Below are 113,645 nucleotides of genomic sequence, written 5' to 3'. Positions count from 1 at the left end.
GTAGTGGCGGGCGGTGAGCACGGCGTCGAGCACCTCGTCGAGCGCGGAGAGCCGGTTCTTGCCGCTCTCGGCCTGGATGACGTCGAGGACCTCGTCGCGGTGCGCCTCGACGAGGTCGGCGAACCGCGCGAGGACGGCGGCTCGCTCCCGCACGGGCGTCGCGGCCCACCCGACCTGGGCGTCCCGAGCGGCGGCGAAGGCGCGCTCGACGTCGTCGGCGGTCCCGGAGGGGACCTCGGCGAGGACCTCGCCGGTGAAGGCCTCGTGCACGGCCACCGTGGGTCGGGTCGCGGGATCGCGGTGCCAGTCCTCGATGTCGATGCCGCCGGTCAGCTCGACCAGACGGGAACGGGATGGCCTCGGCATCGTCGACCTCCGGGGTGAGGGGCCGGGTGGGCCCGATTCGTGCCGGTCACGGGGCGTGGGGTCGTCACCCTACCGCCTGGTAGGCCCGCCGCGACCGGTGAGAGCGCGGGGACGGCGCGACGAGGGGCCGACGGGAGTCCGTCGGCCCCTCGTGCCCGCTCGCGGTGCGGCGTCGTGGTCCGTCGCTCAGGCGACGGAGGCCGCGTGGATCTTCGAGGCCGCATCGGCGAGCGTGGCGTCGAACTCCTCCTGGCTCTGCTGGGCCGACAGCCCCTCGGACAGGGCACGGCTGAAGCTCGCGATGACGCCGGGGTTGCGGGCCAGCCTCTCGTTGGCCTCGTCGCGCGCGAAGCCACCGGAGAGGGCGACGACACGGAGCACCTTGGGGTGCGCCACGAGGTCGCCGTAGAAGCCGTCCTGCTCGGGGATCGTGAGCTTGAGCATCACCTGCTCGCCCTCGGGGAGGGCGTCGAGCCCGGCGAGGAGTTCCCGCTTGAGGGTCTCCTCGATCGCGGCGCGGTCGCTCGCGTGGATGTCGACCTCGGGTTCGAGGATCGGCATGAGGCCCGCGTCGAGCACCTGGCGCCCGACCTCGAACTGCTGGGCGACCACCTTGGCGATGCCCGCGGCGTCGTTCTCCTGGATGACGGACCGCTCCTTGGTGCCGAACATGTGCTTCTCGACGCCCCGTCGGAGCAGGTCGGCCAGGTCGGGCATCGGCTTCATGAGCTGGACCCCCTGGTCGAGGTCGGCCAGGCCCTTGTCGATCTTGAGGAACGGCACGACGCCCTTCTTCTGCCAGAGGTAGTCGCCCGTCGGCATGCCCTCGATCTCACGGTCCATCGTCTGCTCGAAGAGGATGGCGCCGATGATGTGGTCGCTGGTGAAGCTCGGGCTCGTGATGATGCGGGTGCGCATCTCGTGCACGAGGTCGAACATCTCCTCCTCCCCCGAGTACTGGCTCTCGTCGATCCCGTAGAGCCCCAGGGCCTTGGGGGTGCTGCCGCCGCTCTGGTCCAGCGCCGCGATGAACCCCTTGCCTGCGCGGATCTGCCGGGTCATCTCCTCGTTCACCACACTGCTCCTCTCGGTCGGGGCACGAGGTGGATCCACCCCGTGCCGCCACCCTATGAAGAACGCGGCACCGACGGCAGTCCCCGCGGCCGGGGATCCTCGGCACGGACACGCCCGAGGGGGCCGGAACGCGCCTCGCGCGTTCCGGCCCCCTCGGGCGTGTTGCTCGTTCCGGTCTCAGCGACCCTGGTCGCGGAGGTCCATCGTCTCCTGCAGGGCCCGCTGGAAGTCGCGCTGTTCGTCGGACATGTCGATCTCCTCGTCATCAGGCGTTCGGTGTCCACCGTGGGACGCCGGGAGGGTTCACCGGCGGAGTCGCCCGAGGCTGCGGGGTCTCCGCGCCGAGGACTCGGGTGGGGGCGGGGCTGTTCGCGCCGTCGTCGGCAACGGTGTCACGTCGTCCCGGCGACGCGACAGCGCGGTTCATATCGTGAGACATGCGTCCGGGATGTGGCGGAGGGCCGTCGATCCTCCCCGCCCGGTCCCCGCCCCCGCGACCCGGGGCACGGGTAGCCTGGAGCCACCAGCGTTCGACGAGGAGAAGACGACATGTCCAAGGACGAGGGGCTCAGCCTCGGGTACCGCATCGGGTGGAACATCCGCAGGGCGGCGATGACCGTCTTCGGACCCGCCCAACTCGGCGACGAGGACCCCATGGAGCGTCTTTACAACGAACGGCGTCAGAAGGTCGCCGAGGCTCGCGCCGCCACGCCGGCGGCGGCCAAGAACGCGAAGACCAAGAAGTAGCGGGACGGAGCCCGCAGGACCGCGACACCGGACCGCAACGACAGGACGACGACGCAGGAGCACCGCGACGCGGGATCCCGACGACGCAGGACGGGGGGCGCCGGACGGGGGGCGCCGGGCGACGGCGGGGCCCCAGGGACCGCCCGTCACGCCCGGCCACCCGCGAACCGCTCGCCACGGGAAGAGGACCATTCACCGGCGGCCGGGACACGCTCGTCGGGGCCATGGGCTCGGTGCGCCGTCCACATGCCCTACTGTGCGCCCATGAGTTCCGGCACCCCGCTCGTCGTCCTCGAGCACGTCGACAAGCACTTCGGCGACCTCCACGTCCTCAACGACATCAACCTCACCGTCCACACCGGTGAGGTCCTCGTCGTGATCGGCCCGTCGGGGTCGGGCAAGTCCACCCTGTGCCGCACGATCAACCGCCTCGAGTCGATCGACTCCGGCACGATCACGATCGACGGTCAGCCCCTGCCCGCGGAGGGCAAGCAGCTCGCCCGACTGCGGGCGGACGTCGGCATGGTGTTCCAGAGCTTCAACCTCTTCGCGCACAAGACGATCCTCGAGAACGTCACGCTCGGGCCCGTCCAGGTCCGGGGGCGGAAGAAGGAGGAGGCGCGGACCCGGGCGATGGAGTTGCTCACGCGGGTCGGGGTCGAGCACCAGGCCGACAAGTACCCCGCTCAGCTCTCCGGCGGTCAGCAGCAGCGCGTCGCGATCGCCCGCTCCCTCGCGATGGACCCCAAGGTCATGCTCTTCGACGAACCGACCTCGGCGCTCGACCCCGAGATGATCAACGAGGTCCTCGACGTCATGACCGACCTGGCTCGGTCGGGGATGACGATGATCGTCGTCACCCACGAGATGGGGTTCGCTCGCAAGGCCGCCGACCGGGTCGTGTTCATGTCCGACGGGCAGATCGTCGAGCAGGCCGAACCCGAGCAGTTCTTCACGAGCCCCAGTTCCGCCCGCGCCAAGGACTTTCTCGGCAAGATCCTCAGCCACTGACCACCGCACGACCGACGTCACAGGAGATGAAGATGAAGCGCACGACCACGACAGTCCTGGCCCTCGTGAGCGCCGCGGCACTCGCCCTCTCCGGCTGCGGCGCCGGCACCACCGGCGCCGGCGGGGGCGGGGGTGGGGACGACAGCCTCAGGGTCGGCATCAAGTTCGACCAGCCGGGCATGGGCCTCAAGAAGGGCGAGGAGTACTCGGGTCTCGACGTCGACGTGGCGAAGTACGTCGCCAAGGAGCTCGGCAAGACCCCGACGTTCAGCGAGGCCCCCTCCCCCCAGCGGGAGACCCTGCTCAAGGCGGGGCAGCTCGACATGATCGTCGCGACGTACTCGATCACCGACAAGCGCAAGCAGGAGGTCGGTTTCGCGGGCCCCTACTTCGTCGCCGGACAGGACCTCCTCGTCCGTTCCGACGAGAAGGCCATCACCGGTCCCGAGACGCTCTCCGGCAAGAAGCTGTGTTCGGTGAAGGGGTCCACGCCCGCGCAGCGGGTCAAGGAGGAGCACCCCGACGTCCAGCTGCAGGAGTACGACACCTACTCCAAGTGCGTCGAGGAACTCGTCAACGGCACCGTCGACGCGCTCACCACCGACGACACGATCCTCGCCGGCTACGCGAGCCAGCAGCAGTACGCGGGCAAGCTCAAGCTCGTCGGCAAGCCGTTCTCCGAGGAGAAGTACGGCATCGGCCTCAAGAAGGACGACGCGGAGATGTGCCAGAAGGTCACCGACGCCCTCAAGAAGATGGTCGACTCCGGTGAGTGGCAGAAGATCGTCGATGCCAACCTCGGCCCCGCCGGCTTCAAGCCCGGCCCGGGCAACCCTCCCACCCCCGCCGCCTGCGGCTGACGTGACGTCCTCGGGCGGGCGGCCCACACGGGTCGCCCGCCCGGTTCGTTCCCGCCAGGCCTCGTCCGGCCCGGTCGGTGGTGCGCGGGCTCACCCGACCGGCTCACCCCACCCCTGCATGTCGAAAGGCATCCCTCATGGGTGAAGTCCTCACCAACTACCCCGTCGTGTCGGCGTTCGTCATGACGATCCGGCTCGCGGTGTTCTCGACGCTCGGCGCCCTGCTCATCGGCACCGTGCTCGCGATCTTCCGGCTCTCCCCCGTCGGCCTCCTCCGTGGCCTCGGCGCGCTGTACGTCAACACCGTGCGCAACACCCCCCTCACCCTCATCGTCGTGTTCACGATGCTCGGCGCCCACTCCAACCTTGGGATCCGGGTGGCCGACTCGATCGTCGAGACGACGTTCCGCTGGGGTGTCATCGCCCTCGCGACCTACCACGCGGCCTTCGTCTGCGAGGCGCTCCGCAGTGGCGTCAACACGATCCCCGTGGGGCAGGCCGAGGCGGCACGTTCCCTGGGGCTGAGCTTCTCGCAGAACCTGCGCCACGTCGTGCTCCCCCAGGCCTTCCGCGGCGCGATCGTGCCGCTCGGCAACACGATCATCGCGCTCGTCAAGAACACGACGGTCGTGGCCGTGATCGGCGTCGCCGAGATCGCCTACCTCACCGCGACGGTGATGGAGAACGACCCGGGTTTGATCCTGCCGCTCTTCCTCGTCGTCGCTCTCGGGTTCGTCATCCTCACCGTGCCCCTCGGCCTCGCGACCACCCACTTCGGGCGACGACTGGCGGTGCAGCGATGAGCACGTCCTCGCAGCTGTTCGACGTCCCCGGTCCCCGCGGTCGCGCCACCCAGCGCCTCGCCGCGATCATCCTCGGCGCCCTCGCCCTCGGGCTCCTCGCCGCGATCCTCTGGAAGCTCGGCGATCGCGGCAACCTCACCGCCGCCAAGTGGAGGCCACTCGTCAGCGGTGAGGTGTGGTCCTCCTACATCGTGCCCGGCATCATCAACACCCTGTACGCCGCGGCGATCTCGATCGCCCTCGCCGCCGTCCTCGGCCTCGCCCTCGCGTTCGGGCGGATGTCGAGCGTCGCGGCGGTGCGCTGGGTGAGCGGCACGTTCGTCGAGTTCTTCCGCGCCGTGCCCGTGCTCGTGATGATGCTGCTCTCGTTCTGGGGGTACCTCGCCTCCGGCCTCGTCCCCTCGGCCTACCTCTCCCTCGCCGGCGTCGTCACGGGCCTCACCCTCTACAACTCGTGCGTGCTCGCCGAGCTGCTCCGCTCGGGCGTGCACTCCCTGCCCAAGGGGCAGGCGGAGGCCGGGCTCTCGATCGGCCTCACCCCCGGGCAGACCCTCCGCTCGGTCCAGCTTCCGCAGGCGCTGCGGGCCATGCTCCCGGCGCTGGTCGGGCAGCTCGTCGTCATCCTCAAGGACACGGCACTGGGTTACCAGATCCTCTACCCCGAGCTGCTGCGCCAGGCGGAGCGCATCGGCAGTGCGTACGGCAACCCGGTGCCGGCGCTCATCGTCATCGCGGCGATCTTCATCGCGATCAACGCGAGCCTCACGACGTTGGCGCAGTGGCTGGAGCGTCGACTGTCCAGCCGTGGCCGCGTCGCGGGCGGCGCCCGTGCCGCGGAGCCCACCAAGGCGATGGCGCCCGTCACCTGATCCGGGACGGCGATCCCTGCGGGACCCGCTCACGACGGCGGCCGGACGACCCTGGGGTCGTCCGGCCGCCGCCGTCGTCGTGCGGAACGAGGTCAGGACTCGATGTTCGCCATGACGTGCTTGATGCGGGTGTAGTCCTCGAAGCCGTACATCGAGAGGTCCTTGCCGTAGCCGGAGTGCTTGAAGCCGCCGTGCGGCATCTCGGCGACGAGCGGGATGTGGGTGTTGATCCACACGCACCCGAAGTCGAGCTTGCGGCTCATCCGCATCGCCCGACCGAAGTCGCGGCTCCACACGCTGCTCGCGAGACCGTACTGGACCCCGTTGGCGTGGCTGAGCGCCTGCGCCTCGTCGGCGAAGGACTGGACGGTGATGACCGGCCCGAAGATCTCGTTCTGCACGACCTCGTCGTCCTGGCGCAGACCGGAGACGACGGCCGGGCGCAGGTAGTAGCCACCGGCGAACTCCCCGGTCATCCGGTCACCGCCGACGAGGGTCGCGTGGCCGGGCAGCCGGTCGAGGAACCCGGTGACGTGGGCGAGCTGGTTGGCGTTGTTGACGGGTCCGAAGAGGGCGTCGTCGTCGTCGGGCAGCCCGACGACGGAGTTCTCGGCGAACTCGGCCAGCGCGGCGACGAACTCGTCGTGGACACCCTGTTGGACGAGCACCCGGGTGGCGGCCGTGCAGTCCTGACCGGCGTTGAAGTAGCCGGCCGTGCCGATGCCCTCGATCGCCGCCTCGATGTCGGCGTCGTCGAACACGATGACCGGGGCCTTGCCCCCCAGCTCGAGGTGGACGCGCTTGACGTCCTTGGCGGCGCTCTCGGCGACCTGCATGCCCGCGCGCACCGAGCCGGTGATCGACACCATCTGCGGGGTGGGGTGCTCGACGAGCGCCCGGCCGGTGTCGCGGTCACCGGTGACGACGTTGAAGACGCCCGCGGGGAGGAACTCGGCGGCGATCTCGGCCATCCGCAGGGTCGTCTCCGGGGTGGTGTCGCTCGGCTTGAGCACGACGGCGTTACCGGCGGCGAGCGCCGGCGCGAACTTCCAGACGGCCATCATCATCGGGTAGTTCCAGGGCGTGACCTGACCGATGACCCCGACGGGCTCGCGCCGGATCCACGAGGTGTGTCCGGCCATGTACTCGGCGCTGCCGCGACCCTCGAGGATGCGGGCGGCACCGGCGAAGAACCGGATCTGGTCGGCCATCACCGGGATCTCCTCGCTCGCGGTGAGCGCGTACGGCTTGCCGGTGTTCTCCGCCTCGAGCTTGATGAGTTCGTCGCCGTGCTCCTCGATGGCGTCGGCGATCTTGAGGAGCGCGGACTGACGCTCCGACGGCGTCGTCTCGGCCCATCCCTCGAAGGCCTGGGAGGCGGCGGCGTAGGCACGGTCGACGTCGGCCGCGGTCGAGCGCGGGCCGGTGGCGACGACCTCGCCGGTGACGGGGCTGCGGACCTCGAGTCGCTCGTCGGTCTCGGCGTCGACGAACTCTCCGCCGACGAAGTTCTTGAGTGCGCGGGGACTTGCGGACATGTGCGTCAACTCCTCCGGACCGTGGGGGGCCCTTGGGGTGCGGTGCGGTGGTCGGGCGGCCGGCGCCGACGGCGGTCCGGTCCGCAGATCGTCTTCGCACTCTAGCCACACCCCGCGCTTTCCGTGCCCGAAGCCGCCATGAGATCGCGAAGACGTGGAAGACAGAGGACCGCACAACGGAATACGTTGTCAAGACCTTGATTCCCCATGGAATCCGTGAGACGTTGCGGTCATGACCGACGACTCGGCTGCGGAGATCCCCTCCGCCTCGGACCTCGATCACACGAGCCGGCGCATCATCGAGCACCTCCAGCGAGACGGACGTGCCTCCTACGCCGCGATCGCCCGCGACGTCGGCCTGTCCGAGGCCGCCGTCCGCGCCCGCGTCCAGCGGCTCCTCGACTCCGAGATCATGCAGATCGTCGCCGTCACCGACCCCCTCCAGGTGGGGTTCGCCCGACAGGCGATGGTCGCGATCCGCGTCCAGGGCGACACCACGACCGTGGCCGACGCTCTCACCGCCATGCGGGAGGTCGCCTACGTCGTGACCACCGCCGGCAGCGTCGACATCCTCGCGGAGGTCATCTGCGAGGACGACGACCAGCTCCTCGACGTCCTCAGTCGCCGCATCCGCGCGATCCCGGGCGTCTCGTCCACCGAGACCTTCGTCTATCTCAAGCTCAACAAGCAGCACTACGACTGGGGAACGCGATGACCACCACCGTCCAGAACACCACCGTGCCGACCACCACCGCCCAGGGCAGCGCCACGCAGGTCGGTCACACCCGCGCGGGGACCTCCTACTCCGACGCGGCCCGGGAGCACCTGTGGATGCACTTCACCCGGCACTCCAGCTACGACGGCGCCGACGTGCCGACGATCGTGCGCGGCGAGGGCGCGTACGTCTACGACGCGTTCGGCCGCCGCTACCTCGACGGGCTCGCCGGGCTGTTCACCGTGCAGGTCGGTCACGGCCGCACCGAGCTCGCCGAGGCCGCACGGCGTCAGATGGAGCAGCTCGCCTACTTCCCCCTCTGGTCCTACGCCCACCCGCAGGCGATCGAGCTCGCCGAGCGGCTCGCGGGCCAGACCCCCGGTGACCTGAACCGCGTGTTCTTCACGACCGGTGGCGGCGAGGCCGTGGAGTCGGCCTGGAAGCTCGCCAAGCAGTACTACAAGCTCACCGGACGCCCCACCAAGCACAAGGTGATCAGCCGCAGCATCGCCTACCACGGCACCCCGCAGGGCGCGCTGTCGATCACCGGGATCCCGTTCGCCAAGACCCCGTTCGAGCCCCTCGTGCCGGGCGCGTTCAAGGTCCCGAACACCAACCAGTACCGCGCCCCGGAGGAGTTTCGCGACGATCCCGAGGCCTTCGGCCGGTGGGCCGCCGACCGCATCGCCGAGGCCATCGAGTTCGAGGGCCCGGAGACCGTCGCGGCCGTGTTCCTCGAACCCGTGCAGAACTCCGGCGGCTGCTTCCCGCCGCCACCCGGGTACTTCCAGCGGGTCCGCGAGATCTGCGACTCCTACGACGTGCTGCTCGTCTCCGACGAGGTCATCTGCGCGTTCGGGCGCATCGGCGAGATGTTCGCGTGCACCGACTTCGGCTACACCCCGGACATCGTCACCTGCGCCAAGGGCATGACCAGCGGATACGCCCCGCTCGGCGCGATGATCGCGAGCGATGCCCTCTTCGAGCCCTTCCGCTCCGGGACGACGACCTTCCCCCACGGCTACACCTTCGGCGGCCACCCCGTCTCCACCGCGGTCGCGATGGCCAACCTCGACATCATGGAGCGGGAGGGCCTCACCGCCCACGTCCACGAGAACGCCCCACGCTTCCGTGCGGCGCTCGAGCGTCTGCGCGACCTGCCGATCGTCGGCGACGTCCGCGGCGCCGGGTACTTCTACGGCATCGAACTCGTCAAGGACAAGGCCACCCGCGAGACCTTCGACGAGGCGGAGTCCGAGCGCCTGCTGCGCGGATTCCTCTCCACCGCGCTGATGGACGCCGGCCTCTACTGCCGGGCCGACGACCGCGGCGACCCCGTCATCCAGCTCGCGCCGCCGCTCATCATCGGCGAGCGCGAGTTCGCCGAGATCGAATCCGCACTGCGAGACGTCCTCACGCGGGCCGGCGACCTACTCTGACGCTCCGGGCGCAGGCCCCACCACCGCCACGCCGCCGGCCCTCACCCTCGGGCCCTCATGGTCGGCCCCCACCAGGGGGCCGACCATCGCCGGCCCCTTCCTTCTCTTCCCTCCCCGTTCTCCCTGTTCTCTTCCCCCTTCCAGGAGGCACCCCATGACCACCCTCGATCGCGACGTCGTCGTCGTCGGCGCCGGAGCCTGCGGGCTCACCGCGGCCACACGGCTGCGTGAGGCCGGCCGCAGCGTCGTCGTCCTCGAAGCACGTGACCGCGTCGGCGGACGCACGTGGACCGACCACATCGACGGCGCGATGCTCGAGATCGGCGGCCAGTGGGTCTCCCCCGACCAGACCGCCCTCCTCGCGATGCTCGAGGAGCTCGGGCTCGAGACCTTCTCGCGGTATCGCGAGGGCGCCTCGGTCTACATCTCCCCCGACGGCACCGCCACGCAGTTCGACGGGGACGACTTCCCGTGCCGGCCCGAGACCGTCGCCGCCATGAACGCCCTCATCGCCGAACTCGACGAGCTCGTCGAGCAGATCGGCCCCGAGGAGCCCTGGGCGCACCCGCGGGCCCGCGAGCTCGACACCGTCTCCTTCGAGCACTGGCTCGCGCAGCGCTGCGACGACGAGGAGGCCCGCCGCAACGTCGGGTTCTTCATCGCCGGCGGCATGCTCACCAAGCCGATGCACTCCTTCTCGGCGCTGCAGGCGATCCTCATGGCCGCCTCGGCCGGGTCGTTCTCCAACCTGGTCGACGAGGGCTTCATCCTCGACAAGCGGGTCGTCGGTGGGATGCAGCAGGTGAGCGAACGCCTCGCCGAACGCCTGGGCGACGACGTCCTCCTCTCCCATCCCGTGCGCACGGTGCGGTGGCGTGAGACCGCCGAGGACCAGGGCAGCGGTGCGCGGGTCGAGGTCGTCGCCGACTCCGCGGACGGCCCGGTCACCGTGCGCGCCCACGACGTGATCCTCGCCGTGCCGCCGAACCTCTACACACGGGTCTCCTTCGAGCCGCCGCTGCCGCGGCGCCAGCACCAGATGCACCAGCACCAGTCGTTCGGCCTCGTCGTCAAGGTCCACGCCGTCTACCCCACCCCGTTCTGGCGCGAGAAGGGCCTGTCGGGAACGGGTTTCGGCTGCAGCCAGCTCGTCCAGGAGGTCTATGACAACACCAACCACGACGACCCGAAGGGCACACTCGTCGCCTTCGTGCCCGACGAGCGGGCCGACGAGGTGTTCGCGATGACCGCGGAGGAGCGCAGGGAGAAGATCCTCGCCGCGATCGCCGCCTACCTCGGCCCGGAGGCCCTCACCCCCGAGGTCTACTACGAGTCCGACTGGGCGGCCGAGGAGTGGACCCGCGGCGCCTACGCGACGAGTTTCGACCTCGGTGGCCTGCACCGGTACGGCGCCGACATGCGCGCCCCCGTCGGCCCGATCCGGTTCGCCTCCTCCGACCTCGCGGCCGAGGGCTATCAGCACGTCGACGGCGCGATCCGCATGGGGCAGCGCACGGCCGACGCGATCCTCGAGGGCGCACGGCCGTGAGGTACCTCGTCGCGTACACCGCCAACGACCGGGGGCGGGACGCCCTGCGACTCGGGGTCGCGCTCGCGCGGTCCTTCAACGCCGAGCTCGACATCGTCGTCGTGCTCCGTCGCGACGACGCCTTCGCGCCGCCGTACCCGCCCGTCGGGCACACCGAGGAGATCCTCGCGGCGCAGGCGCAGAGGTGGCTCGACGAGGCGCTCACGCTCGTCCCGAGTGACGTCGTGGCCCGCACCCACATCCGGTTCGCGGCCTCGGCGGCGCAGGGCATCGAGGCCGCCGCGGAGGAGTTCGACGCCGGTCTCATCGTCCTCGGCGGCAGCAGCGCCGGTCTGCTCCGGCGCCACTCGATCGGGGCCAACGCCAACACGCTCCTGCACAGCAGCAGCCGACCGATCGCCCTCGCCCCCCGCGGCTACGAGCCGGAGACCATCGAGCACATCGACGTCGCCGTCGGCACCCGGCCCGGCGCACCGCACGTCCTCGCCGAGGCCGTGCAGGCCTCGGTGCGCAGCGGGTTGCCCCTGCGCCTCGTCACCCTCGTCGACACCGGCGGCCACGACACGGCCGAAGCCGGTGAGGTCGCGGCGTCGACGGAGGCGCAGGTCCGCGACCTCCTCGACCGTACGGTCGCGGAGACAGGGACACCGAGCGCCGTCGACGTCCACGTCGCCGGCGGGCCCGACGTGCCCACCGCCGTCGCCGAGACCGACTGGCACGACAACGCCGTCCTCATCCTGGGGTCGAGCCGCCTCGCCGAGCGGCACCGCCTCTTCCTCGGCTCCACCGCGGGGCGGATGCTGCGCGCACTGAGCGTGCCCGTCGTCATCGTCCCCCGCCGGGACGACAGCTCCGAAGGACACCGGGCGTGAGCGCCATGCGCCCCGGGCGGGGCGAAGCCGCCGCCGCGGGTACCTCGGGCACGTCGGGAGTGTCGGACACGTCGAGCACGTCGAGCACGGACAAGGGGCTGTCGAGCGGCAGCGTGGGTCTCGTCGCCGCGGTCTTCATCGGCATCTCGTGCATCGCGCCCGCCTACACCCTCAGCGGCGCGCTCGGTCCCACGGCCTCGGCGGTCGGGGAGCACATGCCGGCGATCCTCCTCGTCGGGTTCATCCCGATGCTCCTCGTCGCCGTCGGGTATCGCGAACTCAACGCCGCGATGCCCGACAGCGGCACGACGTTCACGTGGGCCACCCGCGCGTTCGGACCGTGGATCGGGTGGATGGGCGGGTGGGGCCTGCTGGCCGCGACCGTCCTCGTGCTCTCCAACCTCGCGGGGATCGCCGTCGACTTCTTCTACCTCGCGGTGGCGCAGCTCCTGCGTCGCCCCGACCTCGCCGACCTCGCCGCGAACGTGCCGGTCAACATCGCCACGTGTCTCGTCTTCATGGTGGCGGCCTGCTACATCTCCTACCGCGGCATCGAGGCGACGAAGTCCTTCCAGTACGTCCTCGTCGCCTTCCAGGTCGTCGTCCTCGTCTGGTTCTCCGCGAGCGCCTGGCTCCACGTGCAGAACGGCACCGCGTTCGACGGACACCTGCCCTCTCTCGAGTGGTTCAACCCGTTCGGGGTCGGGTCGATGTCGGCGTTCGCCGCGGGCGTCTCCCTCTCGGTGTTCATCTACTGGGGCTGGGACGTCGTGCTCACGATGAGCGAGGAGTCCACGAGTTCCTCGGTCACCCCCGGCCGCGCCGCGACCGCGACCATCGGCATCATCGTCGCGCTCTACCTCCTCGTCGCGACGGCGACGCTCGCCTACGCGGGCACGGGCACCGGCGAGTTCGGCCTCGGCAACGAGGGCATCCAGGAGAACATCCTCGCCGCGCTTGCCGGCCCGATCATGGGGCCCGCCGCCATCGCGATGAGCCTCGCCGTGCTCGCGAGCTCCACGGCCTCGCTGCAGTCGACGTTCGTCTCCCCCGCGCGCACCATGCTGGCGATGGGCTTCTACGGCGCCCTCCCCCGCCGATTCGCCTCGATCAGCCCGCGATTCCAGTCCCCCGGGTACGCGACGTTCGTCTCGGCGGCGGTCTCGTTCGGGTTCTACGCGGTGATGCGGGTCATCAGCGAGGCCGTGTTGTGGGACACGATCACCGCACTCGGCATGATGGTGTGCTTCTACTACGGCATCACCGCGCTCGCCTGCGTCTGGTACTTCCGCCGCGAGGCGTTCTCCTCGGCGAACACCGCGTTCACGAGGTTCGTGTGTCCGCTGCTCGGCGGCGTCCTGCTGCTCATGTTCTTCGTGACGACCTCGATCGACAGCATGGACCCCGAGTACGGCTCCGGCTCCTCGCTGTTCGGGCTCGGGCTCGTGTTCGTGCTCGGCGTCGTCATCCTCCTTCTCGGAGTCGCCTCGATGCTCGTCATGCGCACGCTCAACCCGGCGTTCTTCCGCGACGGCCTGCCGCTGCGCCCGGGCTCGCTCGATGCGGGGGCGACACCCCCTGTCGCCCAGGGCGATACCGCAGGATGACCCGGACTCCGACCCAGGACTGATGTGCGGACGCGGCCCCTGCCGCCACACTCGAGGTGGCGCGGGGGTCGCGTCGATTCGAGACGAGGAGTCGAGGACTCGTGGACACCGTGCGCCGGTATGTCTTCCCCCTGCTGTGGATCCTGGTGCTGGGGGTGATCGCGGCCTCGCTCGCCAAGTTGGCGTTCTTCTCCGACGGGCCTTCGGCACAGGCCGGTGACGACGCCGCCCCCGCGGCGGACCTCGTCGAGGAGTCATTCGTCACCGTCGAGAAGGGCGACGTCGCCTCCACCCTGTCGCTGTCCGGCACGGTGCGTCCCGACGCCGGTCGGGCGGTCCCGGCGAGGACGACCGGAGAGGTCGTCGCCGTCTGGGTCAAGAACGGTGAGCACGTGGGACGCGGTTCCCGGATCCTGCAGGTGAAGGTGCCCCGCGAGGTCGAACCCCCCGCCCCGCCCACCGCCGCGCCGGGCGCCACGGCGCCACCGGCCGCGCCCGTGCCCCAGGCGCCCCAGTTCACCTATCACAACCTCTCGGCACCCGGCTCGGGCACGGTGCGAGACCTCAAGGCGGTGGTCGGTCAGACCCTCACCGCCGGCGACGTCGTCGCCTCCCTCTCGCCGGGCACGTACTCCGTCGTCGCCGACCTCACCCCGGAGCAGCAGCTGCAGCTCCTCGACCGCAGGGTCGAGGCCACCGCGACGGTCCCGGGACGGCGGGCGCCCCTCGCGTGCGCCTCGACCCGCATCGACGAGGACGACCCGGAGCCGGAGCAGGGCACCCAGCCGGGCCCGCCCCAGATCGACCCCAACACCGGCATGCCGATGGAGAGCGCCCAGTCGCAGGCGAGCCTGCGGTGCGCGGTTCCCGAGGACGCCAAGGTCGTCCCCGGGCTCGCGGTGAAGGTCGGGGTCGACCTCGGGAAGGCGAGCAAGACCCTCGTCGTGCCGACGACCGCGGTCGAGGGCAGCGGCGACGACGGCGCGGTCTACCTCCGCGGCGACGGCGGTCAACCCGAACGGCACCCCGTCAAGCTCGGGTTGCGTGGCGAGAACGTCGTCCAGGTCGTCTCCGGCCTCAAGGAGGGCCAGGAGATCCTCCGCTTCGTCCCCGGCGTCGACAATCCCGACGCGGGACAGGGCGGACAGGGCGGCCCCGTCGGACCCGGCTGGTGAGAGACACCATGACCCTCCCCCTCGGCGACCCGTCTCCCGCGGAGTCACCCGAGTCGCCGTTGCTCGAGATGCGCGGCGTCACCCGGTCGGTGCCCCTGCCCAACCGCGAGACGCTGCACATCCTCCGCGGCATCGACCTCGAGGTGTACCCCGGCGACCACGTCGCGATCGTCGGGCGGTCGGGCTCGGGCAAGACGACCCTCATGAACCTCCTCGGGCTCATCGACCGGCAGACCGATGGCGAGCTCCTCCTCGACGGTCACGACGTCGCCCGGATGCGCGACGCCCGCCGCGCCCGGTTGCGCGGTCGCTCGGTGGGGTTCGTCTTCCAGCAGTTCAACCTGCTTCCGGGACGCACCGCGCTCGAGAACGTCATGATGCCGATGCTCTACGGCGACGCCCGTCAGTTCTGGAACCGCCGCCGCGCGGCCATGGAGATGCTCGAGCGCGTCGGCCTCGCCGACCGGGCCGAGCAGAAGCCGTCCCGCCTCTCCGGCGGGGAGCAGCAGCGGGTCGCCGTCGCGCGCGCACTCGTACGCCGCCCCCGGCTCATCCTCGCCGACGAACCCACCGGCGCCCTCGACGTCACCACTGGAGAGGCCGTCATGGCGTTGCTCGACGAGATCGCCCGCGACTCCGACGCGGCGCTGGTCACCATCACCCACGACCTGCAGGTCGCGGCCCTCTCCCAGCGCACCTTCCTTCTCGACGGCGGCGTCCTCCACGACGTCGACGTCGAGGACGCGGGCGCGGCCCTGGCGAGCACCGGAGGGATCAGGGCGGGTCGGGCCGAGGTCGCCGACGCCCCCACCCCTGCGACGGTCCCCGACCGTGCCCCGGTCGCGGCTCCCGAGGGCGGTGCGCGCGCATGACCGGGTTCATCGCCGCGATCGTCGAGGCCTACGGCGAGTTGCGGGTCAACAAGGCCCGCGTGCTCCTCTCGCTGTTCGGGGTGGCCGTCTCCGTGTTCGCGATGACGGGGGTGCTCGGGGCCGGCGGCATGCTGAGCAGCGCCCTGCAGCAGGCGATCGAGCGAGACATGGGCCGCCCCACCGTGCTCGCACTCCAGCCGACGGGTTCGGTGGAGACGACCGGTGCCGCGGCCAGGCGGGACGACGCGGTGCTCGAGACCCTCGACCGTCTGGGGATGACGCAGCGCTCCCGCACGGCACAGTTCTCGTTGCGGGTGCAGACTCCCGACGGCGTGTGGCCCGTGCAGGTCAACGCCGTCGATCCCGACTACGCGCACATGTACCGCATCCGCACCGCGAGCGGCCGATGGATCGCCCCCAGCGACCAGGAGCGCCTGGCACCGGCTCTCGTCGTCGACGACGAGACCTACGAGCGCCTCGGACGCCCGCCGCTGGGCTCGGCGACCGTGACCTCCTACGGCTCCGCCCCCACGGACCCGGCCGCCCAGGGCCCGACCGCGAGCCGCAGCGTCGAGCTCGTCATCGTCGGCGTCCTCCCGCCCCGCCCCGGGGAGTCGCGCGACGGGGCCCTCACGGCGTTCATGCCGAGCGGCGCCCTCGCCCAGATCCCCGGAGGAGACGAGGCCGTCCGGCAGCGCAGTTACCTCACGTGGGTCCCGCCGGAGGTCCAGGACGGTGCCATGCGTCAGCTGCGCCGGCAGCTCGAGGCCGTACCGGGGGGCCCATCGAGGTCTACTCCATGGGGATGTCCCCCGAGGACCTCGGCTTCGACCGCGTCACGTGGGCGATCGCCGGTGTCGCCGGGGTGGTGCTCCTCCTCGGCGCGCTCGGGCTGGTCAACATCTCCCTCGTCACCGTGCGGCACCGCCTGCGGGAGATCGGTATCCGCCGTTCCTACGGCGCCACCGGGCCGCGCATCTTCGTCGGTGTCCTCATGGAGTCCGTCGTCGCGACCACCGTCGCCGGGCTCATCGGGGTCACCGCCGCCGTCGCCGTCGTCCGGGCGCCGTTCGTCCAGAGATGGTTCGCCGACATCGGCCTCGTCGACCTGCCACCGTTCCCGGTCTCCGCGGTGCTCATCGGTCTGCTCGCCGCGATCGCCGTGGGTGCCCTCGCCGGCATCCTCCCCGCCGCCATCGCCACCCGGATCAAGGTCATCGACGCGATCCGAGCCTGAGGCGATCCGAGCCCCGACCCACGGGCCCCCGCGTCCGGGAGCCCGCCCACCGGGTCCTTCTCGCGCGCCTGCGTCCGTCGAGGGCGCCACGAACGCGACGAACCCCCGCAGCGCGGGTGGCTGCGGGGGTTCGTCGCGTTCGTGGCGCGGGTGCTCACTCCTTGCGGAGCACCGGGCGCAGGGTGTCGAGAACGCTTGCGTCCTCGATCGTGCTCGGCACCTGGGCCTCCTGGCCGTCGGCGATCTGGCGCATGGTCTTGCGGAGGATCTTGCCCGAACGCGTCTTCGGCAGGGCGACGACGACGTCGACGAGCTTGAGGGCGGCGACCGCGCCGACCTCGTCACGGACCCGCTTGACGAGCTCGGTGCGCAGCTTCTCGGTGTCCTCCTCGGTCTCGATGCCGGCGCCGGACTTGAGCACGACGAACGCGCGCGGGATCTGGCCCTTCATCTGGTCGGCCACGCCGATGACGGCGCACTCGGCGACGGCCGGGTGACCGGCGATCGCCGCCTCGATCGACCCGGTGGAGAGGCGGTGACCGGCGACGTTGAGCACGTCGTCGGTGCGGCCCATCACGTAGACGTATCCGTCCTCGTCGATGTAGCCGCCGTCGCCGGTGAGGTAGTACCCCTCGTAGGCCGACAGGTAGGACGAGACGTAGCGGTCGTCGTCGTTCCACAGCGTCGGCAGCGTGCCGGGCGGCATCGGGAGCTTGATCGCGATCGAGCCCTCGGTACCGGCGGGCACCTGGTTGCCCTGGTCGTCGAGAACCTGGACGTCGTAACCCGGCGTGGGGACCGTGGGCGAGCCCGGCTTGACCGGGAGTTCCTCGATGCCGACGGGGTTGGTCGCGATGGGCCACCCCGTCTCGGTCTGCCACCAGTTGTCGATGACGGGGACGCCGAGGATCTGGCTCGCCCACTTGTACGTCTCGGGGTCGAGACGCTCACCCGCGAGGAACAGCCTCCGCAGGCTGGAGACGTCGTACTTCTTCAGCTCCTCGGCGTTCGGGTCCTCCTTCTTGATGGCCCGGATCGCCGTCGGCGCCGTGAACAGCGACGCGACGCGGTACTTCTCAACGACCCGCCAGAACGCGCCGGCGTCGGGGGTGCCGACGGGCTTGCCCTCGTACACGATCGTCGTCGCACCCGCGAGCAGGGGGGCGTACACGATGTAGGAGTGGCCGACGACCCACCCCACGTCGCTGGCCGCCCAGAACACCTCGCCCGGGGAGATGCCGTAGAGGTTCGGCATCGACCAGGTGAGCGCGACCGCGTGACCGCCGTTGTCACGCAGGATGCCCTTCGGCTTGCCGGTGGTCCCGGAGGTGTAGAGCACGTACAACGGGTCGGTGGCCGCGACCTCGACGCACTCGGCGGGTTCGACGGCGTCGGAGCCCATGACCTCGGCCCAGTCGACGTCGCGGTCGGTCATCTCGGCGGTGACCTGCTCGCGCTGGAGGATCACGCAGCGGTCGGGCTTGTGGCTCGACCGGTCGATCGCCTGGTCGAGGAACGGCTTGTACGGGATGACGCGGGTGGGCTCGATGCCGCACGAGGCGGCGACGACGACCTTGGGCGCGGCGTCCTCGATGCGGGCGGCGAGCTCGGCCGGGGCGAACCCACCGAAGACGACCGAGTGGATCGCGCCGAGCCGTGCCGTCGCGAGCATCGCGATGACGGCCTCGGGGACCATCGGCATGTAGATGACGACCCGGTCGCCCTTCTCGACGCCCAGCGCGCGGAGCACCCCGGCGAACTTGGCGACCTGTTCGAGGAGCTCGCTGTAGGTGTAGGTGCGCGAGGTGCCCGTCACCGGGCTCTCGTAGTGCAACGCGGCCTGGTCGGCACGTCCGTTGACGACGTGGCGGTCGAGGGCGTTGTAACAGGTGTTGAGGGTCCCGTCGGAGAACCACCGGTAGAACGGCGGACGGGAGTCGTCCAGCCCGGTCTTCGGGGGGCGGATCCAATCCACGCCCTGGGCGGCTTCGGCCCAGAACGCCGCCGGGTCCGCACTGCTTCTGTCGTGGAGTACTCGGTAGGCGCCGTTGCTCATGGGGGTCATCCTCCACCGGCCGCGCAGGTCGCGGGGCGGCTACGCGTCGCTCGATACGGCGACCCGACATGCGTTGTCGCCGAACGGTCGCGGCGACCTCTCGGCGCGGACGGCGAACGGCCGGCACGGGCCCCTGTTCCCATGCCGGCCGTCGGGCCCATCACGTCGCCGTGTGGACTCGACCGGGATGCACCGCCGTCAGCTCGTCATCCCGGACGTCTTGTGCCCTCAGCCGCAGTCGAGCCCCAGCGCCTCGACGACGTCGGCAGGAGCGACCTCGCACCCGACCTCGGCCGTTCCCAGGTCGACGACGCTCCAGCGTCCCTTCGCCTGGCGGAGGAGCACCGTGGCGGGGTCGAGCTCGGCGCCCTTGACGGGCCGCAGCGTGACGCTGGCCCACACGCCGCTCGTGCGCAGGCCCACGACGGAGTACTGCGAGGCGGGGACGCCGGCGGTGAACTCGCTCGCGTGGACGGCCTTGGTGACGGCCGCGAGCGTCGAGGCCTCCTCGGCCTGACGGCGCGCGTGAGCGCCCTGGACGGCGCGGTAGTGGGCAGCCGTGGACGTGGTGGCGGTACTCGTGTGAGCGGCGCGCGTGACGGAACCGACCGCGTCGGCCTGGCCGGCGGCTGCCGCGGACCCGGCCAGAAGCAGCGTGGTGAGTCCCATCGCGAGGATGGTGCGTGCGCGCATGATGTGTGTCTCCCGTCAGTTCCCACGGAGACGACCCCCGGCCCCGCGAACACCCTTATCCTCTCGTGCCTTCGACCCGGCGAAAAGGAAATATCGTGCGCTCGGGATCACAAGTCGGTGACGTTCACGTCACCGCCCGGACACGGCTCTGACCAGGGCATTCACGGACCTGGACACGCGCCTCGGCGCGTCGTCGCGGTCCGTGTCGGGGGCATGTCGAATCAGACGTCCTGAACTGCCGCCCACGTCCCCGAACGCCGCCCGATCGACGAGGTGGATACGTCCCGCCGCCCGGCGTGGACGCGGCGCGGGCATCATGGCCGATCATGGACATCGAGTCGATCGAGGCGTTGCGCGGGGCCCTGGACGAGGGTGTCCCGCTGGGACGCCTCCGCCTCCAGGGCCTGGACCTCACCGACGACGCCGCGCTGCTCACCGGGCGGGACGTCGAGGGCCTCGTCGTCCTCGGGGGACGTCTGCCGATGCCGCTCGCGCGATACCTCACCCGGCACGGCGCCGTCGTCCTGCCGCCCGCGCCGCATGCGCCGGTCGATCCCTACCGCGGGCACGTCTACACCCCCGACGAGCTGTACGCGGGGCTCACCGAGCACGGTTACGGGGCCACGCCCGACGCACGCGCCTACGCGTGGAGCCGCTCGGCGAGCCTGCGGCACGACGCGTACGTCGCCGTCCTGCGCGCCACCCACGACGTCGCGATGGAGGACGCGCTCGACGGGGTCCTGCGCGGCCATCCGGTCGTCGGGGTCATGGGGGGGCACGCGTTGCGGCGCGACGACTCGGCCTACGCCGAGGCCGCCGGCCTCGCCCACCGACTCGCCCGCCACGGGCTCGTCGTCGCCACCGGCGGCGGCCCCGGGGCGATGGAGGCGGCGAACCTCGGTGCTCTCGCCCCGGACGAACCCGCGCTCACCGACGCCCTGCGGCGCCTCGGGGCCGTGCCCTCGTTCGTCCCGGACATCGGGGCGTGGGCGGCCCTCGGGCTCGAGGTCCGTGCCGATCTGCTCGCCCGACGCCCGGCCGACGCGCCCCAGACGTGCTCGGTGGGGATCCCGACGTGGTTCTACGGGCACGAGCCGCCGAACGTCTTCTGCGACCACGTCGCCAAGTTCTTCTCCAACGCGGTGCGCGAGGACGGACTGCTGTCGCGGTCCACCGCCGGCATCGTCGTCCTGCGCGGCGCCGCCGGCACGGTGCAGGAGGTCTTCCAGGCGGTGACGCCGCGGTACTACGCCGACGACGACAGCGAGCTCTCCCCACTCGTCCTCGTCGGTGTCGAGCACTGGACCGTCACGATGCCCGTGTGGCCGGCCCTCCGGGCCCTGGCGGCCGACCGGCGCATGGCGAGCGCGCTCCACCTCGTCGACAGCCTCGCCGAGGCCGCGCAGATCGTCAGCGCTCACCACCTCGGCCGCTGATCGCGCCCGCACACGAGCGGGGACCTGCGCGCGTCCGACCCCCTCGGGGTCACGCCGTCGAGGCGGCCAGCTGCCCGCAGGCGCCGTCGATGTCGCTGCCGCGCGTGTCGCGGACGGTCGTCGGCACCCCGTGGGCCCGCAGCCGCTCGACGAACTGCTGCATCACCCCGGGCCGGGACGCGGTCCAGATGCTGCCCGGAGTCGGGTTGAGCGGGATCGGGTTGACGTGCACCCACCCGCGGCCGCGCGCGGCGAGCTTCTCACCGAGCAGGTCGGCGCGCCAGGCCTGGTCGTTCATGTCCCGGATGAGCGCGTACTCGATCGAGACCCGCCGGCCCGTCGCCTCGAAGTAGCGCCGTGCTGCGTCGAGGGCCTCCTCGACGGAGTACCGCGTGTTGATGGGGACGAGTTCGTCGCGCAACTCGTCGTCCGGGGCGTGGAGGCTGAGGGCCAGGGTGACGGGGATGCCCTCCGCGGCGAGCCGGTCGATGCCCGGGACGAGGCCGACCGTGGACATCGTGATGCCGCGTGCCGACATCCCGAGGCCTTCGGGCGCCGGGGCGACCATCCGCCGGATCGCGGCGATCGCCCGCTTGTAGTTGACGAGCGCCTCCCCCATGCCCATGAAGACGACGTTGCTCACGCGCACCGGACCATCGTGGAGGCCCACCGCCCCGGCGGAGGTCTCGTCGGCATCCGGCGCATCGAACGCGCCGGCCTCCTCGCCGAGGGCGTCGGCGGTGTCGGAGTACTCCGCAGCACCGGCCTCGACCTGTCCGGTGGCGAGCATCCGGGACGCCTCGACCACCTGCCCGACGATCTCGGCCGTCGACAGGTTGCGGGTGAACCCCTCCTGCCCCGTCGCGCAGAACGGGCAGTTCATGCCGCATCCGGCCTGACTGGAGATGCACACGGTCGCCCGCCGGGGGTAGCGCATGAGGACGGATTCGACGAGCGCGCCGTCGTGGAGGCGCCACACCGACTTCACCGTCGCACCGGCGTCGGCCCGCAGGTGCCGTACGGGGTCCAGCAGCGGGGGGAGCAGCTGGGCGACGAGCTCCTCCCGCCCGGCGGCGGGGAGGTCGGTCATGTCGGCAGGATCGCTCGTGTGTCCGACGAAGTAGTGCCGGGAGATCTGCTTGGCCCGGAAGCCGGGGAGCCCCAGCGCCGTGACGGCCTCGAGGCGACCGGGCATGTCGAGGTCCGCGAGATGCGTGGGCGGCATGGGGTTGCCGGGCGGGGAGAACGTCACCTGACCGCGCGCGGGGCGGCGGCGCTCCAGCCGTACCTGGACCGGGGGCTTCGACGGGTCGGTCACGGGACTCCTGACGGGGTGGGGGCGGGGCGGATGTGGACGGGGAAGCTCACACCAGCAGCGACATGACGAGCCACGCGACGGGGGCCGTGACGAGGAGGGAGTCGATGCGGTCCATGATGCCTCCGTGCCCCGGCAGGATGTCGCCGAGGTCCTTGACGCCGAGGTCGCGTTTGAGCATGGACTCGGTGAGGTCGCCGAGCGTCGCCGCCGCGACCGTGAGAAGCCCGAGGAGGGCGCCGACCCACACGGATCCCCCGAGCATGAGCGGCACCGTGAGCATGCCCGCGGCGAGGCAGCTCACGGTCGAGCCGGCGAGCCCCTCCCACGACTTCTTCGGGCTCACCGACGGCGCCATCGGATGCTTGCCCGCGACGACGCCGACGGCGTACCCGCCGATGTCGCTGGAGATCGTCACGATGACGAAGGCCGTGATGCGCAGGTTCCCGTCGGGCTCGGCGAGCATCAACGTCGTGAACGCCGACAGGAACGGCACGTAGGCCGCGATGAACACCCCGGCGGTGACGTCGCGGGTCGCCCGGTCGATGCCGAGGACGCTGCGCCAGGCGACGATGGCGAGCAGCGTGGCCCCGAACGCGACCATGAGCCCCGGCCCGCGGCCGACGTAGGCGCCGACGTGCATCGCCACGGTGCCGAGCAGCAGCGGCACCACGGGCACGGAGAACCGCCCGGAGGTGAAGGCCCGGGACAGTTCGACCACGCCGATGCACAACGCGGGGATGACGAGGACGAGCCAGCCCCACCGGACGACGAAGAGGCTGGCGAGGATGAGCCCACCGAGCCCGACCCCGACACCGATGGCGACGGGGAGATTGCGGCCCGCCTTGCCGGGTGGCTTCTTCGTGGGCGCGACGGGGACCGTCATCGCTGTCCTCTCGTCCTCGTTCGCGGCTCGGGTGCGCGTCATGCTCGGGGGACGTCGCGCAGACGTCGGTCAGACGGCGGAGAGCTCCGCCTCCTTGCCCTTGAGCAGCTCGTCGACCTGCTCGACGTGCTTCTTGGTGAGGGCCTCGAGCTCCTTCTCCGACCGCGTGCCCTCGTCCTCGCCGATATCGCCGTCCTTGACGAAGCGGTCGATCTGGTCCTTGGCGTGGCGTCGCACGTTGCGGATCGCGACCTTGGCGTCCTCGCCCTTGCGCTGCGCCATCTTGACGTACTCCTTGCGGCGCTCGGCCGTGAGCTCGGGCAGGATGCAGCGGATCGAGTGGCCGTCGTTGCTCGGGTTGACGCCGAGGTCGGAGTCGCGGATGGCCTTCTCGATGTTCGCCATCGCGCCCTTGTCGAAGGGCGTGATGAGCATGGTGCGGGCCTCCGGCGTCTGGAACGACGCGAGCTGCTGCAACGGCGTGGGGGCGCCGTAGTAGTCGACGAGGAGCTTGTTGAACATGCCCGCGTTCGCCCGGCCGGTGCGGATGGAGGCGAAGTCCTCCTTCGCCACCTCGATGGCCTTCTCCATCTTGTCCTCGGCCTCGAACATCGTCTCGTCCAACATGGTGGGTGCCTTTCACGTTCGCTCGCCATGCGCCGCACATCGGCGCGTGGGTCCCATGCTGTCAGACGTCCGCACCTCTCGCCGGGCATGGGCCGACGGGAAGTGGAGGTGTGGAGCCGCCCCACCTGCGGCGGTGGGCGCGGGGCGGGTCAGTCCGCGTAGACCTCGGTGCCGAGGGACTCCCCGCGCAGGACGCGGGAGATCGTCGACTCCCCCTGCATCGCGAAGACGATCATGGGGAGGCGGTTCTCCATGCAGAGGCTGAACGCCGCGGCGTCGACGACCTTGAGGTTGTGGGCGAGGGCCTCGTCGTAGGAGATGCGGTCGAACCGGCGGGCGTCGGGGTTGGTGCGGGGGTCGCTGTCGTAGACCCCGTCGACGCCGTTCTTGCTCATGAGCACGGCGTCACAGCCGATCTCGAGGGCACGCTGCGCCGAGACCGTGTCGGTGGAGAAGTAGGGCATGCCCGCGCCGGCGCCGAAGATGACGACCCGGCCCTTCTCGAGGTGGCGGATGGCCCGGCGGGGGATGTAGGACTCGGCGACCTGGCCCATCGTGATCGCGGTCTGCACGCGCGTGTCGATGCCCTCCTTCTCGAGGAAGTCCTGCAGCGCGAGACAGTTCATCACCGTGCCGAGCATGCCCATGTAGTCGGCGCGGGACCGTTCCATGCCGCGCTCCTGCATCTGGGCACCGCGGAAGAAGTTGCCACCGCCGACGACGACACCGACCTGCACGCCCTCACGCACGGCCTCGGCGATCTGGCGGGCGATGCCGCGCACGACGTCGGGGTCGACCCCCATGGAGCCTCCGCCGAAGGCTTCGCCGGAGAGCTTGAGCAGCACACGCTTGTAGGCACGCGGGGTGTCGTCGGTCACGGGTTTCTCCCTGTCAGTCGAGTTCGCGCTCATCCTCGCATCGCGGGCACCCAAGCCCAAAAGGGTCGAGGTGACCACGGCCGGTCGCCGGCCCCGGTCCCGCGGGACGACGGAGCCCGCCGCCCCGGTGATCGGGGCGGCGGGCTCGGTCGTGTCGCGGCGTGCGAGGTCAGTTGCCCACGCGGAGACGCGCGAAGCCCTTGGCCGTCGTGCTCGCCTCGTCGAGGACCTTCTGGACCGTCTTCTTCTGGTCCTTCGCGAACTTCTGCTCGAGGAGCACGTTCTCGGCGAAGAAGCCGTTGACGCGACCCTCGACGATGCGCGGGAGCGCCTGCTCGGGCTTGCCCTCCTCGCGGGCGGTCTCCTCCGCGATGCGACGCTCGTTGGCGACCATCTCCTCGGAGACCTCCTCGCGCGAGAGCACCGACGGGCTGAACGCGGCGATGTGCATCGCGACGTCGTGCGCGGCGTCGTCGTCACCGTCGTACCCGAAGATGACGCCGATCTGCGCGGGCAGGTCGGGGCTCGTCTTGTGGAGGTAGGAGACGACCTTGGGGGCCTCGACGCGCGCGACGCGACGGACCTCGATCTTCTCCCCGATGGCGGAGTTCGCCTCGTCGAGGAGCGTCTTGACGTCCTTGCCGTCGACCTCGGTGGCGAGCAGCGTGTCGGCGTCGGCGGCACCGGCGGCGACGGCCGCATCGAGCACCTTGGCCGCGAGCTCGCCGAACTTCTCGCCCTTGGCGACGAAGTCGGTCTCGCAGTTGACCTCGACGAGCGTGCCCACGCCACCGTCGACGTGCGCGGTGACCAGGCCGTTGGAGGCGCTGCGGCCCTCACGCTTGGTCACGCCCTTGAGGCCCTTGACGCGAAGGATCTCGGTGGCCTTGGTCTTGTCGCCCTCGGCCTCGTCGAGCGCCTTCTTGACGTCCATCATGCCGGCGCCGGTGGCCTCACGGAGCGCCTTGATGTCAGCGGCGGTGTAGTTCGCCATGCGATATCCCTATCTGTGTCGAAAACCGTTGGAGGGTGTCGATCCGGCCGAGGCTCAGGCCTGCTCGGTGCCCGCGGCCTCGGCGGCGGGGGCGTCGCCCGTCTCGGCGGCGAGCTGCTCGGTGGTCTCGGCGGCGGGCTGCTCGGTGGGAGCGGCCTCGACGACGGGCTCCTCGGCGTTCGCGGCCTCGGCCGTCGGCTCGGCCGCGTCGCCCGTCTCGGCGGGGGCCTGCTCGCCGGCGAGGAGCTCGCGCTCCCACTCGGCCATGGGCTCGGCCGCGGCGGTCTCCTCGGAGGAACCGCCCTGGCTGCGGGTCATGAGACCGTCGGCCACGGCGTCGGCGACGACGCGCGTGAGCAGCGAGACGGAGCGGATCGCGTCGTCGTTGCCGGGGATCTTGTAGTCGACCTCGTCGGGGTCGCAGTTGGTGTCGAGGATCGCGATGACGGGCAGCTTGAGCTTGCGCGCCTCGGTGACCGCGAGGTGCTCCTTCTTGGTGTCGACGATCCACACCGCCGAGGGCACCTTGGACATGTCGCGGATACCGCCGAGGGTCTTCTCGAGCTTCTCCTTCTCGCGACGCAGGACGAGGAGCTCCTTCTTCGTGCGGCCGCTGCCGGCCACGTCGTCGAAGTCGATCTCCTCGAGCTCCTTGAGGCGCGTGAGGCGCCCGGAGACCGTCTGGAAGTTGGTGAGCATGCCACCGAGCCAGCGGTGGTTGACGTACGGCATCCCCACGCGGGTGGCCTGCTCGGCGATGGCCTCCTGGGCCTGCTTCTTGGTGCCGACGAAGAGCACCGAGCCGCCGTGCGCGACCGTCTGCTTGACGAACTCGTAGGCGTCGTTGACGTACGTGAGCGTCTGCTGTAGGTCGATGATGTAGATCCCGTTGCGCTCGGTCATGATGAAGCGCTTCATCTTGGGGTTCCACCGACGGGTCTGGTGCCCGAAGTGGACGCCGCTCTCGAGGAGCTGGCGCATGGTGACGACGGCCATGCCGAGGTCTCCTTCTCGTTCGTTCCGGTTCATCGCCCCGCCGCGGGAGTGCGGGTGGAGCGCCTGGTGCCCCGGTCGTCACCACCGCCCCGGGACGGAGCGGACCTCGGCGACGTACCCCGGCTGGCGCATCGACCCAGGGAGGGTGCGAGGCGGGCCGGCATGGGACACGCGAATTCCACCGCCGCCCTGCCCTGCCGTCTCGAGACACTGCTCGAAACCCGAGACGCGACACGCGACGCGACTCGGAGTCCTGACGAGGCACATGACACAGCGGTGGTACCCCCCATCCTAGTGGCCGCGGTCGGGAGGATGCGAATCCGCTCCCTCGCCGCGACGTGGGAGGCCGGCCACGCCGACACCGAGCCCCTCGCGCGGTCGTGAGGATGTCGGTGGACGTCCCCACGACCGCCAGGTCCGCGAGCGCCGCCGGGCCGGGGGCCTGCGGTTAGTCTCCCGGGCATGGACAACCCTCTCGTGGAGACGATGGAGCCGTACGCGTCGACGATCTTCTCGGAGATGAGCGAGCTCGCCTCACGCACCGGCGCGGTCAACCTCGGCCAGGGGTTCCCGGACATCCAGGGCCCCGACTTCCTCGTCGACCTCGCGTGCGAGGCGATTCGCGCGGGCCACAACCAGTACGCGCCACGGTCGGGGGTCCCGGAGCTTCGCCGCGCGATCGCCGAGCACCAACGACGCTTCTACGGTCTCGACGTCGATCCCGACACCGAGGTCCTCGTCACCGCGGGCGCGACCGAGGCGATCGCCGCGACGATCCTCGCGATGGTGCGGCCCGGCGACGAGGTCGTCACCTTCGAGCCCTACTTCGACTGCTACCCGGCGATGGTCGCGCGGGCCGGTGGGATCCTGCGCACGGTCCCGCTGCACTTCCCCGACCACGCTCTCGACGAGGCCGCCCTCGCCGCGGCCTTTTCGGACCGGACGCGCCTGGTCCTGCTCAACACCCCCCACAACCCCACGGGCAAGGTGTTCACGCGGGAGGAGATGGCCGTCGTCGCCGAGCTCGCGGTCCGGCACGACGCGTGGATCGTCACCGACGAGGTCTATGAGCACCTCGTCCTCGACGACGTCCCTCACATCCCCATGGCCACCCTGCCGGAGGTCGCCGACCGCACCCTTACGATGTCGTCGGCCGGCAAGACGTTCTCGATGACGGGGTGGAAGGTCGGCTGGGTCACCGGGCCGGCGGCCGGGGTCGAGGCCGTGACCTCGATGAAACAATGGCTCACGTTCACCACGTCGGGGCCGTTCCAGTACGCGGTCGCCGAGGGCCTCGGGATGGACGACGCCGGATACGCCGAACTCACGACCGAGCTGCGGGCCCGGCGCGCCCAGTTGCTGACCGGACTCGCGCAGCTCGGCGTCCCCACCAACCGGCCCGCCTCCACCTACTTCGCCCTCGCGGACTTCTCCGGTTTCGGCATGAGGCAGGCCCTCACCGAGATGCCCGGCTTCGCCGAGGAGCACGGGTTCGTCGGGGTGCCCGCCGCCGCGTTCGTCACCGGCCCCGAGGTCGAGGCCGCCGGCCCGCTCGTGCGTCTCGCGTTCTGCAAACGCGAAGAGGTCGTCACGGCGGGCCTCGAGCGCCTCGCCGCCGCCCGGCGACCGACGGCTCGCTGAGCCGCCGCATCACGGAGGCGCCGAGCCACGGAGGCGCCGCATCACGGAGGCGCCGAGTCACGGAGGCGCCGCATCACGGAGGCGCCGAGCCACCGAGGCGCCGAGCCACGGGTCCGGCCGTCCCCAGGCTGCCCTGACCGGCCTCCCCGTCCACAGCCCGACCCGGCCCGCCCCTCCCGTGGCCCGAGGGCGGCGACGCTGCCGCCATGAGAGTCGCCCCGCTGCTCCTCACCATGGCCGTCTCCGGCTCGCTCGCGTTGACGGCGTCCGCACCCGTCCCCCCACCGCGCGCTGCCGTCCCCACGACGCGTGCCTCGGTCTCCACGACCGCCGCGGTGCCCCCGGCGCCGGTGTCCACGAGTCGCGTTCTCGCCAGGCCCGACGGCGGCCCACCCCGGCCCCACCGGGCTCCGCCGGCACCCCCGTCACCGCCGGAGAAGGACATCGTGGCGGTGACCACGGGACAGGGTCCGAGAGGGAGGAAAACCCCCGCGAACGAGACCTCCGGTCGGTGGCTCCCGCCGGTCGACCCGCTCCGGGTGGAGCGAGGCTTTCAGGCCCCGGCGCAGCACTGGCTCCCCGGGCACCGCGGGGTGGACCTCGCGGCCGCCGACGGCGCTCCGGTGCGCGCCCCGGCCGACGGGCGGGTGGCCTTCGTCGGCGTGGTCGCGGGCAAGCCCGTCCTCTCCCTCGATCATCGGGACCCGGACGGGGACGGACTCCTCCGTACGACCTACGAACCGGTCCTCGCCTCGGTGGACCGTGGCGCCACCGTGCGCCGGGGTGAGGTCGTCGGCACCGTCGTCGTCACCGGGATCTCACACTGCGCGCAGGGGTGTCTGCACTGGGGCGCCAGACGTGACGGGAACTACCTCGACCCGCTCGGCCTGCTCGGCGGACGCGTCCGCCTGCTCACTCCGTGGAGCCGTCCGTGAGCGACGGCGCAACGGCACGCCGTCGAGGACCGGGACCCCGGTCCCCGCCGCGCCGAGCGGTGCTGCCGAGGCGACGGTCAGCGCGGTCCGACCGTCGGATACGGATTGGCGCGGCAGCCCTCGAGATGCAGGGTCTGCTGAAGCATGACCGGGGCCTTCGCACCCGGGGACGGACACGGCCGGTGGCCGTGTCCGATGGAGTGACCGACCTCGTGGTTGACGAGGTAGACGCGGTAGTTCGCGAGGTCGTCGCCGTAGGTGGGCGAGCCGTGGATCCACCGCCAGGAGTTGACCATCACCTTGCCGTCGTGGTGGCAGGAGAGCCGGCCGTTGGTGCGCAGTGGCGCGCACGCGGCGTCGACGAGGCGGGGGCTGGCGAACAGGATCCGGATGTCGGCCTTCGCTCCCTTGTCCCGTTGCTCGGGCGAGACGTTGACGAAGCGGATCCCGTCCTTGGCCTGCCACCCCCGGCGATCGGTGAGGTCGGCACGGACGGCGGCCGGGAAGCCGGCGGCGACGTCCTCGAGCCCCTTCTCGACCTCGACGGTGTACCGGACGACGCGGCCCGGGGCCTCGGACGCCGGGGTGTCCGCGCCGGGCACCGAGACCACGCGGGTCGTGCCTGACGCGGCCTCGGGGACGTCGACGGTGTCGGGGTCGGCGGGCGACTCGGGGATGTCCCCCTCCGCCTCACCCGCGGGCCCGGCCGAGGTGGTCGCCCCCGCGGAGGGCGTCGTCGCCTCGACGGTCGCCGGCGCGGGCGACATGGGGACCGAGAGGGTCGTCGGCGCGGGGGCGCCGGGGGCGTCCGCCCCACCGGGCCCAGGGGTCGCGCCACAGGCGGCGAGAAGGAGGGCGACGGCGACGGCCATCGTCGTCGACCGTCCGCGTCGTCCGGCACCGGTGGTGCTCATGTCCTGCCTCGTCCCCTCGTCGTCCCTCTCGTCTTCATCGGCAGGAGCCCTGCCGATCCGATCCTCCCCGGCCGTCGTGCGCGACCCGCTGTCAGGCCCGCGGGTGGGCCTGGGTGTAGGACCGCAACAGCCGATCCGTCGACACATGAGTGTAGATCTGCGTCGTCGACAGGCTCGCATGCCCCAGGAGCTCCTGCACGGTGCGCAGGTCGGCGCCCCCCTCCACCAGGTGGGTCGCGGCGGAGTGGCGGAGGCCGTGGGGGGAGAGGTCGGGGACCCCGGCCGCAGAGGTCGCCGCGTGGACGACCTCGCGCACCCGCCGAGCGTCGAGGCGACCGCCGCGTGCGCCGACGAACAGCGCCGGGCCGCTGCGGCTCGTCGCCAACGCCGGGCGTCCGAGCCCCATCCAGTCGCGGACCGCGTCCCGGGCGGGGACACCGAACGGCACGACCCGCTCCTTGTCGCCCTTCCCGAGGACCCGCGCCGTGCGTTCGTCGAGATCGAGGTCGTCCACGTCGAGGCCCACGAGTTCGCCCACCCGGCACCCCGTCGCGTAGAGCAACTCGAGCACGGCGCGGTCCCGCAGGACGGTGGCCACGGCAGTGGGACTCCCGCCTCCGGACTCGCGGTGCCGGTCGATGCGCGGCGTCTCGGCCCTCGGCCGTTCTGCGAGGTCGGTCGGGTGTGTGGCGTGGTCGGCGGCCCCGGTGCCCACCCGCGTCTCGCCTCGGGTGCCCACGCTCGTCCGGCCACCCGCGCTCACCTCGCCGGCGGCGGCGTCGAGGAGGGTCTCGACCTGGTCCGCACGAAGGACGCCGGGCAGGTGGCGACCGCGTTTCGGGGTGACGAGGCGGGCCGCGACATCGGTGTCGAGATACCCCTGGCGGGCGGCCCAGCGGGTGAACGCCCGCGCCGAGGCGGAATGGCGCGCGATCGTCGCCCTCGACTCGCCACGGGCGGCGCCCTCGGCGAGCCAGGCCCGCAGGACGGGCAGCGTCAACGACCGGAGGCCGTCATCGGCCCCGGCCGCGGTTCGTGCGAAGGCGAGCAACGCGGCGACGTCGTGTCGGTACCCACGCACGGTGTGGGGAGAACGGCCCCGCTCGGCATGCAGGTGGCGGACGAACCGCTCGGTCACCGCATCGTCCGGCGCGTCGCCGTCGCCCCGCGTGTCACCCGTCGCGGTGGCACCCGCCGACGCTCGGGCGGACTCGGGAGGAGCTGCGGGCGCCCCCGGGTCCCCGGACGCCGCTGAACCGCCGTCGGCCGCCTCGGGGATCGGCGGCACGGAGGTCGCGGGGGTCTCGTCGTCGATGGACACGCCTTCACGGTCGCAGAGCCACCGGCCCGCGCCAAGCACCCCGCGTCCCCGATCCGACTCGGCGTGCGGCTGGGTGGCCACGTCACACCGTCACGACACCAGGCGCCAACCGTGTTCGGTGCGGCAGGCATGACCGAGGAGTTCCAGCCGACCGAGGGCGGCACGGACCGTCGCCTCGGTCTCCCCCGCGCCCACGGCGAGCTCGTCGACCTCGGCACCCCTGCGTCGCGGGAGGGCGTCGAAGACCCGGCGATCCGGCCCTTCCAAGCCGTCCCCCACCCGAGCCGGAACGTGGATGTCCGGGGCGAGGTCCTGGCCCATGACGCCGATGAGCTCGACGACCTCGGGGGCGTCGGTGACGAGCTGCGCCATGCCGGACCGGATCATCTCGTGGCACCCCACCGAGGCCATCGACGTGATGGGTCCGGGCACGGCGAGGACCACCCGGTGGTGGGCGGCGGCGGTACCGGCCGTGTTCCGCGAACCCGACCGACGACCGGCCTCCACGACGACCGTGCCGAGGGTCATCGTGGCGATGAGGCGGTTGCGCAGCAGGAACCGGGATCGCAGCGATGTCGATCCTGGTGGCATCTCGCTGATGAGGGCACCGGTCTGCGCCACGTGCCCGAGCAGTCGATGGTGCGCCGCGGGGTACGGTCGGTCGACCCCGCCGGCGAGGACCGCGACCGTCGTCCCGCGGACGGCGAGGACCCCACGGTGTGCCGCTGCGTCGATGCCGAAGGCGCCACCGCTCACGACCGTGACGTCGCGTTCGGCGAGCCCGGCGGCCAGGTCCGCGGCCACCGTCTCGCCGTAGGCGGTGGCGGCCCGGGCGCCGACGACCGCGACCGAGCGCCGCGTCACCGCCCCGAGCGACGCCGGTCCGCGCACCCACAGGACGTGCGGTGGGCATGCGAGATCGTCCAGGCCGCTGGGCCATTCGGCCTCGCCCGGGGTGACGAGACGGGCGTCGCAGGCGGCGGTGTCGTCGAGGATCGCCGTGAGTTCGAGCCGGGCGAGGCGCGGCTTGAACCGGTCGAGGGCGCTCTCACCACGAGTGAGCAAGGTCTCCAGGGCGGTCACGGCGCCCAGCTCACGGACGAGCCCGGCCGCGACGGGGTCGCCCGGTTCGGCGAGCCCGCTCCACACGACGCGGGCGAGCACCTCGGGGTCCAGCCCGTCGAGCCCGGCCTCGACGGCCGAGAGCACGGGGTGGGCGAGACGGGGCAGGGCAGGCGCCGTCGCCGTCCCGGACGGAACCGCGGCGGACGAGCTGCTCGACGTCGTCGACCGGGACGACGGGGTCGGAGGTGGGGGCGCGCTCGGGGATGGAGACGGGCTCGCGACGGACGGGGTGGTCCGGGTCGTCGAGCCGCCCGACGTGGGCGACGGGCCGGGTGCGGGCGCCGTGGCCCGGGCGGGCGAGGTGTTCGCGGTCGGGGTCGTGGCACGAGGACCGGCTGGGGTCGCCGGATCGGGCGGGGTGAGAGGTGAGGCGGGCACGAGGGGGTCCTTCCGTGGTCGATGGTGCGGCGTGGAGGGGCTCAGGCCGCCAGGCCCGCCTGGGTGCGGAGGCCGAGGGCGATGCCGACGTCGTCACGGCCGGGCTCCTCGGCGCCGTGGAGGTCGGCGAGGGTCCACGCGATCCGGAGGACGCGGTCGTACCCGCGGAGGGTGAGCATGCCCCGGTCGAGGGCGCGGTCGAGATCGCCGGTGACGTGCGTCGGCAGTCGCAGCCCGGGGCCGCGCAGGACGGGGCCGGGCACGTGTGCGTTGAGATGTCTGCCCACGGCGGCCAGGCGCGTCCGCTGCGCATCTCGCGCCCTCGCGACGCGTTCGGCGACGACCGCGGTCGGTTCTCCCCCGCCCTCGGCGAGCCCGGGGCGGGTGACGGCGGCGACGCGGATCTGAAGATCGACGCGATCGAGGAGGGGGCCGACGAGCTTGCCGAGGTAGTCGCGCCGTGCCCGTGGCGAGCACGAGCAGTCCAACCCCTTACCGTGGGCCTTGCCGCACGGGCAGGGGTTCGCGGCGAGCACGAGTTGGAACCTCGCGGGGAACCGCGCCGCCGAGCGCTGCCGCGCCACGGTGACCTCGCCGGATTCGAGGGGCTGACGGAGCGACTGCAGCACCGCGGCGGAGAACTCGGGGCTCTCGTCGAGGAACAGCACCCCCGCGTGGGCCTGGGAGATGAGCCCGGGCCGCACGACCCCGCTCCCGCCCCCGATGACTGCGGCCGGGGAGGCGTGATGGTGCGGGGCGACGAACGGCGGTCGCCGGATGAGCTGCCCCCCGGCGAGCAGGCCGAGGACCGAGTGGACCGCCGACACCTCGAGCGCGTCGTCGTCGCCCAGCTCCGGCAGGAGGCCCGGCAGGCACTCGGCGAGCATCGTCTTACCCGCCCCGGGCGGTCCGATAAGGATGAGGTGGTGGCCGCCGGCGGCGGCCACCTCGAGCGCGAGGCGGGCCTCGGGTTGACCCACGACCTCCCCCAGATCCCGGTGACGCGGTGGCAGGGTGACGACCTCCGTCGGTGGCGACTCGTCCTCGATCTCGGCGCCCTTCTCGACGGCCTCGTGGCGACCGACGATCTGGGCCAGCGACGAGGCCCCGATGACCTCGATGCCCGAGACGAGCGCGGCCTCGCGCATGTTGCCCACCGGCACGACGACCTTCTCGTAACCCGCCCGCCGCGCGGCGAGGACGAGCGGCAGGACCCCGGCCACCGATCGCACGGACCCGTCCAGACCCAGCTCTCCGAGGTGCACGATCTCGTCGACGACCCGCCCCGACACCTTCTCGGCCGCCACGAGGACTGCGATCGCGATGCCCAGGTCGAAATGAGAACCCATCTTGGGCAACGAGGCCGGGGACAGGTTGACGGTGATGCGCCGGTTGGGGATCTCCAGTCCGCTGTTGCCGCCCGCGGCCTTGATCCGGTCCCCCGACTGCCGGCAGGCGGCGTCGGGCAGACCCCCGATGACGAAGGCCGGAAGCCCCTGGACGATGTCGGCCTCGATGTTGACGGTGGCACCTCCGAGACCGACGAGCGTCACGCTCCTCGTCCGCCCGAGCCCCATCAGGCCACCCCGACGAGATGTTCCACGGTGGCCGGACCGCGGGGCGGACGCATAACGGCGACGACGTCGATGCGCACGTCCCGGGTGTCCGTCGAGGGGTGGGCCTCCACCCAGCAGCCGGCGAGACGCCGCAACCGCGCGGCCTTGACGGGTGTCACCGCCACGGCCGGCCCCCCGAACTCCAGGCGCCTGCGGGTCTTCACCTCGCAGACGATCAGGCACTGGCCCTGCCGAGCGACCAGATCGATCTCGCCGACCCGGCACCGCCAGTTGCGGTCGAGGATCTCGAGACCCGCCTCGGTCAGATACCGCGCAGCCAGACGCTCCCCGTACTCACCGAGGGCCCGTCGTCGATCAGCCATGACCTCACCTCCGCCGCCAGCCTCGCGGCAGGCGGCCGCGTGGGCGGCCGCACCGAGGGCGGGTGTGGACGGCGGCGGTGACGCCGTGGGGCTGTGGAGGAGACGCTCAGCGACGGTCGGAGCGCAGACGCGGCCGCGTCAGAACTTGCCGTCCTCCGGCACCTCGAGGTCGCTCTTGGCCAGTTCCTCGATGTTGACGTCCTTGAAGGTGACGACGCGGACGTTCTTGACGAACCGCGCCGGGCGGTAGACGTCCCACACCCAGGCGTCGGACATGCTCACGTCGAAGTAGACCTCGCCGGAATCCGACCGGACCTTCACGTCGACCGCGTTGCACAGGTAGAAGCGACGCTCGGTCTCGACGACATGGGTGAACAGCCCGACGACGTCCCGGTACTCGCGATAGAGCTGCAGCTCCATCTCGGTCTCGTACTTCTCGAGGTCCTCGGAACTCATGACACCTTCCCCTTCACCGGTCCATCATCGCCCACGTCGGCCCGCACCTCGAACTCCGCCCCGTCGGCCTCCTCGCTCCGTCCCGGGTCGCGTGGCGCCACCGGCGCCTCCCCCATGAGCCTCCATGAGCGACGGTGGAGTTCGCAGGGGCCGTGTTCGAGGAGCGCGGCCCGGTGCTCGGGCGCCGCGTACCCCTTGTTGACCGCCCAACCATAGTGCGGGTGGACGCCTGCGAGCTCGACCATCCGGGCATCGCGCTCGACCTTGGCGAGGACGCTCGCCGCGGCGACGCTCGAACACGCCATGTCGGCCTTGATACGGGTGCGGACGGGCGGGACCGGCACGTCCGGCCACGGGGGTGGCGGCCCGAGGTCGAACAGCGCCTCCTCGGCGGCGCGGCCGGTGAGCCAGTCGTGCTTGCCGTCGAGGATCACCACGTCGGGGACGAGGCCGCACGCCCCCAGCGCCCGCAGGCCGGCGAGACGGAGCGCGGCGAGGATCCCGAACGTGTCGATCTCCTCGGGGCTCGCGTGCCCGACGCCGTGGCCGTGCGCCCACCTCCGGACGCGCGGCGCGAGGCGCTCGCGGATGGACGGCGTGAGGAGCTTGGAGTCCCTCACCCCGCTGGGTGCGCTGCGCGTCGTCGCGGTGACGACGACGACCCCCACGGAGACCGGCCCGGCCAATGCCCCTCGGCCCACCTCGTCCATGCCTGCGACGAGCACGTGGCCCTCGCGGGCGAGAGTCCGTTCGACCCGTAGCGACGGCGTCCTCGCAGGACCGGGGCGCCGTCCCCCTCCACGGCCACCGCCGGCCACGCGGGCGGTGGGAACCACCGGGGGCACGGGAACTCCCGACGGACGGGACCCCTGTGCTGACGCGGGCGGTCCGGTGACCGCGGCCCTCCCGGCGATCCCCGGACCGACGGCCTCGGGGTCCTCGGCGGTCAGGACGTCCCGGAGGTCACCGGACCTGGCCTCAGGGCCGATCGACGTGCTCACGGCGTGTCGGTCTCCGTCGGCGCGGGCGGACCCGACGGCACGGGCGGACTCGTGGGAGCGGGCGTCGAGGCCGGGGTGGGGATGCTCGCGAACGTCTCCTGGGGCACCCCGAGCCAGGTGAGTCGCTCCAGCGGCCAGACCACGGCGAAGGCGCGCCCGACGATGTGATCGATCGGCACGGACCCGACCATCCCGAGATCCCCGTCGCCCTCCTGGTAGCGGGAGTCGCGGGAGTCCGACCGGTGATCGCCCATCACCCACACCCGTCCCGCGGGCACGGTCACGTCGAACTCGACGTCACTGGGGGTGTCACCGGAGTGCAGGTAGGGCTCGTCGATGGGGGTGCCGTTGATCGAGACACGGCCGTCGACGGTGCAGCACCGGACGTGGTCGCCGGGAAGACCGACGACCCGCTTGATGAGGTGGTTGCCCTCGTCCTCGGGGAGCAGCCCCACCCAGGTGAGGGCCTCGTTGATGCGTTCGCCGATCCCCTCCTGGCGGGGGGCCTCGACGGTGGGGTCCAACCATCCGCCGGGGTCGACGAAGACGACGACGTCGCCACGCTGCAGCTGGAACGGGGAGGGGGTGAGCTTGCTGACGAGGACCCGGTCGTCACGCACGAGCGTGTTCATCATCGACGCCGAGGGGATCCAGAAGGTCTGGACCAGCCACGTCTTGGCGACGAGGGAGAGCACCACCGCGAGGGAGACGATGATGACGATCTCCTTGACGAACGCCAACACCCCGTGCAGGAACGCGCCGCCCGGGGCCTCACCCGTCGGCGGCCCTGGCTGCCCGGGGCGCCCCCCGGTCTCGTGCGGTCGGCTCATACGTCCTGTCGTCCTCGTCATCGTCGCTCTCGTAGGTCGGCACTCGGACGGCGCACCGTCGGTGCGTCGCGGCCCACGGCGGACGAGGCTCAGCGACCGTCGTCCGTGAACGGACGACGACGGGACCCCGACCCACCGGGAACCGTACCCCGTTCGCGCGACACGCCGCGTCCCGGACCCCCTGCGGAGCCCCGGGCAGGCCGCGCCCGAACACGACGGCGCCCCGGCCGACGAGGTCGGTCCGGGGCGCCGTGGCGACGTGCGTGCCGCGCGAACCGGCAGGTCAGCGCTTCTCGCGGATCTTCGCGGCCTTGCCGCGCAGGTTGCGCAGGTAGTACAGCTTGGCGCGACGGACGTCACCGCGGGTGACGACCTCGATCTTCTCGACGACCGGCGTGTGCAGCGGGAACGTGCGCTCCACGCCGACACCGAAGCTCACCTTGCGGACGGTGTAGGTCTCGCCGACGCCACCGCCGTGGCGGCGGATGACGACGCCCTGGAAGACCTGCACACGGGTGCGGTTTCCTTCGATGACCCGCACGTGGACCTTGACGGTGTCCCCCGCGCGGAACTCGGGGATGTCGGTGCGCAGGTTGGCCTGGTCGACCATGTCGAGCTTGTGCATGACGCGTTCGCTTTCTCGGCGGTGCCACGGGTCACCCCGGATGGGTGTCGAGACGATGCGTCGATCGGCCGCATGCGCCCGGAGGACCGCCCGCGAGGGGCGGTCGATGTGTGGGCTGCACGTCCCCCCGTGGTAGGGGCCGTGAGGAGATGACGCGGTGATCCATCTTGCCAGAGGAGCCGCCCTCCCCGGAAATCGGAGGCAGTCGTCGGGCCCCCTTCGCCGTCCCGCATCTCGGACCGGAGGTGGTTCTCGGGCCGGAGGCTGTGGGCCCAGGCCCGAGCCCTCCCCTCCGGATCGAGGGGAAGGGGTGGGCCGTCGTGTCAGGACCTGTCGCGCGGCAGCCGGGCGGCCATCTCGACCGTGCCGGGGTAGGCGGGTTCGCCACGCAGGACCCGGAATCCGGCCTTGCGGTAGAGACGCTGGTTGCGCGTGCTCGCGGCGCCGGTGACGAGCCATGCGCGACGCGCCGCCGGGTCCGCGGCCGCCAGCGCGTGCTGCAGGAGGGCACGACCCAGCCCGCGGCCGGTGAGATCGGGCGCGACCATGAGCCGCCCGATCTCCCACGTGGCGGGGGCGTCGTCGTTCCCGATCGCGGCCAGTCGTCCGCGCACGGAGGCGACGAGTCGCCCGGCCGCATCACGCACCACCCAGGTCCGCCACGCCGACCCCGGGGCGAGCGAGGCACGCACGTCCTCGAGGGTCTCGGTCAACGGCGGAATGGTGTAGTCGTGCGCGATCTCGCCCTCGAGCAGCCAACAGCACCGCTGCAGGACGTAGAGCTCGGCGGCGTCCGCCGGGACCGCAGGGCGCAGCGGCAACGCGTCCTCGCCGTGGAGGACCGCCGACGGCGGGAGGAGGTCGGGACGACGATCCGCCGTGCGGGCGAGGCGCTGCTCGTGCCGCCAGCGGGCGATCGCGCCGTGGTCTCCGCCGAGGAGGACGGCGGGCACGTCCCTCCCCCGCCAGGACGCGGGCTTGGTGTAGACGGGGTACTCGAGGAGGCCGTCCTCGTGGGACTCCTCGACGAGCGATTCGGCGTTGCCGACGACTCCGGGGACGAGACGCGCGATCGCCTCGACCATCGCGAGCACGGCGACCTCGCCGCCGTTGAGGACGTAGTCGCCGAGGGAGAGGATCTCGACCCGTCCGTCGAACACCTCGCGGGCATGCTCGTAGACGCGCTCGTCGATGCCCTCGTAGCGCCCGCAGGCGAAGACGAGATGCTCCTCTCGCGCCAGGCGGTGCGCGCTGGCCTGAGTGAACGGCGCACCCCCCGGTCCGGGCACGAGGAGCCGCGCGCGCGGGCGCGTTCCCGCCGCGGGACCCACCCCCGCGCTCCCGGGGTCGTCGGTGTTCTCCGGGGCGACCGACCCCAGCACCGCGTCGAGCGCCTCCGCCCACGGTTCGGCCTTCATCACCATCCCCGCACCTCCGCCGTAGGGGGTGTCGTCGACCGTGCGATGGCGGTCGTGGGTGAAGGTGCGCAGATCGTGGACCCGCAGGTCGAGCAGACCGTCGCGCCGGGCCTTGCCGATGAGCGACAGGTCCAGCGGCGCGAGGTACTCGGGGAAGATCGTGACGACGTCGAGGCGCATGGGGTCGGGCTCCTCAGGCGTCGAGGTCGAGCAACCCGGGAGGGGCGTCGATGACCACGTGCGGGTCGGCGGGGTCGAGGTCGACGGTCGACACGATCTCCGCGACGAACGGGACGAGTGCCTGGCGGCCGTCGAGCAGCCGCACCGTGAGGAGATCCTGGGCGGGACGCACGTCGAGGGCGACGATCTCGCCGAGCACCGCGCCCTCGGGGTCGCGCGCCTGGACGCCCACGAGGTCGTCCTCGTACCAGGCGTCCTCGTCGTCCTCGTCGTCCGTGGCGTCCTCGTCGAGCAGGAGGCGGGTGCCGCGTAGCGCCTCGGCGGCCGTGCGGTCACCGGCCTCCTCGAAACGCAGCAGCCAGACGCCCTGGTGGACACGCGTGCCCGCGATCGTGAGCGGCCCACGGTCGGGATCGGTCTCGAACCGGGCCTCCGGGACGAACCTCTCCCCGGGTGCATCGGTGTGGAGCTGGACGGTGACCTCACCGCGCAGTCCGTGGGGTTTGCCGATGCGGGCGACGACGGCGCTCATCGTTCTCCTTGTCCGAGGGCGGCGGGGTGAGGGGAGCCGGGGTGGGGTGGGCACGAGGGTCCGGGCATGCAGCGGATCCCCGCCCCACTCTGCCCGAGGGCGAGGGGGAACGGGGATCCGGTCGTGCGTACGCGAGAGGTCAGCGGTCGAGGTCGACGATGTCGATCCGCACCTGACGTCCGCCGGAGAGGGCGCCCACGATCGTGCGCAGGGCGCTCGCGGTGCGACCCGACCGGCCGATGACGCGGCCGAGGTCGTCGGGGTGGACCCGGACCTCGAGGAGCTCGCCGCGGCGCAGCTCACGGTGCCGGATCTCGACGGCGTCCTCGTGGTCGACGATGCCCCGAACGAGGTGCTCGAGTGCTTCTTCGAGCATGATCAGGCTTCGGTGGACTGCTCGGTCTTCGCCTCGGCGGCCTCGGTGGCCTCAGGGGCGGGAGCGTCCTCGACGGCGACCTCGGCGGGGGTCTCCTCCGCGGCCGCGGTGGCCTCCTGAGCCTTGCTCGCCTTGGGCTCGCGCTTCTTCGGCGGGTTCTTCTCGTAGTCCTCGTCGGCCTTGCCGGCAGCGGCCATCGCGGCCTCGTAGAGGTCCTTCTTGCTGGGCTTCTCGGGCTGGGCCTTGAGGGTGCCCTCGGCACCGGCCTCCCCCTTGAACTTCTGCCAGTCGCCCGTGACCTTGAGCAGCGCGGCGACCTGCTCGGTCGGCTGCGCGCCGACACCGAGCCAGTACTGCGCCCGCTCGGAGTCGATCTGGATGACCGAGGGCTCACGGGTCGGGTGGTAGAGCCCGATCTCCTCGATGGCACGGCCGTCGCGCTTGGTGCGCGAGTCCATGACGACGACGCGGTAGAAGGGGCTGCGGATCTTGCCCATCCGCTTGAGACGAATCTTGACGGCCACGGTGGTGGTCTCCTCATGGATCATGAGCACGGCGAGACCGGCCGGAGGAAGGCGAGGCCGGGGAACCGATGCTCGGGGTGTAGGCGCCCGAGATCCCGGCGAACTGGGGCCGGGCGGGTACAGCCGACCATTGTGCCAGACCCACCCCGGTGCGGCGGAATCGCCGCCCGGCAGGGAGCCCCCGCCCCGGCGGCGATCGCGGACCGGCCATGGCCCCGATAAGCGCCCGGCCTTCGCGGGTGAGCGACGGCGGCCCACACGATCGCACGAATCGCTCATCGCGTACCCCTCGCCGCCGAACCTGAAGGAGCCCCCTGCCGTGCGCCTCGCGAACGGCCCGCCGCCGCGAGAACGGAATCACCGATGCGTCAGAGCACCGTCACGCCGACGGGCCGGGAGGTCACGTTCGGCGCCGACGAGGTGATCGTCAGCAAGACCGACCCCAAGGGCGTCATCACCTACGCCAACGACGTCTTCTGCCGCGTGAGCGGGTTCCGCGAGGACGAACTCGTCGGTCGGCCGCACAACGTCATCCGGCACCCCGACTTCCCGCGCGGGGTCTTCAAGCTGCTGTGGGACACCCTGGAGGCGAAACAGGAGATCTTCGCCTACGTCAAGAACATGACGAAGTCGGGCGACACGTACTGGGTGCTCGCGCACGTCACCCCCAGCCTCGACGCCGCCGGCCGCATCGTCGGCCACCACTCCTGGCGTCGGTGTCCCGAGCCCGCCGCGGTGCGGGAGGTCGACGCGGTGTACGACCTCATGCGCGCCGAGGAGGCACGGCACCGGCGCACCGTGGAGGCGGCGGAGGCCTCCCTCGCCCTCGTGGGGCGGGTGCTCGCGGAACGGGGCGTGTCCTACGACGAGTTCGTGTGGGACCTCATCGCACGCACGACGAGCCTCACGCGATGAGGCGTCCCACCCGCGGAGGGGACACCCCGCATCCCGTGCCTCCGACGGGGCCGACGGCGGCGGACGGGCACACGACGCCGGCGGTCTGCGCGGTGATCGAGGATGTCCTGGAGCGCGTGCTCGCCGGCGACCTCGACGCCCGCACCGTGCTCCTCGATGCGCCCGAGGAACAGGTCCGCCTCGCCCACCGCGTCAACGACGTCATCGACCTGTTCCAGGCGTTCGCACTCGAGACGGAGCTGTCGTTGCGAGCTGCGGGCGAGGGCCGGTATCACCGCCGGTTCCTCCCCCGCGGCATGCCGGGCCGGCTCAAGGACGGCGCGCTGCGCATCAACGAGGCACGGCAGTCGATGCTCGAGCGGGACCAGGCCCTCGAGGCCCGTGACCTGGAACGGCAGGGGTTGGCCGACGGGGTCTCGACGGTGTCCGAGCACCTCGCCGAGGCGGCGCGGAACCTGCACACCTCCGCCACCGGGCTCTCGGCCTCGACCAGGACCGCCGTGTCGGAGGCCGACTCCGCTCTCGCGACCGTGTCACACCTGGAACGGGTGAGCGCGGACATCGACCAGGCCGTGCGACTCATCGCGCAGGTCGCCTCGCAGACCAAGCTCCTCGCGCTCAATGCGACCATCGAGGCGGCTCGGGCGGGTGAGGCCGGCAAGGGGTTCGCGGTCGTCGCCGCGGAGGTCAAGACCCTCGCCGAGGAGACGAGTTCGTCCTCCGGTCGGATCGCCGAACAGGTCGAGGCGACGCAGGCGGCGGCCCGTCAGGCGGCGAACGCGCTCGGCGCGATCACCGCGGCGATCGAGGGCATCGACGCCCGCGTGGCCGAGATGTCGACCTCCATCGAGGGCCGGGGAGGGCTCGAACTGCTCTCGGGATCCCTGCAGTCCCAGGTCGAACGCCTGCTGGCCGCCGGCGGGAGCGCGACCCGCGGCGGGTGAGGCCGACGGCTCGGTCCCGACCACGAGGAGCAGCGAGCTTCCCCACCACATCTCTCTTATTGAGAATGATTCTGACATAGGGTGACGCCGTCCTTCCCCTCACCCCCGTGGAGAGTCGATGTCCCCCATGCGAACCCGCGTCCTGCGCAGCGCGGCCCTCGTCACCCTCGTCGTCGGCCTCGGCGCCGCCCCGGCGGCGGCGCACCCGCCGACACCGGTCACCCCCGAATCCTGGACCGCGGGCGAACGCCTGCTCGTCTCCGACAGCGCCACCGGAGACATCGTCGTCCTCGACGACGGCCGCCTCGTCACGCGCGTCTCCACCCCCAGGGCCCCGATCAGCCTCGCGCGCAGCGCGGACGGCACCACTGCCGTGGCCATGCGTGGGCGTGACACCGATCGCGCGACGGCCACGTTCCTCCGCACCTCCTTCGACGAGAAGACCGGGCGCGCGGGCTTGCCGTTCGTCGCCCGCACCTGGGTGGGCCAGGCCCCCGGCGGCGTCCACCACGGACGGCTCCCCGAGTTCGACGGGCACCTCCACTTCGTCGACGAACGCACCGCGCAACTCCACGGCGTGCGCCTCGACAAGCTCGTCGGTCTCGCCCGGGCGCAGTCCCGCACGATCGACCTCGGCCGGCCCGACCACTACTCCTTCGTCACCACCCGCAACGGCACGAAGGCACCGGTGTTGCACGTGGGATACCTCCGCAAGGGAGAGATCCGCTCGCTCGACGCCCGCACCGGACGCACCCTGTCCGTCGCCACCGGCTGCCCCGGACTCCACGGCGCAAGCCCCGACGAGTCGGGTCGACGGGTCGTCTTCGCCTGCCGGGACGGACTGCTGACGATCCCCGCCGACCCGGGCGCAGGGGCGGGGAGGGCAGCCCAGCGCACCGCCTACCCCTCCACGGAGAGGATCGGCTCGCTCGTGCCGGGCGCCGGAGGCATCCGGTGGGGCTCCACCGAGGGGCCCGGCGCCGCCCTCCATCGCGTGGACACCTCGGGGAAGGCCGTGACGGTCTCGCTCCTCCCGCTCGCGCACGGGGGCCAGGCGCGGCACGCGCTGCGCACGGCGACGACACCCGTCGGCTCGCGGCTGCTCGTCCTCACCTACGAGGGCCACCTTCAGATCCGGGACGGTCGCACCGGCGCCCTGCGCTCGGAGGTGCGCGTCGCCCCGCGGACGCCCGTGACCGCGGAGGAGACGACCGCGGTCGCCGCGAATCCCGACATCGTCGCGACGACCGAGAAGGCCTTCCTCTCGGTGCCCAGCCGGGGGGAGATCGTCGAGGTCGACCTGGCGAGCGGAACCGTCGGGGATCGGATGCCGGTGGGCGGCACGCCCACCCGGATGGTGCTGCTCCATGCCCCCACCGCCGGCTCCCACGGCCACGGTGATCACGACAACGGCGATCACAAGAACGGCGATCACGACAACGGTGGCCAGGCCCACAAGCCCGGCGGCGGGCACCCGCACGGCACCGCGACGACCCCGGCCACTGCCGGCCGGTCGACCGGACCGGCGACCCCGGCGACCCCGGGCGCGATCACGGGCCATGACGGCCACCGTCACTGAGGCCCCGAGCCCGGTCACGGCCACGGCCGGTCCCGAGCGACGTCACGGCCACCGGCACTGACGAGCACGGCCGCCATCGACGAGCACGGCGCCGCCGACGGGTACCGACACACGACGACCGGGGGGTGAGGCTCTGCGCCGACGAGCACCGACCCCTCACCCGGCTGCGGGATGCTGGTCGTGCTCGACCCGGGTGGTCAGTGGACGGTGGTCGATCGGCTGTGGTCAGTCGGCCGTGGCCAATCGAACCGATCGGTCGGCCGGTCGGGCATGGGCGCATTGCCACGCGTGCAGGGCCACACGGGTCACCCCCGCAGCGTCGGCGACGTCGTCGGGGGCGACGACGAGGTGGATACGGCGCCGGGTCTCCGCGTCGAGGTGCGCCTCGTCGGCCAGCAGGACGGCCCCGCCGAGGGCGTCGTCCACCCGCGTCCCCCACGGGGTGCCGTCGACACGCAGCACCGGCACCGCGAGTTCACCGGCGAGGGCTCGCGCGCGGCGCACGAGTTCGGGGTCGAGGACGGCCACGCCGTCCCCGTGCCCGCCGACATCGCGCTCTCCGCCCACGGACCTGCCGTGGACGGTGACCGCGGCGCCGGGCGTGAGGAGGACGAGCGGCCGGAGCCCACGGTGCGGGGCGTAGGGAATCGCCGGCCACTCCTCCCGGTCGACGCCGTAGACGAGGTGGTCGCGCCAGTCCTCCCGCCCGCTGCCGTCGGCGAGCCACAGGTAGCGGGGATAGAAACCCCGTCGCCGAAAACCCAAGGACCGCAACAGCCCCGCCGAGCGCACGTTGCCGGGTTGTACCGCGGCCTCGACGCGGTTGAGCCCGAGCCCGCGGGGCATGGAGGCGAAGGCGACGTCGACGACGAGTGCCAGTCCCTCGGCGAACAGCCCCTGCCCCGCATAGGGGTCGTAGGCGTCGTAACCGAGGACCCCGGAGAAGGCCCGCCCGCGCTGGATGCCGGTGAGGTTGACCTTGCCGACGATGTCGTGCCCGCGTCGTCGCACCGGCGGCAACGCGCGAATGAGGAAGGTGCGGTGTTCGTCGCTCTGACGGCTCAGGTGGTAGGCGAGATCATCCGCGTTGACGGGGTTCCACGGGCGGATGCGCTCGCGGGACTCCTCGACGGCGCGGCGATAGATCGGGATGTCGCTGTCGAGCACCGTGTCGATGCGGACCCGCTCCCCCACGGCCGACAGCGGGCGCAGTTCAGCGGACAACGGCGCCGCGCAGGACGATGCGGTGGGGGTCGGCGATGGTGCGGACGTCCTCGCGGGGGTCGTCCCGGTAGACGACGAAGTCGGCCTGGGCACCCTCGGTCAGGCCCTCGCGGCCGAGCCACTCCCGGGCTCCCCAGGTCGCCGCGGAGATCGCCTCCAGGGAGGTCATCCCGGCCTTGGTGAGTTCGGCGATCTCCTGGGCGACGAGGCCGTGGGGCAGGCTGCCGCCCGCGTCGGTGCCGACGTAGATCGGCACGCCGGCCTCGTGCGCGGCGCCGATCGTGTCGTAGCGGCGCTCGTGGAGGTCCCGCATGTGCGCGGCGTAGCCGGGGTACTTCTTCTCGGCGGCGGCGGCGATGTCGCCGAACGTCGCGATGTTGACGAGCGTGGGGACGATCGCGATGCCCTGCCGGGCGAAGGTCTCGACGGTCTCGGGGACGAGGCCGGTGGCGTGCTCGATGCAGTCGACGCCGGCCGCGGCGAAGTCGACGAGGGACTCCTCGGCGAAGCAGTGGGCGGTGACACGCGCCCCCTCCTCGTGCGCGGCCTCGACCGCGAGCTCGAGCGCGGAGCGGGGCCAACAGGGCGCGAGATCGCCGACCTCGCGGTCGATCCAGTCACCGACGAGCTTGACCCAGCCGTCGCTGAGCGCGGCCTGTTGCCGCACGTAGGTGACGACGTGCTCGGGCTCGGTCTCGATGGCGAAGTTGGGGATGTACCGCCGCGTGCGCGCGATGTGGCGACCCGCGCGGATGAGCTGCGGGAGATCCTCGCGTTCCTGGACGAACCGGGTGTCCAGCGGCGACCCGGCATCGCGGATGAGCAGGGTGCCGGCGTCGCGGTCGGTGAGGGCCTGCTCGACGGCACGCTCGGGTTCCACGGCGCCGCGGGAGTCCAGACCCACGTGGCAGTGCGCGTCGACGAGTCCGGGGAGCACCCATCCGTCGACCGTCTCGACGTCGGAGGCCGCGGCCTGCGCCGGGCGCTCGAACGTGAGGCGGCCGTCGACGACCCACAACTCGTCGACGACGTCGTCGGGTCCTCGGAGGATCCGGCCCCTCACCTGCAGTACGGACGCACTCATGGGACGACCCTACCGATCTCCTCCCCGCCAGAGCGGACTCTTCGCCCCGATCACGCGAGTGGGTCTCTCCCGGCGTGATCACCGCAGAACGACTCCACCGCCAGGACCGGGGCGACGTGTGGCGGTGCGCCGACACCGCCGCGGCGGTCTCCGCCGCTCGACGTGTGGATCGAGGGAGTGCACGGGGGATGTCCGACGAGCGCGTGGTGGCAGCCCGGGGCGAGGGGTCGACGGCGTCTCGATGAGACCTCAAACGAGGAAGGACAACCCGGCGGCGAAGGCGAACCCGAGCACGGTGACGAGACCCGCGGACTCCCCCGCCTTCTCACGGGCTTCGGGGATGAGCGAGTCGACGAGCATGACGAGGAGCGCGCCCGCCGCGAATCCCTGGATCCCGCCCTGGACCGGCGCCTTGACGACGTCCGCGACGAGATACCCGGCGATCGTCGCGAGACCGCACACCGCCGTCACACCCGCCCACAGGACGAGGACGAAGCCGCGTGATCGCCCCGCCTCCCGCATGTCGGTCGCCGAACCGATGGACTCGGGCAGGTTGGAGACGAAGATCGCGACGAGCAGCGCGACGCCGACGTCCCCACCGGCCGCAAGACCGATGCCGAGCACCGCCTGTTCGGGGATGCCGTCGAGGAACGCCCCGACGGCGAGAGAGGTCCCGCCCTGCGCCCGGCGTCGACCCTGGACGGAGGGTTGTCCGACCGTCGAGGCGTCGTCGGCGTCGAGGGGCCCGGTCGGTCCTTCGAGACACCGATCCGGGTCCACCGGGTCGTCGCTGCCCGCGCGTTCGACGACCTTGTTGGCCCCGAGATAGACGAGCGCCCCGACCGCGAGCCCGGTGCCCACGGGCACCGGTCCACCGTCGTGCAGCCCCTCCTCGAACAACTCGAACGCGATGCTCGCGATGAGGGCACCTCCACCGAAGGCGAGGACCGTGCCCACGAGACGCGAGGACCACGGTCGGACCAGACCGAGGACCGCGCCGATGAGCAGCGACGACGCAGCGACGAACCCCCACAGGGCGGCAACAGACACGCCCTCATGATGACGGGCCGAAGACCTCGCGCTGACACCGCCACCTCGGCTCGTGCACCTCCACCAGGAGGTGCATCCCCACCCCGGCAGGTGCCTCGCCGCACGAGCAGCCGGGGTGGCGCGTACGCGGTGTCAGCTGCGGACAGCTCGACTCAGGGTGCGTCGGTCACTTGAGGAACTTGTCGAAGCCCTTCGGCAGGCGGGACGGGTCGAAGTCCTTCATCGCCTCGGCGAGGTCGGCCGGGTTGGGCTGACCACCCTGAGCAGCGCCCTGGCCGCCCTTGCCACCGGCCCCCAGCGCACTGCCCGGTGCCGCCTGGTCGCCGCCGCCACCGAGGGCGGCCGAGATCGCTGCTTCGCGCGCCTGCTGCGCCTTGAGCTCCAGCTCCTTCTCCTGCTGGGCCCGCTTGGCGGGGTTGCCGCTCTTGCCCTTCTTCTTCGGCGGGGCCTTCTTCTTGGCCGCGGGACCACCGCCGCCGGGCATGCCCGGCATGCCGCCGCCCCGCTTGAGCTGGCGGATCATCTTCTGCGCCTCACCGAACCGCTCGAGCAGGCCGTTGACCTCGCTGACGTGGACACCGGACCCCCTGGCGATGCGGGCCCGGCGGGACCCGTTGATCTGTTTGGGGTGGTTGCGTTCGAACGGGGTCATCGAGCGCACCATCGCCTCGACGCGGTCGAACTCCTTGTCGTCGAGCGCGTTGAGCTGGTCCCGCATCTGGTTCATCCCCGGCATCATGCCGAGCAGCTGCTTGAGGTTGCCCATCTTGCGGACGGCGGCCATCTGCTGGAGGAAGTCGTCGAACGTGAAGTCCTCGTCGGCGAGGAACTTGCGCGCCATCTCGTCCTGCTCGCGCTGATCGAACGCCCGCTGGGCCTGCTCGATGAGCGTGAGGACATCACCCATGTCGAGGATCCGCGAGGCCATCCGGTCGGGGTGGAAGACCTCGAAGTCCTTCGTGTTCTCACCGGTGGAGGCGAACATGATCGGCTTGCCCGTCACGTGCGCGACCGACAGCGCCGCACCACCGCGGGCGTCACCGTCGAGCTTGGAGAGCACGACGCCGGTGAAGTCGACCCCGTCCGCGAACGCCTGCGCGGTCTCGACGGCGACCTGACCGATCATCGCGTCGATGACGAACAGGACCTCGTCGGGGGAGATCGCGTCGCGGATGTCGCGGGCCTGCTTCATCAACTCCATGTCGATGGCGAGACGGCCGGCGGTGTCGACGATGACGACGTCACGCTGCTGCCGGGTGGCCTCCTCGACGCCCGCCCGGGCGACGGCGACCGGGTCGCCGTACCCGCGTGTCCCCGAGCCGAACTCGACGGCGGCGTCCGATCCGGCGACGTTGCCCCGTTCGGGCGCGAACACCGGCACGCCGGCGCGTTCACCGACGATCTCGAGCTGGGTGACCGCGTTCGGACGCTGGAGGTCGGCCGCGACGAGCATCGGCGTGTGTCCCTGCTGCTTGAGCCAGGCGCCGAGCTTGCCCGCGAGGGTCGTCTTACCCGACCCCTGGAGGCCGGCGAGCATGATCACCGTCGGTGGGTTCTTGGCGAACTGCAGCGTGCGGGTCTGGCCGCCGAGGATGCCGACGAGTTCGTCGTTGACGATCTTGACGACCTGCTGGCCCGGATTGAGCGCCTCGTGCACCTCGCTGCCGAGCGCGCGCTCCCGCACGGCCGACGTGAAGGCGCGCACCACCGGCAGGGCGACATCGGCGTCGAGAAGGGCGACGCGGATGTCGCGGATCGTCTGGTTGACGTCCTTCTCGGTGACGCGGCCCTTGCCACGCAGGTGCTTGAAGGTCAGCGTGAGGCGGTCGGACAGGTTGGTGAACACGGGCACAAGGCTATCGGAGGATCTCGACGCCCCTCCCCCGCGTCAGGCGCAGTCGACGCAGCGATCCGTCTGCGGGCGCACCGCGAGCCGTGCTGCCGGGATGGGCCGGCCACACGCCGCGCAGGAGCCGTCCCACCCGGCGTCGAGGCGGCGGCGGGCGGTGTCGACGTCGGCGAGGTGGCGCCGCGCCGCGTCCGCCGCCGCGTCGGCGACGGCACGATCCCAGGCGACCGTCGACCCCTCGGGGTCGTGTTCGTCGTCACCGTCCGCGTCCCCTCGGGCGGCGGCGAGTCCCCTCGCCACCGTGTCGAACTCGGCGACACGCGCGGCGGCGTCCGCCCGGGCCCGATCGAGGGCCTCACGCAGCCCCTCCCGATCCGGGCCCCTCGCCGCCTCGTCTGCACGCGCCATCCCTCGACGGTACGCGCACGGCCCGCGGAGCCGGGGACACCGCCAGCCCCGGTCCGCCCGTGACGATGCCCGCCCGCGGATGAGGAGGACGGAGACCACGAGCGCTGTCGAGACAGGCGAGGCCCGGCGACGTCCGACGGCGATTGTCGACGAGGACGTCTCCGCTCGCCGAGTTGCGTTCCGACGCCGCTCAGATGACTCCCCGGGTGGCCGATATCACAGCCGTCATGTCACCCCTTGTCGGAGACCACGGTGACGTGGCGTGCGAGCGGCCGAGGGTCGCGGAGAAGCGGACATCCATGGAACGGCCACACGCCCCCGGCACCGCGCCCCGCAGCTCGTTCTTCACCCGGTTGGGCCCGCGACCGAAGATCCTCACGGTCGGCGCCGTCGGCCTCCTGGGCATGGCCGCCCTCGGCGCGACGAGCGAATGGTCGTTGACGGTGATGGACGCCGCCGCCGACGAGATCAACGCGGCGAACCACATCCAGACCTCCGCCCAGAAACTCAAGGCCGACGTCTACAACCTCAAGCGCACCCAGAACCGCTACATGCTTCAGGCTCATGTCGACGGCAAGGCCGTCGCGGACCCCGCCAACCCGTCTCGCGCGACCTACCTCGGGGCCCTCAAGTCCACCGAGGCGGACCTCGCCGCCTTCCCGGCCCTCAAGCTCGAGAAGAGCAAGGCCGCCCTCGCCGATCTCGAGAACAGCTACGAGGCATTCAAGGCGTCCGACGACAGGGTCATCACCCTCGTCGGACAGGGCAAGATCGCCGAGGCGCAGAAGGTCACCCTCGGGGAGTCGACCGAGGCGGCGACGAAGGCGGCCGACGCCTCCGACGCCCTCATCGCCGCGGTGCAGACCCGCGTCGACGACGCCGTGGCGGCCAAGGCCTCCGCGAAGACCACGGCGAGCCTCGTCATGCTCGGCGTGGCCCTCCTCGTCGCCGCTCTCCTCGTCACCCTCGCGCTGTGGATCGCCCGGGGGATCCTCGTCGCCGTGAACTCGGTCCGGGCGACGCTCGAGGCGATGGGCCGCGGTGACCTCACGGTTCCCGCCCAGGCGACGACGCAGGACGAGGTGGGCCGCATGGCGCTCGCCGCCGAGGCGACCCGTGCCTCGATGCAGGACGTCATGGCCCAGGTGGGCGACGCGTCGACCACGGTGGCGACCGCCTCCGAGGAACTCACGGCGGTGTCCTCCTAGGTCGGTTCGACGTCCCGCGCCTCGTCCGAGCAGTTGGGGGTCATCAACTCCTCGGCGGAGACGATGTCGCAGAACATCCAGACGGTGGCCGCCGGCACCGAGGAGATGACGGCGAGCATCCGGGAGATCGCCGCGAGCGCCCAGGACGCGGCGGGCGTCGCGGCCTCGGCCGTCCAGGTCGCGGACCAGACGAACATCACGGTCGCGAAGCTCGGCGAGAGTTCGGCCGAGATCGGCGAGGTCATCAAGTCCATCACGAGCATCGCCGAGCAGACCAACCTCCTCGCCCTCAACGCGACGATCGAAGCGGCCCGTGCCGGGGAGGCCGGCAAGGGCTTCGCGGTCGTCGCCAACGAGGTCAAGGACCTCGCCCAGGAGACCGCCAAGGCCACCGAGGACATCAGCCGTCGGGTCGAGCAGATCCAGGTCGACACCGAGGCCGCCGTCACGGCGATCAGCGAGATCAGCACGATCATCGCCCGCATCAACGACACCCAGTCGACCATCGCGAGTGCCGTCGAGGAGCAGACCGCGACGACGAACGAGATGAGCCGCAGCGTGAGCGAGGCCGCGGGCGGCGCGAACGAGATCGCCCGCAACGTCGGCCAGGCCGCCTCGGGCGCCACGGAGACGACGGACGCGGCCGCGGCGTCGGCCCAGGCCGCCGGTGAACTCGCGACGCGGGCGGCGCAGTTGCAGGACCTGGTCCGCCGGTTCACCTACTGATCGACCGGCCGTCGCTCCCGGCGCACACCCACGGCGCGGCTACCCCCCGCACCTCGGCCGAGGCGTCCGCACGCGTCACCGCGAGGGATGTGGACAGCCGCGCGGACTCTGTCATGGTGGGGACATGAGGTCCTGCTGCGCGGTCTACGTCGACGTCGGTTATCTCCTGGCGGCGGCGGCCACGCGGGTCGCCGGCAGCTCGCTGCGGCGGGGGATCCAGGCCGACTACGCCTCGCTCATCGAGTGGCTGGTCGCCCACGCGGAGGCCGACTCGGGCCTGCCGCTCCTCCGGGTCAACTGGTACGACGCGGGCGGGCGGCCCGGTGGGATGCCGGACGCCTCCCAGGACGAGATCGGTCAGATCCCCGGGGTCAAGCTGCGCCTGGGTCGGCTGTCGTACTCCGGGGAGCAGAAGGGCGTCGACGTCCGGATCGGCCTCGACCTCGCGATCCAGGCACGACAGCGCATCGCCGACGTCGTCTACCTCGTCTCCGGGGACGACGACCTCACCGAGGCGGTCGAGGACGCCCAGAGCCACGGGGTGCAGGTGGTGATCCTCGCGGTACCCCGCCATGACGAGAGGCCGCTCGCCGTCTCCAAACACCTCCTCCGCGAGGTCGACCGCACCCAGGTCATCGACCAGGCCGCCATCGACCATGCCTTCAAGCCCACCGCCATCCCGGAGTCCCTCATCCCCTCCCTCGGTGTCGTGGACGAGCACCGCGACGACGAGCACCCCGACGGGTCGGACGGTTCACCCGAGGCCGACCGACAGACGGGATCGTCGAACGAATCCCCTCTCACGACAGGTGTGCTCGACGACGACCCCGCGAGCCCTCACCCGTCCTCGACGAGGCGACCGCTCCCGGGCCCACCCCGCGAACGTCGCCGCACCGTCCGCGTCCACGGCGTCGCGGGAGCCGAGGACGTCGGCGGCCGAGCCCCGACACCCGCCGACTCCGCGGCCCCCCGGTCCGCCACCGAGCCGGCACCGGTGGGGGTGCCCGGCCCGGGACCGGCCCGGGTGGACCCCGGCGACGTGGGCGAGCAGGCACCGGCCGCGACGCCTGCTCCGAGCGCCCCCTCCCCCGCGATCCTCGCCCGCCGCAAGGCGGTCGGCGTGGCCCTGCCCGGTGCCGCGGCAGCGATCCCCTCCCCCTCGCCCGACGACCCGAGCATGTCCCTCGCCGTCGTCGACGCGGTGGCCCGTCAGGTGGTCGCGGCGTGGTGCTCCTCGGCGACCCCGGACGCTCTCGCCGAGCTCAAGGCCGCCGCTCCGGTCATCCCCTCGGAACTCGACCGCGCCCTCCTCGTCGATCTGTCGAGTCGCGGCGACGAGCGCGACCTCGACGACGCGACACGCCACCAGATCCGGGCCCGGTTCTGGCACCACGTCGGGCGGGTCCGTCCGGTCTGACCCCGGCGACGGTCCAGGTGGCACGGCCGACGCCTCGACACGCCCGATCCCACACGGCCCCCTGGCGTCGCTCGGGTCGCGCCCGTAATCTGCGCAGCACCAACGTCGTCCGCGACACGAGGAGGTCCGGTGCCCACCTACACGTTCCGGTGCGCCTCGTGCGGCGACGTGGACCATCGGTGCCCGATGTCGGAGATCCCGACGGCCCTCGACTGTCCCACCTGCGGTGGGCCGGCCCGGCGCCGGTGGACCTCGGTCGCCGCCACCCACGGCGACTCCCCGGCCCGCCGAACCATCGAACGCGCCGAACGCAGCGCGTCCCAACCCCGCACCGTCGCGGCGCCCCCACCGGCCCGTTCCTCACGACCGGTGAGCCGCAATCCGCTTCACGCGACACTCCCTCGACCCTGACGCGCACGGGTCGCAGCGACGTGCGGCGGCCCGGTCGGGGTCTCGACCGCAAGGAGGACCCGTGCCCGACGTCATCTTCCCGCTCGACTCCACCAAGACGTTCACGCAGCAGCAGCTCACGGGCCACAACCGGTGGCACCCCGACATCCCGCCGGTCGCGACGGTCAAGCCGGGGGAGTCGTTCCGCGTCCACTGCCGCGAATGGTTCGACGGCGACATCCACAACGACGACTCCGCCGACGACATCCGCGACGCCCCGCTCGACAAGGTCCACTGCCTGTCGGGACCGTTCGCCGTCGAGGGCGCCAAACCGGGCGACCTGCTCATCGTCGACATCCTCGATCTCGGCCCGATCCCCCTCGAGGAGGGTCCCCTCGCGGGCCAGGGATGGGGGTACACCGGGATCTTCGCGAAGAAGAACGGCGGCGGGTTCCTCACCGACCAGTTCCCCGACGCCTACAAGGCCGTCTGGGACTTCACGGGCCACACGGCCACCTCCCGGCACGTGCCCCACGTGTCCTTCACGGGGATCATGCACCCCGGGCTCATGGGGACGGCCCCGAGCCATGACCTGCTCACGACGTGGAACACCCGCGAGGCCGCGCTCATCGCGACAGACCCCGAGCGGGTCCCGCCGCTCGCCCTGCCGCCGCAGCCGAAGGACGCGGTCCTCGGCTCGCTCGAGGGCGCCGACTACGACCGCGTCGCGGCCGAGGCGGCCCGCACCGCACCACCGCGGGAGAACGGCGGCAACCAGGACATCAAGAACCTCAGCCGCGGCAGCCGCGTCTTCTACCCGGTGTTCGTCGACGGCGCGAACCTCTCGGTCGGCGACCTGCACTTCAGCCAGGGCGACGGGGAGATCACGTTCTGCGGCGCGATCGAGATGGGTGGGTTCATCGACCTGCGCGTCGACCTCATCAAGGGCGGCATGGAGACGTACGGGGTCTCCGAGAACGCGATCTTCATGCCCGGCAACGTCGAGCCGCAGTACTCGGAGTGGCTCGCGTTCTCGGGCACGTCGGTGACCCTCGACGGCGAACAGCGCTACCTCGACTCCCACCTGTCCTACCAGCGGGCCTGCCTGCACGCGATCGACTACCTCACGACGTTCGGCTACTCCCCCGAGCAGGCCTACCTGCTGCTGGGAGCCGCGCCCATCGAGGGCCGACTCTCGGGTGTCGTCGACGTGCCCAACGCCTGCGCGACCGTGTACCTCCCGACGGCGATCTTCGACTTCCCGCTCGCCCCCACCGCGAACGGGCCGACCCGCATCGATCCCGGGATGGGAGCTCCCCGCTCCTCCTTCTGAGACCGTCCGAGACGCCGTCCCGGCACGGCGCAGGGCCGATGGCGGATCGGGGGCGAGCAGACCTCGCCCCCGATCCGTCTCCGGGTTCACCCCGGTTCTCCACCGTGGGTGGGGCGGAGGCACCCCGGCGTTCCTACGCTGGGAGGGCGCCGGCAGGGGGCCGGTCACCGACGAAGGGGAACCTCATGACGATCTACGGGCCGTTGTTCGAGCAGTACGCCGAGCAGGAGGCGCGCGAGCCGTTCATCAAGCAGAACAGCAAGATGCTCAAGGTGCGTCTCGACGGGTCCGTCTGGGCGCGTGCGGGTGCGATGGTCGCCTACCAGGGACAGATCGGCTTCCAGAACACCGGTGCCGGTGGGCTGGGCAAACTCTTCAAGATGGCGGCGACGGGCGAGGGGTTCTCGGTGATGAAGTGCACCGGCCGCGGCGACCTGTTCCTCGCCGACCGGGCCGCGGAGGTCCAGATCCTCTACCTGGAGAACGACCAGATCTCGGTCAACGGCCGCAATGTGCTCGCCTTCGCCGACGGCATCGAGTGGGACATCCACCGGGTCCAGGCCCGCGGGGCGATGATGATGGGCGATCTCTTCAACGTCTCCCTGCGCGGCACCGGCTTCGTCGCCGTCACCACCACGGGTGAGCCGGTCGCCCTCGACGTCGCCGGCGCCCCCACGTTCGGCGATCCCGAGGCCGTGGTGCTGTGGACGCAGGGCGTGACGATGGACGTCCGCGTCGACTCCGGCGGGCTCGGCTCGATGGTGAGAGGCGGCTCCGGCGAGACGTTCCAGATGGCCTTCGGGGGCCGGGGGCACGTGGTCGTCCAGCCGTCGGAGTACATCCGGCCCAGCACCGGCTCCTCCGGCGGTCGCTGACCGCCCACGGGGCGTCCTCGCCGGTGTGACCTCGGCACGGTCGCTCCGGCGCGGCCGTTACCGTCGAGGGCGTGGACTACCCGAAGACCAGACGTGGTGAGGTCGTCGAGACCCTGCACGGACACGAGATCGCCGATCCCTACCGCTGGCTGGAGGACCCGGACTCGGAGGAGACCCGCGCCTGGGTCGCGGCGCAGAACGCGCTCACCGAGGCGTTCCTCGAGGACATCGGGTCACGGTCGTCCTTCTCGGAGCTCATGCGGACGATCGTGCTCCGGCCCGTCGTCACGCCGCCGATGCACCGCTCCGGGTGGTACCTGCTCTCGCGCAACGACGGCAGCGCACCCCAGAACACCTGGTACGTCGCCCGATCGCTCGACGAGCTCGCCGAGGGCGGGCGGGTGTTGTTCGACCCCTCCACCTGGTCGGAGGACGGCACCTCCTCCCTCGCCGGGCTGTCGGTCGCGGGGGACGGCTCACTGGCCGCGTACGCCGTGAGCGCGGGCGGATCGGACTGGCAGCACGTGCGGATCATCGACCCCTCGACGAGCGAACCGCTCGACGAACCCGAGGTCGTCTCCAAGTTCAGCTCCCTGCGGTGGCTGCCCGACCACCGCACCTTCCTCTACACGCACTACGGCGAGGCACGCGCCGAGGGCACGTCCACCGAGGCGCTCCCCCACCCCGTCATCAAGGCCCACACCGTGGGCACGGCGGTGGAGACCGACCCCGTCGTCCTCGAGTTCCCGGACGACCCGCGCCGGTCGCTGTGGCCCGACACCTCCTCCGACGGCCGGTGGATCGCGATGGCGATGAACCACGGCACCGACGAGAAGTTCGCGATGTGGCTGTCCCGCACCGACGGCGCGAAGGTCGGCGAACCCCTGCGCGTCATCGAGGAGTTCGCGCACTATCAGGAGTTCGTCGACGTCGTCGACGACGTGCTCTACCTCGTCACCGACGAGGACGCGCCCCGCGGTCGCCTCGTCGCGCTCGACCTCGCGGCCGTCGAGGCAGGAGAGCCCGCGACCTGGCGGACCGTCGTCCCCGAGACCGAGCACGCCCTGTCGGGGGCCGTGCTCGCCGGCGACGTCCTCGTCGTCCACCACCTCGCCGACGCCTCCCCCGTCCTCACGCGTTACTCCCTGGACGGGGAGGACCTCGGGCGGCTCGACGTCACCGGCGGCAGTCTGCTCGCGATGAGCGGTGAGGCCGGTCGCGACGAGCTGCTCGTCTCGATGGATTCGGTGACCTCACCGATGCAGGCGTTCGTCATCACCCCGTCCACCGGCGATGTCCGCGCGTTGTCGCTCGTCGAGGAGACGTGGCGGGCGCCGGACCTCGAGATCACCCGGCACCGGGCCACGAGCGCCGACGGCACGCCGGTGCCGTACTGGTTGCTGAGGCCGGCCGGCCTGCCCGACGACCCCGTCCCGACGCTCATGTACGGCTACGGCGGCTTCAACGTCGCCATCGGCGCGTCGTTCTCCTCGATCGACACCGGCTGGCTCACCGCGGGCGGTGCCGTCGCGATCGCGAACCTGCGTGGTGGCGGCGAGTTCGGCACCGAGTGGTACGAGCAGGGCACGCGCGCGGCCAAGCAGAACGTGTTCGACGACTTCGCGGCGCTCGGAGAGCACCTCATCGCCACGGGCGTGACGACGTCACCACAGCTCGCGGCGTACGGCGCCTCGAACGGCGGCCTGCTCATCGGGGCGCTCATCACCCAGCATCCCGGGCTCGTCGCCGCCGCGGTGCCGATGGTGGGGGTGCTCGACCTCCTGCGTTTCCACCGGTTCACGATCGGCTCGGCGTGGATCTCGGACTACGGGGACCCCGACGTCGCCGAGGACTTCGAGGTCGCCCTCGCCTACTCACCCCTGCACCACATCCGCGAGGGCGAGACCTACCCGGCGACCCTCGTCGTCACGGGCGACCACGACGACCGCGTCGTCCCGGCCCACAGCCACAAGTTCACCGCGACGCTCCAACACGCTCAGGGAGGCGACGCACCGATCCTCACGCGTGTCGAGACCTCGACCGGTCACGGCGCGGGCAAGCCCCGGGCCGTCGCCGCGCAGGAGGCCGCCGACGTCCTCGCATTCCTCGCCCATCACACGGGCCTGGTCTTGCGAGCCCACTGACCGGTCGCAACCCCGGCAGCGCCATCAGCCCCCCGTGGGTTTCGACACCGCTCAGTCGGCCGAAACGGCCCCTGCCGCAGGAGTGCCCGAGGACCAGGGGGGTGGGTAGCCTCGGCCCACCGTGGTCACGATCCCGACCGCCCGACTGCCCCACTGACCGATGTGGAAGGACCCACCATGGCCTCCCCCCTCTCCCGCCTCTCGACGGCGTTGACGGTCGTCCTCGCGGTGGCGCTGCCGGGTCACGCCCACGCTGCTCCGGCGCCGCCCGCCCCCGACACCGGCGCGTCCGCCGTCCTCCGGGCCCCGTGTCTCGATGCGTCGCTGCCGCTGTCGGTGGAGGAACGCCGCCTCGCCGCCCGGATGCCCGACCCGGCCGATCCGTCCCGGCTCGCGGACACGGCGTTCGCGCAGGACATGATCGCCGGCGGGGGTTTCGAGCACGTCGCGCCGAGAGTCGTGGACCTGCTGTGTCGGACCCGCGACACCCGCGGCGCCACCGCCATCGCCGCCCGGGAGGGACGCCGGTTGTGGACGGCGGCGGTGGCCCGGGCGCAGTCGACCGGAACCGTGCGCGGGCCCCTTCCCCGCACCGACGACCGGCCGCTGTACTGGACGCGACTGCAGGTCACGGCCGCGCTCCGGCAGTGGCGACCCGCGGGCGGACTCGCAGACGCACGGCGCGAGGCGATCATCGAGACCTTCGAGCGGGCCTCCCGGGGGATGAGCGACATCTCCTACCCGGCCGGGTACGGCACCGCACGGGTCCTCGTCAGCGGCTTCGACCCGTACACGCTCGACGGTGGCGACAGCGGCACGGCACCGAGAGCGGCGGGCAACAACATCCGCCACGGCAACCCCTCCGGCGCGACGGCCCTCGCGATCGACGGCACCACCCACATCGGCAGGGACGGCCGACGCCAGGTGATCCACGCCTACCTGCTCCCGGTCAACTACACGGAGTTCACCGCAGGATGGATCGAGGACACCGTCGGGCCGCACATGCGGGCGGGGGCGAGATCTCTCACGGCCTCGATCACCCTCAGCCAGGGACGTGAGGGGCGCTTCGACCTCGAGGTGTGGAACGGGCGCTATCACGGTGTCTCGCCGGGCAACGACGGGAGCCGGCCGTGCCCGCCCGTCGACGGGGTCCCGCAGATCGCGAGGGACAACCCCGGGTGCCACGCGACGGTGGTTCCCCGGTGGGGTGGCCCCCGGGTGTTCGACGTGAGGAACCCGCCGCAGTGGACGACGGCCTCCCTGCCGTTCGGGCGGATGGCCGCCGCGGGGACGGGCACGGGGATCGCCCCGCCTCCGGGGGCGACGTGGGCGACGGGCGAGGGGTTCCCGGTCATCCGCAACACGGCGTACACCGAGTTCCCCGACTGCGACTCACCGGAGCGCGTGACCCGCAACGCCGACCCCGAGGGGGGCATGCACCCGGCCCAACCCGGGACACCGCCCGCCCCCACCTCGTGCGCGTACGCCGGTGGCGGTGGCACGTACCTGTCGAACGAGAGCGCCTACCGCAACACCCTGCTCCGAGACCGGCTCGGACGCGACATCCCGGCCGGGCACATCCACACCCCGATCATGCAGCACTTCGCCCCGACCAACCGCCACGGCGCGAGCGACCCGACCTTCGCTGCCTGGCGGCGGGCCATCGTCCGGCAGACGGTCGCACTCATCCACGTGGCCGCCGAGCGCTGACGACCGTCACGGTCCTGACGACCGACCGTCACGGTCCTGACGAGCGACCGTGGTCACGGTCGAGGACGACGCGGGTCGGCCGAACGCGGACGGCCGCCGCCCGGGTCCGCCCCAGGGTCCGACCCGGTCCGGTGCGGCCTGCCGCAGGAGACGGCTCGACGCCGATCTCACCCGGGGTCGTGGCCGGAGTCGCCGCGGTGCTGCTCGTCGCCGACTCGTCGCGCGGTCGTGCGGTCCGTGATCTCCGGCGTCCCCGCGCCGGCACGGGGCCTGGAGCCCCCGGGACCAGGATCGCCCGGGGTGCGGGCGATCCTCGGGGTGAGGACGACGAGCCCGACGGCACCCGCGGTGGCCGCGGCGAGGCGGCCCAGGAGTCGTCGTGACGCGGCCATGACGACCAGCGTAGGTGCACGCGCAGGCCGTCGACTCCGCGTTCGACGCTCCACTGCGTCGCCGGCAAAGCCGCGCGCCGCCCGGCTCACTCGCGTGAACTGAACCGCTTTTCCCGAACTCGGTGGCGTTTCGAGCAGCGAGCGGGCCTCCGGGGGCGTCAGACTGGCCCGATCTGCCGGTCCGTGCCCCGCGGTCCGGTGACCCGTACCCGGCAGAGAGTGAGACCCCGGCATGAAAGCCCTCGAACAGATCTCGGGATGGCTGTGGAGCACCCCGATGGTGCTCCTCGTCCTCGGCATCGGCACCGTCTTCACGGTGTGGATGCGGGTGCCCCAGATCCGCCGGATCCCCGACATGATCCGCCAGCTCAAGGGCGGTGGCGGCTCCGAGCGCGGCATCTCCTCGTTCGAATCACTCGCGATGGCCCTCGGTGGTCGCATCGGGGTGGGCAACATCGCCGGGGTCGCCGTCGCGATCGGGTTGGGCGGTCCCGGCGCGATGTTCTGGATGTGGGTGACGGCGATCATCGGCGCGGCCGTCGCCATCGTCGAGTCCTCCCTCGCCCAGGTGTGGAAGGAGGAGGTCGGGGGTGAGTACCGAGGTGGTCCCGCCTATTACATCGAGAAGGGTCTCGGGCTCAAGTGGCTCGCCCTCGCCTACGCCGTCGCGACGATCTTCGCGACGACGATGACGGGCCCGGCCATCCAGGCCAACAGCATCGCGGTCTCCGCCAACGAGGCGTTCGGGTTCGACCCCCGGCTCACGGGCCTGTTCGTCGCGGCCCTCTTCTGCCTCGTCGTCTTCGGCGGCATGAAGCGCATCGGCCGTGTCTGTGGACTCGTCGTGCCGTTCATGGCGATCGCCTACATCCTCATGGGCATCGTCGTCCTCGTCGTCAACGCCGAGCACGTGCCGAACATGTTCCGACTCATCTTCGCGAGCGCGTTCGGTGCGGACTCGATGTTCGGGGGCATGCTCGGCGCGGCGGTCCTCTGGGGCGTGCGACGGGCGATCTACTCCTCCGAGGCGGGCACGGGGTCCGGCGCTCAGGCCTCCGCCGCGGCCGAGGTCAGCCACCCCGTCAAGCAGGGGCTCGCACAGGGATTCTCGGTCTACATCGACACGCTGTTCGTCTGCACGGTCACCGGCCTCATGATCCTGTCGACGAACTCGTACAACGTCATCACGGACGACGACGTGCCGATCATTCAGTACCTGCCGGGCGTCGACGCCGGCCCCGCGTTCACCCAACGCGCCGTCGAGACCGTGGCCCCCGGGTTCGGGGCGGTGTTCATCGCGATCGCGATGTTCTTCTTCGCGTTCACGACCCTGCTGTCGTTCGGTTTCTACGCAGACACCAACATCGCCTACATCCTTCGGTCGAACCGTCACGAGCGCACCGTCATCCGGGCGTTCCAGATCGTCCTCGCCGCCTCGATCCTCCTCGGGTCGTTCCGCAAGTCCGACTTCGCGTGGGCCCTCGCCGACGTCGGGCTCGGGCTCTACGCCTGGATCAACCTCCTCGCCCTCATTCCGCTCGTCCCCATCGCCATCCGGCTCTTCCGCGACTACGAGAGGCAACGCAAGGCCGGGATCGACCCGGTGTTCCGTCCCGGCAACATCGGTGTCGCCGACGCCTCGCTGTGGGACGACATCGCCGACCACTACGAGCGCACGGGCGAGGCGCTCCCCGCCTCGACGGCGACGCGAGAGGATCGGCGACGCTGACACCGGGAGGCGGCATCCGACCCGCGGACCTACCCTGATCGCACCGATCCCCAGCAGGAGGAACCATGAGCCAGAACGACACCCCCGAGACCGCCGACGCCGCGACCGCCCCCAAGGAGGTCCAGGTCGACGCCGCGCACACCGAGGTGGACTCCGGCAAGGGCAGCGCCGATGAGACCAGCACCGAGGAGACCGTGGCGGGACCCGCCGAACGCGAGGACCCGGGCAACGACAGCCCCGCCACCAACGCGCCGGTGGAGTGAGTCGCCTCCCGAGCGCGTGACACGAGCGGGCGGCGTGATCCCCGGTGGGTCGGCCGCCCGCTCGTTCATGCGAGGGCGGGGAACACGGCGCCGGCGATGAGGCCCCCGATGAGCGCGCCGGCGATGACCTGGGCGAGGCCGTGCCGACCGGCGCGGGTCCGCGCCCACGCGACGGCGCCGAGCATCGGGAGCGTGATGGCGAGGGTGAGGGGTCCGAGCACGAGGGCGAGGACGACGACCGCCGTCGCGGTGCAGGCGAGGTGGAAGGACGCCTTCCACACCCGGGTGATGATCGCCATGGCGACGAGAGCCACGAGCACGGTGACGACGAGTGCGGTCAACCCTCGCGGGGCGCCCGCCAGGACGAGGACGCCGACGCCGACGCCGATCGAGGCCGCCGACAGCAGCAACGGGATCCGACGCTGCTCCCGCACGACGAGCTGGCGGTCGCCGATGCCGTGGACGCGCATGACGACCCGCAGGGCGATCTCCGGCAGCAGGGCACAGAACGTCATCGTCGCGGCGGCCCACCCCAGCCCCGCGAGCACGGTGGGCGACGTGGCGAGCGCGACGAGCAGCACCGTGACCGCGAGGACGACGAGCGGGTCGAGCACGACCCCCACGAGGTCCGCGAGGCGGTGACGGGGACGCGCATGCAGCCGCACGAGATCGGGATGATCGTCCACCCCTCGACGATACCGACGCGGGCGGGACACACCGGTCCGGTTTGCCCGACCTCGATGTGGGGTAGAAGCGGCCATGACCAACGCATCCGAAGACGCCGCCAAGGCCGAAGCCGTCGAGACCGTCAAGCAGGGCGCCGAGTCCCACCTCTCCGGTGCCGACCCCGACACCGTCGAGCAGCACCTCAAGGACGGGCTCGCGGGGGCCGATGTCGACCTCCCTGACGAGAAGGTCCGAGAGATGGCCGAGGAGGTCCACTCCGAGAAGGACGCGCAGATCCAGGAGTGACCTCCCCGCCGCCCGATCGCCGCCCCGGCACCCGCGCGGGGCGGCGATCGGCGCGCTCGGGCGTCGCGCCCGGCCGGCGTGAATCCGTCTCCATGGATCCGTCACCGTGAAGGCCTGACATTCGTCATCGTCCGGTCACGATCGCCTGGCCTAGCGTGAGCTCATGATCACTTCCGAAGAGCTGATGCTGCTTCTCACCCGCGACGACGGCAAGCCCGAGAGCGCCTTCGCCCAGAACACGTGGGGCTACGCGGCCGCGAACATCGCCGACCTCGTCATCGCCGAGCGGATCACCCTCGACGAGGCGAAGGACCCGCGCCTCACCGTCATCGACTCCTCACCCACGGGCCACCCGGCCCTCGACGCGGCACTCGCCCGGCTCGAGCGCAAGGACGGCGCCAAGGTGTCCTCGCTCGTCACCGACGGCAAGGTCGCGGCGCAGGCGGAGATCGTCGCGAGCCTGCAGCAGGCCGGGGTCATCGAGGTCGAGGCCAAGCGGTTCCTCGGCCTCGTGCCCGAGAAACGCCCGATCCGCGACGCCGCGCCCGAGCGTGCCCTGCGGGAACGACTCGGGTCGGTCCTTCGCGGCACCACCGCCACCCCGCGGGAGGCGACCCTGCTCGCCATCGTGCAGAGCCTCGACATCGCCCCCAAGGTCTTCGCCGAGGAGACCGGCGGCATGTCGAAGAAGGAGATCAAGGCCCGTATCGAGGAGGTCGCCACGCACGACCACGCGGGTGAGACCGTGAGCGCAGCCGTCGCCCGCGCGTTGCAGGCGATGAACACCGCGATCGTCGTCGCGACGATCGTCCCCATCGTCACGTCGACCTCGAGCTCCTGAGCCCGTTCTCCGAAGTGAGTGACGAGGTGCTCGCGGAGGTCCGCGCCGCGATCCCCACCGTGTGGCGCAACCCCGCCCGTCGGGACACCCCGGCGCCTGCCGGCCTGACGCTCTCCGATCTCCGGGAGGCCGACGCGCTGCTGCGGAGGTTCGCGCCGTACCTCGCGGCGACGTTCCCGGGGCCGTGGTTCGAGGGACCGAACGGGGTCGAGGAGGGGCTCATCGACTCCCCGCTCACCCGGGCGCCCGCGGTGCGGACGGATCTCGGGGTCGAGGGCGAGGTGTGGCTCAAGCGCGACGACGTGCTGCCGATCTCGGGCTCGATCAAGGCGCGCGGGGGGATCTACGAGGTCCTCACCCTCGCCGAGCGTCTCGCGCTCGCCGCCGGCTGGGCCGGTGGTGATCCCCGCCGCGGGGATCACCGTGAGTTCGGGGGCGCTGAGCTGCGTGACCTCCTGTCCCGGCACACCGTGGCCGTCGGTTCGACGGGCAACCTCGGTCTGTCGATCGGGCTCATGGCGCGGGCGCTGGGCTTCTCGGCCGTGATCCACATGTCGGCCGAGGCGAGGGAGTGGAAGAAGGACCTGCTGCGCCGCCTCGGGGCCCGAGTCGTCGAGTACCCCGGCGACTATGGTCTGGCCGTCGCGACCGGCCGCGCACAGGCACGGGCGGATCCCGGCACGCACTTCGTCGACGACGAGAGCTCCCCGACGCTGTTCCTCGGGTACGCCGTCGCCGGGCTGCGACTCGTCGATCAGCTCGAGGCCGCCGATCTCCTCCCGACACCCGCGCACCCCCTGCACGTGCACCTCCCCTGCGGAGTCGGGGGTGGGCCGGGTGGGATCGTCCACGGACTGCACCTCGCCCTGCTCGAGCGGGGCCACGACACCCGTCATCTCCACTGCTGGTACGCCGAGCCCGTGGCCGCGCCGTGCATGCTGCTCGCCCTCGCGACCGGGCGCGGCGCCGTGGTGAGCGTGCAGGACTACGGCCTCGACGGCGTCACCCTCGCCGACGGGCTGGCGGTGGGCCGGGCGTCGCACCTCGCGTGGTCGACGACCGCGGGGCGTGTGGCCGGGGCGGTCACCGTGCGCGACGACGTCCTCCTGCCACTGCTGCGACGACTCGACGCGGCCGAGGGGGTCCGGCTCGAGCCGTCGGCTCTCGCCGGTCTCGCCGGCATGCTGGTCCTGCGCGAGCGAGGCCTCGGCGACGAACCCGGCGCTCGCCACCTCGCCTGGGCCACCGGCGGATCGATGGTCCCCGCGACCGAGATGGGGCGGTGGTTGCGCGGCTGAACCCGCGGCAGCGCCCGTCACACTCCTGCCCGCGGCCACGCCATACCCACGAAAAGCACCGCCCGGCCGACACGGAAGGGACGTGTGGCCGGGCGGTGCGGTCTGGGGTGGCAGTGCCGAGGAAGGTCGGCGGGTCAGCGCGCCGGGGACTCCTCGTGGAGGATGCCGTTGCGGTCCGGGCTGGGCCTGAAGACGCTCTCCTCGGCGCCGAGGCCACCACCGTGGGTCGTGCGGATGCTGCCGTCGGCGAGGATCTCGTACGCGCTCTCGGCGTGGAGCACCCGGTCGATGCCGGAGAGCTCGGAGTCGCGGTCGACACGGAACCCGATGGTCTTCTGCAGGAGGAGGCCGATGAGGTACGTCGCGACGAACGAGGCCGCGAGGACGGAGATCGCGCCGATCGCCTGACGTCCGAGCTGATCCCACCCGCCGCCGTAGAAGAGGCCGTCGATACCGGCGGGCGCGGACGAGGAGGCGAGCAGCCCGATCATCAGCGTTCCGACGAGACCACCGACGAGGTGGACGCCGACGACGTCGAGGCTGTCGTCGTACCCCCAACGCTCCTTGAGGCCGACGGCGAGGGCGCAGAGGATGCCGCTCACGGCACCGATGACGATCGCACCGAGGGGAGTGACGGCGTTCGCGCCGGGGGTGATGCCGACGAGACCCGCGACGATGCCGGACGCGGCGCCGAGGCTCGTGAAGTGACCGTCACGGAGGCGCTCAGTGAGCAGCCACCCGAGGATCGCCGCCGCGGGGGCCGCGAGGGTGTTGACGAACGCAACCGCCGCCGTGGTGTTCGCCGCGAGCGCCGAGCCGGCGTTGAAGCCGAACCAGCCGAACCACAGCAGGCCCGCGCCGAGCATGACGAGCGTGAGGTTGTGGGGACGCATCGGCTCCTGGCCGAACCCGTGGCGGTTGCCGAGGACGAGCACGAGAGCGAGCGCCGCCGCGCCGGCGTTGATGTGGATGGCCGTGCCTCCGGCGAAGTCGATCGCCCTGAGTCCGTTGGCGATCCATCCGCCGTGGCTGGTCACCGCGCCCTGCGCGTCGACGGTGTCGAACGCGAAGACCCAGTGCGCGATCGGGAAGTACACGAAGATCGACCAGATCGCCGTGAAGACGAGCCACGTCGAGAACTTCGCACGGTCGGCGATCGCGCCGCTGACGAGTGCCGTGGCGATGATCGCGAACATGGCCTGGAAGCCGACGAAGGCCAGCGCCGGAACCGATCCTGCGATCGCCTCGGGCGCGAGGAGTGTCGAGAGTCCGGCGAACTCGGTCGGGTTCCCGATGAGCCCGTGCCAGGAGTCGCCGAACGCCTCGGAGTAGCCCACGAGCACCCAGAGCACCCCGACGGTGCCCATCGTGCCGAGGCTCATCATCATCATGTTGAGCACGCTCTTGGCGCGCACCATTCCGCCGTAGAAGAAGGCCAGCCCGGGCGTCATCAGCATGACGAGCGCCGCGCTGATGAGGATCCAGGCGGTGTCCCCGCTGTCGATGTTCATGGGAAAAGGGTGCGGGCGACGTGTTTCGGCGATGTCGTCGTCGTGTTTCGGGGAGGTGAAACCTCACGGGTTCATGTGACGGGAGTGTTTCACGACGTGGACTGTCGTCTCACGGCGGCGAGAGGTGTCCTCGTCACGCGCAGACCCCAGGCGAGGTTCGCGGCCATGGAGATCTCACGGATGTGCGAGGTCACCGGCCATGTCTCCCACTCGGCGACCTGGCTGATGTCCCCGGTGCGCACGTCGATCTCGCCCAACCGGCCTGGAGCAAGATCATCGTCCAGGTCCAGCACCACGAGGTAGGTGTCCGGGCCGCTCCAGGCCACTCCGTTCCACACCCGCTCCGACAGCGGCCACGAGTGATGGCCCCCCTCGGGGTCGAGAACGTGCAACGCCTCACGGGCGGCGTCGAGAGCCAGCATCCGGCGGCCGTCGGGCGACCACGCGTGCGGCACGAGTTGCGCGGTATCGAGACGCACCGCGATCGAGGGGTCGACGCGCGGGTCACCGCTCGTCGCGTCGGGCGCTGCGACGATCTCGGTGTGCCCACGGCGACGTGCGACGAGCAGGCGTCTTCCGTCAGGCGAGGGGCAGCAGTCGACGACGTCGCCGCCGAGGCCGAGGTCTCGCACCGTGCGGTCGGTGACGCCGACCCGCATGACGCGACCGTACGGCGTCTCGTTGGCATTCGGGGTGAGCGCGGCGCTCTGATCGCGGACGAACACCGCGGCGCCGTCCGGGGAGAACGCGAGGGGCTGGACGTCGCGCCGCGGCGCATCGGTCACCCGGACCGTGCGCGTCCGCCCCGATTCCGCGTCGACGAGCACGACCTCCCCCTGCCAGGAGATCGAACCCACGGCCAGCCACCGTCCGTCGTCCGACACGATCGTCGGGGCAGGAGTCGTGTAGTTCTCCCGGTCGTTCGCGGTCGCGAGCGACCGCATCCCTCCGAAGCGGTCATCGAGGGTCACCATCCGTGACGGCTCGTCCGGCAGGTGCTGGGCTTCGGACTGGAGGTACACCATGCCGACTCGGCCGGTCGGCAGCATCTCCAACGTCGGCCGCAGGGGCCAGTACCCGGGCAGACGAGTGGGGAGGGTCCGCGCGTTCCCGTCGGCGGCCGGCTGGGGTGGGTGATTCCCGAGCGTTCCGGCGTAGGAGACGATTCCCACGAGGGAGGCGGCCGCCGCCGCCCCCGTCAGGACCGCGCGACGGGAGATGCGTCGCGGCTCCTGCTCGGTGTCCCCATCGACCGGGTGCATGAACGGCGGAGTCCCGGGCGGCGGAACCGTGCTCTCGGGCCCGCCCTCGGCACCCGCAACGCCTGCGGCTCCCCGTCGGGTCGCTCCCCCGCGCTGTGGCCCCGTCCAGCGCGCGGGGGTGGGCACCTCGATCCTGTCGACGAAGGCACGGACCTCCTCGAGGATCCTCTGCTCGCTGCGGTCAACCATCGAGTACCTCCTTCATGCGTCGCAACGCCCGCGAGGCCCGTGACTTGACCGTCCCCGGCCGGCAGCCGAGGGCTGCCGCGACCTGCGCCTCCGACATGTCCAGGTAGTAGCGCAGGAAGAGCACGGCCCGTTGTTCGGGATCGAGTTCGGACAGGGCTCGGCGGACGTCGACCTGGGCCTCGGCGTCGGCGGGGTCGACGGGTGGGTCGTGCTCCGGCGGTGGCTGTCGTTCGAGATACCGGCGTGCCACCACCCGCCGTCTGATCCACGAGCGCGACCGGTTGACGACGACCGTCCTCAACCAGGCCGCCGGATCCTCGACGTCGTCGGCGGCGCGGACGAGGTCGACGAAGGACTCCTGGACGATCTCGGCCGCTGCGTCGACGTCCCCGGTCATGACGGCGGCGAGCCGCCCCAGCGCCTGGTGCTCCCGCGCGTAGACCTGCTCGACGTCCGACCCGTCTGTCTCGTCTTTCTCTTGCCGCTGGCGCAAGGCCCGTCCCCCTGAGACCCTCGTCGACCCGTTCACACCCGTTGGTCGCGATGGTGCCCCATTCGGTTCCCCCACCCCCACCGCGGCTCCTGATCAACCCCGTGACGACCGACTCCGATCGGTGAGGTCGATGAGGGGGCGCCGTGGCCCCCGCATGCCGGGTCCGGTGGCGGAACCTACTCTTGGGTCATGTCCACGACCTCCGCAGACACGACCGCCTTCAGCCTCGCCGCCCTGTGCACGGGGATGGGCGTCCTGCACTTCGTCAAGCCCGAGCCGTTCGACGACCTCATCCCGCCCAAGCTGCCCGGGTCCGCACGGTTCTGGACCTACGCCTCGGGTGTCGCCGAGCTCGGCACGGCCGCCCTGTTGATCAACCCCTCGACCCGTCGGCTCGGTGGTCGCGCGGCCTCCGCCCTGTTCGTCGGCGTGTTCCCCGGCAACCTCCAGATGGCGTGGGACTGGCGGCACAAGCCGTGGTCCAAGCGCGCGATCGCCTTCGGTCGACTCCCCCTGCAGGCCCTGCTCGTCGCGCAGGCCGAGAAGGTCCACCGGGCCGCCTGAGCGTTCCCGTCCGGCCCCTGACATGACGGCGCCCGGGCTCCCGCACCGATCGCGGAGGCCCGGGCGTCGTCGTACGCCGAGGTCGGGTCAGGAGCCGAGAAGCGCCTCGGCGAAGGCCTTGGGCTCGAAGGGGGCCAGGTCGTCGGGGCCCTCACCGAGGCCGACGAGCTTGACCGGCACCCCGAGGGCCTTCTGCACGGCGACGACGATGCCGCCCTTGGCGGTGCCGTCGAGCTTGGTGAGAACGATGCCGCTGACGTCGACGACCTCGGAGAACACCTCCGCCTGGCGCATGCCGTTCTGACCGGTGGTCGCGTCGAGGACGAGGAGGACCTCGTCGATGGGGCTCTGCTTCTCGACGACCCGCTTGACCTTGGCGAGTTCGTTCATGAGGTCGGTCTTGTTGTGCAGGCGGCCGGCGGTGTCGAGGATGACGACGTCGGCCTCGGCCTCGTTCGCCTCCCGGACGGCCTGGAACGCCACGGACGCCGGGTCGGCCCCGTCGCGATCGGAGCGCACCGTGGGCACCCCGACGCGGGCTCCCCACGTCTCGAGCTGATCGGCGGCGGCGGCGCGGAAGGTGTCGGCGGCGCCGAGCATGACGTCGCGGTCCTCGGCGACGAGGACACGGGCGAGCTTGCCGATCGTCGTCGTCTTGCCCGTGCCGTTGACGCCGACGACCATGATGACCGCCGGGCGCCCCTCGACCCGCGAGGACGCGACGCGGCGGTCGAGCTGCGGTTGGAGTTCGGCGTGGAGGTCCTCGAGAAGCCACCCCCGCATCGTCGCCTCGTCGCGCACGCCCTCGGCGGCGACCCGCTCCTTGAGCCGTGCCACGAGCGAGGAACTCGCCTCGACGCCGAGGTCGGCGGCGAGCAGGGTGCTCTCGACGTCGTCCCACGTGTCCTCGTCGAGCTGACCTCCCTGCAGGAGCGCGAGGAGACCACGGCTGAGCGCGGAGTCGGATCGGGCGAGGCGAGAGCGGAGGCGCTGCAGACGGCTGCGCGTCGACTCCGGCGTCTCGACCGACGGCGGCCCCGGCTCGAGGAGGACGTCGGGTCGCTCGAGCGTGTCGACGCTCCCGACGGCGGTGCTGCCCTCGCCCCCCTCGGTCGGCGCGCCCCGGAGGTCGGGTCGCGTGCCCGGCTCGACGCGGCGCCGTCGGGAGCCGCCCCGCACGAGGCCGACGATCGCGAGCACCCCTGCGACGAGCAGGACGCCGACGACGGAGATCAGTGCCCAGAGGTCGTTGAGAATCCAATCCACGTCGTCAGTCTGGCAGACCGACGCGGCCGGGCTCATGACGCGCTCGCCTGCGAGCCGCAACGTCCGCGGTGCGGATGTCTCGAACTCCTCGTGCCCTCGGGGAGGGGGCGTGTCGACGAGCAGGAGCCTCACGAACCGGCCCTCGGGGTGCCGAGTGCACCGCAGTGGTCACAGTGGACGTGCCTGAACCGACCCATGGGTGCCGAGTGCACCGTCGTGGTCGGCGCCGACCGGATATCGCTGCACCGGTGCGACGTCGCGGCGATGGCGAACGTCAGCGGCGGTGGACGGGGAGCGGCACCGGCGAACGAGAAGTCAGGACACGCGCGTGAGCGAGCCGCGGCGCGAGCGGGGCGCAGCGTCGACGCCTTGGGAGAGCAGCGGCGTGAGATCGAGGGGCTGCTTCTGACGCGCGAGGAAGACGTTGTTGCGTCGACGCCGAGGAGCCCGTTTGACCCGACGGGTGGAGCGCGCGAACGCCCACCTGTTGACGAGGCTGGCCCCGCGACGGCGCGCGGGGATGACGACGGCGGCGGTGAAGAGCGCGCCGAGCACGGTGACCATCGCGATGGAGAGGAGGACGACGTCCATGCCCCCCTTGTCGGCAGAACCGGCCGGGGCTGAACCCCCCGAACTGCCCGATTCGGTCACGGAGTCATCACGATCACTGTCACGGATCACTTACGGCGCCAACCCGATTCACGCTGCCGTCGCGGCGGCGGTGCCGCGGTGGCGAGCGGTGGCCGGCGGCCGCCCACCCGAGTCCCCGCCACCGCCGAGCCCGACGAGAAAGCGCCGTCGCTCAGCTGTCGATGCTGGGGAAGCGGGGTTCCTTGATCTGGCGGGACATGGCCCGGAAGCTCGGGTGTTCACAGGTGTGGAGCCATTCGAAGACCGCCATCTCGGTGGTCACGACCCGCACACCCGAGAACGAGAGGCGCGCCATCGCCGCGTGCGCGTCGCGAGGGTCGCGTGACCCGCACGCATCGGAGACCACCCACGCCTGGCGACCGGACTCGAGGACGCCGAGCGCCGTCTGCATGAGGCACACGTGCGCCTCCGTTCCGGCGAGGACGACCTGGTCTCGGCCGCGCGCCACGTCGTCGAGCAGCTCCAGCAACCCGTCCTCGCACGCACCGAAGTGCATCTTGGGCAGCACCCGCACACAGCTCTCGGGGAGGGCGTCGACGAGCGGGCCGAGCTTGTCGGGGTTCTGCTCGGTCCCGACGACGGGCACCCCGGACTCCTGCGCCCCGTGGGCGAGCAGCCGGGCACGCTGGCGCACGGCGGCGTCGTCGTGGATTGCGGGCATGAGACGTTCCTGCAGGTCGACGAGCACGACGACGGAGTTCTCCGCGACGAGCCGTTGGCTGCGGTCGGGCCCCGAGGTCGCCGCCCGGCGTGAGGCTCGCGTCTCGCCCCGCAGTGGCGCTGGCGCGTCCGTCGAGGGCGCTCCGGTCGAGGACGCCCCTGGCACGGGCGCCTCGGACGTCGTCGGAGAGGGGGTGGGGTCGGGCGTCGTCACGTGGCCTCCTCAGGCAGGTTGGGCCACCCGCTGGGAGACGACGGTCGTGATCCCGTCTCCCCGCATCGTGACCCCGTACAGCGCGTCTGCGACCTCCATCGTCCGCTTCTGGTGCGTGATGACGATGAGCTGGCTGGAGTCCCGGAGCTCCTCGAAGATCGTGAGCAGCCTACCGAGGTTGGTGTCGTCGAGGGCCGCCTCGACCTCGTCCATGATGTAGAAGGGGCTCGGCCGGGCCTTGAAGATCGCGACGAGCAGCGCGACGGCCGTGAGCGACCGCTCCCCGCCCGAGAGCAGCGAGAGACGTTTGATCTTCTTCCCCGGGGGACGCGCCTCGACCTCGATGCCCGTCGTGAGCATGTCGCCGGGGTCGGTGAGGGTGAGCCTGCCCTCGCCGCCGGGGAACAACCGGGAGAACACGCCCTCGAACTCCCGCGCGGTGTCGGCGAACGCGTCCGCGAACGCCTGCTCGACGCGCGCGTCGACCTCCTTGACGATGTCGAGCAGATCGTCGCGGCTGCGCTTGAGATCGTCGGTCTGCTCGGTGAGGAACGTGTGCCGCTCCTCCAGCGCCGCGAACTCCTCGAGGGCGAGCGGGTTGATCCGGCCGAGGCGCGCGAGGTCGCGCTCGGCCTTGCGGAGGCGCTTCTCCTGCTCCTCCCGCACGAACGGGGCGCCGTCCTCGTCGGGGACGGGGGTGAGCGGTGGCAACGTCGGCACGCGGAGTTCACGCTGCCCGTCCTCGGCGAGCCCGTCCTCGGCGGACGTTTCCGCGGCCCGCGCCGGTGCCTCGTCCCCGTCGACCCCGGTCGTCGCGGTGGTCGCGCTCGCGTCGGTCGCCACGGTGTCCGCGGTGGCGCCTGCCTCGCCCTCGGCACCGGCCTCGCCGGTCCCCCGGCTCCCGTCGGCCTCGTTTCCCTCGGCCCCCTCGGCCGCGGCGCGCGCCGCGGCACGGTCCCGGGCCTCCTCCTCCATGCGGCGGGTGATGAGCTCGGGGGTGATCTCCGGGATGCGGCGGTGAGGCCCGAACTCCTCGACGAGGACGTCGGGGTCGATGCCGAGCTCCTCGATCGCGCGACCGCGGAGGGCGTCGATGCGGAGGCGTTGCTCGGCGCGGGCGATCTCGTCGCGATGGACGGAGTCGGTGAGGTCACGAACCCGGGTCGTGAGCGCCTCGACGGAGGACCGGGTGCGGGTGAGCTCCTCGTCGAGGGCCGAGCGGGCGGCGGCGGCCTCGTCGCGGCGTGACAGGGCGATGGCGACCGAGGTCCCGACGACCGCGGCGGCGGTCTCGGCGCCCTCCTGCACCTCACGGGCGAGCGCGACCTGCGCGACGCGACGACGACGACGCTCCTCCGCCTGCGCGCGAGCGGCCCGTTCCTGCCGTGCGGCGTTCTCGAGCCCCTCGGCGCGGCCGGAGAGCGAGCGGATGCGCTCCTCCCGGCTGCGCAGCCGCAGGCGCGCCTCGGTCTCGGCCGCGCGAGCGGCGGCGGCGGCCTCGGCGAGGCGGTCGCGCTCCTCCGTCGAGGGGTCGCAGTCGTCCTCCCCCGCGGAGGCGAGGGCGTCGGCGTGGCGAGCCTCGAGGTCGCTGAGCTGCGCGCGGTTCTCCTCGAGGCCGGTGCGGACGGCCGCGGCGGAGGCGGTGATCCGGTCGGCCTCGGCCTTGGCGGACCGGGCCTGGGAGGCCAACCGACCGAGCTGCTCGGCGACCCCGGCGAGCCGCGCGTCGGAGGCGTGGAGGTCGGCGAGTGCGGCGTCCTCGGCCTCCTGCAACGTCTCGAGCGTCGACCGGCCGGAGGCGAGGGCGAAGCGCGCCCGGTCGCGGCGGGCCTCGGCCTCCCGCTCGGCGGCGGCGGCCGCCTCGACGGCGGCCTCGACCTCGAGCAGGCTCGGCTGTGAGCGCCCGCCACCGTGCAGGAGACCGGGGGCGATGACGTCACCGGCGTCGGTGACGGCGGTGACGTGCGGGTTCGCGGCGTGGACGGCGAGGGCTGCGTCGAGGTCACCGACGAGGAGTACCCCGTCGAGGAGGTGTTCGAGGGCCGGCCTCAGGTCGGCCGTGCACGTGACGACGTCGAGGGCCCACACGGCGTCGGAGGCGAGGACGTCCGCCGCCGGGCGAGGGGCGGGCGCCGGCGGCGGGGTGCCACCGGCGACGAGCAGGCTCGCCGCCCCGGCGTCACCCCCCGCGAGCGAGGCGAGCGCGGCACCTCCCGCGGTGAGAGAGGCGACCGCGAGACCGTCGGCTGCACGTCCGAGCGCGGCGGCGACGGCCGCCTCCCGGCCGGGCGCGACGCTGACGAGCTGGGCCATCCGCCCGAGGACGCCGTCCGTTCCGCGTTCGAGGAGGACCTCGGCGCCGTCGGCGCGCGCGAGACCGATCGCGAGCGCCTCCCGGCGGGCGGCGGCGTGGGCGCGGTCGGCCTCGGCGGCGCGCTCGGCCTCCTGCGCCGCGTCGACGACGAGGCGAGCCCGTTCGACGGCGGCGGCGGCCTCCTCGTAGGCGGCGTCGAGGCCTTCCTCGCCCTCCTCCTCGTCGGCCACCCCGGTCTCGAGGACGGCGAACTCGCGCTGAGCCTCCTCCGCTCCTGCCCGCGCGCGCTGTGCGGAGGCCTCGAGGCGGCCGAGTTCGGCCTCCCCCGCGTCGATGCGGCTGCGGACGGCGGCGACCGACCCGGCGAGCTTGGCAAGCCCCTCCCGCGCGTCGGCGGCGGCGCGCACCTGTCGGGTGAGACGGTCCTGCTCCTCCTTGGCGGCACGTTCGGCCTGTTCACGACGCTCGACGGACTCGGCGAGCGCGGTGCGGGCCGCCTCGATCTCGGCGGCGAGGGCACTCTCGTCGGCGCGGACGGCCCGGGCCTGCTCGAGCAGGGTCTCGGGATCGCGGCCGCGAGAGGCGTCCTCCGGTTCGGGTTCGGAGAGGAGCCGCACGCGTTCCCCGGCGAGCGACCCCGTCGAGGAGAGGCGGTCACGGAGTGAGGACAGGGAGAACCACCGCTCCTGCGCCTCGGCGTGCGTCGTGCGCAGGGCCGCCGCCCGCTCCTCCAGCTCCGCGAGCCGCCCGCGCACCGAGACGAGATCGGCCTCGGCCGCCTCCCGCGCGGCGATCTGCGCCCGTTCGTCGGCGACGTCGGCCTCGAAGCTCGAGCTCATCTGGACGAGGTCGTCGGCGAGGAGCCGCAGCCGGGCGTCGCGGGCCTCGGCCTGGATGACCCCGGCCCGGCGCGCGGTCTCGGCCTGGCGACCGAGCGGCCCGAGCTGGCGGCGGATCTCGCTGGTGAGGTCCTGGACGCGGCGGAGGTTTCCCTCCATCGTCTCGAGCTTGCGGAGTGCCCTCTCCTTGCGCTTGCGGTGCTTGAGCACCCCCGCGGCCTCCTCGACGAACCCGCGGCGTTCCTCCGGGGTCGCCCGCAGGACCGCATCGAGCTGTCCCTGGCCGACGATGACGTGCATCTCCCGGCCGATACCGGAGTCGGAGAGCAGTTCCTGGATGTCGAGGAGTCGGCAGCTCGTCCCGTTGATCGCGTACTCGCTGCCGCCGGTGCGGAACATCGTGCGGCTGATCGTCACCTCGGTGTAGTCGATCGGCAGCGCCCCGTCGGAGTTGTCGATCGTCATCGTCACCTCGGCGCGCCCGAGCGGTGGACGGCCCGCCGTGCCGGCGAAGACGACGTCCTCCATCTTGCCGCCGCGCAGACTCTTGGCGCCCTGCTCGCCCATCACCCAGGCGAGGGCGTCGACGACGTTGGACTTGCCCGAGCCGTTCGGCCCGACGATGCACGTGATCCCCGGTTCGAGCTGCAGATGCGTCGCCGACGCGAACGACTTGAAGCCCTTGAGGGTCAGGCTCTTGACGTACACGGCGGGTCGGGCTCCTCGGGGCGGTGGCGAGCGATCCCGCCCACCCTAGCCCGCGCGACGCTGCCGTCCGGGGAACCGGTGATCCAGCGGCCGGGGTCGTCGCCCGGACGGCCGGGAGGCCGGCTGGCCGGGTGGCCGGGCGGCCCGCGGCAGGTGGGCCCCGGGCACGCCGGACGTGGACGGCCGTCGGCTCGCCGCGAGAGGCCCGCCGGTATCGTGGGAGGTTCACGACACGAGACCTGCACGATCCGCACCCTCGAGGAGTCCCCGATGATCCGCACGCGATTCGCCGCCGTTCTCGTCGCCGTCCCGCTCGCCCTCGCCGGCTGCAGCGGGGGTCAGACCCCGGCCGACCAGGCGGCGGGCTCACCCTCGGCCGTCCAGGGCGCCGACGCCTCCCCCACCGCAGGCCAGGAGGTCGACAAGAACGCGTTCTTCGCCGACGTCCAGAAGGCGATGCTCGACAAGAAGACGTACGCCATGACCATGCACATGGAGAACGGCGGCCAGAAGGTCACGATGACCGGCAACGGCGACATGTCGGACCAGAACCACCCCAAGGCCGACATGACGATGTCGGCGGCCGGTGACGGCCAGCAGATGCAGATGATCATGGACGGAGAGGCCGTCTACATGCAGATGCCCGGTGTGGCCGAGAAGGGCAAGTTCGTCAAGATGCCCCTCCAGGCCCTCAGCCAGGCGGGCGGGCAGGACCTCAGCAAGATGATGAACCCCGCCGACAACCTCACGATGACCCAGAACGCCGTCGAGAAGGTCGTCTACGCCGGCCCCGAGGACGGCCTGCACAAGTACACCGTGACGATGAACCCGCAGAAGCTCCAGGAGGGCTCCGCGACGGCGATGCCCAGCCCGAGCGGGATGCCGTCGACCCTGGATTACGACGTGTGGACCGACGACGCGCACCTGCTGCGCAAGATGGTGATGTCGCTCGAGGGCACGACGATGACGATGACGGCCGACAAGTACGGCGAACCCGTCACCATCGTCGCCCCGCCGCCGGAGTCGGTGACCCAGATGCCGGGGATGTCCGAGCCGCAGCCCGGTCCCGCGACCTCGCTCCCGGCGCCCACCTCACCCCGGTGACCGGTCGGGGACCCCTCGGCGGGGTTCCCGGACTCAGGCCTCCCGGAACCCGCTGACCCCGTCGCGGGGCTCGGACCACTGCGTCGTCACGGCGGTGACGTGACCGGGACGGCCGGTGCCGCTGGGGAACTCCCGCAGCATGTGCTCGAGCTTCTCGACGTCGGCCCGGGACCCCTGTGCGACCACCTCGACGCGTCCGTCCAGCAGGTTGCGCGCCTGGCCGGCGAGGCCGAGTTCGAGGGCCCGCGAGCGCGTCCACCAACGGAACCCGACACCCTGCACCCGACCCGAGACGAAGATCGTCGCCCTGGCCTGCCCGTCCGTGCCCATGTCCGCTCCCTCGACGTCTCGCACCCGCGTGAACGTCCTGGTCGGCGCTCACGTGTCCTGCGCCTGGGATCCCGGCGCTGCACAGGAGCCTACGGGCGCCTCACCCCACACGCAGGGCGGAGGCCGACTCGAACGGCAGGTACACGCCCTGGCCCTCGTGCTGGACGTGCAGGGTGAGCGCTCCGAACTCCCACCGCGGTCGGACTCGGGCGCCGGTGAGGATCTCCGCGTCCGGGGCGAGCTCGCCCCGGCCCACCTCGGTGACGACGTCGATGGCCGACGCCGCCGTGATCTGCCCGGCCGTCATCGTTCCCGCGATCGCCTCGGCGCCGGGGAAGTGCACGCAGCGGCCGGCGATACGACCCGCGCGTTCCTCCACGGCGGCTCGGGCCGCTTCGACCGCGTCGTCGTCCCCGACCGCGTCCCGGCCCACGCACACCGCGAGCGGGGCTCGGTGGCCGGAGAGGGCGCGGACCATGAGCCACCACTGCCAGCCGGCGGTGCCGGCGCTCGACGTGGTGAGGACGACGTGGGGTCGCCCCGACCGCGTCACCTGCAGGTGGGTCCCGACGACGAGGCCGCCGGGATCGACGCCGGCCCCACGGGCAGCGGACACGAGGACGTCGACGAGGCGGTCCGCGCTCGGCAGCGTGATCGAGCCGACGTCGACGCCGGCGATCACGGAACGCGGCATGAACCCTCCTCTCGCGGTGGCGACCTCGTTCCACGCTCGATCCGAGCTGAGCGCGATCGCCAGAGCCGTCACTGTCCATGCCGTGGACGACCGCACGCGTGCCACGACGTGAACGTCGTGTGAACGCCCACACCGAGTGAGGGGGCGGGATCGGACTGCGGCCCACGGCGCGCACGTACCGTGGCGTCATGCCCCGACCCGACACCCCGGCCGACCTCGACCCCACGCGAGCGGCGACACCCTCCGCCTTCGAGACCTCCCCCGCCGCCGCCGACACCATCGGGTGGGGTGTGCTCGGGGCCGGGCGGTTCACCCCACGCATGGCGACGACGATCGCGGGCACACCCGGCCACCGCGTCGTGCGGGTGGGGGCCCGAGGTCTCGACCGCGCGGCCGCCGTCGCCGACCAGGTGGGGGCCGTCGCCGGCGATTACGAGGGGCTGTGGGCCGACCCCGAGGTCGATGTCGTCTACATCTCGACGACCCACCCCTTCCACGAGGAGCAGGCGCTCGCCTCGATCGCCGCCGGCAAGGCCGTCCTCGTCGAGAAGCCGATGACCCTCACCGCCGACTCGGCCCGGCGTATCGCCGAGGCCGCCCGCGCCGCACGGGTGTTCGCCATGGAGGCGATGTGGCTGCGGCACCAGGAGCTGATGCGGGCCGTCCTCGCGGAGGTGCGCGCCGGGGCGATCGGCGAGGTCGTCTCCGTCCAGGCCGACTTCGGCGCCTATCGCGCCTACGACCCCGAGAACAGGTTGTTCGACCGCGACAACGGCGGCGGAGCGCTGCTGGACCTCGGGGTGTACGCCGCGGCCTTCGCGTGGCCGTTCCTCGGCCGCCCCGACGTCGTCCAGGTCGTCGGGGCCCTCACCCCCCAGGGGTCCGACCACACCGCCGCGATGCAGTGGGGCTACGACGACGGACGGTTCGCCCAGCTCACGGCGACGTTCCGCGCGCCGAGCCCCGGTCGGGGTGTCGTCACGGGCACGCAGGGGTGGATCAGCGTCGAACCGCATTACGCGAAGGCCCCCGGCCTCGCCCTCGTCCACGACCGCGTGTCGGGCGGGACGCGCGAGCTGCACCGCCCCTCACGCGGGTACGTCTGCCAGGTCGAGGAGGTCGGTCGGTGCCTGCGCGCGGGCCTGCTCCAGAGCCCGGACATGCCGCTGGACGACACCATCGGCGTGCTCGAGGTCCTCGACCGGGCCCGCGCGGCGCTCGGCGTCGAGTACCCGACGCGCTGACCTCAGGGCGCGACGAACTCCCGCAGCCCGCCCAGGAGGCGGTCGACGTCCTCCTCGTCGCTGTACGGCGCGAGGCCGACGCGCAGCGCGGCATCGTCGGCCAGCGCGAGGCGCCGCATGAGCTCGTGGGCGTAGAAGAACCCCGCCGGGGCGTGGACGAGCCGCTCGGCGAGGAACCCGGAGGCCGCCGCGCTCGACCTGCCGGGGAACGTGAGGAGGAGCGTCGGGGTGCGGTGGGCGGCACGGGAGTGGAGACGACGTCCTCCCCGAGGCCCGCCAGTCCGTCCTCGAGGCGCCGCAGCAGACGGGACTCGTGCTCCCCGATCGCTGCGAACGAGGACCGCAGCCGGGCCCTGCGGTCGGTGGCGTCGCCCGGGTCGAGACCGGCGAGGACCTCGACGGCGGCGGTCGCGCCGGCCATGATCTCGTACGGCAGGGTGCCGAGCTCGAACCGCTCGGGGACCTCGTCGGTCGAGGGCGCGAGCTTGGCCGGGTGGAGGCGCTCGAGCAGCGCGGGGTCGGCGGCGAGTACACCGCAGTGAGGGCCGAGGAACTTGTAGGGCGAGCAGACGAAGAGGTCCGCGCCGAGCGCGCCGACGTCGACGAACTCGTGGGCCGCATGGTGGACCCCGTCGACGTGCACGAGCGCACCGGCCTCGTGCGCGGCGTCGGCGATCCTCCGCACGTCGGGGATCGTGCCGAGCAGGTTGGAGGCGCCGGCCACGGCCACGAGGCGCGTGCGCGTCGTGAACGCCGAGGCGATCGACTCCTCGGTGATCTCGGCGGTGTCCGGATCGACGTCGAGCCACCGGAGCGCCACCCCGGCCGACTCCGCCGCCTGCACCCACGGGCGGACGTTCGCGTCGTGGTCGAGCCGGGAGACGACGACCTCGTCCCCCTCTCGCCACGTCGCCGCGATCGCCCGGGAGATGTCGTAGGTGAGCTGCGTGGCGCTGCGACCGTAGACGATCCCCCGCGCGTCGACCCCGGTGAGGTCGGCGAACGCGGACCGGAATGCCGCCACCGCCGCCGTCGCGTTCCGCTCCCCCGGCAGGGAGACTCCACGGTTGGACAGAGGCCCGGTCAGCGTCGAGGCGATCGCCTCCCCGACGACACGAGGCGTCTGCGTGCCACCGGGGCCGTCGAAATGCGCCACCCCCGAGGCGAGGGAGGGGAACTCGGCACGGAATCGGGCGACGTCATAGGCCACGGTGGTCTCCTCACGGATCGGGTACGGGTCGTGCAGGGCGTCGGCCCCGCCCTCATCCTTCCCGCAAGAACTGGGCGGCGTGCGGGACGATGCCGGGTGAAGCTCGACGGCACCGCCTCCACGGCCCCACCATCGCCGCCGGGATCCGCCGTCCGGAGCCACCTGACCGCCGGGGGTCCGGACGGGATGTCGTGGGTGGGGACGAGGTCGAGGACTCAGTCGGTCGTCACCCGCGCGCGCCGGGCCCGGGGGCGGGGTTGGCAGCGGGGGCAGGAGAACGAGCTGCGGTTCATGAAGACCTCGCGGCGGATCGGGGTGCCGCACCGGGCGCAGGGACGCCCCTGCTGCCCGTACGCGTCGAGCGACCGGTCGAAGTACCCGGACTGCCCGTTGACGTTGACGTACAGCGCATCGAAGCTCGTGCCACCGGCCGCGAGGGCCGCCTCCATGACGTCCCGGGCGTGCCCGAGGAGCCGCGCGGTCGCGGGCCCGGTGAGCGAGGCGGCCGGTCGTTCGCCGTGGATGCGGGCGCGCCAGAGCGATTCGTCCGCGTAGATGTTGCCGATGCCGGAGACGACCCCCTGGTGCAGCAGGAGCCGCTTGACGCCGCTGCGGCTCGCCCTCATCCGTGCCGCGACGTCGCGGGCGTCGAAGCCGGGTTCGAGTGGGTCGAGGGCGATGTGCGTCACCGAGTCCGGGATGCCGAAGGGGTGCGCACCGCCCGCGCGGGGATCGGGCACGAGCTCGGCGAGCGCGAGTCCACCGAACGTGCGCTGGTCGACGAACCGCAGCTCGGGCCCGCCGTCGACGAACGCGAACGTCGCGTGCTGATGGGCGCGGGGCACGGCGGCGGGGTCCTCGACGAGCATCTGCCCGCTCATGCCGAGGTGGACGACGAGGGCCTCCTCACCGTCGAGCGCGAGCCAGAGGTACTTGCCGCGGCGGTCGGCCGCGCGGACGGTGCGCCCCGCGAGCCTCGTCGCGAGGTCCTCGGGCCCCGGGACATGACGACGCGCCACACGCGATCCGTGCAGCGCGACGCGGGAGATGGTGCGGCCGACGACGTGGGCGGCGAGCCCCCGACGGACGACCTCGACCTCGGGGAGCTCGGGCATCAGGCGGCGGGCGAGGTGTCCACCGGTCCGGAGCCCACCGACGAGGACCCACCGCCGCCGGCCCCGACGGCGTCGCCCGAGACGTCCGCCGCAGGGGTCGCCGCGGTCTCGAGGACCGCCTCGGCGCGGCGGGTCAGCTCCGTCCACGCGGCGTGGGCGGCCTGCTGCTCGGCCTCCTTCTTGCTGCGGCCGACGCCGGTGCCGAGCTCCTCCTCGGCGACCACGGCGTGCGCGGTGAAGGTCTTCTCGTGGTCCGGCCCCTCCTCGGTCACCCGGTACTCTGGCATGCCGTGGCCGCCGGAGGCCGCGAGCTCCTGCAGGCTCGTCTTCCAGTCCAGCCCCGCGCCGAGGCGGGTGGAGCTGGCGAGCAGCGGGTCGATGAGGTGGTGGACGAAGACGCGTGCGCAACCCAGGCCCTCGGCGAGATACACGGTGCCGATGAGCGCCTCCATCGTGTCCGCGAGGATCGAGGCCTTGTCGCGGCCGCCCGTCGTCTCCTCCCCACGCCCGAGGAGCAGGTGGTCACCGACATCGAGGGTGCGGGCCACCTCGGCGAGGGCACGCATGTTGACGACGGCCGCGCGCAGCTTGGCGAGCTGCCCCTCGGCCATCTCGGGGTGGTCGGCGTAGAGCGACTCGGTGACGACGAGTCCCAACACGGAGTCGCCGAGGAACTCGAGGCGCTCGTTGTTGGGCACGCCGCCGTTCTCGTACGCGTACGACCGGTGCGTGAGGGCATGACGAAGGAGCGCCTCGTCGAGGCGGACGCCGATGATGTCCTCGATCTCGGAGGCGAGGTCGGCCAGAGGACGGATGTCGCCCTGGCCGGCCCTCGCCGCGCTTCTGGAGCCCATCCCCGGGCTGCTCAGTTCTGGAGCTCGGTGCGCTCCGCCTCCGGGTAGTGACGCCCGTTGTACGTGCCGCAGGACGGGCACGCCATGTGCGGCTGCTTCGGCGACGAACAGCGCGGGCACGAGGCGAGCGTGGTCGCCGTCGTCTTCCACTGCGCGCGACGCGAACGGGTGTTGGAGCGCGACATCTTCCGCTTCGGGACGGCCACGTCAGTTCCTCTTCTCTTCGGTCTCGTCCACCGCGAGGGACTGCAACGCAGCCCAGCGGGGGTCGAGGTTCTCGTGCTGATGGGTCGGGTCGTCGGCCAACGGGCGACCACACTCGGAGCAGAGCCCCGGGCAGTCCTCGCGGCAGACGGGCTGGAACGGCAGGGTGGGCACGACCGCGTCCCGCAGAACGGGCTCGAGGTCGAGGGAGTCACCCTCGAGGACGTGCTGCTCGTCCTCGTCGGTGTCGCCGACCTCCCGGTGGTGGGCCGCCCGATCGGGGTAGGCGAACAGCTCCTGGAACGGCGCGTCGATCGGATACTCGACGTCCTCCAGGCACCGCACGCACGCCCCGGTCGCGGTGGCCCGCACCGTTCCGCTGGCGAGCACCCCCTCCATCACCGACTCGAGCCGCAGCTCGATGTCCAACGGCTCGCCCTCGGGGACGGCCAGGACGTCGGTCCCGAAGAGCGCAGGTGCAGGAATCTCGAAGGACTCCTCGACCATGCTGCCGGGTCGACGCACGAGTCGCCTGGTGTCGATCACCAGGGAGTTCTCGCGGGCGGGGCTGCTCATGGTCTCAGGCTTTCGGGTCGATGGTCTCGGGATGCGTCTCGTCCCTCGCGTGCACCATGACTGCCGGGCGTCACGAGGCACGCGCGGGTGCGGGTCGTGAGCCGATCGGGACGGCGTGAAGGGCACCCCGGCAGGCACGGTCGCACATCGAACGACGGGACCGACTGTCCACCTTAACCGAGTGCACACCCTGACGCACATCCGCTCCGACGCGCCGCGGCCCCCTGGCCGCGCGGATCACCGCCGCCGGCCGAGCCGTTCGTGCAGGGCCGCGGTCACCGCCGACGGGACGAAGCGGGAGATGTCGCCGCCGTACTTGGCGACCTCCTTGATGAGGGAGCTCGAGACCTGCGCGAACTCCGGGTCGCTGGGGAGGAACAGCGTCTCGATGCCCGCGAGGTGACGGTTCATCACGGCCATCGGCAGCTCGTAGGAGTAGTCGGTCTCGCCGCGCAGGCCCTTGACGATCGCCCCGGCGCCGGTGGACCGGCACACGTCGACGAGGAGCTGCGCCTCGAACGTGAGGACGCTCACGCCGTCGAGATCGGCCGTCTCCGCCTCGATGAGCGCCACACGCTCCTCGGGCGCGAACATGCCCGTCTTGTTGGGGTTGACGAGGACGGCGACGACGACCTCGTCGTACAGGGTCCGGGCGCGCCGGATGACGTCGAGATGCCCGAGGGTGACGGGATCGAACGAGCCGGGACACACGCAACGGGAGACGCTCACGGGTCGAACGTATCCCGCCGGGCGGACGCGCGGGGCTCGGGGGCGGCGTTCAGGCCGCGCGGCGCATGCGGGAGAGATGGCCGCGCACGAGGGCCGGGTCGGGGTTCGTGCAGGCCTCGCCGTCGGGAAGGATGACCGTCGGCACGGTCTCGGCGCCCGAGTTCACGTCACGCACGAAGGCCGCCGCCGCCGGGTCGGCCCAGATGTCGACCCAGGTGGCCTCACCGGCCAGGGCGCCGAGGCGCAGGCGCAGCCGCGTGCAGAAGAAACAACCGGGCCGCCAGTAGACGATGACGCGCCCGTCGCGGACGAGGCGTTCCTGGGCGTCCCAGTGGCGGGGCTCGTGCGGCGTGGGGCGGGGAGCGGACCGCCAGGCCAGCACTCCGCACACAGCGATCGCGACGATCGCGGGAACGTGCCAGCCGAGGATCAGCATCGCGGATGCCAACAGCACACCGCCGCCCCCGAGGGCAGCGGTGTTCCACCACTGGGCACGTTGAGACCTGCTCACGTCACCTGAGTCTAGGGGCCGAATCCGGCCTCTCGACCTCGCTGGGCACCGTCGGCGTATTCGTGACTGACCCGTAACCTCGACGATCACTCGCCGCGACCTGCGGACCAACACCCGTGGACGGCGCCGCCTCGGCATACCAGAGGGCGGTCTCCCCGTGGCGACGTTCGGCGAAACGCTCCAGCGCAGGCGGCCAGGACGGCTCCGGCGACCGCGCGGATCGCTCCACGACGACGACGGCCTCCTCGGTGAGGACGGAGGGAAGCAGCGCGAGCGTCGCGGCCAGGGCGTCCTCCGCGAGGTGGTACGGGGGATCGAGGAAGGCGAGGTCGAAACCGGTCTGCCCACCCTCGGTGCCCGCGCGCAGATACCGGTCCGCGTCGGAGACGACGACCTGCGCGGGTGCCCCGAGCTCGGCGACGTTGCGGCGCAGGGTGCGCGCGGCGGCCGCGGCGATGTCGACGAGGACGGCCCGGGACGCCCCTCGGCTCAGGGCCTCCAGCCCCAGGGCGCCGGACCCGGCGTACAGGTCGAGGACGACGGCGTCCTCGAGCACGTCGAGGTGGGCGAGGCGCGAGAACAGCGACTCCCGGACCCGGTCGGTGCTCGGGCGGGTGTCGCGGCCGCCGGGGGCGGCGAGACGCCGCCCTCCGTAGCGGCCGGCGATGATGCGGGGCACGGTCGTCCTCCTCAGCCGCGGGTGAGGAACTCGGCGCCCTCGTCGTCCACCGCGGCGAGCACCATACGACGCAGGGCGGGGTGCGCCTCGAGCGTGGGATCGGAGTCGAGCAGGCGGGTGCCGTCCTCGCGCGCCGAGGCGATGATCTCCTCGTCGCTGACGAGTCGCAGGGCCCGCAGCCGCGTGCCGCCGCCACTCTGCCGGGCGCCCAGCACGTCTCCCTCACGTCGCTCCCGCAGGTCGACGTCGGCGAGCGCGAACCCGTCGGTGAGTTCGGCCACGGCCTGGACCCGCCGCAGCGAGGCCTCGTTGCGGGTCTGGGTGACGAGGAGGCACAGGCCGGCGGCGCTGCCGCGGCCGATGCGCCCCCTCAGTTGATGCAGCTGCGAGACGCCGAAGCGGTCGGCGTTCATCACGACCATGACCGTCGCGTTGGGCACGTCGACGCCGACCTCGACGACGGTCGTCGAGGTGAGGACGTCGATCTCTCCCGCGGCGAACGCGGTCATCACGGCGTCCTTCTCCTCCGCGGACAGGCGCCCGTGGAGCACCCCCACCCGGATGTTCGCGAAGTCGGGGCGGGCCCGCAGCTCGGCCGCCACGTCACCCACCGCGGAGAGGTCGGCGATACCGAGCTCCGGTGGGAGTGCCTGGGGGGATGGGGCGAACAGGCCCTCCTCCCCCTCGGGCGCGTCGGCGGCGAACGTGCGGGGGTCGTCGGTGTCGCCGAGCTCGTCGGTCTCCTCAGGCTGACCGGCGCCGATGATCTCGGCGTCGTCGGTGTCCTCCCCGTCAATGCGCGGGCAGACGACGTACGCCTGGTGCCCGGCGGCGACCTCCTCGGCGACCCTCTGCCAGGCCCGGTCGTACCAGCGGGGGTTGTCGACGACGTGGGTGGCGATGGGCGACCGTCCCCGTGGGAGTTCGCGCATCGTGCTCACGTCCATGTCGCCGAACGCCGTCATCGCGACCGTGCGCGGGATCGGCGTCGCGGTCATGACGAGAAGGTGCGGGCGGGCGCCGCCCGCGACCTTCTCGCTGAGGGCGTCGCGCTGCTCGACGCCGAACCGATGCTGTTCGTCGACGACGACGAGACCGAGCGAATGGAACTCGACCTTGTCCTGCAACAGCGCGTGGGTGCCGACGACGATCCCCGCCTCGCCGGTGACGATGTCGAGCAGGGCCCTCTTGCGAGCCGCGGTGGTGAGGCCGCCGGTGAGGAGCGTGACCCGCGTGCCGTCGAGGTCGCCGCCGAGCAACCCCGCCTCGGCGAGGTCGCCGAGCATCGCGGTGATCGACCGGTGGTGCTGCGTGGCGAGCACCTCGGTGGGCGCGAGGAGGGCGCACTGGCCGCCCGCGTCCACGACCGACAACATCGCCCGCAACGCGACGAGGGTCTTTCCCGAACCCACCTCGCCCTGGAGCAGGCGGTTCATCGGGCGCTCCGAGGCCAGGTCGGCGGCGATCTGCTCACCCGCCTCGCGCTGGGCGCCGGTGAGCGCGAACGGGAGCTCGGCATCGAACCGAGCGAGGAGTCCGTGCTCCGGGGCGACCCGGGGCACCGCGACCCCGGTTCTCGCCTCGCGGCGCCGCTCGGCGAGGACGATCTGGATCGCGAGAGCCTCGTCGTAGGCGAATCGGCGCCGCGCGATCTCGAGATCGGGGCGGGTGGCGGGGAGGTGGCGCAGCCGCATGGCCTGCGCGAACGTGGGCAACCCGTTGACGGCGCGGATCTCGTCGGACAACGGCTCCTCGATGTCGAGGGCCTCGACGACGAGGCGTGCCGCCTGCCCGACGCCCCACGAGGTCATGCGTTTGACCTGCCGATACACGGGGATGATCTGCCGGTCGAGGCGCACCGACGACACGGGCGGCACGTCCTCGAGCACGTCGTAGAACGGGTGGGCGATCTGCCACCGCTCGTTGAACTGGGTGACCGGGCCCTGGAACAGCGCCGACATGCCGGGCGCGAGCCGGTCCTCGTGGCCCCAGGCCGTGAAGAAGACGACCGTGAGATCGCCACTCTCGGTCTCGACCTGAGCGGTCAGCATCTTCTTGCCGGAGCGCATGCCCGCCCGCATCACCTTGGTGTCGGCCCGCCGCACCATGCCGGGCAGGACGAGATAGCGCCCCGGCCACAGCCCCTGCATCGACGTGGCCACCCGGCCGAACCTGGTGGGGACGAACCACAGCAGGTCCTCGACGGTCTCGATGCCCCGCGCAGCCTCGAGGAATCCGCACGTGTCCTTGTCGAGCACCGAGGTGAGCCGCGTCGAGAGATCGACCGAGCGCATGAGCGGCACGGGCTGCGGCAGCTGGACCCCGGCGACGTGCACCGCACCGGCGAGCGGCCCGTGATCACTGGTGTGGCCGACCTTGCCGGGCTTCTTCGGCGGCCTCGACCGGCCCGACGCTCCCGTCATCACTCCACTCCGATCAACACGTCGTAGACCGCCTGGCCCCCGTCGAGGAGGGTCACCTCGACACCGTCGAGCTCCTCGGCGAGGTCGGCGGCCACGGCAGCACCGATGCCGGCGCCCTGTGCCCCGTCGACGATCGTCACGATCTCGGCACCGTCGCCCAGGAGGTCCCGCAGCAGCGCGGCCGCCACGGTGCGCGTCCGGCCACCGACGTGGGTGACCCGGCCGTCCGTGACCCCGAGGGCGTCCCCCGGGGTGCAGGGGCCGGCGTCGGTCGTCGCGGCCGAGGTGGCGGTGGCGACGAACCCGCACCGCACCGCGGTGGCCGCCGACGCCATGCCCTCGATCGAGGACGCGTCGTCCAGATCGGCGACGGCGAGCGCCGCGAGTCCCTGCAGCAGGTGCGCCGCCGGCACGATGACGAGGTCGATGCCCTCCTCCTGGGCGATGGTCACGGCCGCCGACGCGGCGAGGACCGCGTCCCCGTCGTCGGGGAGCACGGCGACCCGCCCCGCCGTCGTCGAGCGGGCGGCCTCGACGAGCTGGGAGGGGCTGACCCTCCTCCCGGGGGCGTCGGCGAGGACCACGGCTCCGTGGTCCTCGAACAGCGGCACCAGGCGCGGCGCCTGGACGCAGGCCACCACGCCGAGAGCGCGACGGGCCGGCCCCTCGCCCGCGTCGGTGGCGTCCGTGGCCTCGGTGGCCGCAGAGGCGTCGGTGCCCTCCATGACCACGGTGGGCTCCGCGGTGCCGGTGACCGGAGGTGCCGTGAGCGCGTCGGCGGCCACGACCCCGTCGTCGGGAGACACCGTGCCGAGGCCCGTCCGCGGCCAGCCGTCACCCGCCTCTCCCCCGTCGGGCGCCGCCGTGACGGCACCGACGCCCACGGCGTGGCACGCGGCGTCGATCTCGGTCAGCGTGGCGATGCGCACCCCGTAGGGCCGCCCCACGTCGACCCCCGCCTCGACGGCGAGTCCTGGTTCGTCGGTGTGGACATGCACGGTGCGCAGGCCCACGTCACCCGCCACGAGGACGCTGTCGCCGATCTCGGACAGGCGCGTGCGCAGCCGGAGGGCCCCGTCGTCGTCCACCCCGTCGAGGAGGAACATGACCTCGTACGCCGGCGAGGTGTGGACCGGGGCGTGGGGTGAACCGGGGCCCGCCCCCCAGGAGGATCGGTCGGCGTGTCCGATCCCGTCCCCGTCGCCGCGCCTCTCGGCGCCACCGACCCCCTCGACCTGGGCCCGCAGCGCGTCGAGCACCACGACGAGTCCCGCCCCGCCGGCGTCGACGACCCCGGCCCGTGCCAGAGCCGCGAGCTGTGTCGGGGTGGCGGCGAGGACCACCCGGGCGGCGTCACACGCCGCCGCGACCACCCCGGCGAGATCCGCCCCCGCCTCGACCGCCACACGCGCCGCCTGCGCCGCCCCGCGCATCACCGTGAGGATCGTGCCCTCCACCGGCTGAGCGACGGCGCGCCGGGCCCGCACGTCGGCCTCCTCGAGGATGCTCGCCATGAGCGCACCGTCGATGCCGGTCTCCTCCACGTCCGGCACCGCCGCCACCGCCCCGGCGAGCCCGGCCACGAGCTGACTGAGGATGACCCCGGAGTTGCCCCGCGCCGCGTACAACGTGGCCCGCGCCATGACGGCCGTGCCGTCGACGATGCCGAGGACCTCGTCCCGCTCCCGGGCCCGGGCGACCAACGTCTCGACGAAACCACGGAGGCCGACGTCGAGGGTGAGGTGGAGGTTGGTGCCGGTATCGCCGTCGGGCACCGGGTAGACGTTGAGCGCGTCGATCGCCCCGCGGTGTCGCCCCAGGTCCTCCCGGGCACGGAACATCCACCGCCGGAGCGCGGCGGCATCGAGCGCGGCGAGGCCGGCGGGGGCGCGGCGGGTGACGGGGTTCTCGGTCACGCGTCCATCCTCACATCCGCTCCCGACAACCCTTCGCACCGGACGCACCGGGCGCTGCGGCGACTCGCGTCCGGGCTCACCCCCGCGTCCACCGGCGCATTTGGGCGGCCCGAGCCCGGTGACGTACGCTTGGCCGGTTATCTCCGATCGATGCGTCGACCTCGCGTGCCCCCCGTGCGGCACCCGGTCACCCCGGTCGGGTCGAATCGTTCATCGTGAAATCACCAGGAGTGACCTGTGGCTGCCACCTGCGACGTCTGCGGCAAGGGACCGACCTTCGGTCACAACATCTCGCACTCGCACCGGCGCACCAACCGTCGTTGGACGCCGAACATCCAGAAGGTGCGCGCCTTCGTGGGTGCCGAGGGCAAGACCCCCAAGCGCCTCAACGTGTGCACCTCGTGCATCAAGGCCGGCAAGGTCGCCCGCTGACGCGGAGGCGCTGAGCCACCGGCCGTTCGCGGCCGGAGCACCGCACGACATCCGGCGTCGGACCACCCCACCCCAGGGGTCGGCTCCGACGCCCTTTGTCGTGCCCACCCCTTTGCGTGCGGGCCCCGCGTGCCGCGACGTCGACATCGCTCGGGCGATCGCGGACGCGCCGCTGCTCTCGAGTGCCCGCGTCGCGATCCGCCGCCCCACGCCGACCGTCACCGCCGGTACCGCCGTGCCCTCCCGGTGCGTCGCGCTCACCGCGAGGCGTCGAAGTGATCCCAGCCGCCGCCGCTGCGGGGGCGGCCGTCGACGAGCACACCGGGGCGCGAACCGTCGCACGCCCGGACGTGCCCGATCACGCGCCAGCCGTCGGGGACCGAGGCCTTCTCCTCGAACGTCGCGAGCAGTGAGTGCTCCTCACCGCCGGTGAGCACGCACTCCCGCGCCGCCTCCTCCCCCAGAGCGGGAACGAGCGCGGCGACGTCCTCACGCAGGAGGTCGGTCGAGAGGTCGAGCGCGACCCCACTCGCGCGGCCGATGCGACCGGCGTCGCGGACGAGGCCGTCGGAGAGGTCGATCATCGAGTGGGCGCCGCGGCGCGCGGCGAGCGGCCCTTGGCGCAACGGCGGCGTGGGCCGCAGGTGGGCCTGGACGAGATCCGGTGCGGCGGCGGCTCGTTCGTCACGCAGGAGGGCCCACCCGGCGGCGGACCGTCCCAGGGTGCCCGCGACGGCGACGACGTCGCCCGCCCGCGCGCCGCTGCGGAGCACGGGCCGCCGGCCCTCCATCGATCCGAACGCCGTGACGCTCACCATGACGGTCCCCGCGTCCGCTCCCGACAGATCGCCACCCACGGCGCAGGTGCCGGCCGCCCGCGCGGCCGTGCCGATCCCGCGGGCGAGACCCTCGCACCAGGAGACCTGCGTCTCCGGGTCGGCCGCCAGCGTGACGAGCAGCCCCGTCGGCACCCCGCCCATCGCGGCGATGTCGGCGCAGTTCTGCGCGACGGTCTTGTGCCCGACGTCCTCCCCGGTCGACCACGCGTCCAACCAGTCGTGGCCGCGGACCATCGTGTCGGTGGTCGCGAGGTAGCGCCCGTCGCCGGCGGTGAGCCACGCGGTGTCGTCACCGGGTCCGAGGAGTACCCGCGCATCGTGCCCACGCAGGAGCGGGACGAGGCGGGCGAGGAGCTCCTCCTCGGTGACATCACGCAGACGCAGGGCCACGGGCACACTCCTGGCTCGACGGGATGGGCGGAGGGGGATCCGACCAGATCGGGCGGCGTGGGCCGGGATACGCAAGGGGGGCGACCCTCCGGTGATCCTGACCGAATTATGGATGCTCGCACACGCACCCGCCGCTGGCAGGCACGGTACCGTCGGACCACCCGCGGGGCGCACCGACCCCGCCCGCGCCAGCGTAGGAGGCACCGATGGTCCAGGCGTACGTGCTCATCCAGACGGAGGTCGGCAAGTCCAGTTCGGTCGCCCAGTCGATCCGGGACATCAAGGGCGTCGTGGCCACCGACGAGGTGACCGGCCCCTACGACATCATCGCCAAACTCGAGGCCGTCAGCGTCGAGGAGCTCGGGTCGCTCGTCCTCGCCAAGGTGCAGGAGGTCTCGGGTATCACTCGCACGCTCACCTGCACCGTCGTGCACGCCTGAGGTGCTCGGCGCCCCCTCCACGCCTCGCCGCCGCGTCCACGTCCCGCTCGTGGGCGCGGCGGTCGTCGCGCTCACCGCGGTGGTCGCGGGGTGTGGCGGCGCCGTGGAGGTGAGTCCGCCCGCCGCGGCGTCCGACCCCGCCTGCGGGTCGGTGTCGTGGCCGAGTGAGGTCGCCGGCCTGGACCGGCGGTCGACGAGCCCCGACTCCCCCGCGACCGCCGCGTGGGCCGACCGGGGCGACGTCGCGATCATCGCCCGCTGCGGGGTGCCCGTGCCCGGCCCGACGACCGACGAGTGCCTCGGCGTCGACGGCGTCGACTGGATCGCCCACCGTCTCGACGACGGGATGCGGTTCACCACCTACGGGCGTGAGCCGGCCATCGAGGTACTCGTGCCGAACGCCTACGCGCCCGAACCCCTCGTGCTCTCCTCCTTCGCCGACGCGGCCGCCGCGGGCCGTGCCACGGGACATCGATGCAGTTGAGTCGCGCCCGAGGTGCGTGAGGGCGGCGCCTGGGACGGCCCGTCCCGGGCGGACGGTCACCGCAGGCCGACGCGCCTCGCGAGGGCGAGCTCGATGAGTTCGGTGATGAGGTCCTGATAGCTCATCCCGCTCGCGAGCCACATCTGGGGGTACATCGAATGGGGGGTGAACCCCGGCATCGTGTTGATCTCGTTGACGAGGACCTCGCCCTCGGGGGTGTAGAAGAAGTCGACCCGCGCGAGGCCCTCGCAGCCGGCCGCCTCGAACGCCTCGGCGGCGAGCGCACGGATGCGCGTGGCGTCGGCCTCGGGCAGGTCCGCGGGGCAGGAGAGGACGACCTCGCTCTCGGCGAGGTACTTGGCGTCGAAGTCGTAGAAGCCGTGACCGCTCTCGACGACGATCTCACCGAGCAGGCTCGTCCGCGGCGCGTCGTGCCCACGTCCCTGGAGGACGCCGCACTCGATCTCCCGGCCGACGATGCCCTGTTCGACGACGACCTTGGGGTCGTGGATCCGCGCAGCCTCGACGGCGGCCTCGAGCTGCTCGCGGGTCTCGACGCGGCTGATCCCCACACTCGAGCCGGCGCGGGCGGGCTTGACGAACAACGGGAACGTCATCGCGCAGGCGGCGTCGAGGGCGGCCTGGGGGTCGGTGCACCACTGTCGATCGGTGATCGTGACGAACGGTCCGATGGGCAGGCCGTGACTCGCGAGAACGCCCTTCATCGCGTGCTTGTCCATCATGCTCGCCGAGGCGAGGACACCGCAGCCGACGTAGGGGATGTCGCCGAGCTCGAGCATGCCCTGGATCGTGCCGTCCTCCCCGAACGGGCCGTGGAGCAGCGGGAACACGACGTCGACCTCACCGAGCGCGGAGACCGGTGAGGCACCGGCGGCGTCGAGGGCGGTGTCGGCGGCCCCCACGTCGACGAGGGATCGGTCGCCGGTGGCGAGCGGCAGGCGCAGGTCGCCCCGGCCGGTGACCTCGGGGGTGTGCCCGCGGGCGAGGGCGAGCTCGGCGAGATCGGCGCCTCCGAGCACCCATCGCCCGTCACGGGCGATCCCGATCGGAACGATCTCGTACCGGTCGGCGTCGATCGCGGACATCACCCCGGCGGCGGTGGCGCACGAGACGGCGTGTTCGGAGGAACGGCCGCCGTACACGAGGGCGACCCGGGTCTTGGGCTGCGTGGTGCTCATCGACCCCGACAGTACCCGCCGGGAAACCCGTTCCCCCGCCACCGTGACGAGCCGCACGAAACCGGCGAACCGGCCTCCTGGTTCAATGAAGAGGTGGCTGCGGCGGGGGTCGACGACGGGCCGGGGCCTCCACGGGAGCGCCTCCGCCTCTCTCGGCGACTGCCACGGCCCGTCCGGCGTGTGCTCCGCCGCGCGCTCGCCTGGGCCTGGCCCGGGCACCCGACGACGTGGCGGGACGTTCCCCGTCGCCTTCGTCCACCCTTGGTGGAGATCCTGCGACTCACGGCGGCGGCCGTCGTCGCCTACCTGTTCGTCCTCGGGCTCACCGGCGAGCGTCAGGACCTCACCGGGTCGCTGACGGCGCTGCTCGTCGTGCAGGCGAGCACCTACTCGACGTTGAAGATGGGCCTGGTCCGCGTCGGTGCCGTCCTCACCGGGGTCGTCGTCGCGGTCCTGCTCACGAACTGGTTCGGGCTGACCTGGTGGTCCCTCGGGGCCGCCGTGGCCCTGGCGCTCCTGCTCGGTCGCGTGCTGCGGCTCGGCGACCAGATGCTCGAGACGCCGATCTCGGCGATGCTCATCCTCGCCGTCCACGGCTCGGGCGTCGCGGTGCAGACGAGAGTCGTCACGACCCTCATCGGCGCCGCCGTGGGCGTGGCGTTCGGGCTGCTCCTCGCCCCTGCGGTGCCCGCACGCAAGGCCGCGATCGAGGTACGACGCGCCGCGGACGAGATCGGCGCCGTGCTGCGCACCTCGGCGCAGTCGATGCGACGACACGAGGTGATCCGCGACGACGTGGAGACCTGGCTGGACTCGACCCGCCGGTGCGGGGCGCAGGTGGCGACCGCCTCGGCGCGGGTGTCGGACGTCGGGGACAGTCGACGCATGAACGTGTGGGCGCTCGGCTCGCGCAGCGGGGAGACGACGTTGCGCGCCGGCCTCGACACGGTCGACGGGGTGTTGCGCGCCATCATCGCCCTCTACATCGTGCTCCTCCGGGAGCTGCCGCGGGAGGGCACCCAGGAGGACCCGTTCGACGAGGCCATCCGGCCCGCGTTCGCGGTGGTCCTCGACACGATGGCCGAGTCGATCCATGCCTTCGGCGGGCTGCTGGAGGCGGAGTTCGGCGACGACCCCGTCGGCGTCGAACAGCACTTCGTCGAGACCCTCGAGAACCTCCGCGAGAGCCGCGCCATCCTCACCGAGCTCATGCTCGTCGACCCGGCCTCGGGCACGCAGCAGTGGCTGCTCCGCGGCTCGGTGCTCTCGGCCGTCGAGCAGACCCTCAGCCAGCTCGACGTCCTCGAGGACGTGCGCCGCGACCGTGAGGAGCGGCGTCGCCGTCCCACCTTCGTCGCCGTCCTCAGCGAGGCGGACCTCCGGCCGCGCCCCTTCGCGGGCACGGACTGACCCCCGATGGTCGGGCGCGGTCCATCCCGCCGCCCGACTCGGTGCTCAGGCCGTCTCCGGTTTGCGTTGACGGGACATGAGGGCGTCGACGATGAGTTCGGGACGTTGGCCGTCGGCGACCATCGCGACGACGGACTCGACGATCGGGACGTCGACGCCGGCCCCACGGGCGAGGGCGAGGACGGATTCGCAGGAGGTGACGCCCTCGGCGGTCTGGCCGATCGCGGCGACGACGTCGGTGACCGTGCCTCCACGACCGAGGCCGACCCCGACGCGGTGGTTGCGCGAGAGCGGCGACATGCACGTCGCGATGAGGTCCCCGACGCCGGCGAGGCCGGAGAACGTCGCCTCGTCGGCGCCGAGCGCGACGCCGAGGCGACCCGTCTCGGCGAGGCCGCGGGTGATGACGCTCGCCTTGGAGTTGTCCCCGAGCCCGAGGCCCTCGGCGGCGCCGACCGCGAGCGCGATGACGTTCTTCGTCGCACCGGCGATCTCGGCGCCGACGACGTCGGTCGAGGTGTAGGGCCGGAACCACGGGGACTGGCAGGCCGTGGCGACGAGGTCCGCGGTCTCGGCGTCGGAGGCGGCGACGACGCCCGCGGCGGGCTGGCGGGCGGCGATCTCACGCGCGAGGTTGGGTCCGGAGACCACGGCCACACGCTCGGGCGCGGCGCCGGTGGCCTGACGGATCACCTCGCTCATCCGGCATCCGGTCCGCAGCTCGATGCCCTTCGCGAGCGACACGAGCGGCGCATGGTCGGGCAGGTGCGGGGCCCAGTCGACGAGCCCGTCCCGCAGCTTCTGTGCCGGCATCGCGAGGACGACGAGGTCCGTGTCCTCCAACGCCTCGACCACGGACGACGTCGCGGTGACCTGCGGCGGCAGGTCGACGTCGGGGAGGTAGTCGGGATTGCGGCCGGTGCGGTTGATGCTGTCGGCGAGCTCGGGGCGACGCGCCCAGAGGCGCACGTCGAGGCCGGCGTCGGCGAGGACGAGCGAGAACGCGGTGCCCCAGCTCCCCGCCCCGACGACGGTGGCGCGTTCGGCGATCATGGCTGCTCCTCGGGGTGGGTGGGCACACGGCGACCGAGCGCGAGGTCCACCGCCCCGGGGGCGGAGTCTCCCCACGGATCTCGGCGACGAGCCCGGTGATCGCCTCCATGACGCGGTCGGCCGCGGCGAGGAGGTCGTCGCGGGTGACGGTACCCGGCGAGAGGTCCGACAGGTCCACCGGCGGTCCGACGCGCATGTGCATCGTCTTGCGCGGCCACGGCTGCAGGCGGGTCGTGCCGCGCGGCATGAGGTCCTGGGCACCCCACTGCCCGAGCGGCACGAGGGGGCATCCGGTGGCGAGCGCGATCCGGACGACGCCGGTCTTGCCGCGCATGGGCCACAGATCCGGGTCCTTGGTGATCGTCGACTCCGGCATGACGACGACGGTCTTGCCCGCGCGGACGGCCTCGACGGCGTCGGCGTAGGCGGAGATCGCCTCACCCGTGCCCCGGCGGACCGGGACCTGACCCGCCGCGGTGAGCCAGCGTCCGAGGAGCGGCAGCTCGAACAGGGCGTCCTTCGCGAGGAAGAACGGCGGGTGACCGTTGTCGTGGAGGAACCGGCCGAGGGCGGAGGGATCCGCGTAGGAGATGTGGTTGGCGGCGACGACGCAGCCCCCGTTCGGGAGGTGCTCGGTGCCCTGCCAGTCGCTGTCGGTCATCACTCGGATGGGGCCGAACATCGACACCACCGCCGACCGATAGGCGAAGGATCGTTCGATCCCCCGCTGCCGCACCTTCGATGACGTCACGCCGTGCCTCTCGTCCGCTCACTCGTCCCGTCGGCGTGACCTGGGTCTCGCGCCGACTCGTCGACATCCTCGCCGGTGGCGGGGCGGGATGTCGAGAATCGGGCCTGCGAATCAGCGAAGCATGAGGGATGGGGCGTGCGCCGACACGACGACGCCCCGCCCACCGGGTGAGGGGACCGGTGGGCGGGGCGTCGGGACGCGGGTCAGGCGCTCTGGCGCCCGCCCTTGCCCTTCTTGCCCTTGGACGCGGCGATCGCGGCCTCGGCCTTGGCGCGGACCTCGGACGCGGTTCCCGCGGCGGCGCGGGCGGCGGCCGGGCCGGACTTCGGCAGCGTCGCCGGCTCGGCGACGTAGAGCTTGAACGCCGTGCCGGGACGGAACTTCGGCACCGCGGTCGACTCGATGCGCACCGACTCACCGGTGCGCGGGTTACGACCCGTGCGGGCCGCGCGGTCGACGCGTTCGAAGGTGCCGAAACCGGTGATCCCGACCTTCCCTCCGTGAGCGACCTCGCGGATGATGACGTCGAAGATCGCCTCGATGGCGTCCGACGCCGCCTTGCGACCGCCCAGACGCGACTCGAGCGCGTCGACCAGATCAGCCTTGTTCATTTCTCTCCCTCCAGAGACGGGTGGCTCGCGATGCGGGCCGGTTTGAGCCGTGGCAAGAGGCTCAAGACCCCTCCACGTCCATGTGCAGGCCAGGTGATGCCGGGCCATCCATTCGTCGTGCTCGCGAGCACCCAGGCAGGGCGATCACGGTGAGACGGCGGGCGCCTCACGCCCCACCTATCGGCACGAAGTCCCCTCGCTCGCAGGGGAACCGGTCGCACCCCCCGTGGCGCCCCCACCGAATCCGCCCCCGTGGCCGATGAATTCCCAGGTCAGAGGGCCTATGGGCAGAGATACGTCACGGGGTGGGAGCAGCGGCGTCCACAGCCCAATCCCGGGCGCGGAGAGCGGAAGACGACGGGGTGGGACCGTGCCCCGTGGGCACGCGACGGCGAGGGGGACGCGCCGCCGGGCATGCGACGGCGCGGTGCCGCCCGAAGGCACGGGCCGCCACGCCGCAGCGCCGCATCGCGGCCATGCCGCGGCCACGCCGCGCCGCCACGCTGCCACGTGTGACCGCGCACGGGTGGACGTGACGGGTCGTCACGGAGGGAGAGCGCCGGGCCCCGGACCCGGCGGGCGGTTCAGAGGGTCGTGGGGGTGTACGAGGGACGGGCACCCTCGTAGGCCAGGATGTCGTCCTCGTGGGTGAGCGTGACGTCGATGTCGTCGAGGCCGTTGAGCAGCCGGTAGCGCTGGTAGTCGTCGACCTCGAAGCCCACGACGGTCTCACCGCAGGTGATGGTGCGGTTCTCGAGGTCGACGGTCACGGGGGTCCCGGGCTGCTCCTCGAGCAGCTTCTGCAGCAGGTCGACGTCACTCGGTTCGCAGCGGGCGGTGAGCAGACCGGCCTTGCCGGAGTTGCCACGGAAGATGTCGGCGAACCGGGAGGAGATGACGACCCGGAAGCCGTAGTCCATGAGCGCCCACACCGCGTGTTCGCGGGAGGAGCCGGTGCCGAAGTCGGGGCCCGCGACGAGGACGCTCGCGCCGGCGTACTCGGGCCGGTTGAGGACGAAGTCGGGCTCGGCGCGCCAGCCCGCGAACAGGCCGTCCTCGAACCCGGTCCGTGTCACGCGCTTGAGGTAGACGGCGGGGATGATCTGGTCGGTGTCGACGTCGCTGCGGCGCAGGGGCACGCCGACGCCGGTGTGCGTCGTGAACTTCTCCATGGGGTTCTCCTGAGGCGGTCGTGCGGCGCGGCGGTCAGAGGTCGGCGGGCGCGGCGAGGCGTCCGCGCACGGCGGTGGCGGCGGCGACGGCCGGGCTGACGAGGTGGGTGCGTCCGCCCTTGCCCTGGCGTCCCTCGAAGTTGCGGTTGCTCGTCGAGGCGCACCGCTCCCCCGGCGCGAGCTTGTCGGGATTCATCGCGAGACACATCGAACACCCGGGCAGGCGCCATTCCGCCCCGGCCCCCGTGAAGACGGTGTCGAGACCCTCGCGCTCCGCCTGCGCCGCGACCTGACCCGAGCCGGGCACGACGAGCATCCGCACCCCGTCGGCGACCCGACGTCCGCGGAGGACGTCGGCGACGGCCCGCAGGTCCTCGATGCGTCCGTTCGTGCACGACCCGACGAACACGGTGTCGACGGGGACCTCCCGCAGCGGCGTGCCGGGTTCGAGGCCCATGTAGTCGAGGGCGTTGCGGGTCGCCTCGCGCTCCTGGGCGTCGGCGATCGCCTCGGGGTCGGGCACGCAGGCCCCGAGGGGGGCGCCCTGGCCGGGGTTGGTGCCCCACGTGACGAACGGGGTGAGCTCGGCGGCGTCGAGGTGGACCTCGGTGTCGAACCTCGCGTCCGCCTCGGTCCGCAGGGTCGTCCAGTCCGCGACGGCGGCGTCCCAGTCCGCACCCGTCGGCGCGTGCGGACGCCCCTTGAGGTAGGCGAAGGTCGTCTCGTCCGGGGCGATCATGCCCGCGCGGGCACCCGCCTCGATCGACATGTTGCACATCGTCATCCGGGCCTCCATCGACAGCGCCTCGATCGCACTGCCGCGGTACTCGATGACGTGGCCCTGGCCGCCGCCGGTGCCGATCTTCGCGATGACGGCGAGGATGACGTCCTTGCTCGTCACCCCGGGCGGGAGGTCGCCGTCGATGGTGACCGACATGGTCTTGAACGGCTTGAGCGGCAGGGTCTGCGTGGCCATGACGTGCTCGACCTCGCTCGTGCCGATGCCGAAGGCCAGCGCCCCGAACGCGCCGTGGGTGGAGGTGTGGGAGTCACCGCAGACGACCGTCATGCCCGGCTGGGTGAGCCCGAGCTCCGGGCCGATGATGTGGACGATGCCCTGCTGCGCGTCGCCCATGGGGTGCAGGCGGACGCCGAACTCCTCGCAGTTGCGGCGCAGCGTCTCGACCTGGGTGCGGCTGGTCTCGTCGGTGATCGGGCCGGGGAGGGTGGGGACGTTGTGGTCCTCGGTCGCGATCGTGAGGTCCGGGCGGCGGAGTCGGCGTCCCGCGAGTCGGAGACCGTCGAAGGCCTGAGGACTCGTCACCTCGTGCACGAGGTGGAGGTCGATGTACAGCAGGTCCGGTTCGTCCGCCGCCGATCGGACGACGTGTCTCTGCCAGACCTTCTCGGCCAGGGTGCCGCTCATGGTGCTCCTTCTGCGTGCCGGTTGCCGCGGTGTCCTGCGGGCGACGCGGTGCCTGCGCGCCCGTGCGGTGTCGTGCGCCACCGTCGTGATGCGTTGCCGTGGCGCGCCGCCGGTCGTGGGGGCGCGCGCCTCGCGCCCGTGCTGCCGGGCCGTGCAGACAGGCTAGGACGAGGGCATGTGAAGTTCAGGATGTGAAGCACTTGCGTCTCATGAGTCGAGACGGCAAGATGCCTGCATGGAGAAGTCCAGTGGTGTCGGAGTGCTCGACAAGGCCGCGACCGTCCTCGGCGCCCTCGAGGCGGGGCCGGCCACCCTCGCCCAGCTCGTCGCGAGCACCGGACTGGCGCGCCCGACGGCGCACCGGCTCGCCGTGGCCCTCGAGCATCACCGACTCGTCTCCCGCGACATGCAGGGCCGCTTCATCCTCGGCCCCCGCCTCGGCGAACTCGCCTCCGCCGCCGGTGAGGACCGCCTCCTCGCCGCCGCCGGCGCCGTCCTCGGCGCCTTGCGCGACCACACGCACGAGAGCGCCCAGCTGTTCCGTCGACAGGGCGACATGCGCATCTGCGTCGCCGCGGCCGAGCGTCCGATGGGCCTTCGTGACTCCATCCCCGTCGGCGCGACCCTGTCGATGCTCGCCGGCTCCGCCGCCCAGGTGCTTCTCGCCTGGGAGGAGCCCGACCGCCTCCACCGCGGCCTGCAGGGCGCCGAGTTCACCGCGACGACGCTCTCCGGCGTCCGCCGCCGTGGCTGGTCGCAGAGCGTCGGCGAGCGCGAGCCCGGGGTCGCCTCGGTGAGCGCACCCGTCCGCAACCCCGCCGGCCGCGTCATCGCCGCGGTGTCGATCTCGGGCCCCATCGAGCGCGTCTCGCGTCAGCCCGGCCGTCTCCACGCCGCCACGGTCGTCGCCGGCGCCAACAAGCTCACCGAGGTCCTCCAGCGCGCCCACGCGGCCCAGCAGGGCAACGCCGCCGCCCAGGACTCCCGCCACGCGGACTGAGGCGAGCGAGCACCCGACCCGTCCCCGAGGTCGCAGGCGACGATGCGGCGTGGTGGTCGCCATGACAGCCCCATCCCCGCATCCTCGGCTGCGACCTCGGCGCCTTGAGAGTCGGGAGCACGGCGTGGAACTGCGCCAGGAATGACGAAAGCCCGCCTCCATGACGGAGGCGGGCTTTCCTTCGATGTAGCCCCGACCGGATTCGAACCGGCGCTACCGCCTTGAGAGGGCGGCGTGCTAGGCCACTACACAACGGGGCCGTAGAACTGCTGGTGAAGACTATCTGAACGATCGTCCTCGTCCAAATCGAGGTGAACCTCGTTTCGGAGCTGGGGTACCAGGACTCGAACCTAGACTAACTGAACCAGAATCAGTCGTGCTGCCAATTACACCATACCCCATGGGGTATCCCGGGCCCGGCGCCACACCTGCCCGAAGGACGGGTGAGCGGTGCGCCCGCGATCACGAGGAGACACTCTAGCCGTTCGCGGCCGGGCATCCCAAATCCGCACGTGCGCGGAGGCACCGACCCCGGTCCGCCCGGTCACCGCCCGGCGCGGCAGGCCGTCCGCCCGGCGAGGAGCCCGTCCCCGGATTCGGCACCCACGGTAGGATCGAACCCATGACCGAGGCCGTGCCCCCTACCCCCACCAGCGACTTCGTGCGCGACGAGATCCGCGTCGACATCGAGGCCGGCACCTACGGCGGGCGGGTGCAGACACGGTTCCCCCCCGAGCCCAACGGCCACCTGCACATCGGCCACGCCAAGGCCATCTGCGTCGATTTCGGCATCGCCGACGACTTCGACGGCCGCTGCAACCTCCGCCTCGACGACACCAACCCCGACGTCGAGGAGGTCGAGTTCGTCGACTCGATCCAGGAGGACATCGCCTGGCTGGGATACGAACCCGCCTCCGTGCGTTTCGCCTCCGACTACTTCGAGCAGTTGTACGCCTGGGCGGAGCGTCTCGTGGAACAGGGCAAGGCCTATGTCGACGAACAGGACGGCGAGACCATCTCCGCACAACGGGGCGGATACGGAAAACCGGGAATCGAATCCCCTTACCGCGATCGACCGGTCGACGAGAATCTCACCGAGCTCCGTCGTATGCGGGCCGGTGAGTACCCCGACGGCTCGCGGGTGTTGCGCGCGAAGATCGACATGCAGAGCGAGAACATGCAGCTGCGCGACCCCGTGATGTACCGCATCCGCCACAGCCACCACCACCGCACCGGCGACACGTGGTTCATCTACCCCACGTACGACTGGGCGCACGGACAGTCCGACGCGGTCGAGGGCGTCACGCACTCCCTGTGCACCCTGGAGTTCCGCAGCAACCGTCCGCTGTACGACTGGTACCTCGCCCACCTCCCCCTCGAGCAGACCGCACCCAAACAACGCGAGTTCGCCCGCCTCGAGCTCACCCACACGGTCACGAGCAAGCGTCGCCTCAGGGCTCTCGTCGAGGACGGCATCGTCGACGGGTGGGACGACCCGCGCATGCCCACGCTCTCCGGTCTGCGTCGGCGCGGCTACCCGCCCGCCGCGATCCGCGAGTTCTGCGCCTACATCGGTCTCACGCGCACCAACAGCCGCCACGACATCGAACTCCTCGAGAGCTTCGTGCGCACCCACCTCAATCGCACGAGCCAGCGGCGCATGGCGGTCCTGCGGCCGCTCGAGGTCGTCGTCGACAATTGGCCGAGCAACGACGACGGGACCCCGTACGTCGACCACTTCGACGTCGTCAACAACCCCGAGAACCCCGACGACGGCACCCGCAGCGTCCCCTTCACCGGGCGCCTGTTCATCGAGCGCGACGACTTCGCCGAGGTCCCGCCGCCGAAGTTCTTCCGCCTCTCCCCCGGCCGTGAGGTCCGCCTCCGCGGGGCCTACCTCGTCACGTGCACCGACGTCGAGAAGAACGACGCCGGGGAGGTCACCCGCGTCCACGTCACGATGGACCCGGAGTCGCGCGGCGGCACGGCGCCGGACGGGCGTAAGGTCAAGTCGACGATGCACTGGGTGTCGGCGGAGCACGCGGTCGACGCGCGGGTCGCGCTGTACGAGCGGCTCTTCTCGGCGCCCATCCCCGGCGAGCGCACCGGCGACGCGATGGACGACCTCGACCCCGCCAGCGTCGAACTCCTCGACGCCAAGGTCGAACCGGCCCTCGCCGACACCGCGCCCGGCGAGGTCGTCCAGTTCGAACGGCTCGGGTACTTCGCCCACGACCCCCGCACCCCGATGCTCTTCCACCGCACCGTGGGCCTGCGCGACGAATGGGCGAACATCCAGAAGCGCGCGGCCCGATGAGGGGCTGAGGTGCACGCCCCGCACCCCGACGCGGCCGAGCTCGAGATCCTTGCCGACCTCCTGTCCGGCGGGCGGATCTGTCTGCTCACGGGGGCGGGCATGAGCACGGAGTCCGGCATCCCGGACTACCGCGGTCCCGACGGCGCGCGCCGCGTGCAACCGATGACCTACCAGGAGTTCACCGCCGGCAGCGACTCGCGGCGACGGTACTGGTCGCGCGCGCACGTGGGATGGCAGCGCTTCGCCGCATCCGCGCCCAACGCCGGGCACCGCGTCGTCGCCGCGCTGCAGCGACACGGGTTCGCGGACTCGGTCATCACCCAGAACGTCGACGGACTCCACCAGGCCGCCGGAGCACGCGAGGTCATCGAACTCCACGGCACGCTGTCGCTCGTGCGCTGCCTCACCTGTGAGGACCGCACTCCCCGCGAGGTGGTGGAGCAACGCCTCGCCCACCTCAACCCGGGGTTCGCCGCGCGCGTGCGCACGGGGGAGATCCGTCCCGACGGGGACGTCACCCTGGCCGAGGACGACGTCGCCGAGTTCGTCCTCGCCACCTGCCGGGTCTGCGGCGCCGACACCCTCAAACCCGACGTCGTCTACTTCGGGGAGAACGTCCCCAAGGACCGCGTCGCCCGCGCCTACGAGGCGGTCGACGCCTCCCGCGCGCTGCTCGTCCTCGGGTCGAGCCTGTCGGTGATGAGCGGGTACCGGTTCGTGCGACACTCCCGCAAGGCCGGCCGGCCGATCGGGATCATCACCCGCGGACACACTCGCGGCGACGCCGAGGCGACCCATCGCATCGACGCCGGTCTCGGTGAATCCCTCGTCGCCCTCGCCGGTCTCCTCGGCCTGGACGAGGACTTCGGGCCCGTCGTGGACGGGGAGTACGCCACCGGCCTGCCCCTCGGGCTCACCTGACGTCCCGACGGTCGTCTCCGTGTCCGGCCCTCGGGCCGACCCCGTGACGGTGGCTCTTCCGCGGCTACGGGCCGGCCTGGAACCAGGAGGCGACGGCGGCGAGGTCGGGGACGACGCGGACGCGGGGATCCTCGACCGGCGTGCCCCAGCCGGCGTTGCGGGGCTCGGGACGACCGGGACGTTGCAGCCACGCAACGCGCATCCCGGCGGCCAGACCCCCCACGACGTCGGTGTGCAGGGTGTCGCCGACGACGACGGTCTGCTCGCGCCGGCCTCCGACGAGCGCCATCGCGCGGGTGAAGATCGCCGGGTCGGGCTTGCCGACACCGAGGGTGTCGGTCGTGACGACGGGACCGCGCCCGCGGAGACCGACGGCGTCGAGCTTGACCTCGGTCTGTTCGTGCCCGGAGTTCGTGACGAACCCGACCGCCACCCCTGCCGCCGAGGCGCCGTCGAGAAGGGCGAGCGCGTCGTCGAACATCACCTGGGAGCGGGCGAAGGCCACGCGGTACGCCTCCTCGAAACGCTCGAACCCCTTCTCCGGCAGCCCGCTCCGGCGACAGGCCTCGTGGTAGCGCGCGGCCCGCATCTCGGCGAACGCGAACTCGCCCCGGGTGTAGGCGTCGAAATATCCGCGCGGGTCGTCGTAGAAGATCTCGGAGACTCGGGCATGCAGCTCGGCCGCCTCCTGCGGCCAGGCCGCGGCAGCGCCGGTCGCGCACGAGCTGCGCATCGCGGCCTGCGTGTCGACGAGCGTGTCGTCGATGTCGAGCAGCAGCCCGCGGACCGGTTCGGCCCACGGATCTGCTCGAGCCCCGGCCGGACCCACCTGCGTCACAGCGAGGCGCGCAGGGTGCGCAGACGGACGAGGGTGCTGTGCCGGCCGAGGATCTCCATCGACTCGAACAGCGGCGGGGAGACCCGCTTGCCCGAGATCGCGGTGCGGAGCGGGCCGAACGCGACCTTGGGCTTGAGGCCCATCCCCTCGACCAGCGCGGCGCGCAACGCGGCCTCGATGTGTGCGTGGGTCCACCCGCGGCCCTCGCCGAAGATGTCGCCCTCGTCGGTCGGGAGGCCCTCGAGCGCCTCGATCGCGGCGTCGAGCACGGCGGGGGCGTCGTCCTTGAGCTGGGCGCGCGCGTCGTCGTCCACGGGCACCGCGTCGTCGGGGACGTAGAACGGCGCGACCTGCGGGCCCGCCTTCGTCAGGTGGGTGAGACGCGGCTGGATGAGCGCGGTCACCGCCTCGAGCCGGCCGAACTCCCCCAGGCTGGGGTTCTGCGGCAGGACGCCCTCGGCGACGAGGTGCGGCAACAGCCGCGCGGCGAGCTCGTGGGTCTCGAGGTCACGGATGTAGACCCCGTTGAGCCAGTCGAGCTTGGTGAGGTCGAAGATCGGCCCCACGGGGTTGACCTTGGTCCAGTCGAACCCCTCGCTGAACTCGGCGAACGAGAACACCTCGCGTTCGACCCGCTCGCCGCCCTCACCCGCCTCGATGATCGGCGGGTACCCCAGCAGTGCGAGGAAGTTGACGAGCGCCTCGGGGAGGTAGCCCTCCTCGCGGAACCACGTGAGCCGCGCCTCGGGGTTCTTGCGCTTGCTGATCTTGGACTTGTTCGCGTTGCGCAGCAGCGGCATGTGCGCGAACTTGGGCTCCGGCAGACCGAGCCACCGGTAGAGCAGCAGGTGCTTGGGCGTCGAGGAGATCCACTCCTCACCGCGGACGACGTGGGTGATGCCCATCTCGTGGTCGTCGACGACGACCGCCAGGTGGTACGTGGGGAATCCGTCGGCCTTGCGGATGACCTGGTCGTCCGGGCGCGGGGCCTTGAGCGTGCCGCGGATGAGGTCGTCGAACTCCAGCGGCACGTCGTCGGGGACGAGCATCCGCACGACGGGGGTCTCGGAGAACCCGGGGAGCTTCGCCCGTTCCTCCCGGGTCTTGCCGTGGCACAGGCGGTCGTACCCGGTGACCGACGTCTTGGACTTCTCCTGCTCGGCACGCAGCTCCTTGAGCCGGTCGGCGGAACACCAGCAGTAGTAGGCGTGGCCGTCCTCGATGAGCTTCTCGACGTACGGCGCGTACGTGCCCAACCGCTCCGACTGCCGGTACGGCGCGTAGGGTCCACCCACGTCGGGGCCCTCGTCCCAGGTGAGCCCGAGCCAGTCGAGGGTGTCGAACAACTGCGCCTCGCTGTCGGCCCGGAACCGTGCCCGGTCCGTGTCCTCCACCCGGAGGACGAACGCGCCACCGTACTTGCGGACGAACGCGAGGTTGAACAGGGCCATGTAGGCGGTACCGACGTGAGGGTCACCCGTGGGCGACGGGGCCACCCGCAGACGCGGGGCCGGATCGGGGGTCGAAGCTGTGGTCGTCATGATGCGGCCCAGCCTACCGATCTGCCGGGGTCCGCCCCCCTTGCGTCGTACATCGATGCCGTGTGCCGGCGCCCGCGGTCCCGGCTCACGAAGCGTCGCAGGTCAGAGCCCCGCCACTGTCCACGAAGGGAGAGGCTGTCATCGGTGTACGACGGAAGTGCACCCGGTTCGGGTCAGGGCCGGCGAAGGGAGGCCGCCCAGGGCGTCAGCCCGGCCTCCCGGATCCGCTGCTGCTGCCCCGCCACGTCATGCAGGCTCTGCCGTACATGGTCGGGGTCGCGGAAGATCGCCTCGAAGCTGAACCGGAGGACGCGCCACCCCGCACACGTCAGCCGGTTGTACCGCAGGCAGTCCCTGCGCAGGGCGGCCCGGTCTCCGTGCCAGGCGAAGCCATCCGCCTCGGCGACGATGCCCAGGTCAGGGTCGGCGAGGTCCACCCGCGCGTCCCACCCGGACCCGCAGATCTCGACCTGGGACCGCAGGTCGACGTCGGGAATGCTCTCCCCCAGCATCCGCAGGCGGGACTCGAGGACACTCTCGGCGAAGGGGGAGAGCGACCCCACGAGAGTGCGGGCCGACCTGGAGCCGCGTCGGTGATCCACCGCCAACGCCGACGCCAGCTCGTCCACAGAGACACGGCCCGACCGCAACGCGGAGTCCGCGACGGGGACGGCCTCGTCGGCGGGCAGATCACGCAGACAGTCGACGACCGTCTCGATCGCACACGTGCACGCCTCGTCGATCTCTTCCCGTGAGAGCAGGCGCCACCGGATCGTCGCCCGCCGATCGACGCCATCCGGGATCCTCGCCGATCGTCCGCGTGGCACCACGAGTTCGGGTCTAGGCGGCCGGCTCACCACCGACCACCCGTGGACGAGGGCCGCGCTCCGGTGCGACCGCGCGCCTCGCACCATGCGCGCGAGAAGCAGGGCCTCATCTGCTCCGGCGAGGGCGTAGACGCCTCGGCGGGGACGCAGGATCAGCCCGGCGTTCACCGCACCGGTCAACGCGTCCTTGCGCACGGGCAACTGATCGCGGTAGGCGACGCCGCCACGGGCCGCGAGCTCGCGCACGAGGAGATCCAGGGACACATCGGCAAGTCTCGGGCGCGGTGGCGCCCACCCACGTGGGCTCATCCACAGGGGCCGTCGGCCCTTCCGTCGTACACCGAAGCGGGGCGGACACCGGACGCTTCGCCGGCGACCCCCTGACCAGCACCTTCGCCAGGCATGAGCCGGGCCCGGGCTGCCGCCGCACGTCGGTGTACGACGGAAGGGCGATCAGCCCACGCGTCAGCGCCGGATGAAGGGGTTGGAGAGGGTGCCGAGACCCTCGATCTCGACCTCGACGCGCTGCCCGTCGACGACCGGGCCGACGCCTGCGGGCGTGCCGGTGAGGATGACGTCGCCGGGCAGGAGGGTGAACGCCCGCGAGCACGCCTCCACGAGGGTGGGGACGTCGAAGACCATGTCGACCGTGCGGCCGTCCTGGACCACCTCGCCGTCGCGTCGGGTGACGATGCCGACGTCCTCGGGGTCGAAGTCGGTCTTGATCCACGGCCCGAGGGGGCAGAACGTGTCGAGTCCCTTCGCGCGGGCCCACTGCCCGTCGCCCCGCTGCAGGTCACGGGCGGTGACGTCGTTGGCACACGTGTACCCGAAGATGACGTCCTTGGCGCGCTCGGCCGGCACGTCCTTGCACATGCGCCCGATGATGACCGCGAGTTCTCCCTCGTAGCTCACCTCGGCGGTGAGGTCGGGCAGGACCACCGGGTCGCCGGGGCCGACGACGGCGGTGTTGGGCACGAGGAACATGAGGGGTTTCGTGGGCAGCTCGTTGCCCATCTCGGCGGCGTGATCGGCGTAGTTGCGCCCGATGCCGATGATCTTGCTGCGGGGGATCACCGGCGACAGCAGTCGGGCGTCGGCCATCTCCACCCGCTGCCCCGTCCCCGAGACCGGCGTGTAGAGCGGGTCGCCCGCGACCTCGGCGATCCACGCGTCCTCCCCCTCCCCCTGCACGACGCCGTAGCGGGGCTCGTCCCCCGTGGTGAATCGCGCGATGCGCATGTCATCTCCTTCGCTGCCAGGACTCCAGGACCGCACCGGCGATGACGCGGTAGCCCTCGTCGTTCGGGTGGATGTCGCCCCGACTGCACATCCACGTCCACGTGCAGATCCGCGCGACCCTGATGGGCACCCTGCCATGCCCGGGCAGGTCGACGCGACGCGCCCAGCCCTCGTCGAACGGTTCGCTGACGTAGGCGACACGCGCCCCGGCGTCCCGGGCGGCGCCGCGGACCGCGACGTTGACTTTCGTGCGGACCAGACCGGCGTTCGCCCCCCGCCCCCGCTGCGACGGAGCGAGGACGGCCGCGGCCTGGGACGGGTCGTAGTAGTCGAGCACGATGATCCGGGCCCGTGGCGCGGCGCGGCGCAACTCGCGGAGAGTGCTCGCGAGCCGGGGACGCAGCCCCGCGGCCTGCGTGCCGAGGCAGCGTGAATCGGCGGTCCCCCGGGACCGGTCGACGCAGCGGAGGAGGTCGTTGGCGCCCAGGGACACGGTGACGAGCGTCGTGTCGGGGTGGGCCCGCAGGAACGCGGTCGCGGCGCGGAGCTGGCTGCCCTGTCGGTAGCGACATCGTCCGCCGTCGCGCATCGTGGCGGTGGACTCCCCCGTGCACGCGAGGTTGGTGACGCGCACGGGCGTCCCGCTCCGCCGCAGGCCGGCCGCGACGGTCTCCACGTAGCCGCCGCTCCGGTCGTCGCCGCGTCCCGGCTGGTAGCCCGCCGACAGGGAGTCGCCGAGCACGAGATAGGGCCGAGCCGCGGCGGTGTTCGTCGCCGCCCCGCTCGAGGAGGCGGCCCCCGTCGCGGACGCGGAGGGAGCCACAGCCGCCGATGCCGATGCCGATGAGCCGACGAGCAGGCCCGTCAGTGCGGCGGCGATGAGCGACCGGGTCCCGAAACGACTACGCAGAGAAGACATTCGGCCTCCGGGAGGTGAGGGTTGGTTCTCTCGAGCCTAGCCCGGCGACGCCCCTCGAGCCTCGACCCCCACCCTGTCGCCTCGGCCGACGGGGCGCCACCGAGCAACGACCGGGGGACGGCGCCACCGACGGGGTGAGGCCGACGCCCGCGGCACCGACGGGCCCGCCCGCCGGTGGCTCGACGGGCGGCACGACCAGCGTGGCGCCGAACGAAGGCGGGGGGCGACCAGCACCCCAGGAGCGGCGCGGCATGAGCACGGCCAGCCGCATGAGGGCGAGGCGCCCGGTCACCTCGGCCGTCTACCCTGCTCGGGTGGAGCAGCGTGTGATGGCGTGGGAGGAATGGCGGGAGGCGGAACGCCTCCACGCCGCCACGGTCGACGATCTCACCGGGGACCACCTCGCCCGACGACGGACCGGACGCAACCACCCGATCGAGGACTTCCTCTTCGTCTACTACCGACACCGCCCGGGCCAGCTCCGCCGATGGCACCCGGGCCCGGGCGTCACCCTGCTCGGAGAGGACACGACCGGCCGCGAGGCATGGCCGTTCTACCGCCGCACCGACGACGGCATCGGTCTCGACGTGTCGGCCTACCTCGACAGGCGTGGCGGGACCGTCCGGTTCGTCCGGGAACTCCTCGCCGAGACGGCCGACCGGCCGCCCCGGCTCGCCTGCTTCGGCCTGCACGAGTGGGCGATGGTCTACGGGCTGGCGCCCGGGGAGCAACGACACGAGTCGCTGCCACTTCGACTGACCCAGGCCGAGACGGATGCGGTCGTCGAGACCTCGACGATCCGGTGTAGTCACTTCGACGCGTTCCGGTTCTTCACCGACGGAGCCCGACCGCTCAACACCCTCGCCCCCACGCGGGAGACACAGGTCGCCAACGAACAGCCGGGCTGCCTGCACGCGACGATGGATCTGTACAAGTGGGCGACGAAACTCGGTCCGGCCGTACCGGGTTCACTTCTCGTCGACACGTTCCGGTTGGCCCGCCGGGCCCGCGAACTCGACATGCGGGCCTCGCCGTACGACGTGTCCGGACTCGGTTACGACGCCGTGCCGATCGAGACCCCCGAGGGCCGGACCGCCTACGTCACGGCGCAGCGCGAGCTGGTCGCTGACGCCGAGGGTGTCCGCGCCCGCCTCGTGGGCCTGTGCGCGGAACTCGAGCAGGTCAGCACCCGCCTCGCTTGCCCCCACCCAGGGCCGGAACCACCGTCCACACGAGGGGAATGAGCAGGAACCACAGCCAGGCGTTGTCCATCGAGTCATTGGTGAGGAAGAACGCGAGGACGGCAACCAGGGGGACGACCCCCATGATGACGCGTCCGACCTCCGGGGACAGGACGCCGCTGCGGCCGCTCTCCCTGACCGGAGCGGGGGATCCGGCCCCGGTTCCCCCCGCCTCCGGGCGGCTCGCGGCAGCGGAACCCGCGTCCCCATCGTCATCGACGGAGGGGATCGGCGAAACACCGCCGTGAGCGTTCCGGTGCGCGGCGTCGAACTCGCCGCGCTCGATCGCGTCCACCTGATCGTGGTGGTCGGCGTGTTTGAGTGCGGTCGTGCGTCGCTCGTGTTCGGCCGCGCTCATGTGGCCGCGGCGCCAGGCCTCGTCCAGGCGGCCCGACGCCTCCTGTCGAACTCGTTCCAGGTCGTTTCTCGCATCCATGGCACTCCCCCGTCGTCGTGCTGCTGGGTGTTGGTCCACCTGTTCGGTTCTGCGCAGCCAGTCTGACTCACACCAGACGCGTCATCCAGCCCCTCGTGTCCTCGACTTCGCCGTACTGCATCTGCAGCAACCTCGTGCGGATCGTCATCGTCGTCTCGCCGGGCTCTTCCGAGACCGTGCACGTGCCCCCGTCCCAGGCGAGGGTGCCGACCGGCGTGACGACCGCGGCCGTGCCGCAGGCGAAGATCTCGGTGATGTCGCCCGAGGCGACCCCGTCCTTCCACTCCTGGATCGGGATGCGCCGCTCCTCGACACTCAGGCCGAGCTCGCTGCCGAGCTCGAGGATGGAGCGGCGGGTGATGCCCTCGAGGATCGTGCCGGTGAGTTCGGGCGTGACGAGGCGCCCGTCGCGATGCACGAAGAAGAGGTTCATCCCGCCGAGCTCCTCGATGTAGGTGTGCGTCGAGGAGTCGAGGAACACGACCTGGTCGCAACCGTGCGCGGCGGCCTGGACCTGCCCGGCGAGGCTGGAGGCGTAGTTGCCGCCGCACTTGGCGGCGCCGGTGCCCCCGTCACCCGCGCGGGCGTAGTCGGTCGACAGCCAGAGCGACACCGGTGAGATGCCGCCGGAGAAGTAGGCCCCGGCCGGCGAGGCGATGACGTAGTAGGTCGCCTCGTTCGAGGGCCGCACTCCGAGGAACGCCTCGGAGGCGATCATGAACGGCCGCAGGTACAGGCTCGTCTCCCCCGTGCCGTACTCGGGCACCCAGTCCTGGTCGGCCTGGACGAGGACCTTGATGGACTCGATGAAGTCCTCGGTGGCGAGTTCCGGCAGCGCGAGGCGACGGGCGCTGCGCTGCAGGCGTTCGGCATTGGCCTCGGGCCGGAACGACCAGATCGATCCGTCCTCGTGCCGGTACGCCTTGAGGCCCTCGAAGATCTCCTGGCCGTAGTGCAGGACGCCGGCCGCCGGGTCGAGCGGGATCGGGCCGTAAGGCAGCAGTTCGCCGTTCTCCCAGCCGCCGTCACGCGTCCAGCGGATGCGGACCATGTGGTCGGTCATCGTCTTGCCGAAGCCCGGGTCGGCGAGGATCCGCGCACGCTCCTCCTCGGGCAGGCGATCGGTGCGGCTGTTCGTGGTGAACGTGAGCATGGGGTTCCTCTCCACGACGACGGGGACGGCTGCGGGCGGGGTGGCCGCCGTCCGCAGGGTATCGGACGAGGCAGTGCTGAGATCGGCCTCAGGTGAGGCGCCTGGCGATGGCGTCCCCGATCTCGCTGGTCGATCGGGAACCGGCGCCGCGGGAGGAGAGGTCGGCGGCGACGGCCTCCTCGATCCGCGCCGCCTCGGCAGGGCGACCGGAATCCGCGAGCAGCATGGCCGCCGAGAGGATCGCCGCGGTCGGGTCGGCCTTGCCCTGTCCCGCGATGTCGGGGGCGGAGCCGTGGACGGGCTCGAACATGCTCGGCACGGCGGGATCGGGGTTGATGTTCGCGCTCGCCGCGAGCCCGATGCCGCCGGTGACGGCCCCGGCGAGGTCGGTGATGATGTCGCCGAAGAGGTTGTCGGTGGCGATGACGTCGAACCGGCCGGGGTCGGTGGTGAGGAAGATCGTCGCCGCGTCGATGTGCAGGTAGTCGGTCGTGACCTCGGGGTACTCGGCGCCCACCTCCTCGACCGTCCGGCGCCACAGGTGCCCCGCGTACGACAGCACGTTGTGCTTGTGGACGAGGGTGAGTCTCCTGCGCGGCCGGGCCTGAGCGCGGGCGAAGGCGTCACGCACGAGGCGTTCGACGCCGAACCGGGTGTTGACGCTCACCTCGGTGGCGAGTTCGGCCGGGGTGCCGACACGCAGGGCGCCGCCGTTGCCCGTGTAGGGACCCTCGGTGCCTTCGCGGACGACGATGAAGTCGATGCCGTCGGGGGCGACGCGCTCGACGTCGAGGGGGCTGCGCACACCGGGGAACAGCCGGGAGGGACGCAGGTTGACGTAGTGGTCGAGTTCGAAGCGCAACCGCAGGAGCAGCCCACGCTCCAACACACCGCTGGGCACGCTCGGGTCGCCGATCGCGCCGAGGAGGATCGCGTCGTGGCGCCGCAGATCGTCGAGGGTGCCCTCGGGCAGGGCCTCACCGGTCTCGTGCCACGCGCGCGCCCCGAGGGCGTAGTCGGTGGTCGTCACGCCGTCCTCACCGAGCACCGCCCGCAGCGCCTTGAGCGCCTCGTCCGTGACCTCGGGGCCGATGCCGTCCCCGCCGATGACGGCGAGGTCGAGGGGCCCCGACGCGGGTTCGGGCGTGGACGTGGGCATGGCGCAGCTCTCGGTCGACATGGCGCCATCCTACTGACGGTCGTCTCGGCAGACGGTACGCCGTCTTCAGGATCTGAGACGGGCCGCCTCTCGACGGGAGCCCCCGCCGAGGCTCAGCCCACCCGACCCCCGGTCGGCAGGAGGCTGCGGCGGTAGATCGAGGAGTACCGGATCACCGCGCCGGTGTGCGGGGCCTCGATCATCGTTCCGTTGCCGACGTAGAGACCGACGTGATGGATCGCACTGTCGTTCGGCCCAAAGAACACGAGGTCGCCGGGCTGGAGGTCGGCGATCGCGACGCGGGCGGTCGCGGTGTACTGCCACTGCGCCGTACGCGGCAGACGCCCACCGGCGCTCGTCCACGCGCCCAGTGTGAGACCGGAGCAGTCGAAGGCGCCGGGGCCGGTGCCTCCCCACAGGTAG

The 113,645-nt window shown here is 72.1% G+C and carries 107 protein-coding genes, 2 tRNA genes and 3 pseudogenes (2 of these 112 running past the window's edge); 45 read left to right on the top strand and 67 right to left on the bottom strand.

Annotated elements, in window-relative coordinates:
• Positions 1-366, bottom strand: partial view of a succinic semialdehyde dehydrogenase gene (locus tag RT054_RS01000; RefSeq protein ID WP_313021657.1) — the beginning only. 1,200 nt of this gene lie to the left of the window's left edge; only the first 366 of its 1,566 coding nucleotides appear in the window; the start codon lies at positions 364-366; its stop codon lies off the left edge, out of view.
• Between the two features lie 186 nt (positions 367-552).
• Positions 553-1,440, bottom strand: coding sequence for a fructose bisphosphate aldolase (locus RT054_RS00995; protein WP_313021656.1), 888 nt, complete (start codon positions 1,438-1,440; stop codon positions 553-555).
• A 549-nt stretch (positions 1,441-1,989) separates the two neighbouring features.
• Here RT054_RS00995 and RT054_RS00990 point away from each other — a divergent pair.
• The 5 genes from RT054_RS00990 to RT054_RS00970 all read left to right on the top strand — a co-directional run bounded on the left by RT054_RS00990 (position 1,990) and on the right by RT054_RS00970 (position 5,730).
• On the top strand, positions 1,990-2,187 hold the full coding sequence (locus tag RT054_RS00990) for a hypothetical protein (protein WP_313021654.1): 198 nt from the start codon (positions 1,990-1,992) through the stop codon (positions 2,185-2,187).
• Positions 2,188-2,451: 264 nt separating this feature from the next.
• Positions 2,452-3,198 carry an amino acid ABC transporter ATP-binding protein gene (locus tag RT054_RS00985; protein ID WP_312718345.1) on the top strand — a complete coding sequence of 249 codons (747 nt, stop codon included), beginning with the start codon at positions 2,452-2,454 and terminating at the stop codon, positions 3,196-3,198.
• Between the two features lie 32 nt (positions 3,199-3,230).
• Positions 3,231-4,058 carry a glutamate ABC transporter substrate-binding protein gene (locus RT054_RS00980; RefSeq protein ID WP_313021653.1) on the top strand — a complete coding sequence of 276 codons (828 nt, stop codon included), beginning with the start codon at positions 3,231-3,233 and terminating at the stop codon, positions 4,056-4,058.
• A gap of 137 nt (positions 4,059-4,195) precedes the next feature.
• Positions 4,196-4,861, top strand: coding sequence for an amino acid ABC transporter permease (locus RT054_RS00975; RefSeq protein ID WP_312718351.1), 666 nt, complete (start codon positions 4,196-4,198; stop codon positions 4,859-4,861).
• Positions 4,858-5,730, top strand: a complete 873-nt coding sequence (locus RT054_RS00970) for an amino acid ABC transporter permease (RefSeq protein ID WP_313021652.1) — start codon at positions 4,858-4,860, stop codon at positions 5,728-5,730. Before RT054_RS00975 ends, RT054_RS00970 begins: the two co-directional genes overlap by 4 nt.
• 92 nt (positions 5,731-5,822) lie before the next feature.
• Here RT054_RS00970 and RT054_RS00965 read toward each other — a convergent pair whose 3' ends face one another.
• Positions 5,823-7,268, bottom strand: coding sequence for a gamma-aminobutyraldehyde dehydrogenase (locus tag RT054_RS00965; RefSeq protein ID WP_312718354.1), 1,446 nt, complete (start codon positions 7,266-7,268; stop codon positions 5,823-5,825).
• Between the two features lie 232 nt (positions 7,269-7,500).
• Between RT054_RS00965 and RT054_RS00960 the strand changes: the two genes are divergently transcribed.
• The 9 genes and pseudogenes from RT054_RS00960 (at position 7,501) to RT054_RS00920 (ending at position 16,734) form a co-directional block, all read left to right on the top strand.
• Positions 7,501-7,983, top strand: a complete 483-nt coding sequence (locus RT054_RS00960; protein ID WP_312718355.1) for an Lrp/AsnC family transcriptional regulator — start codon at positions 7,501-7,503, stop codon at positions 7,981-7,983.
• Complete coding sequence (locus RT054_RS00955; RefSeq protein ID WP_313021651.1) at positions 7,980-9,422, top strand: aspartate aminotransferase family protein; 1,443 nt, start codon at positions 7,980-7,982, stop codon at positions 9,420-9,422. The genes RT054_RS00960 and RT054_RS00955 overlap by 4 nt, the downstream gene beginning before the upstream one ends.
• 154 nt (positions 9,423-9,576) lie before the next feature.
• Positions 9,577-10,971, top strand: coding sequence for an NAD(P)/FAD-dependent oxidoreductase (locus RT054_RS00950; RefSeq protein WP_313021649.1), 1,395 nt, complete (start codon positions 9,577-9,579; stop codon positions 10,969-10,971).
• Complete coding sequence (locus tag RT054_RS00945) at positions 10,968-11,843, top strand: universal stress protein (protein WP_313021648.1); 876 nt, start codon at positions 10,968-10,970, stop codon at positions 11,841-11,843. Before RT054_RS00950 ends, RT054_RS00945 begins: the two co-directional genes overlap by 4 nt.
• Positions 11,844-11,848: 5 nt before the next feature.
• A complete protein-coding gene (locus tag RT054_RS00940; protein WP_313021822.1) occupies positions 11,849-13,450 on the top strand; it encodes an APC family permease in 1,602 nt (533 codons plus the stop codon).
• A 101-nt stretch (positions 13,451-13,551) separates the two neighbouring features.
• Positions 13,552-14,625 carry an HlyD family efflux transporter periplasmic adaptor subunit gene (locus RT054_RS00935; protein WP_313021647.1) on the top strand — a complete coding sequence of 358 codons (1,074 nt, stop codon included), beginning with the start codon at positions 13,552-13,554 and terminating at the stop codon, positions 14,623-14,625.
• Positions 14,626-14,633: 8 nt separating this feature from the next.
• On the top strand, positions 14,634-15,497 hold the full coding sequence (locus RT054_RS00930; protein ID WP_313021646.1) for an ABC transporter ATP-binding protein: 864 nt from the start codon (positions 14,634-14,636) through the stop codon (positions 15,495-15,497).
• A pseudogene (locus RT054_RS00925) lies at positions 15,494-16,096 on the top strand (ABC transporter permease); the annotation flags it as partial. The gene RT054_RS00930 and the pseudogene RT054_RS00925, both read left to right, overlap by 4 nt.
• 200 nt (positions 16,097-16,296) lie before the next feature.
• Entirely contained in the window at positions 16,297-16,734 is a 438-nt protein-coding gene (locus RT054_RS00920; RefSeq protein WP_313021644.1) for an FtsX-like permease family protein, read from the top strand.
• Between the two features lie 154 nt (positions 16,735-16,888).
• Here the strand turns inward: RT054_RS00920 and RT054_RS00915 are convergent, their stop codons facing one another.
• The gene (locus RT054_RS00915; protein ID WP_313021643.1) at positions 16,889-18,790 is read right to left on the bottom strand and encodes a propionyl-CoA synthetase; all 1,902 of its coding nucleotides are present in this window, start codon (positions 18,788-18,790) and stop codon (positions 16,889-16,891) included.
• A 228-nt stretch (positions 18,791-19,018) separates the two neighbouring features.
• A complete protein-coding gene (locus RT054_RS00910) occupies positions 19,019-19,483 on the bottom strand; it encodes a hypothetical protein (protein ID WP_312718364.1) in 465 nt (154 codons plus the stop codon).
• A gap of 326 nt (positions 19,484-19,809) precedes the next feature.
• Between RT054_RS00910 and RT054_RS00905 the strand changes: the two genes are divergently transcribed.
• Complete coding sequence (locus RT054_RS00905; protein WP_312718365.1) at positions 19,810-20,919, top strand: Rossmann fold nucleotide-binding protein; 1,110 nt, start codon at positions 19,810-19,812, stop codon at positions 20,917-20,919.
• A 49-nt stretch (positions 20,920-20,968) separates the two neighbouring features.
• Here the strand turns inward: RT054_RS00905 and rlmN are convergent, their stop codons facing one another.
• The 6 genes from rlmN to rpsB form a co-directional block, all read right to left on the bottom strand.
• A complete protein-coding gene (gene rlmN, locus RT054_RS00900) occupies positions 20,969-22,144 on the bottom strand; it encodes a 23S rRNA (adenine(2503)-C(2))-methyltransferase RlmN (RefSeq protein ID WP_312718469.1) in 1,176 nt (391 codons plus the stop codon).
• Positions 22,145-22,283: 139 nt separating this feature from the next.
• Entirely contained in the window at positions 22,284-23,120 is an 837-nt protein-coding gene (locus RT054_RS00895) for a phosphatidate cytidylyltransferase (RefSeq protein ID WP_313021642.1), read from the bottom strand.
• Positions 23,121-23,189: 69 nt separating this feature from the next.
• Complete coding sequence (gene frr, locus RT054_RS00890; protein ID WP_292042958.1) at positions 23,190-23,747, bottom strand: ribosome recycling factor; 558 nt, start codon at positions 23,745-23,747, stop codon at positions 23,190-23,192.
• Positions 23,748-23,896: 149 nt separating this feature from the next.
• A complete protein-coding gene (pyrH, locus tag RT054_RS00885) occupies positions 23,897-24,658 on the bottom strand; it encodes a UMP kinase (RefSeq protein ID WP_396837169.1) in 762 nt (253 codons plus the stop codon).
• 136 nt (positions 24,659-24,794) lie between these two features.
• Positions 24,795-25,619 carry a translation elongation factor Ts gene (tsf, locus tag RT054_RS00880; RefSeq protein WP_313021641.1) on the bottom strand — a complete coding sequence of 275 codons (825 nt, stop codon included), beginning with the start codon at positions 25,617-25,619 and terminating at the stop codon, positions 24,795-24,797.
• Positions 25,620-25,673: 54 nt separating this feature from the next.
• Complete coding sequence (gene rpsB, locus RT054_RS00875) at positions 25,674-26,615, bottom strand: 30S ribosomal protein S2 (RefSeq protein WP_312718368.1); 942 nt, start codon at positions 26,613-26,615, stop codon at positions 25,674-25,676.
• A 462-nt stretch (positions 26,616-27,077) separates the two neighbouring features.
• On the opposite strand from rpsB, the gene RT054_RS00870 reads away from it, so the two are divergent.
• Positions 27,078-28,256, top strand: coding sequence for an aminotransferase class I/II-fold pyridoxal phosphate-dependent enzyme (locus RT054_RS00870; RefSeq protein WP_313021639.1), 1,179 nt, complete (start codon positions 27,078-27,080; stop codon positions 28,254-28,256).
• A 539-nt stretch (positions 28,257-28,795) separates the two neighbouring features.
• Positions 28,796-29,191, top strand: coding sequence for a M23 family metallopeptidase (locus tag RT054_RS00865; protein ID WP_312718370.1), 396 nt, complete (start codon positions 28,796-28,798; stop codon positions 29,189-29,191).
• 77 nt (positions 29,192-29,268) lie between these two features.
• On the opposite strand, the gene RT054_RS00860 is transcribed toward RT054_RS00865, so the two are convergent.
• The 13 genes from RT054_RS00860 to rpsP form a co-directional block, all read right to left on the bottom strand.
• Entirely contained in the window at positions 29,269-30,105 is an 837-nt protein-coding gene (locus tag RT054_RS00860; RefSeq protein ID WP_312718371.1) for a DUF3152 domain-containing protein, read from the bottom strand.
• Positions 30,106-30,196: 91 nt separating this feature from the next.
• Positions 30,197-31,426 carry a tyrosine recombinase XerC gene (locus RT054_RS00855; protein WP_396837167.1) on the bottom strand — a complete coding sequence of 410 codons (1,230 nt, stop codon included), beginning with the start codon at positions 31,424-31,426 and terminating at the stop codon, positions 30,197-30,199.
• A 90-nt stretch (positions 31,427-31,516) separates the two neighbouring features.
• The gene (dprA, locus tag RT054_RS00850; protein ID WP_313021638.1) at positions 31,517-32,635 is read right to left on the bottom strand and encodes a DNA-processing protein DprA; all 1,119 of its coding nucleotides are present in this window, start codon (positions 32,633-32,635) and stop codon (positions 31,517-31,519) included.
• Between the two features lie 335 nt (positions 32,636-32,970).
• The gene (locus tag RT054_RS00845; RefSeq protein ID WP_313021636.1) at positions 32,971-34,506 is read right to left on the bottom strand and encodes a YifB family Mg chelatase-like AAA ATPase; all 1,536 of its coding nucleotides are present in this window, start codon (positions 34,504-34,506) and stop codon (positions 32,971-32,973) included.
• Positions 34,506-34,868 carry a YraN family protein gene (locus tag RT054_RS00840; RefSeq protein WP_313021634.1) on the bottom strand — a complete coding sequence of 121 codons (363 nt, stop codon included), beginning with the start codon at positions 34,866-34,868 and terminating at the stop codon, positions 34,506-34,508. Before RT054_RS00840 ends, RT054_RS00845 begins: the two co-directional genes overlap by 1 nt.
• A gap of 138 nt (positions 34,869-35,006) precedes the next feature.
• On the bottom strand, positions 35,007-35,324 hold the full coding sequence (locus RT054_RS00835; protein ID WP_312718379.1) for a DUF2469 domain-containing protein: 318 nt from the start codon (positions 35,322-35,324) through the stop codon (positions 35,007-35,009).
• Complete coding sequence (locus RT054_RS00830; protein WP_396837166.1) at positions 35,321-36,049, bottom strand: ribonuclease HII; 729 nt, start codon at positions 36,047-36,049, stop codon at positions 35,321-35,323. The genes RT054_RS00835 and RT054_RS00830 overlap by 4 nt, the downstream gene beginning before the upstream one ends.
• Before the next feature lie 272 nt (positions 36,050-36,321).
• Positions 36,322-37,155 (bottom strand): signal peptidase I, encoded by an 834-nt coding sequence (gene lepB, locus RT054_RS00825; protein WP_313021633.1) that lies wholly within the window; start codon positions 37,153-37,155, stop codon positions 36,322-36,324.
• Positions 37,156-37,438: 283 nt separating this feature from the next.
• A complete protein-coding gene (rplS, locus tag RT054_RS00820; protein WP_312718384.1) occupies positions 37,439-37,780 on the bottom strand; it encodes a 50S ribosomal protein L19 in 342 nt (113 codons plus the stop codon).
• 323 nt (positions 37,781-38,103) lie between these two features.
• On the bottom strand, positions 38,104-39,378 hold the full coding sequence (trmD, locus tag RT054_RS00815) for a tRNA (guanosine(37)-N1)-methyltransferase TrmD (RefSeq protein ID WP_313021630.1): 1,275 nt from the start codon (positions 39,376-39,378) through the stop codon (positions 38,104-38,106).
• 13 nt (positions 39,379-39,391) lie between these two features.
• On the bottom strand, positions 39,392-39,910 hold the full coding sequence (rimM, locus tag RT054_RS00810) for a ribosome maturation factor RimM (protein ID WP_313021628.1): 519 nt from the start codon (positions 39,908-39,910) through the stop codon (positions 39,392-39,394).
• A gap of 139 nt (positions 39,911-40,049) precedes the next feature.
• Positions 40,050-40,286, bottom strand: coding sequence for an RNA-binding protein (locus tag RT054_RS00805; RefSeq protein ID WP_312718388.1), 237 nt, complete (start codon positions 40,284-40,286; stop codon positions 40,050-40,052).
• Between the two features lie 2 nt (positions 40,287-40,288).
• Entirely contained in the window at positions 40,289-40,810 is a 522-nt protein-coding gene (rpsP, locus tag RT054_RS00800; protein WP_313021624.1) for a 30S ribosomal protein S16, read from the bottom strand.
• A 363-nt stretch (positions 40,811-41,173) separates the two neighbouring features.
• Here rpsP and RT054_RS00795 point away from each other — a divergent pair, with 363 nt between their 5' ends.
• From RT054_RS00795 to RT054_RS00785, 3 genes are all read left to right on the top strand, one after another.
• The gene (locus RT054_RS00795) at positions 41,174-41,725 is read left to right on the top strand and encodes a PAS domain-containing protein (protein ID WP_313021622.1); all 552 of its coding nucleotides are present in this window, start codon (positions 41,174-41,176) and stop codon (positions 41,723-41,725) included.
• Positions 41,722-42,669 carry a methyl-accepting chemotaxis protein gene (locus tag RT054_RS00790; RefSeq protein WP_313021619.1) on the top strand — a complete coding sequence of 316 codons (948 nt, stop codon included), beginning with the start codon at positions 41,722-41,724 and terminating at the stop codon, positions 42,667-42,669. Before RT054_RS00795 ends, RT054_RS00790 begins: the two co-directional genes overlap by 4 nt.
• Before the next feature lie 118 nt (positions 42,670-42,787).
• Positions 42,788-44,248 carry a hypothetical protein gene (locus tag RT054_RS00785; protein ID WP_313021618.1) on the top strand — a complete coding sequence of 487 codons (1,461 nt, stop codon included), beginning with the start codon at positions 42,788-42,790 and terminating at the stop codon, positions 44,246-44,248.
• 225 nt (positions 44,249-44,473) lie between these two features.
• On the opposite strand, the gene RT054_RS00780 is transcribed toward RT054_RS00785, so the two are convergent.
• From RT054_RS00780 to RT054_RS00760, 5 genes are all read right to left on the bottom strand, one after another.
• Complete coding sequence (locus RT054_RS00780; RefSeq protein WP_313021614.1) at positions 44,474-45,472, bottom strand: GNAT family N-acetyltransferase; 999 nt, start codon at positions 45,470-45,472, stop codon at positions 44,474-44,476.
• Positions 45,462-46,556 (bottom strand): amidohydrolase family protein, encoded by a 1,095-nt coding sequence (locus RT054_RS00775; RefSeq protein WP_312718397.1) that lies wholly within the window; start codon positions 46,554-46,556, stop codon positions 45,462-45,464. Before RT054_RS00775 ends, RT054_RS00780 begins: the two co-directional genes overlap by 11 nt.
• Before the next feature lie 249 nt (positions 46,557-46,805).
• Entirely contained in the window at positions 46,806-47,606 is an 801-nt protein-coding gene (locus RT054_RS00770; protein WP_312718399.1) for a hypothetical protein, read from the bottom strand.
• A 166-nt stretch (positions 47,607-47,772) separates the two neighbouring features.
• Positions 47,773-49,452 (bottom strand): signal recognition particle protein, encoded by a 1,680-nt coding sequence (gene ffh / locus RT054_RS00765; protein WP_312718401.1) that lies wholly within the window; start codon positions 49,450-49,452, stop codon positions 47,773-47,775.
• A gap of 42 nt (positions 49,453-49,494) precedes the next feature.
• The gene (locus tag RT054_RS00760; protein ID WP_312718403.1) at positions 49,495-49,863 is read right to left on the bottom strand and encodes a TraR/DksA C4-type zinc finger protein; all 369 of its coding nucleotides are present in this window, start codon (positions 49,861-49,863) and stop codon (positions 49,495-49,497) included.
• 299 nt (positions 49,864-50,162) lie between these two features.
• Between RT054_RS00760 and RT054_RS00755 the strand changes: the two genes are divergently transcribed.
• The 8 genes from RT054_RS00755 to RT054_RS00725 all read left to right on the top strand — a co-directional run bounded on the left by RT054_RS00755 (position 50,163) and on the right by RT054_RS00725 (position 59,666).
• The gene (locus RT054_RS00755) at positions 50,163-51,071 is read left to right on the top strand and encodes a methyl-accepting chemotaxis protein (RefSeq protein ID WP_313021606.1); all 909 of its coding nucleotides are present in this window, start codon (positions 50,163-50,165) and stop codon (positions 51,069-51,071) included.
• A 63-nt stretch (positions 51,072-51,134) separates the two neighbouring features.
• Complete coding sequence (locus tag RT054_RS00750; RefSeq protein WP_313021604.1) at positions 51,135-51,797, top strand: methyl-accepting chemotaxis protein; 663 nt, start codon at positions 51,135-51,137, stop codon at positions 51,795-51,797.
• A 124-nt stretch (positions 51,798-51,921) separates the two neighbouring features.
• Positions 51,922-53,214 (top strand): NYN domain-containing protein, encoded by a 1,293-nt coding sequence (locus RT054_RS00745; RefSeq protein WP_313021602.1) that lies wholly within the window; start codon positions 51,922-51,924, stop codon positions 53,212-53,214.
• A gap of 129 nt (positions 53,215-53,343) precedes the next feature.
• Entirely contained in the window at positions 53,344-53,625 is a 282-nt protein-coding gene (locus RT054_RS16475) for an FmdB family zinc ribbon protein (protein WP_396837165.1), read from the top strand.
• Between the two features lie 61 nt (positions 53,626-53,686).
• Positions 53,687-54,937: a formamidase gene (gene fmdA / locus RT054_RS00740; protein WP_313021601.1), complete on the top strand. Its 1,251-nt coding sequence runs from the start codon at positions 53,687-53,689 to the stop codon at positions 54,935-54,937.
• Between the two features lie 185 nt (positions 54,938-55,122).
• A complete protein-coding gene (locus RT054_RS00735) occupies positions 55,123-55,812 on the top strand; it encodes an AIM24 family protein (RefSeq protein WP_312718412.1) in 690 nt (229 codons plus the stop codon).
• Positions 55,813-55,883: 71 nt separating this feature from the next.
• Positions 55,884-57,956 (top strand): prolyl oligopeptidase family serine peptidase, encoded by a 2,073-nt coding sequence (locus RT054_RS00730; protein ID WP_313021600.1) that lies wholly within the window; start codon positions 55,884-55,886, stop codon positions 57,954-57,956.
• Positions 57,957-58,133: 177 nt separating this feature from the next.
• The gene (locus tag RT054_RS00725) at positions 58,134-59,666 is read left to right on the top strand and encodes a hypothetical protein (protein WP_313021597.1); all 1,533 of its coding nucleotides are present in this window, start codon (positions 58,134-58,136) and stop codon (positions 59,664-59,666) included.
• Between the two features lie 167 nt (positions 59,667-59,833).
• Here RT054_RS00725 and RT054_RS00720 read toward each other — a convergent pair whose 3' ends face one another.
• A complete protein-coding gene (locus RT054_RS00720; RefSeq protein WP_313021595.1) occupies positions 59,834-60,058 on the bottom strand; it encodes a hypothetical protein in 225 nt (74 codons plus the stop codon).
• A gap of 232 nt (positions 60,059-60,290) precedes the next feature.
• Here RT054_RS00720 and RT054_RS00715 point away from each other — a divergent pair, with 232 nt between their 5' ends.
• Both RT054_RS00715 and RT054_RS00710 read left to right on the top strand, forming a co-directional pair.
• Positions 60,291-61,787 carry an alanine/glycine:cation symporter family protein gene (locus RT054_RS00715; protein ID WP_313021592.1) on the top strand — a complete coding sequence of 499 codons (1,497 nt, stop codon included), beginning with the start codon at positions 60,291-60,293 and terminating at the stop codon, positions 61,785-61,787.
• A 65-nt stretch (positions 61,788-61,852) separates the two neighbouring features.
• Positions 61,853-62,050, top strand: coding sequence for a hypothetical protein (locus RT054_RS00710; protein WP_312718424.1), 198 nt, complete (start codon positions 61,853-61,855; stop codon positions 62,048-62,050).
• Positions 62,051-62,115: 65 nt separating this feature from the next.
• Here RT054_RS00710 and RT054_RS00705 read toward each other — a convergent pair whose 3' ends face one another.
• On the bottom strand, positions 62,116-62,736 hold the full coding sequence (locus tag RT054_RS00705; protein ID WP_313021591.1) for a hypothetical protein: 621 nt from the start codon (positions 62,734-62,736) through the stop codon (positions 62,116-62,118).
• Positions 62,737-62,809: 73 nt separating this feature from the next.
• Here RT054_RS00705 and RT054_RS00700 point away from each other — a divergent pair, with 73 nt between their 5' ends.
• The 3 genes from RT054_RS00700 to RT054_RS00690 all read left to right on the top strand — a co-directional run bounded on the left by RT054_RS00700 (position 62,810) and on the right by RT054_RS00690 (position 65,161).
• Positions 62,810-63,022, top strand: coding sequence for a hypothetical protein (locus RT054_RS00700; RefSeq protein WP_313021589.1), 213 nt, complete (start codon positions 62,810-62,812; stop codon positions 63,020-63,022).
• Positions 63,023-63,185: 163 nt separating this feature from the next.
• On the top strand, positions 63,186-63,863 hold the full coding sequence (locus tag RT054_RS00695) for a GPP34 family phosphoprotein (RefSeq protein ID WP_313021588.1): 678 nt from the start codon (positions 63,186-63,188) through the stop codon (positions 63,861-63,863).
• Positions 63,864-63,877: 14 nt separating this feature from the next.
• Positions 63,878-65,161, top strand: a complete 1,284-nt coding sequence (locus RT054_RS00690; RefSeq protein WP_313021587.1) for a D-serine ammonia-lyase — start codon at positions 63,878-63,880, stop codon at positions 65,159-65,161.
• 134 nt (positions 65,162-65,295) lie between these two features.
• Here RT054_RS00690 and RT054_RS00685 read toward each other — a convergent pair whose 3' ends face one another.
• The 3 genes from RT054_RS00685 to RT054_RS00675 all read right to left on the bottom strand — a co-directional run bounded on the left by RT054_RS00685 (position 65,296) and on the right by RT054_RS00675 (position 68,616).
• On the bottom strand, positions 65,296-66,672 hold the full coding sequence (locus RT054_RS00685; RefSeq protein ID WP_312718431.1) for an ammonium transporter: 1,377 nt from the start codon (positions 66,670-66,672) through the stop codon (positions 65,296-65,298).
• Positions 66,673-66,761: 89 nt separating this feature from the next.
• Positions 66,762-68,123, bottom strand: coding sequence for a hypothetical protein (locus RT054_RS00680; protein ID WP_313021585.1), 1,362 nt, complete (start codon positions 68,121-68,123; stop codon positions 66,762-66,764).
• The gene (locus tag RT054_RS00675) at positions 68,116-68,616 is read right to left on the bottom strand and encodes a sigma-70 family RNA polymerase sigma factor (RefSeq protein ID WP_313021582.1); all 501 of its coding nucleotides are present in this window, start codon (positions 68,614-68,616) and stop codon (positions 68,116-68,118) included. Before RT054_RS00675 ends, RT054_RS00680 begins: the two co-directional genes overlap by 8 nt.
• Positions 68,617-68,805: 189 nt before the next feature.
• Here RT054_RS00675 and RT054_RS00670 point away from each other — a divergent pair, with 189 nt between their 5' ends.
• Positions 68,806-69,180 carry a hypothetical protein gene (locus RT054_RS00670; protein ID WP_312718435.1) on the top strand — a complete coding sequence of 125 codons (375 nt, stop codon included), beginning with the start codon at positions 68,806-68,808 and terminating at the stop codon, positions 69,178-69,180.
• Between the two features lie 87 nt (positions 69,181-69,267).
• On the opposite strand, the gene ftsY is transcribed toward RT054_RS00670, so the two are convergent.
• The 4 genes from ftsY to smc form a co-directional block, all read right to left on the bottom strand.
• The gene (gene ftsY / locus RT054_RS00665; RefSeq protein ID WP_312718472.1) at positions 69,268-70,482 is read right to left on the bottom strand and encodes a signal recognition particle-docking protein FtsY; all 1,215 of its coding nucleotides are present in this window, start codon (positions 70,480-70,482) and stop codon (positions 69,268-69,270) included.
• A 279-nt stretch (positions 70,483-70,761) separates the two neighbouring features.
• Positions 70,762-71,037 carry a hypothetical protein gene (locus RT054_RS00660; protein ID WP_313021578.1) on the bottom strand — a complete coding sequence of 92 codons (276 nt, stop codon included), beginning with the start codon at positions 71,035-71,037 and terminating at the stop codon, positions 70,762-70,764.
• Positions 71,038-71,248: 211 nt separating this feature from the next.
• Complete coding sequence (locus RT054_RS00655; protein WP_313021575.1) at positions 71,249-71,971, bottom strand: isochorismatase family protein; 723 nt, start codon at positions 71,969-71,971, stop codon at positions 71,249-71,251.
• A 9-nt stretch (positions 71,972-71,980) separates the two neighbouring features.
• A complete protein-coding gene (gene smc, locus RT054_RS00650) occupies positions 71,981-75,832 on the bottom strand; it encodes a chromosome segregation protein SMC (RefSeq protein WP_313021573.1) in 3,852 nt (1,283 codons plus the stop codon).
• A 270-nt stretch (positions 75,833-76,102) separates the two neighbouring features.
• Here smc and RT054_RS00645 point away from each other — a divergent pair, with 270 nt between their 5' ends.
• Positions 76,103-76,936: a hypothetical protein gene (locus RT054_RS00645; RefSeq protein ID WP_313021570.1), complete on the top strand. Its 834-nt coding sequence runs from the start codon at positions 76,103-76,105 to the stop codon at positions 76,934-76,936.
• 33 nt (positions 76,937-76,969) lie between these two features.
• On the opposite strand, the gene RT054_RS00640 is transcribed toward RT054_RS00645, so the two are convergent.
• Both RT054_RS00640 and RT054_RS00635 read right to left on the bottom strand, forming a co-directional pair.
• The gene (locus tag RT054_RS00640; protein WP_312718445.1) at positions 76,970-77,266 is read right to left on the bottom strand and encodes an acylphosphatase; all 297 of its coding nucleotides are present in this window, start codon (positions 77,264-77,266) and stop codon (positions 76,970-76,972) included.
• A gap of 100 nt (positions 77,267-77,366) precedes the next feature.
• Entirely contained in the window at positions 77,367-77,960 is a 594-nt protein-coding gene (locus tag RT054_RS00635; RefSeq protein WP_312718447.1) for a hypothetical protein, read from the bottom strand.
• Positions 77,961-78,148: 188 nt separating this feature from the next.
• On the opposite strand from RT054_RS00635, the gene RT054_RS00630 reads away from it, so the two are divergent.
• Positions 78,149-79,204, top strand: coding sequence for a Gfo/Idh/MocA family oxidoreductase (locus tag RT054_RS00630; protein ID WP_313021568.1), 1,056 nt, complete (start codon positions 78,149-78,151; stop codon positions 79,202-79,204).
• Between the two features lie 322 nt (positions 79,205-79,526).
• Here RT054_RS00630 and RT054_RS00625 read toward each other — a convergent pair.
• From RT054_RS00625 to RT054_RS00580, 10 genes and pseudogenes are all read right to left on the bottom strand, one after another.
• Positions 79,527-80,360 (bottom strand): annotated as a pseudogene (locus RT054_RS00625) (aminotransferase class V-fold PLP-dependent enzyme); the annotation flags it as partial.
• Positions 80,361-80,629: 269 nt separating this feature from the next.
• Positions 80,630-81,529 (bottom strand): bifunctional DNA-formamidopyrimidine glycosylase/DNA-(apurinic or apyrimidinic site) lyase, encoded by a 900-nt coding sequence (gene mutM, locus RT054_RS00620; protein WP_312718452.1) that lies wholly within the window; start codon positions 81,527-81,529, stop codon positions 80,630-80,632.
• A complete protein-coding gene (gene rnc / locus RT054_RS00615) occupies positions 81,529-82,383 on the bottom strand; it encodes a ribonuclease III (protein WP_313021564.1) in 855 nt (284 codons plus the stop codon). Before rnc ends, mutM begins: the two co-directional genes overlap by 1 nt.
• Before the next feature lie 11 nt (positions 82,384-82,394).
• Entirely contained in the window at positions 82,395-82,589 is a 195-nt protein-coding gene (rpmF, locus tag RT054_RS00610; protein ID WP_312718454.1) for a 50S ribosomal protein L32, read from the bottom strand.
• A 1-nt stretch (position 82,590) separates the two neighbouring features.
• Positions 82,591-83,163: a YceD family protein gene (locus tag RT054_RS00605; RefSeq protein ID WP_313021562.1), complete on the bottom strand. Its 573-nt coding sequence runs from the start codon at positions 83,161-83,163 to the stop codon at positions 82,591-82,593.
• Between the two features lie 237 nt (positions 83,164-83,400).
• A complete protein-coding gene (coaD, locus tag RT054_RS00600) occupies positions 83,401-83,892 on the bottom strand; it encodes a pantetheine-phosphate adenylyltransferase (protein ID WP_312718458.1) in 492 nt (163 codons plus the stop codon).
• Between the two features lie 49 nt (positions 83,893-83,941).
• The gene (locus RT054_RS00595; RefSeq protein WP_313021559.1) at positions 83,942-84,403 is read right to left on the bottom strand and encodes a glutaredoxin domain-containing protein; all 462 of its coding nucleotides are present in this window, start codon (positions 84,401-84,403) and stop codon (positions 83,942-83,944) included.
• Position 84,404: 1 nt separating this feature from the next.
• Entirely contained in the window at positions 84,405-85,082 is a 678-nt protein-coding gene (gene rsmD / locus RT054_RS00590; protein WP_313021557.1) for a 16S rRNA (guanine(966)-N(2))-methyltransferase RsmD, read from the bottom strand.
• A gap of 11 nt (positions 85,083-85,093) precedes the next feature.
• Positions 85,094-87,505: an ATP-dependent DNA helicase RecG gene (locus RT054_RS00585; RefSeq protein WP_313021554.1), complete on the bottom strand. Its 2,412-nt coding sequence runs from the start codon at positions 87,503-87,505 to the stop codon at positions 85,094-85,096.
• Positions 87,505-89,421 (bottom strand): DAK2 domain-containing protein, encoded by a 1,917-nt coding sequence (locus RT054_RS00580; protein WP_313021551.1) that lies wholly within the window; start codon positions 89,419-89,421, stop codon positions 87,505-87,507. The genes RT054_RS00585 and RT054_RS00580 overlap by 1 nt, the downstream gene beginning before the upstream one ends.
• Before the next feature lie 237 nt (positions 89,422-89,658).
• On the opposite strand from RT054_RS00580, the gene rpmB reads away from it, so the two are divergent.
• Positions 89,659-89,853 (top strand): 50S ribosomal protein L28, encoded by a 195-nt coding sequence (gene rpmB / locus RT054_RS00575; RefSeq protein ID WP_040158419.1) that lies wholly within the window; start codon positions 89,659-89,661, stop codon positions 89,851-89,853.
• Positions 89,854-90,110: 257 nt separating this feature from the next.
• Here the strand turns inward: rpmB and thiL are convergent, their stop codons facing one another.
• Positions 90,111-91,082: a thiamine-phosphate kinase gene (gene thiL / locus RT054_RS00570; RefSeq protein WP_313021550.1), complete on the bottom strand. Its 972-nt coding sequence runs from the start codon at positions 91,080-91,082 to the stop codon at positions 90,111-90,113.
• A 206-nt stretch (positions 91,083-91,288) separates the two neighbouring features.
• Here thiL and RT054_RS00565 point away from each other — a divergent pair, with 206 nt between their 5' ends.
• A complete protein-coding gene (locus RT054_RS00565; protein ID WP_312721395.1) occupies positions 91,289-91,522 on the top strand; it encodes an Lrp/AsnC ligand binding domain-containing protein in 234 nt (77 codons plus the stop codon).
• Position 91,523: 1 nt separating this feature from the next.
• On the top strand, positions 91,524-92,006 hold the full coding sequence (locus tag RT054_RS00560) for a DUF3515 family protein (RefSeq protein ID WP_312721393.1): 483 nt from the start codon (positions 91,524-91,526) through the stop codon (positions 92,004-92,006).
• Positions 92,007-92,062: 56 nt separating this feature from the next.
• Here RT054_RS00560 and RT054_RS00555 read toward each other — a convergent pair whose 3' ends face one another.
• Positions 92,063-93,205 carry a D-alanine--D-alanine ligase family protein gene (locus RT054_RS00555; RefSeq protein WP_313021547.1) on the bottom strand — a complete coding sequence of 381 codons (1,143 nt, stop codon included), beginning with the start codon at positions 93,203-93,205 and terminating at the stop codon, positions 92,063-92,065.
• Positions 93,206-93,469: 264 nt separating this feature from the next.
• Here RT054_RS00555 and RT054_RS00550 point away from each other — a divergent pair, with 264 nt between their 5' ends.
• Positions 93,470-94,615: an aromatic acid exporter family protein gene (locus RT054_RS00550; RefSeq protein ID WP_313021815.1), complete on the top strand. Its 1,146-nt coding sequence runs from the start codon at positions 93,470-93,472 to the stop codon at positions 94,613-94,615.
• A gap of 45 nt (positions 94,616-94,660) precedes the next feature.
• Here the strand turns inward: RT054_RS00550 and RT054_RS00545 are convergent, their stop codons facing one another.
• From RT054_RS00545 to leuC, 5 genes and pseudogenes are all read right to left on the bottom strand, one after another.
• A complete protein-coding gene (locus RT054_RS00545; protein WP_313021546.1) occupies positions 94,661-95,668 on the bottom strand; it encodes an NAD(P)H-dependent glycerol-3-phosphate dehydrogenase in 1,008 nt (335 codons plus the stop codon).
• A gap of 328 nt (positions 95,669-95,996) precedes the next feature.
• Positions 95,997-96,329 (bottom strand): annotated as a pseudogene (locus tag RT054_RS16470) (lysophospholipid acyltransferase family protein); the annotation flags it as partial.
• A gap of 293 nt (positions 96,330-96,622) precedes the next feature.
• The gene (locus RT054_RS00540) at positions 96,623-97,030 is read right to left on the bottom strand and encodes an HU family DNA-binding protein (protein ID WP_312721383.1); all 408 of its coding nucleotides are present in this window, start codon (positions 97,028-97,030) and stop codon (positions 96,623-96,625) included.
• A 584-nt stretch (positions 97,031-97,614) separates the two neighbouring features.
• Positions 97,615-98,202: a 3-isopropylmalate dehydratase small subunit gene (gene leuD / locus RT054_RS00535; protein ID WP_312721381.1), complete on the bottom strand. Its 588-nt coding sequence runs from the start codon at positions 98,200-98,202 to the stop codon at positions 97,615-97,617.
• A 34-nt stretch (positions 98,203-98,236) separates the two neighbouring features.
• A complete protein-coding gene (gene leuC, locus RT054_RS00530) occupies positions 98,237-99,628 on the bottom strand; it encodes a 3-isopropylmalate dehydratase large subunit (RefSeq protein ID WP_313021542.1) in 1,392 nt (463 codons plus the stop codon).
• Positions 99,629-99,863: 235 nt separating this feature from the next.
• Here leuC and RT054_RS00525 point away from each other — a divergent pair, with 235 nt between their 5' ends.
• Positions 99,864-100,628: an IclR family transcriptional regulator gene (locus RT054_RS00525; RefSeq protein WP_312721377.1), complete on the top strand. Its 765-nt coding sequence runs from the start codon at positions 99,864-99,866 to the stop codon at positions 100,626-100,628.
• Positions 100,629-100,815: 187 nt separating this feature from the next.
• Here the strand turns inward: RT054_RS00525 and RT054_RS00520 are convergent.
• Both RT054_RS00520 and RT054_RS00515 read right to left on the bottom strand, forming a co-directional pair.
• Positions 100,816-100,888 (bottom strand) — tRNA-Glu (locus RT054_RS00520).
• A 69-nt stretch (positions 100,889-100,957) separates the two neighbouring features.
• Positions 100,958-101,029: transfer RNA gene (locus tag RT054_RS00515), tRNA-Gln, on the bottom strand.
• Positions 101,030-101,250: 221 nt separating this feature from the next.
• Here RT054_RS00515 and RT054_RS00510 point away from each other — a divergent pair.
• Both RT054_RS00510 and RT054_RS00505 read left to right on the top strand, forming a co-directional pair.
• Positions 101,251-102,945: a glutamine--tRNA ligase/YqeY domain fusion protein gene (locus tag RT054_RS00510; RefSeq protein WP_312721375.1), complete on the top strand. Its 1,695-nt coding sequence runs from the start codon at positions 101,251-101,253 to the stop codon at positions 102,943-102,945.
• A 9-nt stretch (positions 102,946-102,954) separates the two neighbouring features.
• Positions 102,955-103,866 carry an NAD-dependent protein deacetylase gene (locus RT054_RS00505; protein ID WP_313021537.1) on the top strand — a complete coding sequence of 304 codons (912 nt, stop codon included), beginning with the start codon at positions 102,955-102,957 and terminating at the stop codon, positions 103,864-103,866.
• A 64-nt stretch (positions 103,867-103,930) separates the two neighbouring features.
• Here the strand turns inward: RT054_RS00505 and RT054_RS00500 are convergent, their stop codons facing one another.
• The 5 genes from RT054_RS00500 to RT054_RS00480 all read right to left on the bottom strand — a co-directional run bounded on the left by RT054_RS00500 (position 103,931) and on the right by RT054_RS00480 (position 109,233).
• Entirely contained in the window at positions 103,931-104,704 is a 774-nt protein-coding gene (locus RT054_RS00500; protein ID WP_313021533.1) for an HAD family hydrolase, read from the bottom strand.
• Positions 104,701-106,245: a glutamate--tRNA ligase gene (gene gltX, locus RT054_RS00495; protein ID WP_313021531.1), complete on the bottom strand. Its 1,545-nt coding sequence runs from the start codon at positions 106,243-106,245 to the stop codon at positions 104,701-104,703. The genes RT054_RS00500 and gltX overlap by 4 nt, the downstream gene beginning before the upstream one ends.
• 173 nt (positions 106,246-106,418) lie before the next feature.
• Positions 106,419-107,336 carry a DUF559 domain-containing protein gene (locus tag RT054_RS00490; protein ID WP_313021529.1) on the bottom strand — a complete coding sequence of 306 codons (918 nt, stop codon included), beginning with the start codon at positions 107,334-107,336 and terminating at the stop codon, positions 106,419-106,421.
• A gap of 201 nt (positions 107,337-107,537) precedes the next feature.
• The gene (locus RT054_RS00485; protein ID WP_313021526.1) at positions 107,538-108,314 is read right to left on the bottom strand and encodes a fumarylacetoacetate hydrolase family protein; all 777 of its coding nucleotides are present in this window, start codon (positions 108,312-108,314) and stop codon (positions 107,538-107,540) included.
• Position 108,315: 1 nt separating this feature from the next.
• On the bottom strand, positions 108,316-109,233 hold the full coding sequence (locus RT054_RS00480; RefSeq protein WP_313021524.1) for an SGNH/GDSL hydrolase family protein: 918 nt from the start codon (positions 109,231-109,233) through the stop codon (positions 108,316-108,318).
• A gap of 314 nt (positions 109,234-109,547) precedes the next feature.
• Between RT054_RS00480 and RT054_RS00475 the strand changes: the two genes are divergently transcribed.
• A complete protein-coding gene (locus RT054_RS00475; RefSeq protein WP_313021522.1) occupies positions 109,548-110,477 on the top strand; it encodes a 3-methyladenine DNA glycosylase in 930 nt (309 codons plus the stop codon).
• A gap of 241 nt (positions 110,478-110,718) precedes the next feature.
• Positions 110,719-110,976 (top strand): hypothetical protein, encoded by a 258-nt coding sequence (locus RT054_RS00470; protein ID WP_313021519.1) that lies wholly within the window; start codon positions 110,719-110,721, stop codon positions 110,974-110,976.
• A gap of 1 nt (position 110,977) precedes the next feature.
• Here the strand turns inward: RT054_RS00470 and RT054_RS00465 are convergent, their stop codons facing one another.
• The 3 genes from RT054_RS00465 to RT054_RS00455 form a co-directional block, all read right to left on the bottom strand.
• On the bottom strand, positions 110,978-112,063 hold the full coding sequence (locus RT054_RS00465; RefSeq protein WP_312720376.1) for a branched-chain amino acid aminotransferase: 1,086 nt from the start codon (positions 112,061-112,063) through the stop codon (positions 110,978-110,980).
• Between the two features lie 88 nt (positions 112,064-112,151).
• Positions 112,152-113,222, bottom strand: a complete 1,071-nt coding sequence (locus RT054_RS00460; RefSeq protein ID WP_313021814.1) for a 3-isopropylmalate dehydrogenase — start codon at positions 113,220-113,222, stop codon at positions 112,152-112,154.
• Between the two features lie 113 nt (positions 113,223-113,335).
• Positions 113,336-113,645: the 3' portion of a C40 family peptidase gene (locus tag RT054_RS00455; protein ID WP_313021515.1), read on the bottom strand. It continues 890 nt past the right edge of the window; 310 of the gene's 1,200 nt are visible here — the last part of the coding sequence; the start codon falls outside the window, past its right edge; its stop codon occupies positions 113,336-113,338.

This window comes from Mobilicoccus sp., from assembly GCF_032060985.1.
GTDB lineage: Bacteria > Actinomycetota > Actinomycetes > Actinomycetales > Dermatophilaceae > Mobilicoccus.
The sequence above is the reverse complement of the archived record's forward strand: the minus strand, read 5'-3'. Positions and strand labels throughout refer to the sequence as shown.

What these genes read in the sequence shown, in the direction of transcription:
- RT054_RS00955 (WP_313021651.1), top strand. Translation starts at nt 7,980, where the DNA reads ATGACCACCACCGTCCAGAACACCACCGTGCCGACCACCACCGCCCAG.
- RT054_RS00695 (WP_313021588.1), top strand. Translation starts at nt 63,186, where the DNA reads ATGATCACTTCCGAAGAGCTGATGCTGCTTCTCACCCGCGACGACGGC.
- RT054_RS00670 (WP_312718435.1), top strand. Translation starts at nt 68,806, where the DNA reads ATGTCCACGACCTCCGCAGACACGACCGCCTTCAGCCTCGCCGCCCTG.
- RT054_RS00930 (WP_313021646.1), top strand. Translation starts at nt 14,634, where the DNA reads ATGACCCTCCCCCTCGGCGACCCGTCTCCCGCGGAGTCACCCGAGTCG.
- RT054_RS00640 (WP_312718445.1), bottom strand. Translation starts at nt 77,266, where the DNA reads ATGGGCACGGACGGGCAGGCCAGGGCGACGATCTTCGTCTCGGGTCGG.
- RT054_RS00565 (WP_312721395.1), top strand. Translation starts at nt 91,289, where the DNA reads ATGGTCCAGGCGTACGTGCTCATCCAGACGGAGGTCGGCAAGTCCAGT.
- RT054_RS00750 (WP_313021604.1), top strand. Translation starts at nt 51,135, where the DNA reads ATGTCGCAGAACATCCAGACGGTGGCCGCCGGCACCGAGGAGATGACG.
- RT054_RS00645 (WP_313021570.1), top strand. Translation starts at nt 76,103, where the DNA reads ATGATCCGCACGCGATTCGCCGCCGTTCTCGTCGCCGTCCCGCTCGCC.
- RT054_RS00910 (WP_312718364.1), bottom strand. Translation starts at nt 19,483, where the DNA reads ATGCGCGCACGCACCATCCTCGCGATGGGACTCACCACGCTGCTTCTG.
- RT054_RS00905 (WP_312718365.1), top strand. Translation starts at nt 19,810, where the DNA reads ATGGACATCGAGTCGATCGAGGCGTTGCGCGGGGCCCTGGACGAGGGT.
- RT054_RS00680 (WP_313021585.1), bottom strand. Translation starts at nt 68,123, where the DNA reads ATGGTTGACCGCAGCGAGCAGAGGATCCTCGAGGAGGTCCGTGCCTTC.
- RT054_RS00975 (WP_312718351.1), top strand. Translation starts at nt 4,196, where the DNA reads ATGGGTGAAGTCCTCACCAACTACCCCGTCGTGTCGGCGTTCGTCATG.
- RT054_RS00895 (WP_313021642.1), bottom strand. Translation starts at nt 23,120, where the DNA reads ATGACGGTCCCCGTCGCGCCCACGAAGAAGCCACCCGGCAAGGCGGGC.
- RT054_RS00460 (WP_313021814.1), bottom strand. Translation starts at nt 113,222, where the DNA reads ATGCCCACGTCCACGCCCGAACCCGCGTCGGGGCCCCTCGACCTCGCC.
- RT054_RS00840 (WP_313021634.1), bottom strand. Translation starts at nt 34,868, where the DNA reads ATGGCTGATCGACGACGGGCCCTCGGTGAGTACGGGGAGCGTCTGGCT.
- rimM (WP_313021628.1), bottom strand. Translation starts at nt 39,910, where the DNA reads ATGAGCGCCGTCGTCGCCCGCATCGGCAAACCCCACGGACTGCGCGGT.
- RT054_RS00760 (WP_312718403.1), bottom strand. Translation starts at nt 49,863, where the DNA reads ATGGCGCGTGCAGACGAGGCGGCGAGGGGCCCGGATCGGGAGGGGCTG.
- trmD (WP_313021630.1), bottom strand. Translation starts at nt 39,378, where the DNA reads ATGCGCCTCGACGTCGTCACGATCTTCCCCGAGTACCTCGCGCCGCTG.
- RT054_RS00715 (WP_313021592.1), top strand. Translation starts at nt 60,291, where the DNA reads ATGAAAGCCCTCGAACAGATCTCGGGATGGCTGTGGAGCACCCCGATG.
- RT054_RS00540 (WP_312721383.1), bottom strand. Translation starts at nt 97,030, where the DNA reads ATGAACAAGGCTGATCTGGTCGACGCGCTCGAGTCGCGTCTGGGCGGT.
- RT054_RS00545 (WP_313021546.1), bottom strand. Translation starts at nt 95,668, where the DNA reads ATGATCGCCGAACGCGCCACCGTCGTCGGGGCGGGGAGCTGGGGCACC.
- tsf (WP_313021641.1), bottom strand. Translation starts at nt 25,619, where the DNA reads ATGGCGAACTACACCGCCGCTGACATCAAGGCGCTCCGTGAGGCCACC.
- mutM (WP_312718452.1), bottom strand. Translation starts at nt 81,529, where the DNA reads ATGCCCGAGCTCCCCGAGGTCGAGGTCGTCCGTCGGGGGCTCGCCGCC.
- RT054_RS00700 (WP_313021589.1), top strand. Translation starts at nt 62,810, where the DNA reads ATGACCAACGCATCCGAAGACGCCGCCAAGGCCGAAGCCGTCGAGACC.
- RT054_RS00585 (WP_313021554.1), bottom strand. Translation starts at nt 87,505, where the DNA reads ATGACGGGAGCGTCGGGCCGGTCGAGGCCGCCGAAGAAGCCCGGCAAG.
- leuD (WP_312721381.1), bottom strand. Translation starts at nt 98,202, where the DNA reads ATGGAGAAGTTCACGACGCACACCGGCGTCGGCGTGCCCCTGCGCCGC.
- RT054_RS00960 (WP_312718355.1), top strand. Translation starts at nt 7,501, where the DNA reads ATGACCGACGACTCGGCTGCGGAGATCCCCTCCGCCTCGGACCTCGAT.
- RT054_RS00965 (WP_312718354.1), bottom strand. Translation starts at nt 7,268, where the DNA reads ATGTCCGCAAGTCCCCGCGCACTCAAGAACTTCGTCGGCGGAGAGTTC.
- RT054_RS00510 (WP_312721375.1), top strand. Translation starts at nt 101,251, where the DNA reads ATGACCGAGGCCGTGCCCCCTACCCCCACCAGCGACTTCGTGCGCGAC.
- RT054_RS00480 (WP_313021524.1), bottom strand. Translation starts at nt 109,233, where the DNA reads ATGTCTTCTCTGCGTAGTCGTTTCGGGACCCGGTCGCTCATCGCCGCC.
- RT054_RS00990 (WP_313021654.1), top strand. Translation starts at nt 1,990, where the DNA reads ATGTCCAAGGACGAGGGGCTCAGCCTCGGGTACCGCATCGGGTGGAAC.
- RT054_RS00790 (WP_313021619.1), top strand. Translation starts at nt 41,722, where the DNA reads ATGAGGCGTCCCACCCGCGGAGGGGACACCCCGCATCCCGTGCCTCCG.
- RT054_RS00635 (WP_312718447.1), bottom strand. Translation starts at nt 77,960, where the DNA reads ATGCCGCGTTCCGTGATCGCCGGCGTCGACGTCGGCTCGATCACGCTG.
- rplS (WP_312718384.1), bottom strand. Translation starts at nt 37,780, where the DNA reads ATGCACAAGCTCGACATGGTCGACCAGGCCAACCTGCGCACCGACATC.
- RT054_RS00980 (WP_313021653.1), top strand. Translation starts at nt 3,231, where the DNA reads ATGAAGCGCACGACCACGACAGTCCTGGCCCTCGTGAGCGCCGCGGCA.
- RT054_RS00915 (WP_313021643.1), bottom strand. Translation starts at nt 18,790, where the DNA reads ATGAGCAACGGCGCCTACCGAGTACTCCACGACAGAAGCAGTGCGGAC.
- RT054_RS00970 (WP_313021652.1), top strand. Translation starts at nt 4,858, where the DNA reads ATGAGCACGTCCTCGCAGCTGTTCGACGTCCCCGGTCCCCGCGGTCGC.
- RT054_RS00525 (WP_312721377.1), top strand. Translation starts at nt 99,864, where the DNA reads ATGGAGAAGTCCAGTGGTGTCGGAGTGCTCGACAAGGCCGCGACCGTC.
- RT054_RS00785 (WP_313021618.1), top strand. Translation starts at nt 42,788, where the DNA reads ATGTCCCCCATGCGAACCCGCGTCCTGCGCAGCGCGGCCCTCGTCACC.
- RT054_RS00685 (WP_312718431.1), bottom strand. Translation starts at nt 66,672, where the DNA reads ATGAACATCGACAGCGGGGACACCGCCTGGATCCTCATCAGCGCGGCG.
- RT054_RS00485 (WP_313021526.1), bottom strand. Translation starts at nt 108,314, where the DNA reads ATGCGCATCGCGCGATTCACCACGGGGGACGAGCCCCGCTACGGCGTC.
- RT054_RS00860 (WP_312718371.1), bottom strand. Translation starts at nt 30,105, where the DNA reads ATGAGCACCACCGGTGCCGGACGACGCGGACGGTCGACGACGATGGCC.
- RT054_RS00845 (WP_313021636.1), bottom strand. Translation starts at nt 34,506, where the DNA reads ATGGGGCTCGGGCGGACGAGGAGCGTGACGCTCGTCGGTCTCGGAGGT.
- RT054_RS00660 (WP_313021578.1), bottom strand. Translation starts at nt 71,037, where the DNA reads ATGGACGTCGTCCTCCTCTCCATCGCGATGGTCACCGTGCTCGGCGCG.
- ftsY (WP_312718472.1), bottom strand. Translation starts at nt 70,482, where the DNA reads ATGAGCCCGGCCGCGTCGGTCTGCCAGACTGACGACGTGGATTGGATT.
- RT054_RS00720 (WP_313021595.1), bottom strand. Translation starts at nt 60,058, where the DNA reads ATGGCCGCGTCACGACGACTCCTGGGCCGCCTCGCCGCGGCCACCGCG.
- pyrH (WP_396837169.1), bottom strand. Translation starts at nt 24,658, where the DNA reads ATGAGCGCGAACTCGACTGACAGGGAGAAACCCGTGACCGACGACACC.
- RT054_RS00795 (WP_313021622.1), top strand. Translation starts at nt 41,174, where the DNA reads ATGCGTCAGAGCACCGTCACGCCGACGGGCCGGGAGGTCACGTTCGGC.
- lepB (WP_313021633.1), bottom strand. Translation starts at nt 37,155, where the DNA reads ATGAGCCGACCGCACGAGACCGGGGGGCGCCCCGGGCAGCCAGGGCCG.
- RT054_RS00920 (WP_313021644.1), top strand. Translation starts at nt 16,297, where the DNA reads ATGGGGATGTCCCCCGAGGACCTCGGCTTCGACCGCGTCACGTGGGCG.
- rlmN (WP_312718469.1), bottom strand. Translation starts at nt 22,144, where the DNA reads ATGCCGCCCACGCATCTCGCGGACCTCGACATGCCCGGTCGCCTCGAG.
- RT054_RS00745 (WP_313021602.1), top strand. Translation starts at nt 51,922, where the DNA reads ATGAGGTCCTGCTGCGCGGTCTACGTCGACGTCGGTTATCTCCTGGCG.
- RT054_RS00755 (WP_313021606.1), top strand. Translation starts at nt 50,163, where the DNA reads ATGGAACGGCCACACGCCCCCGGCACCGCGCCCCGCAGCTCGTTCTTC.
- RT054_RS00605 (WP_313021562.1), bottom strand. Translation starts at nt 83,163, where the DNA reads ATGAGCAGCCCCGCCCGCGAGAACTCCCTGGTGATCGACACCAGGCGA.
- RT054_RS00465 (WP_312720376.1), bottom strand. Translation starts at nt 112,063, where the DNA reads ATGCTCACGTTCACCACGAACAGCCGCACCGATCGCCTGCCCGAGGAG.
- RT054_RS00805 (WP_312718388.1), bottom strand. Translation starts at nt 40,286, where the DNA reads ATGCTCGAAGAAGCACTCGAGCACCTCGTTCGGGGCATCGTCGACCAC.
- RT054_RS00985 (WP_312718345.1), top strand. Translation starts at nt 2,452, where the DNA reads ATGAGTTCCGGCACCCCGCTCGTCGTCCTCGAGCACGTCGACAAGCAC.
- rnc (WP_313021564.1), bottom strand. Translation starts at nt 82,383, where the DNA reads ATGGGCTCCAGAAGCGCGGCGAGGGCCGGCCAGGGCGACATCCGTCCT.
- RT054_RS00950 (WP_313021649.1), top strand. Translation starts at nt 9,577, where the DNA reads ATGACCACCCTCGATCGCGACGTCGTCGTCGTCGGCGCCGGAGCCTGC.
- RT054_RS00725 (WP_313021597.1), top strand. Translation starts at nt 58,134, where the DNA reads ATGGCCTCCCCCCTCTCCCGCCTCTCGACGGCGTTGACGGTCGTCCTC.
- RT054_RS00710 (WP_312718424.1), top strand. Translation starts at nt 61,853, where the DNA reads ATGAGCCAGAACGACACCCCCGAGACCGCCGACGCCGCGACCGCCCCC.
- leuC (WP_313021542.1), bottom strand. Translation starts at nt 99,628, where the DNA reads ATGAGCGGCACCCTGGCCGAGAAGGTCTGGCAGAGACACGTCGTCCGA.
- RT054_RS00870 (WP_313021639.1), top strand. Translation starts at nt 27,078, where the DNA reads ATGGACAACCCTCTCGTGGAGACGATGGAGCCGTACGCGTCGACGATC.
- RT054_RS00775 (WP_312718397.1), bottom strand. Translation starts at nt 46,556, where the DNA reads ATGAGTGCGTCCGTACTGCAGGTGAGGGGCCGGATCCTCCGAGGACCC.
- RT054_RS00630 (WP_313021568.1), top strand. Translation starts at nt 78,149, where the DNA reads ATGCCCCGACCCGACACCCCGGCCGACCTCGACCCCACGCGAGCGGCG.
- RT054_RS00555 (WP_313021547.1), bottom strand. Translation starts at nt 93,205, where the DNA reads ATGAGCACCACGCAGCCCAAGACCCGGGTCGCCCTCGTGTACGGCGGC.
- RT054_RS00735 (WP_312718412.1), top strand. Translation starts at nt 55,123, where the DNA reads ATGACGATCTACGGGCCGTTGTTCGAGCAGTACGCCGAGCAGGAGGCG.
- rpsB (WP_312718368.1), bottom strand. Translation starts at nt 26,615, where the DNA reads ATGGCCGTCGTCACCATGCGCCAGCTCCTCGAGAGCGGCGTCCACTTC.
- frr (WP_292042958.1), bottom strand. Translation starts at nt 23,747, where the DNA reads ATGTTGGACGAGACGATGTTCGAGGCCGAGGACAAGATGGAGAAGGCC.
- gltX (WP_313021531.1), bottom strand. Translation starts at nt 106,245, where the DNA reads ATGACGACCACAGCTTCGACCCCCGATCCGGCCCCGCGTCTGCGGGTG.
- RT054_RS00835 (WP_312718379.1), bottom strand. Translation starts at nt 35,324, where the DNA reads ATGAGTTCCGAGGACCTCGAGAAGTACGAGACCGAGATGGAGCTGCAG.
- RT054_RS00940 (WP_313021822.1), top strand. Translation starts at nt 11,849, where the DNA reads ATGCGCCCCGGGCGGGGCGAAGCCGCCGCCGCGGGTACCTCGGGCACG.